This window comes from Pseudoalteromonas sp. ATL1, from assembly GCF_058933015.1.
This window is the reverse complement of the sequence record NZ_JBZYXL010000001.1, coordinates 577,468-692,810: the sequence shown is the minus strand read 5'-3', so window position 1 is coordinate 692,810 and position 115,343 is coordinate 577,468. Positions and strand designations below refer to the sequence as shown.

Here is a 115,343-nt window from a genome sequence, read left to right as displayed (position 1 = left end):
ATCCTAACCAACCGCTGCAACGACAATTACGATTAAGCCATTTATCATTCTTTTTAAGTCATCAATACTTTCAGCTGAAGCTTTTAAACCCTTGGATGCCACCATAAAAATATGAGCGAGATCATCTGATGAAATGTGCTTTTCATCTTTAACTTCTTTTTCAATTAATCTGGTAAGCATATTTTCAAAGACCTCATAGTGATGCGCTACAGCATCAGGCGCATAGGTAGCAACATTCATTAATATGTCTCGACCAGCTTCTAGTTCAATCACTGAAGCCGCAGGCTGAATAGTCCAAATATCAAAAAAACTGACAAGCTTTTCCTTTAAAGTGCCATGTTCCATCAACAGCTTTTCACTTTCCTTAATGTTAACTCCTAGCGCTTCATTGATGAGTCCAACAATAATTGACTCCTTATTAGGATATGACTTGTAAAGCGTAGTGCGCGAAATTTGGCACGCTTTGGCAATATCCGTCATCGTCACTTTTTGGTACCCATATCTAAGTATGAGTTTCTGGGCTTCACGTAGGATCATATAAACAATTACATAAGGGGCAATAGCTTTATTATGAGGTTGATACAAATTGACATCAAGTGTAAACCTGTTAGCATTTAACAGGTTTACACTTTTAGTTCATCTGTAAACTAATTTAAAAATAAAAAGAGACATAGCATGAAAATATTTATCTCCGGCGTCACGGGTTATGTTGGTCGAAACCTTGCGAAGCACTTTTCTCAAGACCATGATGTAAAAGGTCTTTCTCGAGGCATTAAATATTCGTTACAGTTAGAAAAACAGGGAGTGACCCTCTTTAACGGAGATTTACACAGCCAAAGCCTAACCAAAGCTTTAATAGATCATGACATTGTCATACATGCTGCGGCAGATACAGATCATAAAAACACCTCAAAGAACCAGTATGAAACAAATGTTATTGGAACTCAGCGCTTGTTAGATGCAGCTAAGACAGCTGGAGTTAAGAAATTCATTCATATCAGTACAGAATCAGTTCTAGCGACTGGCAAACCTCTTTGTCAGGCCAAAGAAGATAAGCCTTACCCTGACGTCGCTGTGGGTAATTATTCTGATAGTAAGCGACTTGCCGAAGAGATTGTACTACGTGCCTCAGACGATAATTTTCATGTAGTTGTATTAAGGCCGAGATTCATTTGGGGTCGTGATGATACAACAGCAATTCCACAAATATTAAATGCGATAGAAGAAGGAAAATTTGCATGGATAAGTGGTGGGAATTACAAAACATCCGCTACTCATATAGACAATGTATGTGCTGGAGTCGAGTGTGCAATTTCACGCGGCAAGTCCGGTGAAATTTATTTTCTCAGTGATGATGATGACAAAACATTTAGAGAGCTAGTCACTGCGCTTGTTCACGCACACAATATGAATATACCTAATAAAAGCATTCCTCGATTTGTCCCTTTTCTTCTTGCCAAGTTAGACAATTTAAGACGCAAATTATTGCCAAACACAAGACCCTTACCTATCACAATGCAAGAATTTTCAACTAGTGCTGTTGAAGTGACATTGAATATAGAAAAAGCCAAGGCGGAGCTTGGATATAAACCTGTAGTTTCCTTCCAACAAGGGCTATCTAAAATAGAAATTACTAAAGAATGATTTTTTAAGATATATCGTTTGAGCCTTGATATTGCTAGCTAACCCGATAACTAAGGCTTAGTCCCTCAGGCAAATGAATATTTAGTATGAAACTTTATTGTTTAGGATGATACTTTATTGTATGGGATGAGACTTTATTCCTAAATAACAAAAAAATGTCGCCCCGCAATATAGTTTCATACTGAGCGGGGCTGTATGGTCAGTGTTTTGGCTTGGAAATTTGAGGTTGAGAAAATAGAGTTTCATACTGGAACTGGTTAACCCTTCACAGCTATCCAAATACTAAATAATAAAGTTTCACCCTAGCACCACTTAATCCACTCACTAGTACTGGAGATTCCCCCTGCTAGACCACCAAATGTCAAAAAATAAAACACAAAGCATTGACCAAACCCAGTTTTATGGAGTTCCACAATAAATTGGGGTAATCTAACGTTAAGTTCATGTTAATAATATTAAAGCAAAAAGGAATTACTTGTGGAACAAGAAAGTTCAGGAAGCTTAATTAGCGTCATTATTACCCTTCTAATATTAGTTACCCCATTGTTCTTTGCTTGGCTATCAAAACGTAAAAGAATCAAAGTTGAAGCTGAACTCGAGGAAGCTCGACAAGCTCTAGCTGATAAAGCGGAGCTTGTTTCAAGTTTGCAAAGACAACATTCCTCTTTGCAAGAGAAGTATGCCCCCATTACTGATATGGAAGCACACGTACAACACCTGCTCAGAGAGTCAGAAAAAACTGCTGTATCTCGAATATCAGAAGCTGAAGCGGCCCTCGCAAAAGCTCAAAGGGAGGCTAATGAGCTAGCTAATTCAAGTCGCATACAAGCAGACAGACTGATAAATGAAGCGAGAATGCGCGTACAAGATATAAACACAGAATCAAATGAGCTAAACACCAAAGCAAACCAAAAATTGAAAGACGCCAAGGAGAAAGCTCATGCGCTAACAGAGGAAGCCCACATAGAAGCAAATCGAATTATCGAGTTAGCTCAAACACAGGCCCAAGAAGTTGCGGGTGATGCTTATGATGCTAAACAAAAAGCCGACTCTTATGCATCAGCCATAAAAGCAATGAAGAATACAATTGAAGGCTACAAAGATGATTACATCATTCCAAATCATTCTGTCTTAGATGATTTAGCTGAAGAATTTAGCTTTAAAGAAGCTGGAGAACAGCTCAAACAGGTAAGAAAGCGAATGCGAGAAATGGTCAAACACGGCCACGCTGGAGACTGTGACTATGTTGAGCCCCACAGAAGAACATACGCCATTCATTTTGCTGTTGATGCATTCAACGGAAAAGTCGACTCCGCTTTAGCAAAAGTTAAACATGATAATTACGGGAAGATCAAACAAGAAATAATCGATGCTTTTGCTCTAGTTAACCATAATGGCGCACCATTCAAGAATGCTCGTATAAACCAATCATTCTTAGATACTCGTCAAGAGGAACTCAAATGGGCCGTATCTACTCATGAGCTCAGACAAATAGAACTCGCGGAGCAACGAGAAATCAAACAGCAAATTCGAGAAGAAGAAAAAGCTAGGAAAGAGATAGAAAAGGCGATTAAAGAAGCTGAAAAAGAAGAGCGTATACTTCAGAAAGCTCTCGAAAAGGCTAGAGCTGAGCTAGCTAGTGCAAACGAAGAACAAAGAATGGAGTTTGAGGCTCAGCTGGCAGATTTAGAAAGCAAGCTTGTTGAGGCTGAGGAAAGGGGTCAACGAGCACTATCAATGGCGCAACAAACTCGCCGAGGACATGTATATGTTATAAGTAACATAGGTAGTTTTGGCGACAATGTTTTCAAAATAGGCATGACAAGACGCTTGGAACCACTTGATAGAGTAAAAGAGCTTGGCGATGCCTCTGTTCCTTTTTCATTTGATATTCATGCCATGATCTACAGTGAGGATGCGCCCACACTAGAGAAAGAACTGCACAGAAGATTTGAGAGAGAATCGGTAAACAAAATAAACCCCAGAAAAGAGTTTTTCAAAACCTCGTTGGCAGAGATTAGGCAGGTAGTTGAGCAGCAGAATTTATCTGATGTTCATTGGACAATGAAAGCAGAAGCCGCTGAATATAGAGAGTCTTTAGCAATAGAAAAGGCTCAACAAGAACATAATGTTGCCTAACAGTGAAGACTCTTTTTATGAAGCACCAACACAGTTGAAAAAACGGCAAACAAAATCTCTGGAAATAAATGCTATAGCTATACTGTTAGCTGAAGGATGACGGCAATAACAAAGAGAATGATATGGCTGAATTGAACTACCAAAAACAAGCGCAGGATTTCTATGGACAGGCGCCTGTCATAATTATGGGCAGCGGAGCTTCTGCTGCACATGGCATGTCGGGGATGGAAGCGCTTGCGAAATTTTTGATAGAGCATACTGAGACTTCTGGCCTATCACACCCAGAGTTAGAAAGTTGGCAAAACTTTTGCCTACTTTTAGACAATGGTACAGACCTCGAAACGGCTTTACATCAAGTAGCGGCTTCAGAGGAACTAACGTCCAAGATCGTTAAAGCAACCTGGAAACTCATCAACTCTGAAGACATGGACATCTTTCAGAGTAGCCTTAAAGACAGTGAGATGTTTCCATTAAGTAGCCTTCTTGAACATATGTTTAGAGGTAGTGTTTAGAAATCTGTGTCATTTCAGTATCATTAAGAAAACAGGAATGACACATGACCAAAGACTTCGATTTAGAACAAGCCATTAAAGCCCTTCAGTCAGGGCAAGATCTGACAGGCAAAGATGGCTTCTTAACCCCTCTTATCAAACAGATCACCGAAGCTGCCTTAAAAGCAGAGCTGGAACAGCACCTTGTAGATGACGAGCAGCCTAACCGTAAAAATGGTTCTAGTAAGAAAACCGTTAAGTCTTCAGTGGGCACTTTCGAACTGGATACCCCGCGTGACCGTGCAGGCTCATTTGAGCCAAAGCTAGTTAAGAAAAACCAGACTAAGTTAACTGATGAGATCGACCGCAAGATCTTATCCATGTTTTCGCTTGGCATGAGCTATCGTGATATCCGCGGCCATGTTGAAGATATGTATGGTATTGACGTTTCTGAGGCTACCATCACAGGCGTTACCGACTGTTTGATACCCGAATTGAAAGAATGGCAGCAACGACCATTAGATGCGCTCTATCCGTTCGTCTGGCTTGATGCTATCCACTACAAAATTAAGGAAGATGGCCGCTATGTCAGCAAAGCGGTGTACACTATCTTAGGCTTAAACGTCGAAGGCAAGAAGGAGCTGCTTGGTCTGTATCTATCCGAGTCAGAAGGCGCGAACTACTGGCTATCTGTACTAACGGATCTGCATAACCGTGGCGTTGAAGATATCCTGATAGCCTGCGTGGATGGCCTGACAGGCTTCCCTGAAGCTATTGCAACTATTTACCCAAATACAGAAGTTCAGCAATGCGTTATTCATCAGATCCGCAACTCTATGAAGTACGTCGCTTCCAAACATCAAAAGGAGTTCATGGCTGATCTAAAACCAGTTTACCGCGCTGTGAGCAAAGAAGCAGCAGAGATGGAACTTGAGCGTTTAGAGTCCAAATGGGGTCAACATTACCCGATAGTGCTCCGTTCTTGGCGAAACAAGTGGGCAAACCTGTCCGTTTATTTTAAGTATCCAGAGTACGTTCGCAAGGCCATCTATACCACGAACGCTATTGAGGCTGTACATCGCCAGTTCCGTAAACTGACCAAGACGAAAGGTGGCTTCCCAAACGAAAACAGCTTGCTTAAGCTACTGTATGCTGGGATATTGAATGCTTCTAAGAAATGGACAATGCCAATTCAAAACTGGAATATGACATTGTCTCAACTGGCGATTCATTTTGATGGGCGCTTGGATGATGTCTTAGATATCTAGCCAAAATTAGCTGACACAGAATTCTGAACGCCCTCTGTTTAGAAGCAGTCTAAAAACAATAAACATTATCACAACAAATTATGACCGCTTAGCTGAATATGCCTGCGATCAGAAAGGTATTTATCACTATACAGGATTTACGCATGGTTTTTTCCGCCAGCTTTCTACACCTACAGCAATTACCTCCGCTCGCAGAGTAAATATATGGAAGGTACATGGATCCCTAGATTGGTTTCAGAGCCCTTTAGAAGATACTGTGGCCCTATCCAATATCCAAAAGATACCAGAGAGCTATCAACCGCAGATTGTGACTCCTGGCGCCCAAAAATACCACAAAACTCATTTAGAACCATTCAGATCGATCATTAATAATGCAGATCAAGCCATTAACGAAGCTGGGTCTTATCTTTGCATTGGCTATGGCTTTAATGATGAGCATATTCAACCAAAACTGATGGCTAAGTGTCTTCGACAGAAAACCCCCATAACTATTATTACTTATGCGCTTTCTGACTCAGCTAGAAGGCTTATTCTTGATGGTAAAGCACAGAACTATATAGCAATCGAACGAGGTGCAACAGACGATCAATCAATCGTTTACTCCTCTTTGAGTGAGAACCCTTTGACTGTAGAAATGAATATCTGGAGTCTTAAAGGCTACCTATCACTAATAATATAGGAAGAAAATATGTCCATTTTTACATTTAAGGATGAAGAAGCTCTTGGAAAGGTTACCTCCGTCGATACTACAAATGTGATCGTAGAGGTGGAGAACATAGAAAAGCTTAAAAGGTTGCAAGTTAACCACCTTGCTGTTTTGCAAAGTAGCAGACTTGGACAACACCTCATCGGCTTGATTACACAAGTGACTCGCAAACGAAGTATCGAAGACATTATCAATGATGGCATCAATGACCGTTCGCCTGAGTTAAATCTATGTAGAATCTCCCTAATTGGTACCATGTTAGATCGTGACGGAGAAAAAGAAAACGTGTTTCGGCGAACCCTAGAAAGCGTTCCTGAAATAGATGCTAATTGCTTCTCACTCGAAGGAGATAACCTTACAAGCTTCATGCGTATCCTGTCTAACGTATCTGCCGAAGGGAATGCCCTGATTCTAGGCAAATACACGCTGGACGAGCAGGCTACGGCTTACTTAAACGGCAACAAGTTTTTCCAGCGCCATGCCTTTATTGGTGGCAGTACTGGATCAGGTAAATCTTGGACAACCGCTAAAATTATCGAGCAGATGTCTGAACTCATTGCCTCTAACGCAATTGTCTTTGATCTGCATGGCGAATATTCTCCTTTAGTAGGTAAAGGTATTCAGCATTTCAAAGTAGCAGGTCCAGCTGATGTTGAATCAGAGCATACTATTGATGATGATGTGCTCTACCTTCCTTATTGGTTACTTTCTTATGAAGCTCTAGTGTCTTTGTTCGTCGATCGCAGCGATCAGAATGCTCCTAACCAGGCCATGATTATGGCACGCGAAATCAATCAAGCTAAGCAAAAGTATTTGCAAGAAAATGCTCAACAAGACATCTTGAAACACTTTACTGTCGATAGCCCTGTTCCCTTTGACCTTAATGTTCTTCTGGAAAGGTTAAATGAAATTAATGTCGAAATGGTTCCAGGAGCGAGCGGCAAACCGAAACAAGGTGATTTCTTCGGGAAACTCGCTCGTATGATTTCTCGTCTTGAAAACAAAATTTCAGATAGGCGCCTTGGCTTTATGTTCAACGGTGGCGCAGCCCCTTTAAACTTCACTTGGCTTGATGAGTTCACAACAGCAGTTCTCGGAAGCACAGGTGAGAATGGCAAAGCAGGGATTAAGATCATTAATTTTTCTGAAGTTCCGTCGGACGTCCTACCATTGATTGTATCTCTAGTTGCAAGAGTAACATTCTCTGTTCAACAATGGACTCCCTCAAAACTTCGCCATCCGATTGCGTTACTTTGCGATGAGGCTCACCTTTACATGCCACAACGCAACATGGCTGGCTCTGCTGATAATATATCAATTGATATTTTTGAGCGTATAGCAAAAGAAGGCCGAAAGTACGGCGTCAGCCTAGTAGTAATAAGCCAACGTCCAGCTGAAGTTAATAAGACTATGCTCAGTCAATGTAGTAATTTCGTGTCTATGAGACTGACTAACGCTGAGGATCAAGGCGTAATCAAACGCTTACTCCCTGATAGTCTTGGTGGGTTTAGCGATATTTTGCCGACACTGGATACCGGCGAGGCACTTGTTGTTGGCGATGCGAGCCTGCTACCAAGCCGCATAAGAATTGATGAACCACAGAATAAACCAAATAGCGGTACTGTCGACTTCTGGGACGAATGGCAAAAACCAGTCAATGATCAGCGCCTATCAGTAGCTGTAGATAACTGGCGTAAACAAAATATCCAATAAGTTTTTGAAGCCAGGTTCAACTTTGGCTTCATCTTAAACCATCAACTTCAATGCACGATATTCACTTAGGTACTTGAAAGGAAAAGGGTAGACCGTGCTGATTTTATTCCTAACGTAATATGTTCTTGTCATGTCTAGAACTCGACCTATCAACTCTTCGTCACCCCATATCTTGCGTATGTGATTAAACTGCCCTCGGCTAAACTTAAACCCACCCTTAGGTATCCCCACATAATAGGCGCCTATACTGTCATCATAAAAGTGGCCCGTCATGCTCTCCAGGTACTCATTATGCTGACCTTTCATTGAATACTTCATTCGAATACCTGTTTCGTCAAAATAATCATCGAAAAAACTTTTTTCTAACTTAGAGCGATAATTTATCTTATATTTTTTGAAGTGGTCTAAATCAAACATTGCTTGATGTGGCAGAGTACACAGCATCTTACGGATTTTAAAATGTAGATCTGAATCAGTTTTTGTTGATATCCAAGCTTCTATATAAGTCCTTGACATGCCCTCTTCAGCACCATCTTCCAACTGCTCCAGAATATCAAACAAAAGTTCAGCGTCAGGTACAGCTATAATTCCCTCACCTGAAATAGAAACTATCTTTTCACACTTATTTTCTAATAACTCTATTATGTATTTCAAATTTTTGTCTAGGTAACTTATAGGCTCAGGTAGCTCAATACCTATTGAATCAAAATACATTGCATCATGACGCTTGAAGTGTATTTTTCCATCGTGACAATATAACGCATCAAAAAAGACTTCCTTTGTTTTTGGATCTTGTACTCGCTCAACGAATATGTAATTGCCAGGTAGCTCTTGAATCAGCAGTTGTCCATTCAAGCATTCTTGCTTGACCATCAATTCTTTAAGGCAAGTATCAATTAGCGGCCTTATACCCTCCTCTGATGCTTGTAGAACAGTACTTGAATATATTGATTGAGTAGCCCCAACCCTAGAATAATAACCTTCTTTTGGGTCTAGGAGACCTTGCTGCTCATAACTTTCTTTTTCATCAAGAGTCAAAATTACGAGGTTATGTTCTGACAATTGGGAGATATCATTGATAAAGTTCACATCCACAGGCCAGTTGACCTGCTGAAATCGCTTGAAAGCTGTATTTGTTAAAGCTGCATCTAAAATATAAACACCACCAAGGTCATTTATTGTTTCATATATTTTCTTGTAAACATTCCTTATCTCTGTTGGCCCATAATGCTGGCGCCAAGTTGAATTGATTGCCCTTAATTTTATTGACACTAAACCTATAAAGCTTGAATTCATCAATTGAATAAACTGACTTAGAGCCCCGAGCCTGCTTCTTCTTAGAGAACCGCTTTGCAGTCCACTAATGTCTAGTGCATTAGTGACAAAATTGTTTTTTCCTGGACTCATAGGAATGAATACACCACTTGGGGCCCTCTTTAGTAGCCCTGAGCTTTTTTCTACCGAGTACCGTACTAAACTTTCTCTATTCCGCTTTTCCGTTGACACCAATGATTCATGACAAAAAACCTGCCCAGCCATTTTTATAAAAATTTCATTGAAGCGTTTGCTGTAAGCAAAATCAATTTTCTGGCATTTAAATAGCGGCTTTTTCGCATAAGTTTCTTTTTCAACTAATACATACGTTTCACCTAGCCCTGATATGGTCTCATTTGGACTCAGTCGACCAAGAGCTCTACATAGCAACCTTAAAACAGCCAAGTTGTCCAGCTCTTGAAAGTAAGCTTGTCTAACTGTGAATGTTTTTGTTGACTTAGGTATATTGCCACGTTCAAAAAGCAACCAAAAACACCCCGAGTGTTTGATCATTCCTATTGGCGTTAAGCTTTTATCCAACTCACCAAGAGCCTTAGAAAATTTTATCGGCTGCTCTTGAGGAAAAGTAACTTGTGCAAGCACAAACCTGTTGTTTAGAGCATCTCTATCAATTTCAGCTAATACCATTGAAGATAAGCATACACTCATGACAATCTTCCAAGAATATCAATTAGTTGCATCATTCCTTTTGTATCATGCAAGCCTGTTTCAGGGTCTATAATACCTGAAACAGAAATCATATCCGCACAGTATACGTTTGAAGGTTTTTGTATATATGAGCTAACCCCTTCCTCACTTTCAGATATAGGAAAGATCGAAAACCCTTCACACATAGAATCTGTTCTACTCTTAGCTATTACATTGATATATAGAGCTTTGAACGCTTTTCCCTTATCTTCCTGATGCACCTCTGGCCAACGACTTCGAATAGCATGAAGCTTTTTGGCACACCCACCCACAGTTTTATCTTCTAAACTAGTTGTCATTGTTCTAAGTTCCCAGTGCTTTATATCTACTAAAATAATACTATTCGGTGTTGATATATAACCGTCAAACCATTCATGGTAACCAGCTTTCATAACTTCTATGGAATACCCTTCAGACTTCAACAGTGCCTTAATTGCTTCTTCACCTACCGCCCCCATATAAATATCGAACATTGCCGGCATTAACACATATGGGCTATCACTCCACTTAAGCGCAATATTATTTTTGGAGAAGTATTCTCTAATTACTGGGTTCTGAACCAGTAAAGATAGTTTTGCCGACTCCGCCGAAACTTCTCGAAGTCCTGTTTTATTGACTGGGTTAATAAATATTTGAGGCCCGCTTTCAGGTGACTGCTCAAATACAAATTGATAACTTCCCTCTAGCTCACTAAAGACATAATAAACATTTGGGTCACTGACAGTTGGGGAAGAAAGCACTTGGTTTCGCAATTTTTCATATTGAGCTATAGAGTCAATAGCTTGCATTCTAAATACAGAAGTAATCAGCCTCTGAATATGAGACCAGTTTCGCATTGATGCTGGGGAATACGAGCTACTACTACTATCATCATGATCTATATATATAAGTTCTTTGGCTTTATTGATCAGTCCTCGATACTCAAATGACAGTGTCTGCTGAGGTCTCATATCTTTGGCAAGTGTTTCCATAAACTTTTCAGTATCATCGAATAGAATCGTTATTTCTGGCTGTTTCCACTCCGTTCGACACATTCGACCAAGCGCCTGCTCAATGAACCTGTAAGTGGCATGTTGATAATCAGGCGAATTTTGATACACCCTAGATAACTCGGAAGTCGAAAATTCATGCAACTTGCTTGAGATTAACTTGTTCAGAGTGCCTTTAACTTCTTGTTCTCTCATATAGGCTTGTTCAAACATCATAAATGTTTGGTGAATGCTTTTACGCATCATCGTAGTACGCTCAGACTGACTTTGTTGAACGTGAAATACCCCACCAATTAATGACTTTGGCTGTTCAATATATATAGAATCTATATCTGTGTTGATATCACTACTGGTTTTGGGCTCTGGACCCACATATATGTAGCCTCGACTATCCTTTAGCCTATAACATGGTGATAAGCCAGCACCAGTAGCTTGATAGTTTGTTACTACAACAATTTTTTTCGACGTGTTTTCAAGCTGTTGTATAACATTATCAAACTCACCATTTTTAAATGAGCCCGCATTGATATTAGTAAAAACAACTAAATCATATTGTTGCGCTAACCAATTAATCAGCCCTGAAAATTCATCTGTCGTGAACTTTCTCCCGAGCATACAAAACATATAGCGATTAGTTTTATGTTTAGCAAAATATTGAATCGCGGCTATTAACCTCGCTAACCTCTTTTCATGAAAATTAATTTTTCCACTATAAACCCCTGTAGCCTCCTGCACCCAATCAGAATACTCTAAGCGAGTGAGGTTCTTTCCTTTGTATCTTTCAACTAGCTTTTTCAGCCCTCCAGCTAAATTCATTGGAGAGATAGGGAGTACATTTATTTTTACTCCCTTATTTTTATATTGGCGCTTGTTTTCATACTCAGATTGAATATTAAGCTTCTGAACTTCGTCAGGCTGTTTTAACCTATTCTTAAGAGTCGAATTTAAATAGTTGATATCAAAATTATGTATCGCTGTTTTCGCTGAAGCAGTTGCGCTTATGCCTAAAATTTGCGCACCGTCATCAACCCAATGAGCTAATAGGCCAGATGGAGTAATACTTAAGTCAAATGTTTTTGCCGTTATCGTATTATCTATATCTGAAGTTTTACATATATTGGATATTTCAAAACCAAACTCGTGATAACTATATTTACGCTTTTCCTTGTTTATCGTGAAACTCAGTCTGGCGCCTAACAATGATAAAACTTCTTCTCTGAGGGAAGCTAACCCGAAGTGATTAAGTAATTTTGAAATCATATCGTTAGTTGTATGTGGCTTAATTATCGCTATTGGTGCATCCGAATTATTGCCCTGATTTATTTTTACATGGTTTTTTTCTAATCTTTTTATAGCGCCGAGCATGGCATTACTAAAAGCTCTCAGTAACTTGGCAGTCTCGTTTATTACTCTGGTACCGGATATATCACCATCTTTTCCAAATACATTTAACTCTTCATTTTTCGAGTGCATATATCGTAATTCATCCAGCCCAAAGTTTGCTGTATGAATAGACATCCTGTCTGATAATAAACTAAAGACTTTTCCCCCTTCCCCTTCATTCAGGATAAGCCCATTGTCACTTAAAACCATCCGACAATTAAGGTGCCAGTAGTTACCGAATGCAGTTAATTTTTCTCTAAACTTATCAAAACTTTTATCTATTCCTGCAAACTCTTCAGATGCATCAACCCTATATGTTGAAAAACCAGCATAAATTCTTCTCAATACGTCAATAATATCTACTTCTACGGGAGACTCGATCAGATGCTTTAATATTTCATCCTGCTGCCTATCAAATTCATCAAGAACGACCAGTACTTTATTTAGTAAGTCACTAATACGGAAGCTTCCTTGAACTCCTTGCCAAGGTAACATCAGTTTTGCGGTAGTCATGAAAATAACTTGTGTACCATCATCATCTAGCTTTGACGCCGGCAGAAATACCTGTATAACTTCCTGCAGCTTAGTATTTACAGCATGATTATTTTCCTTGTTTAGGCGCCTTAAATTATATACAAGGAGATTGAACAGCTTGGATGTTTTTATTCGAATATCACTACTTAGTTCACCTTCTGCTCCACCAGAGTGTTGAGCTGTTTTTAGTATTGAGATACAAGACCTGAGAATATTGATATCTTTAATTTCTGCTTGAGGAAAGAGTTTATAAATAACATCCCAATGTTTATCGGAAAGAGCACTTATCGCATCTTCTTGAGAAGGAATAAAAATTACACTTCCTAGTAATTTTTTCTTTGTCTCCAAATCAATATAACTTGAACTGTTAATTTGGTCCTTAAGTTGATTGTACGCGTCTAAAACATTCTTCTTTAGATTGGTTGAATAAATGATTTTTTTACCTGATGACTCCAACAAATGTTCTACAAAAAATTGACATACTTGGTAAGTTTTTCCAACTCCAGTAGGAGCATCGACTAAAGCCAAAAAGCCTTCTCTATCTATATCATTTACACCTGCTAAATCATGGTAAACATCCAACAAAGCGCTTGCCATTCATTCATTCCTTATTAAATACAGTTCGAATCAATTACGATCACATTTCTAAAAAAGCGCTCAGCCCACCTATTCACATCTTCCTCTGTCAGCTTTCCTTTATCTTTTGCAGGCTGATGCGACACACTTTTGTGATTGCCTTCTCCAACAAGCGCATCAAAGTATTTCTTTGGCCAGCAGAATTGGTTACTGAGCAATCTTCTTTCTATCTCGGGTATAAAGTCTCGTAACTTGCCTTTTGGCGCTAATGCTCGTGCTGAGATGACTTTGGTGGCAATGGAGGCTCTGCCATCTGAGGTATCCACCTCTAATAGAAAATAGCCTTCGCTTTGATGTTCAATCTTTACAATAGCCATACATCTAGGCGAACCGTCTACCATAAGGTGGCTCTCACTGCGCCCCACTTCTGGTAGCTTACGAACAATAGGCTTATTTTGTTTAACACCATGTTCTTGTTCTAATATCTCCAGCATTTTGAAGAAGCTATCGAATTTATTGAGATATAAATCGGCGTTGTCGGTGAGGTCATCTAAGCCATCAATGGCGGCTCTGGGTGTATCGCCTCGCGAATTAGGGTCATCGGTGCTTACGTCAGGTGGTAAGGTGTCAGGTTTATCTTCGTCTTCTTTACCACCAGGACTTTTTCTAGGCTTTGCATCGACTTTACGAGTGCGTGGCACTCTGTTGTATATGCGCTGTGTCGCATCACAGAATATCAATGCAGACTCGTTATCTTGGCTACCGTCGCTGTTTTCGTCGATTTCTCGCTGTGTAGGCAGTTGCGGGTAGGTACCAACTTTCCCTTTACCCGAACCTGGTTTGTTTTCGGTAAAATCTGGATGTGAAAAGCCTACATCCGAAATATCAGGGAAGAACAAACCATCCAATAATTCAATGCGATTGATAAACCATGTGCTTTCATCACGTGACTTCCAACCTCTTGCGGCTACTTTTACAGCCTTGAGCTGAGGTGGGTCGAATCGAAAAGTCCAACGCTCTACGTTAGGTACCCTAACTCGCTCTTGCGAAAAATACTGATAAATGCTGTTAAACGAATTTTTAATGTCACTGTTTAACAATAACCAAGCAATTTGATGTCTAAACCCCTCATTATCAAGCAGTACTTTTGGGCACAATGTTGTTGGTAAGGCGTTGATCACGAGATCTAAAGGAAACTCTTTATCATCGTTGTTGGGGTGGTGGTCAACGTAAAACTCTAAGTCGAGCGCACTATTAATGAGTGCGGCATTTGCTAGGTAGTTGTTTGTAAAAAACAACGCTCTGGCCAGTTCCAACTGTGGCAAGTAAATGGTTTTGCCTGCACTTTCAAACACAAAGCATTTTTGCGATTGCTCTTCGCTCAGCTTATACGTCACTAAACCACTATCACCCACCGTGGCGGTTTGCCAAAATGCTCGTTCGGGTAAGGTAAACTCGATCGGGAAACCTAGGGGCAAGGCATCAACTGTTTGGTTTAGTACGACTTGTCGGCTTAAATAGGGTAGCTGGCTAAACTTAAGAGCCTTGCGAGTGGATTGCTTAAAACGAACACCAATATCCCACGTTTTGCGGTCATTGTATTTAAACAGATTGCCTATCGCCTGTATTCTGGCGTCGTCTGGTAGTGTTTTAAATCTATTAACTTGGTTCATACGTTACTGCAAATCCTAGCAATTGTGACGCGAGTGGTCGGGTCCTTTTCTCGTTTAGCCCTGCCATGCGTTCAATTCGCCAAGTTCTAAGTATTTGATGTTTTGCAATACAACGAATACATGCCACAGCGATACGACGGCATTGGTATTCCTCTATAGTTTCACAATATTTATTAAAAAACAATTTACATAACGGTAACTTTTCTAAGAATTTGATCTGAGACAAAGGGATGCTTGCATGGGTAACTAGCCAAGTTACTGTATGGCGGCTTGAGCCAAGCTGAGTTTCTACTTTATTAATCAATGAAATAAGTTGCTTTGCGTATTTTTTGTCTCGTTTTGACCAATCAACTCTGTCTGTTTTTGCAACTTTGACTTTGGCAGAGCCTTGATTAAATTGCATCAACCATTGTTTATCATGCCGATATAACCATGTGTAAAGGTGAGCAAAACCGTTTTGCCTCGCGCCTTTAACGCCAAACTTAGCCACAGCACGTTGCCACTTTGTACGACGTACTTGGTCAACCACCACAGGCTCAGTGCTCAAGGCCATTTCATCGTATGGGGTATGCGGCAATGCTGGAGCTGTAGTGAGTATGTTCGCTATATCCAACTGCTGCTCATAGCATGCTTGCCATACCAATAGATGCTGAAGGTAGCTAAATGATTTTCTGTGCTTTCTAAACAAACACTTCAACCAATTAGAGTCTTCAGCCTTGTTTATATCGAGCCCAAAGCTTGCTAGGGTATGGTTGCCCCAATACCCTAAAACCAATTGTGCGATCAGCTCGTGCTCAACCTGCTTACCCCTAACAAACCCCAGCTGATAAGCCAAATGATGATAAAAATAACGCCATTGCAACGGATGTATATGGTGCTCTGACAAGTTCAGCAACTGCTGCGCATATTCCGCTAGCAATGTGATTTTGTGGTTTGTTTGATTTGGATTTGAATGCAAAAGCACATGAGGACTTAGCGCAATAAATTGGTGCCTATGCAACTCGCTTATCAAAATAGGGCTGTTTATCAATTGCATGCCATGCTCTGCACATACTGAAAAACCAGGCAGTTGCCAGCGCCGTGTCCAAAAAGGTTCTCCATATTGTTCTATTTGCGTTGTTACGCATAATGGGCAGTAACGCAGATAGTGTGGGCTTTTAACTTTAGATGCTGCTTTGCCTAGCTGTACTTCTGCCGAGTGCCTGCAATCAGTCAGCAACTCATGTTTAGCTTGAGCTGCAATGTTGGGGTGCACAAAAGGAGAGTACAACGGAAAAAGCGTATGCCTCTGTAACAGCTTATATGGTGTTAAACTAGCGTTACCTTGATAATGAGCGGAGATCTGCGATAAATGCCCTTGAAAGGCTACTGAGGCGATTATTTGACGATTTTGGAATACCTCATCAAGCAATTGCTTGGGTGACATGATACCTGCATGCACACCGTACCTTGCGATGACGCTATACAGCAGCTCATCGGGGCAAGGTACGGGTAAACAGGCCATGCTACACGCTTTGTTTAAGCCAAGCGGTCATATCAAAAATCTTTCCTTGTTGTTTGTAGTATTGATAAAGCTCACCCGATTGCTTTTTGTGTTGAGAATAGCCAAAACGCAAATCGTCACTCCGCAGTGTATGCCAGTCTTTTGACTTGATGAGTACTGGCTTTTCTTTGAACTCCTCCACTTCATCTGGCGTTTGCTCATACCACTCAAGAACGAGTGGAATTAGCGCTCTTACCTGCAGGTTTGGGTGATCTTTAATGGCTTTTTGCACTAATGGTACCAATAACTCTGATTCACACCCCATGCCTAGCAAAAGGTTATAAAGCCTCATGGCCTCTGAGTCGCTCGCAAAAGGGAGTGTGTCTGACTTAGCAGCGGCAACTTCAGAGATCTGCTGACTGAGTTCCAACAACCGCTTATCAATCTCTTTGTAATTTAAGTCTGAATACTTGGCAATGCTCTTAGCTTTACCAGACTTGAGCGCTTCAATCATGGGGTGGATCGGCTGTAATTCAGATTCATACACCTTCACAAATAGTTTTGAAGATAGCCGTTCAACGCCAGTAATAATGGCGCGTAGTTGTGCAAGCACAAATAACTTAACCACAATGTCTAGCACCCCTTGAGACAGCTCAAACCAAGTATTGCGGACTTCTTCTGTGAGCGGTTCATCGCGGTGAATAAGCCACTGATACTGCCAAAGCTTGTCTGTCAGCAATCGCCACTCTGTGGGCTTTGGTTTACCCGTCGCTTGATCGATTCTATTTTTGTGCTGTGGTAGGGGCGCCCACACCATAGAGCCAATGCCCGTGCTGCGCCTTGCTGATTGCAACTCAAGTTCGAATATGGGCCTTGCTTTAGGAGTACCAACCAAAATCACCGGCACACCAATTAGTCGACACTGAAAAACACTTAATGTATTGATCTTCTTGATGATCTAAACGATCTTACTATCCTCATTTTGCAAGGTTTGTTTTCTCACCCCTCAAAACCTTGCAAAATGGAGATTAAAAATGAAGCCAAAAGCGACCAACCATACACCACAAAAGCAGCTGTTCACGATCGAATTGATTGACCTCGTGGCGCCCAACCATGAACTGGTTAAATTGGCCAACATCATTGATTGGCAGCGTTTAGAAGCCGAATTTGGTCAACTTTATAGTGCAGATACTGGCGCATTGGGAAAACCCATTCGGTTATTGGCTGGATTGGAATATCTTAAACAAATTCATAAACTTTCGGATGAAAATACGGTCGCCATGTGGTGTGAAAATCCCTATTGGCAGTATTTTTGTGGGATGCAGTTTTTTACTCATCAGATGCCGTGTGACCCAAGTTCGATGGTTCGCTTTCGCAAGCGAATTGGCGAACAGGGTGCGGAATTGATGTTGTCGCTCACCGTCGATGTCGGACTAAAAGTCGGCGCGGTAAAAGAAAGTAGTTTGCGCGAAGTAGTGGTGGATAGCACCGTGATGGAAAAGAACATCAGTTTTCCAACCGACAGTAAACTGCTTGAACGATGCCGTAAAAAACTAGTCGACCTCGCCAAACACGCAGGTATCACACTGCGGCAAAGCTATGCGAGAGCAGGTGTGAAGGTCGCAAATTCAGTCAGTCGTTATGCGCATGCCAAACAATACAAGCGGATGCGTAAAGCATTGAAAAAACAAAAGTCGTATCTTGGCCGTGTGTTCCGCGACATTCTTCGTAAGTTAGATACCAACCCCTCAGCGGCGATGGTCGTTCAACTCCGCCAAGCTGAAAAACTGCTCAAGCAAGATAAATTCAGTAAATCGAAGCTGTACTCACTGCATGAGCCGCACGTTGAATGCATCGCGAAAGGTAAAAGTGCAAAACCGTACGAGTTTGGGGTAAAAGTCAGCGTAGCAACGACGGTGAAGGAACAATTTGTCCTATGCTGTCATGCCATGCACGGCAACCCTTATGATGGTGACACCTTGTATCGCACCTTGAAAATAGTCGAAGACGTCACCAACATTCGCCCGTTTACGTGTTTTGTAGACCGAGGTTATCGCGGTCATATGGCAGAGCGGTATGAAGTCTTTATCGCAGGACAAAAACGCGGTGTGACACCTGCGATAAAGAAAAAACTCAAGCGGCGCAATGGGATAGAGCCCATCATCGGGCACATGAAAAGTGATGGCCATTTGGGGTTAAACCGCTTGAAAGGCATATTGGGCGACAAACTCAATGCCATTTTAGCGGGTATCGGGCAAAACTTCAGAAAAATTCTAAGCCTATTGAGGCTTTTTTACGTCTGGATTTTATGTTGGTTGAAAATGTGTCTGAGTTGGAAAAATCGGACAAATATCGAATTGTCTAGCTAGACTTGCAGTGGATGAATTGGGAACGGAAAGGCTCGGTTAACTGGAAAGCCGAGATTTTCAGAATCGACCAATTATATTCACCAAGGCCACAAAAAACTCGAGCATGCGTTCTTGCCCTTCCCTTTGTTTGCGGCCTAAACGCTGTATTTCATCAATAACTAACACACCAATGGCATATTGATTGGCGACTTGCCCCATAAATGACAGTAACACCTCAGTACTATGACGTTTGTAGCCGTATCTCTCTGTGAGATCAGTATTAAGATGTTTATCGACCTCTTTAAAGAAGTTTAAGCAGAGGCTTTTTAATGACCCATCCACGGGGCATTCGATACGCAAATAGGCAAGCTGGTAAGTATTATATTTCTCGTGATAAATCGCTTGTGGGTAGGTGGCTAATATCCGCAACACGCTGGAGCTTTTACCACATCCAGAGCAACCAATAAGTGACAAGCAACGTGCCGTAGAAGGCGCTTCGGCAAAACGAAAACTGCTAATGTCGCCCGTCATCAAGCGTTCGTAGCCGTTTTGTAAGTGTTGCTGTAGCTGGCCAGTTGCTATGTTTCTGGCAACATAGCCGCCGCGGATCATCAACGCTATTTTTTCCTCAAGCGCCACATGCATCGATAAAGGTTGAAAGAAGTCATCAAGCAAACCACATAACTCATGAGCACGCTGCCTTGCGTCTAAATACCCCGCCACAGGGTTGTATTTTACTTTGCCCTCTAGCTTAGTTTTCAGCTCTTCAATTTTGCTCACTTTTGGTAGTGCTTCAATAAACGGGTTGCCTTTATAACGCTCGATCTCAGACTCCTGATACACCGCGCGGAAGATATTAGAGGGTAAACTCATGCGTCGTCATCCTCTTTAAACAGCTGATCTGAAAAGTCAGGAAAGTCCAAATCGTCATCGGGCTCAGAAAGATAATGCACTTGCGCTGATTTACTGGTGTCGATGTTCACTGGTTTATAGGCGCGCTCTTTACGTTCTTTGGTTTTTTCTTCTGCGCGGTTGTCGCGAATATTGCGAATACGTTCCGCATCCGATAAACCAATGTGTTTTGGCGCGGCCTTTTCTGCTTGCTTTACCACCTCTATCACTTGTCGCTCCAAAGCACGTTTTTGTTCATCAGCAACTAATTTTGCATCAGCATGCGTCTGTTTTAACTCATCATTTTGCTGCCACACATCCCAAAAGCTCGCACCTGAAAACTGTCTTGAGCGTGTTGCCAACTGACACACAAAATAGTCATTGCAGTTAGGGCCGTGATAAATGTAGATATAGTCTGCCGTTGCTAAGTCATAGGCAACTTCCACACTTTTAGGGCGTTTAACCTCCTTGCCACGATGCATCCAGCCTAGTTTTAAAAGCTCAGCACTGGTGTAATACACGCCAAATATACAAGCCCCCGAATCAGATATCGTCGCCCGAGCTCTTGGCATCAATGCTACACGAAGATGCTCAGCTGCTGGCTTTTTCAACCGACCAGTACGATTCTGCAAGCCCCAATTCCATATCGCCAACGGGTTATTCGGTAGGTCTGTTGGCATATCAGGGGCTTTATCGTAGTCTTCAATCACATGATATTGATTGTGATAAAGTACTGAAGCTAAGATGATTCGAGTAAATTCTTGAATAGTAAGCTTCGCATCCAAGCGATAATCTCTGTCGCCTTGCTTTTTGATTTTGGTACCTGTGACCACACCAGGTGCAAACGGTTTGAATGCTTGTTGGAAAGTGCGAAACGCTCGTTCGACAACCCCTTTAGCCTCGCTTCTAAACGGTGGTGTATTTTCAACGCGAACACCAAAGCCCTTTTCAAGGCATTCAATTTGATGACCCATCAACTCGCCTCTGTCAGCCAACAATGCTGAAGGTAAGCCAATACACGGCCATTGCTGCGGGGTTACGTCAAAACCAAACTGACGGCAGTAGTCTGATTTATCCGTCGTGGCCATATGTATTGCCTGAATGGCCGCAGAATATGAAGGGTTTTCAAAACCAATATAAAACCCAGCCACCATGCGACTAAATACATCAATAACCATGTAAATCACTGGGCGACCGACGATATTGCTTCTTTGGGAATCAGACACCAGATAGATATCCGCGATTGTGGCGTCAATTTCATACCGCATACCTGGGCCCAAAACATCTGCGGCGGCGGTACCAGTTAGTGGTCGAATATCTTTCTTTCGCTTTATCTCACCCGCCTGCGCTTCAATTTTGTCTACTTGGCGATACTCACGTTTGTAGAAATGCTCCATTTGCCTGAGTGTTGGCAATTCTTCTTCGGGTAAGTCAGGAAAGTACTGCTCATAAATATCTTTGAGCCTGTTGTGCGCGTATCTAAAAGATTTGCCTTTGTCGGTTAATATGTGTCGTTCAATCGCTATGCGAAATAGCTTTTCAGTAAAGTCGTCAATTAGCGCACCAGTGCCTGGCATGTATTTGCGCGGTCGCCCTAACTTTGTTGTAGCTCGGCGCTTTTGGCCCTTGGCACCTGAGTTTTTATAATCTGGTAATAATGCGTTGGGGATCTGGCCACGTTGCCAGTATCTACGGGCAAAACGATAAATAGACTGTTTGGTTTTTCCTGTCTCTGCCACTATCTGGTTAACCACTTTGCCTCTAGCTTTCGGTTCGTAGCAGTTCTCAAGCTCTACCAATGGCTTGATTGCATCATAGTTTTCATCACGTTTTAACTGAGCGGTAGAACCTGGCTCTGGAATTACAGTAGCAATATCGCTATATGGGTCGGCTGCACGTTTGAGCACTTCATCTTGAAAACCCTGTTCTAACTCAGTTATTTCAACAAGTTCAGGGAAGGCTTTGTCATCGTGCACTTTTATCCAAAGCACGTAATAATCAAATACCATTAAAATGCGATACAAGGTTTGTTCGTATTGCAATACTTCATTGATTTGAAACACGAAACACCTCCTGAATTTGTTCAACGTTACCTAGTTTAAGATGACCAACTTGTAGCTTTTGGACTGGCGTGAAAATATCAAAGGTAAAGTAACGGTCAGCCAGCAAAGCTCTTATCTCAAACAACGACTCTCCTAAGTCTAGCCCATAGGCGGTATCTATCTCTTTGCAGGCGTTTATAAGGGTTTTGGTTGGGTGTTTTGCAAAGTAATCGGCATAGAATCTGGCTTGCTCAATGGCGGAGTCTGAGGCTTCTTCATGCTCACCTTGCAATGGGTAAATCCACTCAACATTCACTTTAACAACTTTTGGGATCTCTTGCTCAGTGACTATTTGCCAAGGGATCTGCTTTTCATGCCAAAAGCGTTTCTCGAGTTCAAGTATCTCTATTTTTCGCTGCTCTTCCAAAGCGCTGACATATTTGGCTTGTAACGCAAAATAGGGCAGATCTTGTGATGTTGTTTCAACAAGAAAGTCGCTCGAAAGGTATTGGTCAACACCCCGAACATTTGGGTGTTTGATACCTGCGGATTCGGCTAACTCTAGCGTTATCTCAAGCTCAAGCGGAAACTGCTCTTTAACTTGCAGTACATCCTGCCGCCACTCGAGCAAATAAAACATAGCTAGTTCAAGATCGGATAATAAATGGTGTGTTCGCTTAGACTTATAACCAAAGACTCGATGTACACGGCCATCGGATGGCGCATCATAAACCGTTAACCACGGTTTGTAATCTTGATACTCGCCAGTACCACGCCCCTCTTTAATCCACTTACGATATTGCGCCTCAGTATGGCCAATCTTCCTAGACATAATATACCGCTATAACTGATTGAAATTTCAGCATAGCCTACCAATCCACCTGATTGCAACTAGACTCAAATTGACTATTTGGATAAATGCACTTTAGTCAGCCAAAGTAGGAAACTTGCAAATGCACGTTTTTAATATCAAGGAACAATATGGTGGAACTATGAGCCAAGAAGACAAAATTTGGGAAGAGCGTATTGAAGAGCAGCCGCCCAGAGCCGATGATTATCGTAGCGAATACGACAGAGATGAAGCTAGATTAATTCATTCATCGGCATTTAGGAGACTACAATCTAAAACTCAGGTACTAGGGTTAGGGGAAAGCGACTTCTATCGGACTCGGCTAACTCACTCTATGGAGGTGGCACAAATAGGAAGAGGGATCGTACAGTATCTGAGTAAGAAAAATGTAAAAAACGCCAATAATCTACCACCAAAAGAATTAATCACTGCTATTTGTCTAGCACATGATATTGGGCATCCACCATTCGGACACGGCGGTGAGGTAGCTTTAAATTACTGTATGAGAGATTATGGTGGATTTGAAGGAAATGGACAGACTTTAAGAATTCTTGGGACTTTAGATAAATACCTGGAAGGATATGGTTTAAACCCAACACGTAGAATGCTACTCGGTGTATTGAAATATCCAGCAGCATACAGTTCTTTGCTTAATAACAAGGCTTATGAAGAAAAGGCTAAAGACACACCGAATTGGTTATTTAAAGCCACGAAACAAAAGCCACCTAAATGTTATCATGATGATGATCAAGGTATTGTAGATTTCATCCTGAAGCCTTTCTCTCAAGAGGATAAAGAAAAGTTTACTGCAAGTATGGAATACAAGCCAAAAAATAATAAGGACCGCCGCTCTCCAGAAACCGAGCATAAACTTACAAAATACAAATCATTAGATTGCTCAATCATGAACCTAGCAGATAACATCTCATACAGTTTACATGACTTTGAAGATGCCTTGTCGCTGGAACTTATCCGTCAGAGTGATTGGGAGCGCTACTTTGAAGAAGAAGTAGATGGCAGGCAAAGAAAAGAGTTATTTGCGAAAATTAGTACCATGCGACCAGATTGTGCGTATGACAAAATTACAAAAGATCTTTTTGAGTCAAGCTATACACGCAAAGACGCTATAGGCTCCCTCGTCAATTTAATGATTAGTAACACTCAAATAGTCGAAAATGACTCCCAATGCTCAGAGCCTTTATTAAGATTGAATGTTGAGCTAACCACAGATGTTGAGGAATTAAGAAAAGCAATATTTGATCTGGTTAGGGAACTTGTTATCAATAATGAAAATGTGCAACAGCTTGAGTTCAAGGGTCAAAAACTAATCATTGAGCTCTTTGGAGTATTGGCAACTGATCCGAAGAGACTTTTACCGAAAAAGACTCAAAAAACTTGGGAAGATGCAGAAAAATCAGTACTTAATGAGTTATCAGAAGAAGAAAAAAAGGAGCCATCAACCCAATACTTAGTAAAGCGTAAGCAAATGAGGGTAATCTGTGATTTCGTTTCTGGAATGACAGACGAATATGCTACGAGGTACTATGAAAAGCTTTTCACTCCTAGCAAAGGTTCGATATTTGACCATCTTTAGTTTGAGGCAGTCCAGCTGTTAAAGGCTGGACTATTTTTCAATACAAATAGTATGAAACTTTATTACTTAGGATGATACTTTAATACTTGGGGTGACACTATATTACTAAGTCACAAAAAAGGCGCTTTCGCGCCTTTTCTTATTCTACCGTGACCGATTTTGCGAGGTTTCTCGGTTGGTCTACATCGGTGCCTTTAATCACTGCAACGTAGTACGATAGAAGCTGTAGCGGGATTGTATATACAACTGGCGCTAGAATGTCTTCTACGTGGTTGACGTTGATAACACGCATGGTGTCGTCAGATGCAAAGTGTGAGTCTTTGTCTGCGAATACATAGATGATACCGCCACGGGCGCGGACTTCTTCTACGTTTGATTTTAGCTTTTCAAGTAACTCGTTGTTTGGCGCAACCACGATGATTGGCATATCTGCGTCGATCAGCGCCAGTGGGCCGTGTTTAAGTTCACCTGCCGCGTAGGCTTCGGCGTGGATGTATGAAATTTCTTTTAATTTCAACGCGCCTTCCATTGCGATTGGGTATTGTGAGCCGCGACCTAAGAATAGTGAGTGGTGTTTGTCAGCAAACTCTTCCGCTAAGTCTTCAATTGAACCCGCCAGTGTTAGGGCTTCTTCTAACTTGTTAGGTAGGGTTTTAATGGCATTAACAATGTTGCTTTGATCTAGGCCTTTTTCTTGCGCGATTGAAGCTGTTAGCATCAATAAGCCAACAAGTTGTGTGGTGAATGCCTTGGTGGACGCCACGCCAATTTCCGCACCCGCTTTGGTCATAAATGCCAAGTCAGATTCGCGCACTAACGATGAGCCCGGTACGTTACAAATGGTCATTGACGCCATGTAACCCTGCTCTTTGGCAAGGCGCAAAGCAGCTAGCGTATCAGCGGTTTCGCCCGATTGTGAAATGGTTACAAGTAGGCTGTTTTCATGTACAAATGATTGGCGGTAACGGAACTCAGAGGCAATCTCTACGTTACAGCTTACGCCTGCAAATTGCTCTAGCCAGTAGCGCGCAACCATACCTGAGTGATATGACGTACCGCAGGCAATGATCTGTACATGTTTTACGTCTTTAAAGATTTGCTGCGCACTGTCGCCAAAAGCGTCCACTGCAACACGGTCATTCTCAAGGCGGCCTTCAAGGGTGTTACGCACCGCCAGTGGTTGCTCGTAAATTTCTTTGAGCATGTAGTGACGGTATTCACCTTTGCCTGAGTTGTCTTGGGTGATGTTTGACTCAACCACTTCACGTTCAACTAATTCGCCGTTGATGTCGTAAATTTCGACGCTTTCACGAGTAATGCGCGCAACATCACCTTCTTCTAGGAAGATAAAGCTGCGTGTTACTGGAAGTAGCGCAAGCTGATCAGAGGCGATAAAGTTTTCACCCAAGCCTAGGCCGATAACCAGTGGGCTACCTGAGCGCGCCACTATCATTTCTTGGTCGTTGGCTTTGTCAAAAACCACCGTACCGTATGCTCCCTCAAGCTGTTTTACCGCTGCTTTTACCGCACTAAGTAAGTCGTCATGTTGCTGACGCAGTTGATGGATCAAGTGCACCATCACTTCTGTATCGGTATCCGATAAAAACTCGTAACCGTCACCTTTTAACGCATCGCGCAGTGGTACATGGTTTTCAATAATACCGTTGTGTACCAAGGCAATTTCGCTGTTTGAAACATGTGGGTGGGCGTTGTTTTCTGTTACTCCACCGTGCGTTGCCCAGCGCGTATGCGCAATCCCAGTCGTACCTTTAACCGCCGCCTTTTCAAGCGCTTGCTCAAGGTTAACTACTTTACCGACGGCTTTAACTGTGCTTAGCGTACTGTCTAAACTCAACGCAACACCGGCTGAGTCATAACCGCGATATTCAAGACGTTTTAGGCCTTCAATCAAAATTTTGTTTACTGGGCGTTCTGCAACGGCCCCTACAATACCACACATAATCTCTCCATTTTGCACGTGAAGTGTGTTGTCATAATGATGTTGACTAGGCACGGTGTTGTCGTCCGTGCATAGCATTAAATTCTTTAAACGCTTGCGCGAATGACGGTTACGCCGCTACTTTCAATACGCTGGCACAGGTCTAATTCAAGATTGTCGTCGGTGATCAAGGTTGTCACTTGAGACCATGGCAATTCTAAATTAGGGATTTTGCGCCCCACTTTGTCAGACTCCACCATCACGATAACTTCTCGGGCAGACTCAGCCATTACCTGACTCAGCCCCACCAACTCGTTAAAGGTAGTCGTACCACGCGCAACATCAATGCCATCTGCGCCAATAAATAGTTGGTCGAAGTCGTAAGAGCGCAGTACTTTTTCAGCCACTTGCCCTTGGAATGACTCAGAATGTGGGTCCCAGGTGCCGCCGGTCATCAACAGTGTAGGCTCATTTTCTAGCGATAACAGTCGGTTAGCTATATTCATGGCATTGGTCATCACCACCAAGCCTTGTTTGTTGGCAAGCTCGGGGATCATCGCTGCAGTCGTTCTACCACTATCAATAATGATGCGGTTGTGATCTTTAATAAGGTTAGCGGCCGCTTTGGCGATTGCCATTTTGCGAAGTGAATCGCGTTTGTCGTTGCTTTTTGCAACGATTTCTTGCGGCAGTGCCACAGCACCGCCATAACGACGTAGCAATAACCCACTCTTTTCCAGCGCGGTTAAGTCCTTTCGAATCGTAACTTCCGATGTTTCAAACTCAGCCGCTAAAATGTCCACACTCACTTCACCCTGCTCATTCACTTTTGAGAGGATGGTATGGCGTCGTTGCTGAGTGTTTCGTTTCGTCATATTTGCGTTTGTTAAGTTTCGTTTCGAAATTTAAGTTGAGTTTAAACGAAACTTTAAGAATATGGCAACACTCTTTCTCACTTTCTTTCACTAAAGCCAAAAACCACCGTGCGGGCAATTTCTTCAGTCGTCGTTCAGATCCGAAAGCTTACGATTTAATCCAAATTAGGTACATTCTCACAATTTAGTCAAACTACGCTATCAAAAGGATTGAATTTATGCGTAACCAAAAATATGTTTTGATTGCTTTATTAACTGTGCTTATCAGCGCATGTGGTGGCTCAGGTTCTGATGACAAACCCATAGTAACGGTTCAAAAAGAAAAACCCGAACCCACTCCTGTGCCAACGCCAGCACCTACACCAGCACCTGAACCAGAACCAGAACCTGCGCCTGAATTAGAAGCCAAAGTAGAAGCACTCGGAGCTTTAGCGCTAGGTCAAACGATCACACTCGATGGCATAGAGAGCCAACTGTATGACGGTGTCAAGGCACAGTGGCAGTGGCTACAAAAACCAACAAACAGTCGTGCTGAACTTCTAAATAGCAACACTTTACGTGCGACATTCATTGCTGATGAAATTGGTGTCTTTCAGGCGCAGCTAACACTCACCGATTTAGAGAGTAATACATCTTCGGCTCAGGTACTTATCACCATTGCCAACCCAATTACAAATAACCTACCTCAAGCGCGTTTTCATTTTGCTCATTCGAGCATTTTAATCAATAAAGAGTTAGAGCTTGATGGCTCAGAAAGTACCGATGCGGATGGCGACAACCTCACTTACCTTTGGCAAGTGAGTAGTAAAGTGACAGATGCTGAATTTACACTGCAAAACAACACACAAGCAAAAGCCGTATTCTCAGCACAAAATGCAGGTGTGTATACCATTTCACTCACTGTGAACGATGGAAAAAGTTATCACAAGGTCAGCAAAGACATACAAGTTATTGAATATAACCATGCACCGACGATATTGCGCTTAGAACAAACAGACACGGAAGTGTACATCAATGAAAGCGTGTATTTTACTACTTACGCTGAAGACAAAGACGGTGATCGCATTTTCTACCAGTGGCGCATTGTCAGTCGCCCAGAAAACTCTAGTTCAGCTATTCAAAACAAATATTTACAACAAGTTTATATGGTTTTTGATGAAGCCGGTGAATATGTCATAGAAACCGTGGTGTCTGATGGATTAGAGCAAAGCTCGCCCAAACGCGCGCATGTTGTAGTCACCCCAAGGCCAACAAAAGTTAAAAATAATCACCCTCCTTATGTTGGCGGCATTACCACTAGCGTGGTAAAGAAACCAAATACTCCCATCACGCTAACGGCGATAGCCAATGACTTAGATCGCGACGAGCTGACTTATCGCTGGGAAATGAACAAACCAATGAATGGAGCAACTTTTTCGTTTTCTAATGCCAGAGAAAACGTCGTTGATCTAACCGTTGATAAACCTGGGTGGTATTTAGTAAATGTTTACGCTCACGATGGCATCGTCGAATCTGCATACCCTGGTGTGACACTCCTCGTCGTAAAAGAATAATTAGAAGGAGATTAAGGCTTTAAGAGAGCCTTAATCTCAATAACAGGCTGGTTAGTGATACACGTTGACGGTCATTTTTGCGCTACCCGCCGAGCTTGATGCCACCATTTCATCATAGGCGCTTTGCATTTCAAACACCGCGCGGTCGACGCCCAAACCAGCCAGCATCACCTCTGCTTCACGCAGTGAATTAAACGTAATCATTTTTCCGCTATGGCTTGTTAACGCATGAAAGTTGCCATTGTGGTCCATCCCCCCCACCAGATAATGGTTTGAATCGGCATAACTGAGGATCACGGTATCAAGCTTTTCTTGGCTGATCTGCATTTTTAGTTCATAGGCTAGCATCGTAGTACACCTTTTTTGACTGAGATACTCATTAAACGATACAGTGAGCCAACAAGTTCAATTTTTGTTCAAAAAAAGTTCATGCTGTTGCAAGGCTTTCTGTTACTGCACACGCAATGTCATTAATTTGCAACAGCAGCGAATTAAATTGGTAAAGCTAAACTCGCGTTAACCTTGATGGTGTCAACCTTTGTGTCGTAGCCGCTATCAATGACGCTCTGTGAAAAACAAGGAATACCATGAAACGAATCGTTGTCACTGGCATCGGTGCTATATCTCCGATAGGCAATACCGCACAAAGTAGTTTTGACCGCCTGTTACAGGGCGAGCACGGCATTCGTGCCATTGAGCATTTCGACCCACAGCAAACGGGATGTAAAAGCCATTTTGCAGCACAAGTAAGCGCTGACTTTGAGCCCGGCGCTCATCCCCCCTTTAGCTTTATGGATGAAAGCACCCGCACAAAACAGCTAAAAAAGTTAGATAGGCATCAAATCTTTGCCATGATAGCTGCCGCTGAAGCCATCTCTGAGGCAAAATTAGACGAAATAAAAGACGAAGCCATTTTGCACCGCATCGGGGTGAATGTAGCCACAGGTGTCGGTGGCCTCAATAGCCTAGAGCTTTGCGCCGCCAAAGCGGAAGCGGGTAAAAAGCAGTCACCATTCGGTAACTTGATGTTTTTGCCAAATTTATCGGCAGGTTACATTTCTGCCCATTGGAATTTTGGTGGGCCCAACAACGCCCATTGCACCGCTTGTGCAGCCAGTGCGCATGCCATCATGGATGCGTGTAATGCCATATCCAACGGTGAAGCCGAGATAATGGTTGCGGGTGGTGCCGAAGCCGCTATCACCGCCGTTGGTATTGCGACCTTTAACGCACAAAATGCACTGTCTACGCGCAATGATGAACCCAACACGGCGTCTCGACCATTTACGCAAGACCGCGACGGCTTTGTGATGGGCGAAGGCGCAGCGTGCTTAGTACTTGAAGACTATGATCACGCCAAAGCGCGTGGTGCAACAATATATTGTGAGGTGGCCGGCTTTGGCCGCACCTGTGATGGCCATACAGGCTTTGCGATAAGCGCACCGCACCCACAAGGACTTGGTGCCCAACGGGCGATGCAAAACGCACTGAACATGGCCAACATCAGCGCTCAACAAGTCGATTATATCAATACCCACAGTACCAGTACGGCCGCCGACAGCATTGAAATAACCGCGATTAAAAATACCTTTGGCGACTATGCACCACATATTGCGGTCTCTGGCACTAAAGCACAAACCGGCCATCTGCTTGGCGCCGCCGGTGCCATTGAAGCGGTATTTACCGCATTGGCTCTCAAGCACCAAGTTTTGCCCTACACGGTAAACCTCAGTTCAGATAATGTTGACCCAGCTTGTTTAGGCGTAGACTTAATCATGAAAACAAGCCGACAAGCAAAAGTGACCTATGCGCTGTCTAACTCGTTCGGGTTTGGTGGTACAAATGCTTCCATCGCTTTCAAAGCCTGTTAACTTTTCATATTTGCCCGTCACAGAATAGTTTCTGTGACGGCTTGCTAGATGCCACTCCCCCACTTAGAATACCCCAATTTGGAACACAGCAAGCACCAATGGATCAGCTTACCGCCCGCATAAGACAACCTAAGCAGCGCTTAAAATATCAGTGCCTGTTGGGCTGTGCGGTGTGGACCGTTATTATTGTTTTGCTGACTTGTATTACCCAGTTCCATGACTTGCTTGTGTTGCCCGCTCATCGCATCAATGACTATGCTTGGTGGGCTTTGCAAGAATGGTGTTTGTGGTATGTATGGACACCCGTTATTTTTTCTCTGCTTGATAGTCTACAAAAACAAGCGCGGTTAACCCCTCTCGGATATCTACTCGTATTTCTTCCTTTGATACTCAGCACTTTGATATATCAAGCAATATTTGATTACTTAGTTTATGGCGATACCATTTTGGGCACCATTGTGTATTTCATTCCTTCACATTCTGTGCTGTTAATTTTGCACCTGTTGGCTTGGAACAAGCTTTGGAAAAGCAATGCAAAAGATACCGCTGCGCCCATGCTACTTGTCGATTTAGGCAAAAACAAAACCTTATTACCATTTGAAAAAATCGTATCGGTCAGCGCCGCGAGTAATTATGTTGAGATACACACCGATGAGCAAAGCTACATTAAGCGCGCAACGCTCACCCATTTAGAAGAGCGTTTAACGCCTATGTCGTTTATTCGCACCCACCGCTCTTATCTGGTCAATGTGCACTGCATCAAGCACATTGAGCGCAAGCCTTCGGGGAGTGCTTTGGTACACTTAACCAATGCTCAGGTAATCCCTTTGAGCAAACGTTACTATCAAAAAGTAAAGTCTCTATGTGCTGCGCAGAGTAACCCATACCTTTAAATCGAGTTTAGGGCGGTTCATTCGTCCCAAAATACGTCACCCCACCCCTAACCATTTGTTTTATTTGGTTTGATATTTTCAAATAGCAGCGATGAATTAGACTTGGGAAGACCTCAATGCAATACGTAAAAACGCTCATCAGCAGCGCTATTTTTGGCCTGTGCTGTGTTACAACCATTTGTTATGCGAACAACACACTCACGAATACACAGCAAAAGTATGCGCGCGACTACTTTGAGCCGTTTAACGTGCAACATGCTTTAGATGTCATTGAGCAACTGCCGGGGTTCGCGTTCGTTGAAAATAGCGGGCAACGGGGTTTAGCCAATACAGCTGGCAATGTATTGATTGATGGCACCCCTCCTTTGTCAAAATCAGAGTCTTTATCTGGGATTTTAAAGAAGCTTAGCGCAGAGCTTGTTGGAGCGGTTGAGGTTTATAACACGGGCCACCCATTCAGCAGCGTGTCGCATCATTCGCAGGTTGCCAATATCATCACAAGGCGCGAACGCACAACACTCAATTGGCAAGCCGATATGGCGCTGCGCAACCAGCGTAATTCCTTTAACGAGCTACAACTGCAGCTAAGAACGCCAACAGGCACGTGGCTTCATCAAGTCAATCTGAGTGCTGAGAACAGCGAATTTATCTCCTTCACACAGGCTGATGAATACAATGTGTTACACCAGCCTATTGAGGTTCAAACCGAAGATTTTATTGAAAAATTAAAACTGTTTCAGATAGATACACAATCCAGTACGGGCAATGAGTCAAATCGTTTGCAGATCACCAGTAAGTTTATCTCGGAGCGCTGGCAAACAGACTTTCGCCATCAGTACTTTCAGCCCCAACACACAAACGCATTTGATAACGAAACCACCATAGAGTGGCTTGATATAGATGAATATCAATTCGGTGTAGATTGGCAGCATACTTTGGCAAACAAGAGTAATCTGCAATGGTTAGGATTTATACGCGATAATCAACAACATCGCGTTGATCAATCATTGTCACAAGAAAGTGCAGACTTCACTCAGGAAAAACAGCAAAAAGAGCAAGTTATGCAGTTGTCTATACAAGTAAATCAGTGGCCTTTTAGCCCTGAATTTGGACTAGAAATAAGCCGCAATGACTTAGTGGCCACGAGCCTTGTCAATGCCCTTTCTTATGCCAGTAAAGTCACTGAAACGCGCTATCAACCGTTTAGTGCTGTCACTTGGCAACTGAACTCCGACTGGCAACTTTATGCTCGGCTTAATGCAGAACGTACGGAGCTTAAAGCGCAACGAGATAAGCCAACGATATTTGAGCAACGTCATCTCAAACCGCTTATAAAACTCAGCGTGAATAAAGATAACTGGGGTGTTACTTGGCAATTTAAGCGCCAAGTAGAACAGCTAGATTTTAGTTTGTTTGTCGCCAGTCAAGACGTCACTTATGGCCGCGTGCAATTGGGAAATATTGCGCTTCAACCAGAACGTTACAGTGAGTTATCCATGCAACTCAACTATAGCCATGATGATTGGTTAACGTTGAACACGACGTTTTATCATAAATGGCGCAAAGCGGTTCATGAGTACGTACTAATTGGTAATGGTGAACAAGAAATTGGCAATGCGGGTGATGCTCAGCAGTTTGGCGTCAACACCTTGCTCGATCTGAAAACACCTTGGCTACTGGCAAGCAGCACATTAACACTCAATCACAACTATGCCAATGCACGCTACAACGACACACTAGGCATGCAGCGTATGACCAATGAACTGATTCCACATGTGTTTAGCGCTGAGTTTCGTCATGATTTAGACATGTTCTCGTGGGGCCTTGAATATACTGCAGCCGAGCACAGCACAGAGTACTATATTGATGAACTTATTAATGAAACCAGTGCCGATACCACGAGTGCTTACATCGAAGCACAACTGCATGAAGATTTGCAAATGCGCTTGTCAATCAGCTCGTTCGCCGATGAAAAAGACAACGCGTTGCAGCAATACTTTCGCAGCAGCCGCATAAACGAGCACGATGGCCATCGCATAGTGACGGAAACGACTAAGCCAGAGATCCATTTCACACTACGTGGAACGTTTAATTGATTCCAATTTGGCAACTATATATTGAAAATTAGATGCTTAATTTTCACACATACTGTTTGCTATGCTGCTGCACAGATAAACATCACAACAGCAAGGAAGTCTTTTATGTCGAACAAAACAGTCTTAATTACTGGTGCAACCGCGGGGATTGGTGAACAAACGGCGCAGCATCTGCTACAACTTGGATGGCAGGTTACTTTTACAGGCCGCAATAGTGAAAAAATCGCGGCAACAACACAAAAACTCGCACAATACGCCCCTCACCCAGAGCAAGTAAAAGGCATGTTGTGCGACAACGCTAATTTTGATCATATTCAAACCTTAGCGGCTTCATTACAGCAAGCAGGTACTCAACTTGATGGGCTCGTATTAAATGCCGGCGTATTTTATCCGCAGACCTTCGGTGAAGTACAACCTGAAGACATTAACACCACCATGGCGATTAACTTCACCGGCCCTGCGTTGATGCTTCAAGCGCTTTTACCCGTGCTAAAAAACCCCGCCAGCATAGTCTATGTATCGAGTATTGTAGTCGATAAAGCGTTTCCAACGGCATCAGTATACGCGGCAAGTAAAGGCGCATTCGAAGCCTTTGCACACACACTAAACCAAGAGTTAGCACGCCGAGGCATACGCATTAATTATTTACGCCCTGGGGTGACCCATACGGAAATTCAACACAAGGCCGGCATGGATGAGCAACAAATTAGTGGCTTATCTGAAGCCATGAAAGCCACCCCTGCGGGTAGAATTCTGACACCCAACGACATGGTCGAAGCGATGGCCTTTATGCTTTCCAACGGCTCATTGGGCATGCGTGGTGAGCACATTACTATAGATGGTGGCTACTGCTTGTAACCTCACAATATATAACCCTACAATTGTTGTATATACAAAGGAGAAAAGCCCGTTTTCCTCCCTTTTTCGCCGACACATAGCACATCTATCACGGTATCGTATGTTCAAATTCATGCGCAATTAAGTCGATATCAGCATAATAAACACACTTCGCCTCTTGGCTAAAATTTAGTTACAATTCTCACAAATAATAATTAATGCTTTGGTTTATATGTCTTTATCTCGTTTTTTCCCGCTGTTTTTGCTTCTACTCAGTGGCTGTCAATCCACTCAACCCACTGAGCCTAAGCATATCGAGCCCGCGACCCCCACCGTTAATCACCAAGCGAGCAACCCTAACCCAGCGCCAGAACCAGTCGCTATAGCCATTAAGCCACAAGAAATGAGCGATGTATGGCAACGTATTCGTGCTCAACTGGCGTTTGCCCCCAGCTCACACCCCAGTGTACAAGCACGCGTTGACTGGTATCTATCCCACCCAAACTATATGGAAGTGATCAGCAAACGAGCCGGTCCATTTTTGTATTACATTGTCGAGCAAGTAGAACAACGCGGTTTACCCATTGAGTTGGCACTCATGCCATTAATTGAAAGTGACTTTGATACCAATGCTTACTCGCATAAACATGCCTCGGGTCTTTGGCAATTAACCCCTTTGATAGCCAAACACTACGGCATCAAAATAGGGCCTTGGTACGATGGTAGACAAGACATTATTGATGCAACCAACGCCGCTCTGGATTTTTTAAGCTACCTACATAAACGCTTTGATGGTAACTGGTATCACGCCATTGCCGCCTATAACACGGGCGAGGGCCGCGTCGCACAAGCCATCAAAAAGAATAAACAAAAGGGTAAATCAAGCGACTTCTTTGCTTTATCGTTACCCAAACAAACACGTCATTACGTGCCAAAACTCTTGGCCGCGGCGCAATTACTCAAAGAGCAGAAAATGGTGTTTCCACCGATCGCCAACCATAGCGCCATTGAAGTTTTGCCACTCGAACGCGGTTTGATGCTCGACACAGATAAAAACTGGCGAGTATTACGTGATTTAAATCCTGGGTATACTCGTTTCCCCGCTTTATTAGATGGGCCTAAACATATTGTGATACCGGCGGATAAAGTCCAAGGTTGGCATCAGTACATCACTCAATTACCCTCTATGCCAAACACGCAATGGCAACAGTACAAAATTCAACGAAGCGATAGTCTAAGTGTCATTGCTAAACGTTTTGCCCTCACGCTCTCACAATTAAAGTCATTTAACCAACTCCAAGATAACCGAATTAAAGCGGGCGACACACTGCTGTTGCCCGTACTTGCCGATCAGCAAGTCGATTATGAGGTGCGCTCGGGTGACAGCTTATGGCGGATTGCCAAGCACTTTAACGTTAAGGTGAGTGAGATAAAACAATGGAATGCACTATCAGATGATGCGTTACGCATAGGGAAAAAACTAATACTATTCTTATCAAACAGTTAATCAAATAAATCCGTTAATTAAATAAATAGAGCACCACATGGGTGCTCTATTTATTTTGACTCGCGTTATCGAAACGTCACGGATTTATTCGAGCGTTCATACACGCGAGCTTCCGGTGATGTCCATTGACCATTTTTCAGGTATTGCGTGGCCACATGCATCTTGCCATCAACAAAACGACTGGTTGATTTTACTTTGCTAATGCCATCTTGGTTGCCTTCAACATCTTCGTAAGCAACAAAACTACCATCTTCCAAAACAGACATATACCCCGTGGTGTAAAACCCCGCCGTGGTGAAATAGTAAAACACCACTTGTTGCTTGGTTTTATCCCAGAAAATGATCGACTCTCCCCCATACATTCCGTCATTGATCGAATGTAGAGTTCGCACCGCCGTGCCGTTTAAAGCACGCTCCCAATGACTCACATCCTGCATCGCTGGCGTGTTCTCTGGCGCTGGAAAATCAGCCTGCCATGTGCCCAAGTAGGGTTCAAACACTTTCAGTTCATCCACCAGAGACTGCGCCATTGCACTCACTGAGCTGAACAGCAACAAGATACCAGTCAGGCTAAGCTTAAGACATTTCATCAAACTTCCTTAATCGTCAATATTGATACCTGAAACTTTAGCCCAATTTACAAATACTTGACGATCATTTTTTATTCGCAGAAAAATACTTACGGCGTAGCAAGTCGTGGATCACCAACTCTTGCTCACGGCCATAGGCTTTAAACATACGATTGTTATGCATATGTAATAGTGAGCCTAGTAATGAGTCTTTGCTGCAATTTAAAGCCCCTTGCGCGATTAATTGATTTAGTTGACCGACTATAGGCTCTGCGGCAACACGCCACTGCGTTGCTAACGTAAATAACGCTTGTTGTAACTCGTCACTGGCTGGGATTTGACTTGCAAACTTGTCAAAGTCATCGTCTAAAGTCGGTTGATATTCTCTGAACCGATTACCCAGTGTTTTTCTGACCGTACTACTGTCATTAAACTCTCGCCCAAAACCATCTCGCAGTCGGGTGATCAGCGCCAAACGCTCTGCATCGGTATAGTTAAACAGCGTCAACAACTGATCGGTGCACAGTAACGCCATACGCCAACGCACTGCCTCACCGTGATCTTCAACAAGTGCGCAGGTTTTTGCGATCAATGTGCTATCAAACATAAATAACGACTCAACCAACGCCATTGACTCTGGCCCACCATAACGCTCAACTTCACGCTCATAGGTCATAAGCTCCACTTTGTGTAACTCGCCGTCTTCAATCATCGGATCAAGCAATTGATTCAAAATCGGTAACAGCTGGCCACACAGCACGCTCGGTTCACCAAAAAAGCGCAGCCTTAGGTGCCAATCGGGATCGCCATAGCGGATAAAAAACCACTTTTCATACAGTTCGCGATGCTGTTCAATCAAGGGCTGTAAACGCTCTGCTAGCAACTGTTCGACGAGCGTATTACCGGAATATATTTTTAAACTAAGCCACTGTGAACCAGCACTAAAGCGACGTTTAATGGGCGTCGCATTGATATTGGCGATTGGATCATCGGCAAAATGGCTGTGAGGTGTCGCCATATGATTGAAAAATGGCACGATCAACTCATTGCTGTAGCGGTGGCCGTGCTTATCGACCACGCGCGACGCATAGTGTGCACTGAGCACTTCTTTGAGTGTAACTCGCTGCAAACCTTTTGTTTCTGCTAACAAAATACCTAACATGTCAACGTTACGTAGGTCTAGCTGTAGTACGTTATCACTGATGGCATAGCTCACTTGCGGATCAAGTAAGTACTTTTCTTGTAACGCTTCAAGCTTACTAACATCGAGCTGCCCCTTGTTATATACCGCTTCTAACTCATCTCGCGCAACTCGCCAGGTTTTTTCATGCAAGATCAAGTTATCCAACATGATCCTAGGTACAAAGGCATGATTGTCCGTGCTCGAAGGCATATTAAAATTAGGTGCACGACCATCTTGGCTTTGCAGCATACACAAAAACTTATATGCACTGAGACTACGCGCAGAATAGTTATGCGCACTCGATAAACGCGGGATCACTTGCTTGTTGAGACGCTTGCTCCATAGCTTCACTTTGCGTCCTTCCACCCATACGTGTAAATCGCTCAGTGGAATTTGATACGCATCACCCAAGCTACTATCGGCCATAAAGACAATTTCGTATTGACGTAAGTGAGGACGTGCTATCACATTACCCGGCCTGCCTTCAGGCATGTGAACCACTTCAGCAAAAATGACCTGATCTGAATGTGCCTGCTCTTGTTCCAATTCGGCAATCACATCCTGCTTAAGGCTTTCGTCAAGATGACAAAAACGGCCCAATAAATTGGCCGATGAGGGCCCATAGCACCCGTTGAATTTTAAAATCGGGTTTTGCTTATCATCTTCATAGACGCTCATCATGGCAGCAAAGGAACTTGGAAACTTTTTCGCGGCATCCTGATTCGTTACCTTGGACTTTAGCTGTTTACTGCTTAGTACAATGCAATCCTTACCGCGATTTTCGGGTAAACTGATCGCTTCATAAATAATACTATCCATTGCACTCATGGGCGCTTGAGTGGATGATGCGGGGGTACTTTTAGCCAATGCTAAACCCGCAATCAAAGGGGCTTCGTAGCCCGTTTCATCGGAAATACCGATGCCTGACTCGTCATCTAGGATCACATCAAGTGGCACAAATTGCCCCTCAAAGCGCGCATTAAACTGCGAAATAAAACGGTCCATCGGCGGTGTACGTCGCTCAGCATTCAGGCCCGCTATCAGCTCTAACTGCTTTTTAAACCGGTTAAGCTCTTGCTCGCTCAACTGGCACTGCTCAAAGTTTCGATATACATCTGATTGAAAGAGCTTGTTTTCCTGTACTTTAACGGGCAATTGCTCAAGGTGAGAGAGCAACTGCTTATACGGCGTTATCTCACCACTGCGCTGTTCATCTAACGCAGTGATTTGCGCCAATGCGGTTGCAAGATGGTCCGCCGTGTCATGTTCACCAATTTGTTGCAGTGACTTGAGCAATGCAGCATCTGGTGAGTCACCAGTCAAAGGCAAGGGGATATCCGCAAGTAACACCCCTTCGTCAATTAAGTCTTGAATATAACCTTCAACGTCTTCATGTTCAGCATCCGGGTATTGTGCGCAAAATGCGTCTACTAAAGCATTGAAACTCAGCCCTGATTTCGCAATCTCTAAAGCAAACTTAAAAAATTCATCGCTTTCAACGGCACTGAGTCGATACTGCATGTTGTCGTCGGATAAATAGGTTTCGATATATCGACACTGCTGCGCAACAAAATAATGCGATGGGTTGGGCTTATAGTTTAAATTGTCCGAACGCGAAGCATGCTTGATAAAGTGCTCTTTTAACGCAGATAAATAAAACATATCTAAGCGGGTTTTTCGGCTATCTTCTGTGTGGCAGCCGCCTTGCAATCGTGTTTGATCGCCCACCTGCCCTTTATGAATACCAGAAAATAGCCCAAATGGTGTCGGTCTTGAACACATGCGCACCATGTACTTGATAAGTGCCTGCGCCACCTTTTTACCTTGTTTCGAGTCTGGTTTTGTACGCCACAGTTCGATGCGTTCAAGTAGTGATGGACTGGCTAAATACAGCGCTTCCATGACCCCGGGCAACGCTAACCAATCTTCAAGAATTTGCTGACTGCTGACTGTATTATCGGCATAGGCGCTGAGATGTTCGATTGCTAAACGTGGCGTTCTTACGACAAAAAACTTACCGCTTTCAATACCTTGATTTGAGTTTTTGCTCATCCGTTTTTCCTTATGCCATTAAAAAGCAATCAGCCCAGTCCACATCGTCGGTCAACACACTTAATAAACCAACGCCCACACCAGAAAAGCCCATAAGCAAGCCGTAATCGGCCTTATAGGTGTTATCCATACCGTAAAATGCGTGCAGCGACTCCAATCCTTTCTCATCGTACTGTGCCAAAGCGTGATCCAGCCAATACTCAGCCGCAGCAACAAACTGAGGATGCGGCATAAGATAGTTAAGTAACTGATAAATAGACACTAAGCCAACAGAGCCATGGCATATACCCGCATCGATAATATTGCCCGATTTTGCGTCTCTTGGTACGCTGTTTAACGCCACTTGTTGCGCAAACTCAACGTAGCTCGGACGGTCTAGAGCCAGTCCTACTCTAGCGAGTGTCAGTGCGATCGTGAGGTCACCATAGCACCAACCTAACCGAGAACGATGGCCGTTGCCCACGCTACTGCCAAACCAACTCTCATCTTCTTTGTTTGGACTCGCTTGTGCGATTAACCAATCACAGCTACCAAGTAATAGCGTTGTGACTTCATCTTTAAGGCTAGGGATAGATAACGCGGGCAGAATGGCAGCAATCACAGCGGGTACACCATGCGCCAAGCCTAAGTTGTACTCAGCGCTGATCAGATCATCTTTATCTAAACGATACACAGAGTTAGATGGTTGAGACCAAGTAATATGGCCATCATTTAATTCAACCATGGTGCTTTTGAAGGCATCCACAATCGCGCGATACAAGGCGGTTTGGTCGCTGTATTTCGCACGCCTTGCCGCATACGGTGCGTATCCTGCCATGCCTAGTACATACTCAATCTCTCCAGGCCACGGTGAAATAGACAAAGCGTCAGCAAACAGTTTGTCAATATCTTCAAGCAATTCAACATCGTAGTCTTCTTCATTGCCCTGATTGAGATACTCAAGTAACCATGCCTGCCCCGCTAGACCATTACTCATCTCAAAAGACTGTTCACCAAGCGCATCTTGTAGTTGTTCTAACTTTTCTTCAAACCGAGTTTCATCGACCCAATCGGTATTGTATTGATGCGCCTGATACAAAAAGAGTAGGTGTCCTGCCAAACCACTTAGCAATCCATGCGCTTGTTTTGAACAGTCGAATGTAATCACCTCTTTTGCTAATTCTTTGATGATAGCTTCTATTTTTGTTATTTTTTGTGCTGTTAATATACTTTCAATAGCCATAATTATCCTTAACCGTTTACATTCAAGCTGTTGGGCTGACAATCAGCGTACGCCCTTATATCGCTATACCACTAAGCGTCGCTAAGCTTGGGTTTTATCTTCTTCTTTATATTTTTTTAATTTAATTTCTCTATCCGCCGAGGCAATGGTCTCTTTGCGGTGCGCGATAATCACCCGCGTGATCTTCAATCGAGAAACCGCTTCATTTATGTCCGACTCAAGATTGGTATCCAAGTGGCTAGTCGCCTCGTCCATAAACAAAATTTTCGGGTTTTTGTACAAAGCCCGCGCTAAAATAATGCGCTGCTTCTGACCCCCCGACAGGCTAGAACCCATATCACCAATCAAGCTTTCGTAGCCCATGGGCATGGCACTAATATCATCGTGAATTGCCGCAAGATCGGCGCAATACACCACACGCTCCATATCAATTGGCGTATCAAAAAAGGCAATATTGTCAGCCACCGAACCGGATAACAGCTCATCATCCTGCATCACGGCGGCAATCTGCTGACGATATTGACGCGCACCAATTTGCTCGATTGGAATGCCATCGATCAGCACCTCGCCGTTTTTAACCGGGATCAAACCAAGCATAATTTTGAGTAAGGTTGATTTACCACACCCCGATGGACCCGTGATGGCCACCGACTCACCCGGGTTGATTTTTAGACTCAACTCATTCAATACATTGGGTGTTGCATCTGAATAGGCAAAGCTGACACGCTTGATTTCGATGCCACCTTCGATGGTATGTCGTTTGACCTTTTCCGGTTGCAGCTCTTCTTTTTCGGTTAAGGCAATGTCAGCAATACGATCAAAGTGTAAACCTAGCATTTTGAATTCAATGAATTTTTCAATCAGATTCGCGGTTTTATCCATAAACTGACGCTTATAGGACATAAACGCAAACAACATACCGGTACTGAATCCCCCTTGGATCACCAAGTGCGCCGCCAAATAAACAACGACGATATTTTCAATACCAAATAAAGCTCGGTTTATCGCGTCATAGCCTATTTGGAAGTTACCCAAACGAATGTTTTGGTTGATTGCTTTGGCATAGCGATTTTGCCATTGCCCTTCACGCTTCACTTCAGAGCCAAACAGTTTAATGGTTTGGATGCCACGCACCGTTTCCATAAAGTTCGAGCTTTCTTCGGCGCGTGCCATGATCTCTTGTTCACTGATGGCACGAAATGGTTTGTACATCGCGATGCGCACCAGTGCGTATGCCACAACCGCCACTAAAACAACAAATGACAATGTGGGGCTGTAAAAAAAGATCATACCTAGAGTGATCACAGCCATTAAACCATCAATAATCGCTTCAATAACCCCAGTTGTGAGTAATTGCTTAACCTGTTGCAGTGAACCAAAACGAGAAACCACATCGCCCATGTGCCGCGTTTCAAAGTAGCTTAAAGGCAAGCGTACAAGGTGATGGAATAAATTAGCCCCCAGTTGGATGTTCATTTGGTTACCAAAATGCAGCAACGTAAAACCACGCAACGCATTGGTGGCTATCTCAAAGACCATGACAAGGAAAAACCCCAGTGCCAATACGGTAAGCAGCGACGTGTCGCCCGAGAGCACCACATCATCTATCACCAACTGAATGTAATAAGGAGACGCCAACGTGAAGACTTGTAACAACAGTGACAAAGCAAATATCAAAAATAGCGAGCGCTTCAGACCGGTAATACGACTCCAAAAATCAGCAAATCGTAAAGATGGCCTGGATTCTTTTGTCTCAAAATTTTTGGTTGGTGTCAGCTCCAATGCCACACCCGTAAAGTGCTTTGATGCCTCTTCTAGCGTGAAGGTTTTCTCTCCTGAAGCGGGGTCGTGGATCACAATACGCTTTTCATTGGCTTTTTTGAGCACCACAAAATGGTTCATATTCCAATGCAAAATACAGGGTGTTTGCAATGCGTCTAAATCTTCTAACTCAATACGTAAAGGTCGAGAAGTCAGCTCGAGCTTTTCTGCAAAGTGCATAATATCGAGCAGCGTCGCCCCCTCGAGGGAGATATTAAAACGTTGCCTTAAGGAGGTAAGATCGCTGTGATAGCCATGATAGGCTGCCACCATGGCTAAACTAGCAAGACCGCATTCAGCCGCCTCTGACTGCAAAATAATGGGCAGTGATTTCCTTGACCAAAACTGTAGCTTCGCTACCGGCGCTTCGTCTTCAACATGCATAATACTTTCTCAAACTCCTCAGCCTATAGCTGACCTTGAATACTAAATACGGGATCGAACAACCAGCGCAGCAACGAGCGCTCTTCAATGATAATGTCAGCTTCTAGCGTCATACCGGGGCGCAACGCAGATGCTTTGCCGTACGCCTGTACTTGTTGTTGTTCAAGTGCCACCACCACACGATAGGCTGGCGCTGTGATAATACCCGGTGTACTGGTTTCATCAGGAAAAATAACCGATTGGCTAACTTCAATAATTTCACCGTCATACACACCAAATTTTTCATAGGGAAATGCGTGATAGCGCAAGCGAGTTTTCTGCCCTTCATTCACAAAACCAAATGCCTCTGTAGGCACAAATACCACCGCCTGCATTTGGCTATGTTCAGGCAAAATAGTCAGCAAGTTTTGTCCACTCACCACATTATTGCCTACTTTGGCGAGCAAACCGCTGATCACCCCTGTCGTCGGTGCTCTAAGTTCACCCAAGCGTTGCTGTTCAATAGAAGATAACTGGATTTGAAGCTCTGCTTTTTGCGACTCCAGCTGAGATAACACGCTGCTTTGCTCAAGTGGTAACTTCTCAAGTTGGCTAGACAACTGCTCAATTTGGCTCTGCAACGACAAACGCTCCGACTCAATATTTGAAGCTTGCTGCTCCAACGACAGCAAAGTGTCTCGCTGGCGCTGTAATTCCAGCTCAGAGATATAACCGGTGCCTTTTAAGGTGCTGATCTGATCGACCATTTGCTCATTGAGCTTCAAGCGCTCGGCAAATGTTTTTGCCTGTCGATTAAGCTCCACTAACCTTGCTTGCGCCGTGACTTTCTTGCTTTGCAGCTCTTGCAAATCGATTTTGTTTTGCAGCTTTTGTTGTTGTAAGCGTTGCTCAAGGCCGTGTAATTGAAAGGTATACTGATTTAACAGCGCTTGGTTGAGTTCGATGGCATGCTTGCTATGTTTAGCGGACGCAATACGTAAAATCGGGGTGCCCTTTTCAACCAATGCACCTTCTTTAACAAGGATCTCAGATATGACGCCAGTTTGCGATGCTTTAAGTCGCAGCACCCCTGTATTGGGTTCAACTATCCCAGTTACTCTCTCCTTGCGCGTATATTTGCCCAGTGCTAAAAACACCAAGCTGACTACAACAACAGCGACTATCAGCATAGTTAATGTACTGAATACAGGAGGCTGAACAAGTGAAACCGCCCCCTCAAGCCGATGCCGCTTGTGTTCCATGACTTCTTTGCGGAATAAGTTTTCCATAGCTCTACTTCGGGTAACAATATTGTTAAAGATTTTTCATTGAACTGACAATGTACCACGGTCAGTAACAGAAAGGAATGCTGCTACGAGTTCTCTCACAGGCAATATGCGCGTTGTGAGCTAATCGTGTTGATTTACATTTTCCAAACAATCAACAACAAAAAAGAGCGCCTAAAAAGCTAATGCCGTTCACTTAAGGTGAACGGCATTGTTACGTTTAGCAACCGGATATCGGTTTTTAGACACCTTCAATACCCTCGGGTAACTTCGCTCTCGTTTTCCCTCAAGTTTAAACTGACTAGCATTTCTTTCTATATCCAAGATGATTTTAGGGACATTGCCTGGGGCATATATTGGCATTTGAGTAAGTTTGTAGATGATATGTGATGAAGCATCTCTGAAACTAAGTTGATTTGGGTAAACACTTTTTAGCGATTTAGCCATCAATACCATTTTGTAGCGGATAAGGTTGTAAGCTAGTAACAAGCCCCATAGCTCTTGGTGAATTAGCTCCGGTAAGTTGCTGCGCAAGGTGAATCGACTTTCCAATAGGTGTTGCTTCATTTCTCGATAGCCCATTTCAATTTCCCAGCGGTGCGCATATAAATCTACAATCTCCGAAGCTGGATATGCCATGGCGTCAGTCATTGATGTGAGCACGCTTACTTCTTTTCCTTTCACTCGCCTAGTCAATAATCTCACTGTTATAGAGTCGGGTAAGTCAGGGCGCTTCTTCTTAGCCTGCGGCGTCATTGTTAGACGAACTAGCTTATCTTGCTTCCCTAAGCTATCAACAACTTCATACTGAGTGCCTTTCTTGAGGGGGAGCAACCAATGCGTGTTATTTCCTTTTTGCTCCCATTCATGTAGCAAGCCGAGTGAATAAAACCCCTTATCGAAGAGCGTCAAGCTATTATCAGGAATATGGTTAATGAGTCTGCTCGCTAGATTCATCTCGTTTTCACTTACACTATCAAAAGCGCTCCCCAGTATGAGGTGGCTGCTTAACTCCATTAAGCAGACCATCCTGACTTGCGGATAACCAGCGCAACTGGCTTTATTGGCTGTTCGGGCAAAGGCAGCACTGTTTGCACTGCTATCAGGCGTTCGCCAAACTACACCATCAACACCGTAAATATTAAGGCCATTCCAATGTGGATGCTCCGCACGTTCATGCCAAGTTTGGGCTGTACGGTAAAAAACATCTTGTACTACATTACTACCTAGCTTTTTTCTAGCTTGAGTGACGGCGCTTCGGGCGACATAATCCACGTCTTGAGGTAAGACGATATCTAACTTGTTAATTAGCTGACGAACGGACTCCGTTCGGAACAAGGACATACCAATGACAGCCCAAATCATAGCGTCCATTGGTAGCTTGCGTTTACGCAATGTTGCTACACCATTAGAATCTAAACAGGCTTGTATAATCTCTGGCTCTAAAACATCAGCCAAGCTTTGAAATTCAGTGAGACGAGAAATAGATGTGCGAGCAAGTGCTTCTGACAATTCCATTAAAAAATCCGATACCAGTAAACTGATATCGGATTTTGAAGCCTTCAAAAGATCGGTCAACCGATCATTGAAATATTTCTTAACTGATCGGCATTAGCCTAAAAAGCGCTCTATTTTCATTTGCTTAAGACTTTTTTGTGGGTCGCTGCCAGCCAGATAAATTACGTTGCTTAGCACGCGCAACAGCCAGTTGCTCATTTTCAACCTTCGCCGTGATCACGGAACCTGCGCCAACCGTCGCCGTTTCACCGATTGTGACCGGGGCAACCAATGCTGAATTAGAGCCAATAAAGGCATTATCGCCAATAATGGTTTTTGATTTATTCACACCATCATAGTTACAAGTGATTGTGCCCGCGCCAATGTTCACTTTTTCGCCAATCTCAGCATCTCCAAGATAGGTTAAATGATTGGCTTTTGAGCCCTTACCTAAACGGGTCTTTTTCATTTCCACGAAGTTACCCACATGCGAGTCTTCTTCCATCACTGCGCCCGGGCGCAAGCGTGCAAACGGACCCAAAGTACACTTCGCAGCCACTTGTGCATCCTCAATCATGGTATTGGCTTTCACGATGACACCATCTCCGATGGTGCAGTTTTTCAGTACGCAGTTTGGACCAATCACAACATCATCGCCCAACACGACATCGCCTTCAAAAATCACGTTAACGTCTATCTGTACGTCTTGCCCAGTTTTAACCGTGCCACGCACATCGATACGACTTGGGTCCGCTAAACTCGCCCCATTGAGCATCAATGTTTCAGCCTGCCAAACTTGATAAGCTCGCTCTAATGCCGCCAACTGCACACGGTTATTCGCCCCTTCCACTTCCATTGGGTGTTCAGGTTGCGCAGACGTGATCTCAACGCCTTCACTGTGTGCCATAGCAACAATATCTGTCAGGTAATATTCACCTTGTGCATTGTCGTTTGATAGCTGTCCAAGCCATTTTTTCAGTAAACGTCCATTGGCTGCCATGATGCCTGTGTTGATTTCGTTGATGGCAAGTTGTTCTGGCGTCGCATCTTTTTGCTCGACAATCCCGACTAACTTGCCATTCTCACGGATCATTCGGCCATAACCCATCGGGTTGTCTAAAGTCACCGTCAGCACGGATAAACCGTTTTTAGGCGTGACGGCAAGTAAGCGTTCTAGTGTTTCACGCTTAGTTAAAGGGACATCACCGTACAAAATTAACACCGTGTCATCATCACCAATATGCTCTTTGGCTACCGCCACTGCGTGACCCGTTCCAAGTTGCTCCGCTTGATGAACCCAGTTCACTTGATTGTGTGCAAGTGCTGCTTTTAACTGCTCAGCGCCATGTCCATAAACAAGGTTTACCTGCAAAGAGCCGAGTGTTGCAGCATTGTCAATCACATGCTGAACCATAGGTTTGCCCGCAATCGCATGCAAAACTTTGGGTAATTTTGAACGCATACGGGTGCCTTTACCCGCAGCAAGAATGATTGAAGTGAGCGCCATGAACACAATATCCTTAAATATCAGCTGTATATACAACTTTATAGAAACAACTAAGCATAGGCGTATTACTTACCCTATACACAATATCGGCTATTGTAACTAGCTTTGACAACGATGATAAGCACTATACAAAAAGTGCACTTTCAGATCACCACTCCCTGTTACGCAAAACGCTGAAACTCTAATGTCCATTTGTAACAACCCAAATAAAAAGGCCTCGTCACATGCTACGAGGCCTTCTACACAACAACACCCCAAATGGGTTCATCACTCGCTGCCAGTGATTACGTTCGCTTGTTACAATATGCCATTAACGTTTCGCATAGCTTTTAACGTCGATTTGAGCCAATTCAACTGTTGATAAAAACCAAGACTCGGACTTAAGCGATTGCTGTAACTGCGCCACATTTTTTGCATTTTCACATAAGCTTGCTGATAACTGCTCGACGCGTTCTCCAATCGGAGGCTGACGCTCACTCAGCAGTTCAATGATGGACGAATCATCAGAGTCAGACGCAACGGCGCTCTCTAACACACCTGCTAAAGATGCATAATATTGTGCCGCTAGCTGCTGTGACTTGGTTTGCCATTTTGCATGCTCAACATTCAGTCCGGTATAGCGCTGATATTGTTGTGATCCATCAAATGTCTGGGCTAATAACTGAATGATTTTCTGTGCATCTTTGGGCAGAGGCTGGTCATGTGATAATTTAGCCAGCGTCCCCCCTAGCAGTTCAAGTTTAAAAGTAGCGAGTTGCATTTGCTTCATATCGCTAAGTGCTGCGCGTAGAGAAGCGTCTAACTGCACGACTTCTGTGTGCTTTATGTCACTTTTTTTATCGGTCAGTCGTGAAGACGCCGCATCTAACACCAGTTGTGTTCCATCATGTGCGACGGTGAGTGTCTGGCCTTCAACTTGATAATGCAAATCAGTATTCAGCTGACATGTATTCACCTGCACGGCGTTGGCAGAAAAAGCGGCCAACAGTGTTAATCCGGTCATTATATATTTCATTGCGAGTTCCTATTTTACTTGGGTATATTGCAGTGATTCGGTGGATGTATCATTGCTGACAGCAAGACTGATTGCGGCCTTAATTTTTGGCTGTGCTTGGTCACGCTTCTCACGGTGCGTTAAGGTTAACAAAGCAGACAGTACCGGTAGAGAAAATAGCAAACTGCACAGCATTCCAGCGGCAATGATGACGGCTAAACCTCGATAGATCTCAACCCCGGTACCCGGCAGTAGTGCCAAGGGCAACATACCAAATATACTGGTCAGGGAGCTCATCAAGATAGCGCGACTACGATTACGAATGGCCGATTCAATGGCTGCAAAATGGTCATTTATTTCATCTAGCTGAGCCCGGTAAAATTCAACAAACAAGATGGCGTTGTTGATCACCAAACCAATGAGAATAATGAAGCCAAGCATGGTAATTATGTCCATCGGTTGAAAGACAAATACATTCACCAGTTGCAGCGATAGCGCACCGCCAAAGATAGCCACGGGTAGTGACAGTAAACAGAGCACCCCATACTTCACCGATTGAAACAGAGCTATAACGAGCAATAACAGCAACAATGTCGCGAATAAGAATTGGCTCTGCATTTCACTTATTAACTGTTGTAAGCGACTGGCACTGCCGCGATAACTAAAGAATTCATTATCTGCCAACAAAGGCTGAATTTGCGGCCCAACTTGCTCTTTAAGCTGAGAAATGAAATCTTGTAACGCTATCCCATCTGGCGTCGTCACTTTCACAGACAGCGTACGATGTCCATTTAGACGGAACAACTCTTGTGCGCTCACACTCAATTCATAATTGACCATTGAGCGTAATGGGACTGCGCCCTTCCCAGGAAAGAAAAACGGCGCATCCAAAAGTTGATCGACACTTTGCCATTCATGGGCTTGCAAGAAGAGAGGTAAGGTTTGGTTACCGTCGAAGTACTCTGTGACATATGACCCATAATTCATCGCCGCCAATTTTGTTGATAAGCCTTGCTGATTTTCCCCAAGACTAAACATTCTGTCATTGATTGGAGCAAACACATACGTTGGATTTGCTAACTCAAGTGGAATATTGGTACGAACGCGTACATCGGGAAATGACGCGCGCACTAGCTCTTTCACTTGTTTGCCGACTGACTGTAAATGCTCGAAATCTTTACCGCTCAAATCTATCGACACTTCTCGACTATTGGACAAGCTGGTGCGTAAAATGGATTCGACGCCAGAATAAATCTGATAGAGTGCATCATTGAGCGCAAGCTCTTTGCGTAGCCAGTTTTTGATCTCTGCCACATCCGTATCATCATTGCCTTTCACTAGCACTGTCGCACTTTTGTCACCGTCTGAGTAAATTAAATAGTCATAAATAAATGGCGGTTGCCCTGATGCAATATGGCCTTCTATTTTTTCAATCAACGGTTGGATCACCTCTGATTTAACCGCTTCATCATTCAGTGACTGATTAAAGTTCAAATAACCCCAAGCGATATTACCTTTCACCTGAGGGAGCACCTCTGCATGTGGCATGGCCCACTTTAAGCCAAGTACAGGCACAATAAAAAGTGCGAAAACCAAGGCGATCGCCACTTTTTTATCTTTCACCGCGCGTGTAATGGCACTGGCTGATTTATCAATCACAGGATGTGATTGCGTGTTCAATGACGATTTGTTTAAAAAGAATTTGAGCAACAGCGGGATCACACTCATCGAGACCAGCAACGAACTCATGAGTGCCACCGATATGGTAATCGCTAAATCGTGGAACAACTGCCCTTCAGCGCTTTCCATAAGTGCAATTGGAATAAAGACCACGACACTGGAAATAACCGAGGTTGCTAACGCCCCCGATACACTGCTAGCTCCTTCTTTGACCGCTTCCAGTGTTGATGCGCCTTGCTCTTTGCGTCGCACAATACTATCGACGATGACGATGGCCGCATCTAAGATCATGCCTGTCGATAAAGCGACCCCCGCAATCGAGATAATATTAAAACTGCGCTCAAGCAATGATAAAACAATGAAGGTGCATAGTATTGATAACGGCAGACTCGAAAAAATCACCAAAATGGTCGTTTTACTGCGAATAAAGGCAAATAACACCACGGTTGCCAGCACAATACCAAGTAGCAGGTTGCCTTTGAGCATATCCATAGCATTGGTGATATTTTTTGAATCATCACTGCTATTTTCAAGTAGCATGCCGCGAGGCCCAAGCACATCTTGATTGAGTTCGATTAAATGCTGATTGATGGACTCAATGAGCTTAAGCGTATTTGCGTTACTGGCAGGGTAAATAGAAATATAAAACGCATTTTTGCCGTTCCAATAAACTGGGCTTGCATCGCTCACATAGTCTAGGCTGACAGTGGCCAGTTCACCCAAGCGAATGTCTCTTTGCGCTTTTTGTTTTACTACAATTTGGTAAAGTTCATCTACTTCAACACGCCCTTTAAAACGTACCGTAAATTCACGTCCACCTTGTTCAACCTGACCACCACTCGAGTTTAAAGAATTGTTGAGCGCTTCTTTCATTTCGGGCAATGTCACTTCGTACATGGCTAATCGGTGCGGGTCAAATCGTACTGTGATCCTTTTCTCGGTCGGATTAAGCGCGACGGAGAGGCTCTTTACTCCGTCAATGGAAAGTAAGCGGTTTTTTAATTGTTGCTCATAGATTTTTGTAAAATCATCTCTATCCAGCAAGATGGTTTGGTCTTTTGGCGACAACAACAATGTGGCCACAGAGCTTCTATTGTTAATGGCCAAGTTTTTAATTTTTGGTTCCAGTGCAGTTTTAGGTAACGTTTTGATTTGATTAACACGATCAATCACATCAATGTATGCCTGATTCATATCTGTGCCAGAAGCAAAGCGCAAATTCGTTTTGCTGCTACCCAATGAAATGTCTGACTTGTACTCCACCACGCCATTCACTTTCGAGAGCAGTTCTTCCATTGGCTCTGTAATTTCACGCTCCACTTCTTCTGGAGACGCTTGTGGCCAGGTGTTCGTGATCACTATCTCATTTTTGCTGATTTCTGGTAATAACTGCACAGGTAAATTAAGTGCCGATATAACACCCAATACAAGTAAGACAATCGACACAGCTGCGACATAATAAGGCTTGCTGAGGCTAAATGTTGTCATCTTGGCGCTCCTGTTTGGCACGGTTTACCACCTCATCGCCACTTTTTAGACTACGCATTCCGCGTATTACCAACTCATCGCCCGCACTGATGGCACCCGTTACGATATAACGATCTTCCTTACTGGCCAGTACATTAATCAGCGCTTTTTCAACTTTATTGGCTTTATCCACTTTGAATACATAGGCACCATTCTTCTCGGGGATCACTGCATCCAGCGGCACCGAATACGTGCCTTTACCGGCCAAATTCGCCGTTAAGCTAATTTGGCTGCCAATCACGAGTTGATGACTCAACGCATCACTGGGTGTGATGAAAACTTGGATAGATTGCGTATCGTTATTTGAAATTTCCAAAACTCGAGCAATGGTTACCAAGTAATGCCCCAAGTGGCTATTTATCTCAATGGGCGTACCTCGAGAAAATTCGGCCCGATATTCGATGGGTAACTGTGCCACCAGCTCGATGCTGTTAAATGGAATTAACTTGGCGACACTTGTCCCGACGCTGACATAATCCCCTCGGTTTAAAAAGCGTTCACTGACCACTGCATCAACATCCGCCACCATCACCGCATTGCGTAACTTCAGCTGCAAATCTTTGAGCGTTAGGCGCGCTTTAGCCAACTCACCATTGGCTACTGATATTTCTTGTTCTAAGGTGTCTAAAATCTCTTGTGAAACACTATTCGTTTCTCGAAGAGACTGATTTCTTTTTAGTTTCTTATTAAGGTACGCCAATTTATCTTGCGCCTTTGTTACTTCAACTTCGGCTAACGCGCGTTCAATCTCAAGAAATTGCGTATCCAGTTTAGCAACAACCTCACCGGCTTTAACGATGCTGCCCGGCTTTTTCACAAACTCAAGGTGTGCATTGCTATACCCAGCTAAAGTAACTTCGTCATAACTGGTTACTTTACCCAGCATTTTAAACTCAATGCCACCTTGATTCGTGGTAACTGGTGATGTATCGACAATCGTTTTGGCTATGGCTGATTGTCCAAGTAATACAGCCAATATCATGACAACAGCTCTACCCATTGAAATTTCTCCTACATGACAGTTAAAACGAAACATGCTACTTGCGCGAATTGGCGTAAGTTTGCATCATTTTCATAAGTCCTTGTGGTGTCGCCAGCTCATTCAGTTGCGCGCAGCATTGTTGGAACTCTTCCAACCCTGAGGTAAATAGTTTATCTGGAGAGAGCGACTGGCTTGGTTTGCGCCAATGTTCCCCGTAAAACAGCGGCACGTTGTTCATTAGATAAGTAAACACATCTCGCCAATTAAGCAGGTTTACTTGCAATACCAGATGCATACTTTCATCAATATTTTCTGTTCGATGCCAATATCCACGAGGCAAGAACATGACGGAGCCGGGCTCTAAGTCGATAGTTTCATACTCACTCGGTTCACTGATCGGCTGCTCGGGGTTATTAAGTTGATAAGCGACTTCGGGGGGATAATCAGCACCTGCACGACCACCTTTTGTCGGCCAGCTCACCGCTTCATTCGCAGCAACATGCCAACGCTTTTTACCGCTCACTTGCACAATAAAGATTTCTTGCGCATCCCAATGCCAAGGCAGTCCGGGGCCTGCTTGAGAGGCAAATGCATTGATCTGGGCTGTGCCTGGTACTAAACCAAATACTTGATCAAGCTCTTTACACCATTTGTTGGCCACATCATTCAGTAATCGACGAGAATAAATGGTGCAACCTTCATGATATAAATCAACAGCTTGCTGCGGCGAGATACCGAACTGACTTGGTAAATTAGTGCGGGTATAGTCGGCACGTAAATCATGGTCGCTGGGCGCATTCACTAATCTTTCGATGGAAGAAAAATCAGGATCACCGATCAGCGCTTGTAACAGCGCCTCATTGCCATGCACGACATGGAATTTGTCTGGCCAATTTTGCGCCATAAACTCATTTCGTGATAACGGGTAAAACAACGCGTCAACAGCACTGACTGCATCACTGTTCATATTGGGGCTCGTATTCATAATGTCTCCGTCGTTTTTATTCTTTTTAATTCATCAGCCATTAATCGCTTAATGGCCGTCTCTTTGCCTAATCAATTAGCTGGCAAACTGGAGTTGTTTGTTCTCTTGTTGCGATGTATGGGCATCAAGTGCTTCATCATTGAGTAACTGTGAAACCCCCGAATCAAACACCACACGCATATCGGCTTGCGCAAAATACTTATCGTCATGCGTGACCGCGACAATGGTTTTTCCTCGTGCTTTGAGCCAAGGTAGGATCTGTTGATAGAAAACCGCTCTAAAATGAGGGTCTTGGTCTGCGGCCCACTCATCCAGCACAAATACATCGCACTCTTCTACGATTGAATTGATCAATGCCAGGCGTTTTCTTTGCCCTTGAGATAAGCTTGTCGACACAAAGCGATCGTTGTCGATACTGACTTTGCTTTGCATCTCAAATTTGTGTAACAGAGGGTCAATGGTGTCTTTTCCGACCACATTGCCTTCGCGATTAAGCACATCGTTGAATAGATAGAAATTTGCTAATATTGGCGTAAATAACGCCTGATAAGCACCGATGTCGGCGACATCCAACTCTTTACCATCAATAATGACTGTACCGGATGAAGCTTGCGTAAAGCCGAGCAACAGTTTAATAAAGGTTGATTTACCACTGCCGTTCCCGCCGGTGATGAATAGCGTTTCGCCTTTATTCAAGGTCACATTAATGGGGCCCAATGAAAATGGCACTTCCGACCCTTTTTGTGGGTATTGAAAGTAAATGTCTTTAAACTCGATTTTTTGCCATTGCAAAGTAGGCTGTAAGTCAAAGAGTTGTTCGGTTGGCTTTTCTTGCGCAATCGCAAAACCCGCAATCTTATCAAGCGCAATTTTAGCCTTTGCAAATTGCTGAACAAGATTCATTACCGCCGCAAATGGACTTGCACTGAAGGTGATGATCAACACATAACTTAACAACACTTCTGGCTTATTAAGGTATTGGCTCGCAGCAATGATGATGCCGAGCAGCATAAACACCAACATGCTGGTAAAACCGCGGTTCACATCCCAATTGAACCGCACTTGGCGCTCTCTATCACACATTTGCTCTATGCTCGGGAGCAGCTCATTGTCGTAATGATGTTTGCTACGTTGTTTTGAAATAGTCAACTGCGCAAAACCCTCGAGCAGCCCTTTATAGCTCTCCATCAATACATCTTCGCTTTGACGTAGTAAGCGTGATTTAGCAGACAGCCGACGGATCAATGTACGAGAAATAATCGCAGACAGCAAAATCCCTCCCGCCAATATGCCGAACATATCTGGTGATAGGTACGCCAAGTAGCTCAAACAGATCGTTAAGAGCAATGCGTTATACAGAAAAGTCGGCATTTCAGACAACGCGGAAGAAATTGAGCTGACATCATTGATAAGCACGTTGTATAACTTCTCTGTGCCTATATTGTCGAAATCAGCATAACTGGTCGACATCACTCTTTTGACGAGGGTTTGTCTCACCGAGCGCGTCGCGCGCGAACTCAACCTCGATAAAAAAGCAGCAGAGCACATAGACAACGCAACAAAGCACAGCAAAGCCAGTGCAAAAAGGTCAAGGCGGAAACTGGCTGCGCCAGTCTCCCCCACTTTGCCTATTGTGGCAAATAACCACAATGCGATGGCAGCTGATGCACCACTGATCAGACAAGCCATGAGCAACAATAACTTGTGCTGTTTAAAAAAGTAGCTAAACATAAAACCTCTATAATTATGCCTTTAAGGCAAAGTTGCTAGAGTCAGCAGTTGTTTTCTCAACTTGCTCTGACACTAAGTTATATATAAATCCAGCAATACTTAACGCGCCCTCGTTTTTGAGCATGGTGAAGTGATTGCCTGGCGCTACTCGCGTATCGTATCTGCCCTGCGTCATTCCCGAGCAGTTGTTATTAAACTCAAACACACGCTCTTGGTGTTCTTGCGCGATGATATGCACCACATCAGCCTCAACAGGTTCTGCAAAGCGGTATTCGCTAAATAGCCTTGATTGCTGACGATATACACCACTGAGTCTGTGTGCAGTTTGCGTATCGACCTTGCTTGTGATCGCGCGCAGCAATGCGCTGTCTTGTTCTTGCTCGTTTGTTGCTTGATTCAATAACGTATCAAGCAATAGCAAACTTACTTTGAAACCATGGCGCTCCAACTCACGACTCATTTCCAACGCCACAGCCCCACCGTATGAGTGGCCAGCTAAGTACACTCGGTGCTGGCGAGCATGTTGGCGCATAATCAGCTCCGCAAAAGCTTGTGCATTGTCTGTGATGCTCGTGTGTGCTGCTCTATCATCCATTACGCCGTGATGGTTAAACGCCATCACATTCATTGTTCCTGCTAGGGCAGCGGCAATCGCACTGAAACTATTCGATAGCCCCAATGTCCCCGGCACACAATACAAGGTTGGTAAAGCGGCCCCTGCATCATGTAACACATCGATGCTTTGCACTGAACTTGCATCACAGCCGCTGTCTATCATTGCCGCCAACGCACGGATCGTTGGGTAGTTAAACAAGCTTTTCACCGTTAATGGTTCTGCAATTGGACACCTTTCATTGATTTCATTCACGACTGACAAGCCCATCAATGAATGCCCACCCACACTGAAGAAATTGGCTGTCACACTAAGTGCCTCGGCCGCGATTTCCAGCTTTTCACTCCATATCAAGGCAAGCTGCTTTTCCAAGGCCGTATCCGGCGCTATGTATTCCCCTTGCGCCAAACTCATATCAACGGCAGGCAGGGCACGCTTGTCTATTTTTCCATTGTTCGTTAATGGCCACTGCTCAATGAGTGCAAAGCCACTCGGCACCATGTAATCGGGCAAACTCTGAGCCAATTGCAAACGCAACGTCTTCACCAGCTGACTGGCTTCAACATCACAGCTCTTCGGCTGAATGTAAGCCGCAAGTTCTTGTATACCTTGACGCTCGTTCACCGTCACCAGCACAGACTCAACCCCTTGCACATCCATAATTCGTGCTTCAATTTCACCTAACTCAACGCGATAGCCTCGCACTTTCACCTGATCGTCACATCGACCAACATATTCAATACGTCCATCCGGTAGATATCTCACCAAATCGCCCGTGCGATATATTTGCGATTTCTCATCTTGTGAAAATGGATTGGCGACAAACCGCTCTGCCGTCAGTTCAGGTCTGTTTAGATATCCTTTTGCAACCCCTTCGCCGCCAATGTAGAGTTCCCCTACTACTCCCATAGGAAGCACTCTAGCACCTTCATCTAAGATAAATAGCTGCGAGTTCTTACAGGGACGCCCGATGTGGCTGACTTTATCGGTGATCTGGCCATAACTACTGTTTACCGTTGTCTCCGTTGGGCCATAGGCATTAATGAGTACCGTTTTATGCTGCTCTTTATACTGCCAAAGTTGCTCAAATACTTGCCCATGAAGCCAGTCACCACTCGAGATAAGATGCACACTTGGTAGTGTTTTTTGCATCACTAACTGCCCTAAGAATTGAGGGGTAGAATTAACGATGGTGACCGCGTGTTTGGCCGCTAACTGGGCAACCTGTTCCGGCGACTTAGCATCGCTGGCACGGACGATCACCGTACTGACACCTCGGCAAATCATCAGCAGACTTTTCGTTGCCGCATCAAAAGCAAATGAAGGTAACCACAACCAGCTTTGCGGCATTGCACCACATAGCGATAGCTGCTCCATAAATGCGCTATCAAATGCCATAACCGAGCGGTGACTTGTTAACACGCCCTTTGGATTGCCTGTCGTACCCGAGGTATAGATAACATAAGCTAAACGCGCCGTATCAAATGACGTCTGAGCGTCAGTCACGTTGTGAACATCCGCTTGGTGATAATCAACGTCACTGTGATCATTTAAGCTGATGAGAGAGGCTTCCAAGGCACTCAGTTTCGACTTCAACTGAGATTGCGTCAGGATCAGTGATAAATTCGCATCTTGGGCGATAAACTCGAGACGCTTGGTGGGTAAATTCGGGTCTAGCGGTACGTAAGCCGCACCCGCTTTTAAAATGCCCAACATACCTACCACCATCTCTAATGAGCGATCGACACACAACCCGACAAGCCCATGCTGCATGACAGCACTTTGTTGGCGTAAATAATGTGCCACTTGGTTCGCGCGCTCATTGAGATCTCGATAGCTAATCGCTTCTTCATCTAACCATAACGCCACTGTTTCTGGTGTTTCTGCCGCTTGCTGTTCAAATAGTTGATGAATACCCAACTGATCGATAAAGTCACCTTGATGACTATTTAATTCCGTTACTTGATGGTGTATTTCTTGATCTGATAACAGCGGTAAAGTAGCGAGCGAGCTATGTGGCTGCTGAACAAGTTTGCTTAAAGCGACAAGGGCATTATCAAGATGACTCGCTAATTGCGCGATGTGCTCAGCACTGAATAGTCCTTCATCAAAACTCCAATTAACTTGAACCCCTGCATCGTCCAGACCTAACTCTATGTTTAGGTCGAACTTTATTTGTGTGGTATCACCAGACATCGCTTCCATTTGCACACCCGGCAAACGGAATGACTGCTGCTCTTGTTCACTACTGATGCCAAATCCGGTAAATGTCGTCAACATGATCTGAAAAATAGGTGAATAGGCCGCACTGCGTTGCACTTTCAGTTTTTCAACCAGTTGATCAAAAGGTATATCTTGGTTGGATTGTGCATCCAGGTGCGTTAAACGAACATGCGCCAAATATTGCTCAAGCGTTTGATGTTCTGTGTTTACGCGAAGCGCCAATGTATTGGCAAAGTAACCTATCAAAGACTCTAATTCCGCTTGCGTTCGGTTCGCAACCGGTGTACCGATAACAATATCGGCACTATTGCTATGTCGACTTAACACAAGTGCCACCGCGCCATGTAACAACATAAATGGCGTTAGCTTATGTTCTGAGGCTAGCGCATTAAGTGCCTGTGCCACATCAGCACCCAGTGAACGTGATAACATACCACCACGTCGCGCACGTTGCTCACTTCTAGGATAATCCAGTGGCAAACTATGTACGGGTGGTAAGTCTTTAAGTTGTGATTGCCAATACTCTAATTGTTGCGCACTGGTGCTCTCTTCCAACTCACGACGTTGCCAATGCGCATAATCTGCGTATTGCAGCGCAAGTGGCGGTAACAGATTGGGTTGACCCTGAGCACATGCATGATACAGCGCAAAAAACTCTTTTTTCATAATTTGCATCGACCAGCCATCTGCTGCGATATGATGCAAATTAAAGGCTAAAATACCTTTGTCATTACCTAGTTTGATGTAGCAGGCTTTCAACATCAGATCGTGACTTAAATCAAACGCGTCGGTCATAAACTCAGCGGTCATTTGCTTTACCAAACCACTTTGTTTGTTGCTGGGCACCTCACTGAGATCAACGCGTCCAATTGAAAAACTCGCCTGCTCTGGGGTTAAAATTTTCTGTGTTGCATAGTCGCCATGATCGACATACACCGTGCGTAATACTTCATGTCTTTCGATAATTTGCGTGAGTACTTGTTCAACGATTTGCAGATTCAAATCACCGCTTACACGAAATGCACTCGGCATGTTGTACTCTGGTGTTTTACCTTGTAGCTTATTGATAAACCAGAGTCTTTGTTGAGAAAAAGAAACTGGAATGAACGACCCATCACGTGCCACTGGCTTTAATGGGTTGTGCAAGTGCAATGGCGTACTAGCGGCCAAAACCCGACCCATTTCCACGATGCTCGGTGCATCAAATACGGTTTGCACTTTCAACTCTAAAGATAACTGAGCACGCACTTCTGACGATAAACGCACTGCCAACAAAGAGTGCCCGCCTAACTCAAAGAAGTTGTCCGTTACGCTGATATGCTCAGGCTCTATATGTAGTAGTTCCGAAAATATCTGAAGTAGTTTTTGTTCTAGCTGCGTCGTAGGCAGTACTAATTGATTGTTGGTACTATGAACGGGCTCTGGAAGCGCCTTTTTATCGACTTTACCATTGGGGTTAATAGGCCAAACGTCTACCACAACCCAGTAACTTGGTTGCATGTAACTTGGCATTTTATCGCTTAGCTCTGTCTTGATTGTTGCAAGCTGCTCGTCAGCTTCAGCAATCTCATTGTTAAGCGTTTTTAGTTTGACATAGGCAACCAGTTGCTTGCTCGAGTGAATGCTTTTCACCAGCACGACTGAAGAATCAACGCTCACTAGGCTGTTGATTTCATTTTCAATTTCTCCTGGCTCGATGCGGAATCCGCGAATTTTTACTTGGTCATCCGAGCGACCAACATACTCAACATGGTTGTCTGAGTTATATCTAACTAGGTCACCTGTGCGATATAAACGCGCACTTGCGCCTGACACTTTAGTAACGAATGGATTCGCTACAAATCGCTCTGCGGTGATATCTGGACGATTTAAATAGCCTTTCGCCAAACCATCACCACCTACGTATAGCTCTCCCACGCACCCTTTAGGTAATAGCTCCATACTCGGTCCGAGTATGAACATATGATCGCCATTAACCGCTTTACCAATAGGAATTTCCGTCAGGTCACCCTCTTTAGGGATGGGATAACACGTACTAAAGGTGGTGTTTTCTGTTGGCCCATAACAGTTAACCACTTGAACCTGTGGATAACTTTCATGTACCCGAGTAACCGCCTCCGGTTGCACAACATCGCCACCCGCTAACACAAACTGTAAAGAAGGTAATGTTGCCTGATAACGACTCCATTCAGTGAACAAACCGGACGTGAGCCACAAAGTGGTAACCTGATAGTCCTCAATCGCTTGGTTAACGAGCATAGGCTCTACCACACCATGAGGATACAGAGCACAACAACCGCCATTTAATAAAGGACCCCAGATCTCAAGTGTCGCCGCATCAAAAGAGGTATTTGCCGCCTGCAAGAACACCGAGTTCGAATCCAAAGTCATATAGCGTGGATCACTGACTAAACGAATCACGCCGCTGTGAGGCACTAACACGCCTTTTGGATTACCAGTCGACCCCGAGGTGTAAATCAAATAGGCAATACTGTCACGCGTTACCGACACATGAGCACAAATGTGTTGCGAACTAAAATGAGAGAAATCTGCCCCTCCTTCATCGCTTGGTAAGAGTCCATTAACACGCACCACCTCACCGTTGAAGTTTTGTAGCTCAGCTGGCAGATCATCGCGGGCAATAATACAGCTCAGCTGCACATCGTCGATCATGTAATTGATACGCTCACTGGGATAATTCATGTCCAGTGGCACGTATACACCGCCCACTTTAAGAATGGCCAACATCGCCACCAGCATATGCGGTGTGCGCTCTAAATAGATACCAAAATAGGTTTGCTCAGCACTATTGGTGTATTGCAATAAGCAATTTGCTAAGCGATTCGATAATTGGTCTAGTTCTTGATAATTAAGCTGTAGATCACCGTAAGCAATGGCGGTGTTGTTAGCAAAACGTTCAGCATGATAGGCAAAGCTATCGGTGATCGTCAGTAATCGATCATAGTCGGCTGGATTGTCATTTAATTGCTCAATTAGGTGCGTTTCTTCCTCTATAGACAACATCGGAATACGCGATACCGGTAACGTCGAATCCACAGGTAGCTTTGCGATTGCTTCTAGCACCGTGCACAGGTGACGATTAAGCTGCTCAATATGCGACTGTTTGAACAGGCTAACGTCATAGTTCCATTGCACACTTAATCCCTGAGCACTGATACTAAAGTTCACACCCAATTCAAACTTAGCCTGATCCATTTCAGACTTCAGCGCAGTCAAGGTGACATTTGATAACCTAACCTGTTGTGCCTCAACAGCACGCTCACCGCCATAATTACTGTCTGCAGAGACCATGATTTGAAACAGCGGTGAATGACTACTGCTGCGTGAGACTTTTAAACGTTCAACGAGTTGATCGAAAGGCAAATCTTGATTTGCCTGAGCCTGCATATGCACATCACGGATACGATTTAGGTATTCATTCAGTGGGGCGTCACTCACATCACTGCGCAGTACAACGGTGTTAACGAAAAATCCAATTAAAGGCTCTACTTCAGCACGCAATCTATTTGCTGTTGGTGTACCAACGACAATATCGGTACATCCACTGTGTCTTGCTAGTACGATGTTGAGTACCCCATGCAACAACATAAACGGTGTCAACTGATGATGTTTCGCAAGCTTCAGTAAGTTTTGTGCTACCTCATCTTGCAAGCTACCACACACCCACGCCCCTTTGCCTGAACGAGCCTCAACGCGAGGATAATCAAGAGGCAATGAATGCACAGCTGGCGCATCCGCGAGTTGCTGTTGCCAATAATTCACTTGCTTTTCTAGCACACTTTCCGCCAATTGGTTATTTTGCCATGCAGCGTAATCTTGGTATTGGATGCTCAGTGGTGGTAGCTCAACAGGTTGCTGCTGTACTAATGCGTTATAGTAAAGACAAAACTCTTTGGTCAGAATATCCATCGACCAACCATCCGAGGCAATGTGATGCATGTTAAATAGCAAGATGCCCTTTTCTGGCTGCTGCTCGGTTGCGCGTTTGATACGAATGTAACTGCCTTTGATCATGAGTTCATTCGTCAAATCGAACGGTGCTTTGAGTACCTCTCTCACAAGTTTAGTCACTGCCAGATCTTGCATTTCACCCGCCACGTCACACATATCATGGTATTGCAAAGCAAAATTCAGATCCGAGCGCAAATGCTGCTGTGGCTCACCATTGTCTTGCAGATAAACAGTGCGCAATATCTGATGACGATCCACAATTCGGTTCATTGCCTGCTCAACATACGCCACATTCACACAACCCTCAGTGTGATATGCCATGGGCATATTGTAGTCACTACTTTGTTTATCCAGTTGATTGATAAACCACAGTCTCTTTTGTGCAAAAGACAACGGAACTTGACTGTGATCTGCCAAAGGTTGAATACGAGCCATGCGAGATTGGCTTGCTTGTTGCTGCTCGAGTAATGCCACAATGTGTGCTTTATTGGCCTTGATCAGTGCACCCAATTTGGCATTAATTGCCCCGTTGGCTGAACGTGATTTTAGCTTGCCAGCCTCTAGGTAAAGATAAATTTTTTGCTCGGCTAAATGCGTTAAGATTTCTTTTGCGTTCATGATCACCACTCCATTTCTTCAACTAGTTCGCTGTTTTCTTCAAGCGTCGACAGACTGTTTAGTGATAATTCAGTACTGATTAAACGCGCCATCGAACTCAAGTCGCCGTTTTGCAGCAGTTCATTGAGCTGTAATTCGCAACCAAAGGTGCTTTGGATCTGTGTTAATAAACGCGTCATCAATAATGAGTGACCGCCTAAATCAAAGAAGTTGCTGACAGGAGAAATCGTCGCAGAGTCAATTTCAAGCAGCTTTGCCCAAATTTCTGCAACTGACTGTTCCATTTCATCTTTTTCAATGTCACTGTCATTAATGCTGGTCAGAGGTAATGCTTCAGGCAAGGCTTTGCTATCAATTTTGCCATTCAAAGTCAGCGGCCACTGCTGTATCTCGGCCCACAGCGTCGGCACCATATATTCAGGTAACTTCGCTGCAAGTAGCGCTTTGATGGTTGCCAGTTGTGCACCTGCTTTTTGCTGTACAAACGCCTGTAGTTGATTGCCATCACCGCGTTTAGCAACCTTGATCAAGGCCGATTCAACGCCCTCAATCTGTTGTAGGCTTTTCTGGATCTCTTGTGGTTCAACACGATATCCGCGCACTTTCACCTGATCATCGCTGCGGCCAACAAAAACCAGCTCCGCCGCTTCATTAAGATAAGCAAGATCGCCCGTTTTAAATGCACGGTAGCGCACGCCATCTACATCAATGTGTACAAAGGCGTTAGTGGTTAAATCGTCTCTTTGCCAATATCCCAGTGCAACCGCAGGGCCATAAATATAGATCTCACCCGTCACTTGGCTAGGCACTGGGTTAGCAAAAGCATCCAGTACCGCAAGACCTGTATTCTTTAATGGCTTACCCAGTGGAATGACTTGTCCGTTACTTTGTAACTGCGACACTTCTTTAGCACTGGCGATCACGGTCGCTTCTGTTGGGCCATAGGTATTAAATAGTTCGATGTCACTGGCCATTGTCTGCTGCCAACGGGCGACATGCTGCTCCGACATTTTTTCACCACCGGTGATCAATAAACGTAACTGAGATGCTGGTTGCTGCTGCAACTGATCAACAACTAAGTGCCAAAATGCCGTGGGTAAAGAGGCAATTGTGATGTGATTGTCTGCGATAAACTGCCAAAACGCCGTGCCAGCATCCATCACTTCTTCATTTCTAAATACGAGGCAAGCGCCCTGACTCAGTGCACAGCAAAACTCTTCCACAAAAATATCAAAACCGTATGTAGAAAATTGCAAGATACGGTCAACCGGCGATACGCGATATAACGCCTGTGCCGAGTCCAAATACGCAGCAATGTTACCGTGACTCACCATGACAGCTTTAGGTTTACCAGTTGATCCCGAGGTATACATCAGATAGGCCAAATCTTGTGCTGTCAGAGTTTGCTTAACAGGGGTGCTTGGCATGGCGGTTAATGCATCCGCAACCGTGTCGATAGCCAGGTTATTACTGTGCCATGCTTGTGCACTGGCAAGATGTGCAGACTGCGTTAATAACAATTGTAGCTGTGCATCCTCAGCAATCATCGTATTACGCTCTTCTGGCGCTTGTGGGTCAATCGGCACGTATGCCGCCCCTGCTTTCATCACGGCAAGTATGGCCACGGCCATATCTAACGAACGACTGAACAATAAGCCCACGCGATCACCCACTTGTACGTTGCACTGTGCAACTAAGTAATGGGCAAGTTGGTTTGCACGCTGTTCAAGTGCCAAGTAACTTAACTGCTCTGAGTCATTGATCACCGCGATGCTGTCACCGAATGTGCGCGCCGTACGCTCAAATAACGTTAAGAAAGAAGTATGATTCGACTCGTTAACACCTTGTCCTTGCAATTGTGTAACCATCGCTTTATCGGTCACACTAAGTGCAGAGGTCGGCTGCTGAATATCTTCCACCATAGATTGCAGGGCTAACAATAAGTACTGTTGGATTTGCTGTGCAAACAGGTGACTATATTGCTGCGGGTTGAAGCTCACACCCAGTTCACAAATATTTTGCTCTAAACTTTTTACGATAAAGCCCACAGATAATGGAAAATCATCGATTTCTTGCGCACTTCTGTCGCGCGTGCCTTTAAGGTCTAGCTCCTCAGCTTCATCAACAATATTGAAGTTGTTGAACGTGAAGCTGGTATCAAAAATGGTTTGGTTGTCTCTGCCTTGCATCATTTCTGATAGTGGGTAGTGACGTTGCTGCCAAACACGCATTTCTTCGTTATAAACCGCTTTAATAAGCGCTTGCCAACTAACTTGCTCCACCTGCATGCGCATCGGTAGCGTGGTCACGTATAGTCCCAATAAATAACGGCTGTCGATGTTGTCTGGACGGCCATGGCTGGTTAAACCAAACGTAATGTCCTGCTCACTGGCAAACGTACTCAATGTTTTACTATAAGCCGCTAAAAATAAAGACTTCAACGGTACGTTCAGGGTTTTTGCTAGCGCTTTAAGCTGTGCAAATAGCGTACTCGACACCCTGGTTTTCAAAGGACCCGTGTACTCGTTTTGTGCAGCTCGAGTAGGTAGCTGCGTCAGCTTACTGTCAGCAAGATATTCATCCCAAAATTGCTTACTCTGAGGGTCGTTTAGCGCCTTTTGCTCCATGTGAATAAACTGACGGTAATAACCTTCAGGGACCTCAATGTTATTCTCCTTGCCCGCCAAAATGGCCGTATATTCATTGGTAATTTGGGTCATAAAGCTGGCCACAGACCAACCATCTAATATGGCGTGGTGTTCAACCCAGATCAGCTCCCACTGATTTTGACTCAGTTGCAGAATTTCACATCTAAATAAAGGTGCCTCAGATAAATCAAAACGCTGCTGTTGCTGGTTTTGTAAAGCTTGAGCAATGCTTTGTTGCTGTGCTTGTGCATCCAAGTGACTAATATCATGTAATACAATTGGTACTTCAGCGTGCGCATAGACAAGCTGTAAAGGTTGCTCATATTGCTCTAAATCAAATGCCGTTCTGAGAATATCGTGACGCGCCATCACCCGCGCAAACGCTTCTTTCATCGCATCGAAGTCAATACTTCCTTCAAATGTTTGATTCAAGATATTGTGAAAAACACTGTTATCTACACTTGCCTGATTATGGTAAACCATACCTTGTTGCAAGCGTGACATTGGATAGGCGCTGACAACACCTTGCGGTAAACGGGCTTTATCTGCTGCAGAAATTAAATCAAATGGGCCTATATACTGTTGTGCTTCTTGGTTGTTTTCGGTGTTTGCTCGCGCGGCCAGCGCGGCTACCGTCGGTGCCTCAAAAATATCAGCCACTTCAAAATACAAACCATGCTCTGCGGCACTCGCAACGAGGTTAACGGTTTTAAGTGAATCACCACCGAGCGCAAAGAAGTTATCTTCAATACCCACTTGCTCTAACTTGAATAGCTTTTCTAACACAAGGCAAAGCTTGGCTTCCACTTCGTTAGTAGGCGCAATGTAATGTTGCTGCCAGTAATCATTTGGCTGTGGAGTGCTTAACTGAGTGTGGTCAATTTTACCGTTAATGTTGGTCGGCAAGGCATCACACCTGACCACGGCTGAAGGCACCATATATTCCGGTAATGTGTGGAGTAAATGCGCATGTAATAGATGCTTCCAATCAGCAGAGTGCGTCTCATTAAGTACCACATAACTGACCAACTGCTTCTCATCAGAATCACTTCTTAGCACGGTAGTGACGTCGCTGATATCTGCAAGATCGGCTATTTTGCTGCTAATTTCGCCTAATTCTATACGAAACCCTCTTAATTTAACCTGATTGTCAGCGCGGCCTAAATATTCCAATTCGCCATTCGGTAGCTGCCTAACCAAATCACCACTGCGATACAACTTGCCAGTGGGTACATTAAAGTTTGCTGTAATAAAGCGTTCATCAGTCAACTGTTCACGGTTCAAGTAACCTCGAGTTACCCCTGGACCGGCAACGTAAAGCTCCCCCACAGCGCCCACGGGCACTTTGCGCTGCTTATCGTCCAAAATGTAATGGCTTAAATCAGGTAACGGTTTGCCGATATTACTGATCTTGCCATCGACCTCTGCCTGAGTGATTTCCTTGTAGGTTACATGCACGGTAGTTTCCGTAATGCCATACATGTTGATTAACTTACAGCTTTCGCCATAACGATTTATCCATGCTTGTAAGCTCTTTGGCTCTAAGGCTTCACCACCAAAAATCACATAGCGAACACTATGTGCAGCTTGTTGGCTTAGCAGCACTTTTTGTACGTTTGCAAATGCAGTAGGCGTTTGGTTTAGCACCGTCACCTTGTTATCCACCAACAACTGCGCAAATGCCTCTGGAGAGCGACTGGTTAAATAAGGCACCACCACAAGCTCGCCTCCAAACAACAACGCACCCCAGATTTCCCACACTGAAAAGTCAAAGGCATACGAGTGGAATAAGGTCCAAACATCATCTTGAGTGAAATTAAATAATGGCTGAGACGTGCTCATCAACCGAGCAACGTTGCCATGCTCAACCATCACCCCTTTAGGTGTGCCTGTTGAGCCTGAGGTATAAATAATATAAGCCAGATCATTGGCTTTGGGCGTCACCGCAGGGTTGTCTTCACATAGGTCCTGCAAGTCATCATTCAGTTCTGGATTGTCGAGTACACATACTTGGCTACTCGCGCCACTGAATAAAGACTCATATTGCTGTTGAGTCAATACAAAGGGGGCTTGCGCATCATCAATAATGGTACTTAAACGCTCCTTCGGTGAGTGAGGGTCCAAAGGTAGATACGCTGCTCCCGATTTAAGCACCGCTAAAATGGCCACCAATAAATCACAACCCCTCTCCATACAAATGGCAACAGGTTGCTGTGGCTTAACGCCTTTATACAGCAAGTAATTGGCCAAACGGTTCGCTTGCACGTTGAGCTGTTGATAAGACAGACTTTGCTTGTCACAGCTCACAGCCGTACGCATTGCTGACTGCTGCGCTTGGTCATTAAACCAAGTAACCAGATCACTAAACTTGGCGTCTGTGTTTTGCTTGGCGCTCATCTTTGCCAGTAGTGCAGCGCGTTGCTCTGGTGTTAAGTTGGCTAATTTAGACTTAATATCTACCGTGTTGTTTGTTAAAGCATTCATGTTCAAAATTCCTAATTATTCAAATTCGTTTAAAAGCGATTGCAGTTGTGCGTCGGTTAAATCCGCAAACATTTGTTCTATTTCTTGTTCTGCTTGTGAGTCCTCGTTTAGCTCCAGCAAGTCGGCGCTTGCCAATGCTTGCTCCGTCGAGGCAACGAGGTTGTTTAAAATGCTCACTAAGGCTTGCGATAATTCAGCGATCCGTGACGCTGAAAACAAGCCGCTTTGATAAACGAAATGGAGTTTCAGTTGTGTTCCGGGCAGCACCATCAAGGTGATGTCAAAGTTGGTGCTTTCATCGGCATGGGTTTTCTCTACACGTAAAGAAGACTGCGCTTTACTCTTTCTCAACTCGTCTAGTGGGTAGTTTTCAACCACCACTAAGGTATTGAACATGGCGTCCGTACGAGTCAGAGGTGTCATTTTTTTCAGTGTTGGTAGGTCTAGAAAACCATAATGTTCACGCTGGGCGGCGCTGGTGTGTAGCGCCAATAACCAATCCGATACGCTCTGCTCACTTTGACAGTTAACAGTCACTGGAATGGTATTAATGAGTGGGCCGATGATTTGATCAGAGCCAGTTAAATCAGCGGGTCTACCAGAAATGGTAGTGCCGAATGCAACATGCGCTTGACCTGTATAACGGTGTAGTAAGTACGCCCATGCACCTTGCACTAAGGTTGATAACGTCACACCTAATTGCTTACAGCTTTGCTCTAAGGCGTTAAGTTGCGACTCATCCAGCACGCATTCAAACTTGTCAGCAGCACTTGGTAATTCGTGGTATAGATCTCCTGCCAATGTTGTAGGCTGTTCAACATGTTGTAATTGAGTTTGCCAAAATGCCGTCGCTTTTGTGCTTTCTTGGCGCATTAACCACTGTATATACGACTTAAACGTCGGTCGTGTTGCCAGATGGTTTTGATAATACGCCGACATCACATCCGACATGCACGATGGCAAACTCCAGCCATCAATAATGGCGTGATGCATGGTGATTAATACACGATAACGATCCGCCGAAAACTGCCAGACTTGTACTCTAGCCAACCCAGGTTGAGTTAACGTAAAGCCTTGCTGTTTGTCTGCGCATCTTAACTGTAAATAGGCATCTTCACTCGCTTGTGCGCTGAGTGAGCGTCCATCATGATAAGTAACAGGCAATGATACGCCAGCAAACACCGCTTGCACGTGGCCTTGCTCGGCAAGTTGGTAGAACGCGGTTCTAAACACGGCATTTTTCTGAGCCACTTGCTGCCAAGCAGACTCAAAACGTGCAAAGTCAAGTTCACCGACAAGATCCAACTCCAATTGATTGCAATAAGCAGTGTCTTGCGTGCCCGCCATTAATTGCGTATGCAGTAACATGCCTCGTTGACTGGGTGTACACGGATAAATATCTTCCAAATTACTGTGCAATTGGCTGATCTGCTCTAACTCTGATGCTGTTAAGTCAACTAATTCAAAGTCCTCAACGTCACGATGACTTTGTTTTTGTGCCATACAGTGCTGCGCAAACTCAGTGACGGCATCCTTGAAGTGTGCCCCCAACTGTTCAATGGATTGTTGATCAAACACTTGCGTACCGTAGCGTAGTGTGAATTTCAAACACCCACCACTGATCATGCCATCCAAACACAGTAGTGCATCTCGGTTTCGAGCCGGCGAAATCATGTCACCGACCTTTTCAGTTGCCACAGTAAATGCACTCTGTTCATTCACACTTTGATCAAACTGACCTAAGTAATTGAATACGAGGGATTCATGTGTATTTGGTAATAACGCCTGTGGTAATGACGGGTTCACATATTGTAATAAGCTAAAATGAGCGCCCTTCGCCGGTACCGCTCGACATTGCTTTTTAATCGACAGCAAGTGCGTGCGAATATCGCTACTGTGTGTCAGATGTAAAGGATACATCGCGGTAAACCAGCCAACCGTATCACTGACATCCGCATCATCTAGCGCAATATCACGGCCATGATTTTCAAGAATAATGCGTGTTGCGGACATACCCTGCCAACGATACATTGCTTCGCTGAGTGCACTCAATAGTAGTTCCTCAATCCCCATACCATAGCTGCTTTGACCTTGAGTTAGTAAGGCATTGGTGATGACTTGATCAAATGGCAAACTCACAACCTGCTCATCTGCAACAAGATCTTGTGCAACTACGGCATGCTCAATTTTGCTGTAAGGTTTGCTCAGCTCTGTTTGCCAATAAGCAAGCTCTTCTGAGAGCGCCTCTGAGTTAGCAAGCGACTGTAAGCCATTTGCCCAAGTTTGCAGTGAGGTTGTTTTTGCCGCGAGTTGAATTTGACCGTTCGAACCATACTGTTCATAGGCTTTCATTAAATCAGCAAGTAAAATGCGCCATGACACCCCATCGACCACAAGGTGGTTCGCCACCAACAACAAGCGACAACTGCCGTCTTCTAACCCCATATACACGGCTTTGAACAGTGGCCCATGGAGACTGAGAGAAGCTTGTGCCTGTGATGCAAGCGCTTCAACCCGTGTTTGTGCAAGGTCACAGTGATATTCGACCATATCATCTAGCACATCCGTCATCGGTAAATAGTGTGCACTGTAGGCATCTCCCTGCTGCTCAAAACTCAGACGAAGGGCATCGTGACGCGCAACCAGTGCCGTAATAATGTCCTTGATCTCATCTTTTGATAGGTATGTTTGTCCTTTGAGCATCAACGCCTGATTAAAGTGATGCACATCCACCGCATCCGGCTGTAATAGCCAGTGTTGAGCTGGCATAAGTACTTGCTCACCTTCAATCGACTTTTGTTCGCTTAACTGAGTTTTATTACTTAACAAGCCAGCCAGCTCAGCAATCGTTGGCGCGGCGTAAAATTTAGGCACTTCAAATGTCCAACCTAAACTGCCAAGCTGTGCTTTGAGCTTTAAGATAAGGATGGAGTCGCCACCCAGTTTGAAAAAGCTATCGTGAATACTGATTTCTTCAAGATTCAGCAGTTGAGACCAGATCCCATGTAATAAACATTCAAGCTCTGTGCTGGCTTTATCCTGTTCATTAACCTGTTTGTTAAAGTCCGGCTCTGGCAGTTGCTTTAAGTCAATTTTACCCACTGGCGTTAACGGGAAATATTCAACAAACACCCAATGTTGAGGGACCATATAATCCGGTAATTGGCGGCCACAAACTTGCTCAAGATCACGCTCTGTTAAGCGCTCTGAACCATGGACATAAGCAATTAAACGATCTTGTTTAACCTGCACGACAACCTGCTCAACGCCCTCAATGGCCGTGATAACAGACTCTATTTCAGACTGTTCAATACGATAGCCGCGTAACTTAATTTGCTGATCAATTCGGCCAATAAATTCCAATTGGCCCGCTTGGTTCCAATAAACCAGATCGCCGGTTCTATAAACACGCTGCGCTTGTTCGCCAAAGGCATAACAAGGGGTAAACTTCTGCTCCGTTAAATCCGCTCTTTGCCAATATCCTTGTGCCAGTGAAGGGCCTAAAATACAAAGCTCTCCAACACACCCTTTTGGTACTAATACCCCCGCATCATTGAGTACAGCCACGCCAACATGTTTCCAAGGCGTACCGATGGGTGTACTTAACCCTTGGTCGGTGGCTGAACAGCTAAAGTAAGTCGATGAGATAGTCGCTTCTGTCGGACCATATTCGTTATGTAAATTGGCATGATTCGCCCAAGCACTACCAAAGTGTTGATGACGCAGTTCCTGAGTTAACGCCTCGCCACCCAAAATAATGAGTTTTAATGGTGATACCTGCTCAGATTGCGCGCCAAAATCGAGTAATGCCCGATAAATAGACGGTACAGTGATCACAGACTCAATGTCGTTTGCATTAATTGTATTCACCAAAGCTTCTGGGTCTTTGACATCCCCGTCGGATGCAATCACCAGCTTGCCACCTGTCATCAGTGGCCAAAGCACACTTAAAATAGAGGCATCGAAAGAAATCGAGTTGAGCAACAGTACGCTGTTGAGCGCACCCAGCTCGGCAATACGTGCTTCCATAGCCGTCAGTATGGCACCGTGACTCACCGCGACCCCTTTTGGCAAACCGGATGTACCCGATGTATAAATCACATACGCGATATCTTGTGGTTGCGCAGCGCATTGGTAGGTGGTGTCAGCAGCCGTCAGATCAAGCTGTGCAAAATCCAACTGGGCAATCTCACCCTGATACTCAACCAAGCGGCTGTCACTAATTACGGCGCTCGCTTGGCTATCACTGAGCATATGCTCGACACGATTCTGTGGGTAGCTTGGGTCGACCGGCACGTACGCCGCGCCCGTTTTTTGAATGCCGAGCATCGCGATAATCATGTCTTTGCCGCGAGGTAACATAATCGCGACATTATCACCTCGAGTCACCCCCAGAGCCTGTAGCAAGTTTGCAACGGCGTCCGTCTCTTGCTTTAACTGTGCATAGCTGAGTCGCTCACCTTCAAACATCACAGCCGTTGCTTCTGGCGTCTTTTGAGCTTGCTCATCAATTCGTTGATGCACACAAGTCAATTCATTGGGTAGCGCTTCACATTGCGAGTGCGGTAGCATCCACTGGTATTCTTCTGGTGTCACCATCGTTAGTTGATTGATGTTATCCAGCTCACCTTTTACCTCACATAACCCAGCAATCGCCAATTCAAAGTGCTGCGCCATCTTCACGATAGTCTCGGTATCAAATAAGTCCGTATTGAAGTACCAATCAGCCAATAAGCCATCTTCCACTTCTGCTGTTAATAGGGAAAGATCACATTTTGCAGATACTTTTTGCTCAACTTTTTCAAACTCAAGTTCGCCTAGAGACAGCGTAGTTCGCTCATAGTTTTGTAGTGCAAACAAAATTTGGAACAGCGGTGAATGACTGCTGCCAACCTGTGGACATACGCGTTCAACAACCATGTCAAATGGCACGTGTGGATGTGCAAACGCGTCCAACGCCACCTCTTTTGTTCTACCCAATAACTCTCTAAAACTTGGGTTACCACTTAGGTCATTGCGCAGCACCAAAGTATTCACAAAAAAGCCAAGTAGTGGTTCTAAGCGCTTGTCGTTTCGACCTGCGATAGGGGTACCAATCATGACGTCTTGTTGACCACTCCAGCGACCTACAACAAGCGATAAGATTGTCTCTAGCACCATGAATAACGTCACACCTTCTTGGCGTGCTATGTCTTTTAATACATTAACTTGCGCTTGGTTTATCTTGCGTTGAAACTTCTCACCATTGAATGTTTGACGTACAGGTCGAGGTCTGTCGAGCGGTAAGTTATGCACCACAGGTGCCCCCGTTAAGCGCGACTCCCAGTGTGATAGCTCGGCTTCCAATTGTTCACCTTGCAACCAGTTACGCTGCCAGTAGGCATAGTCAATGTAGTGCAGATCTAACTGCGGTAAGCTGACGGGTTGTTCATTCACAAAGCCTAAATACAACGCTTGGAAATCACGAACCAAAATCATCTCCGACCAACCATCAGACACAATATGGTGAACATTAAATGCCAACATGTGCGACTGTGCTTTAAGGCGTAACACCGACAAACGGATCATAGGGTCATTGGCCAAATCAAACGGCTTCATCGCATCCGAGTCAGCAATATCTTTGATTGCTTGCGCTTGGCATGACGCGTCTAACTCACTCAAGTCGACAAAGTTAATATTCACCTCTGCCGCTGGGTTCACTTTCAAAAATGCGTCACCATCCACGTCTACAAAGTTGGTGCGCAGCGCCTCATGACGCGCCACTAAGCCATTAATCGCTTTATTCAAGGCGTTCATATCGAGTGCGCCATGCAAAATGAAAGACGCAGGCATGTTGTATTGACTACTGCCACCTTCGAGTTGATCGATGAGCCATAAACGACGTTGCTGAAAACTGGCTGGTACCAACTGATCGCGGTCAATAACTTGAATACGGTGCGCACTGTTTGCGGCGCCACTTTGTGCTTGTGCTTTTGTCACTAAGCCGGCGATGGTCGGCGTTTCAAATACATCTGCAATTTGTAAGTCAGCGTCAAAACGCTCACTGACAAAGTTGAGCACACGAGTAGCCAGTAACGAGTGACCACCCAGTTCGAAGAAGTTATCATCCACTCCGACTTCTGAAAGCGTAAAAATACCCTTCCAAAAATCAGCCATTTCACGCTCTTGCTCATTTCTAGGCGCAACCATCGCGCTACTTAAATTAGGTCTAGCATGCTCGATGCTCTTTTTAGCCGTCGTCTTTTGTGCCACCTCAGTGGTTGAAACATGGCCCATGACTTGCGCATATTTGGTCGGCTGGAACTGATAACTGGGCACCGATACCATTCTTGGCTGGCGGTGCTGATTGTATTTCGCCCAATCTAAATTGACGCCTGAGCAATATAAGCGCGACAGCACCTGATGCAGCACTAAGTCATCGTCCACGCTTTCTTTAGGATGGCGTATGGTATTCATCACCAACGCATCGCTGGCTTTTTCATGTGTACGCACAAAGGTGCTCAAGGCGTTACCCGGCCCAACTTCTAAAAAGTGGCTAACGCCCGCATCGAACATATTACTCACCGCAGTCGAGAAGTTGACCGCGCCGCGTAAGTGCGTTACCCAATATTCGTGATCGGTCGCTTCGGCGTCTTTAATCAGCTCACCACTTAGGTTTGAAAAGAAGGGGATCTGTGGCGCATGCAAAGTAATTTGTGCAACTTGCGCTCTGAATAAAGGTAAAACATCATTCATCAAATAAGAGTGATAGGCTTTTGCGGTATGCAAACGCGTGCACTTAATCTGCCTTTGTTCACATGCCTGCTGGGCATCAGCAATAGCTTGCTCGCTACCAGCAAGGACATACAGTGACGAACTATTGCTCGCAGCCAGTTCAAGCTCTGAATGAAGTAATGGTTTTATTTGTTCAAACTCACAAGCGACGCTCAACATGGCGCCAGCGGGCGCTTGTGCCATCAATTGGCCTCGTGCAACCACCAGTGATAAGGCGTCTTCCAGAGTAAATACCCCCGCCAAACAGGCAGCAACATATTCGCCCAGGCTGTGACCCACTAAAAAGTCCGGTTGCACACCTAAGTCCATCAAGTATTTTGCCAATGAGTATTCCACGATGAATAGCAAAGGCTGTGCATTATCGGTGCTGGTGAGTAATACGCTGTCTGTCGGATCTTGACTAAATAGGAGCGTTTTCCAGTAAGTTGCTTGCGTTTGTGTGAGTAACGCAAAACAACTATCCACATTGTCTTTAAAAGCCTGTTCATACTGATACAGGTCGGCCGCCATATTCAGGTACTGACCACCCTGACCTGGGAACATAAAGGCCAGTTTATTAACCTGTTGTCCATCACCTTTAAAGCTCCAACCGGCTTGTGGCTGGATGAGCTGATCCAAACTCTGTGCGATTAAAGTACGTCGATAGGCAAATTGGCTATCTCGTACCTGCACGCTGTAAGCTAAGTCAGCTAGCTTGTCGGACTCTGGCTGCCAGCGAGCAAATGCCTCACAGTTGGCTTGCGCCGAAAACTCTGACTTGGCAGAGATAGGGAACATTTCATAGCGACGCGCATCATAATCAAAGTCACGCTGTTCAATATACTCTTCTAGAATAACGTGCGCGTTAGTCCCGCCAATACCAAATGAACTCACCGCACCACGAAGTGGTCTCTGTGCATTTTCTAACACGCATAATTGATCATTAACGGCGAACTTACTGCCAGAGAAGTCTATGTTTTCGTTTAATTTACTAAAGTGTAGCGAAGGCGGGAGTGCTTTATGGTGTAAAGACAACACGGCTTTAATAAAACCAATGACGCCTGCCGCTGCATCTAAATGCCCCACATTCGATTTAACTGAACCAATCAAACAGCGATCGCCTTCATTACCATATGCCTGCTGCAGCGCTTGCACTTCAATTGGATCACCAATTTTTGTCGCTGTACCATGGCACTCGATGAAGTCGATTTCATCGGCTTCTACTTCTGCATTATCCGTCGCTAAGTTAATAACTTGCTTTTGTCCTTTTACAGACGGCGCGGTATAACCCGGTTTGGCAGAGCCATCATTATTGATGGCAGAGCCTTTGAGTACACCATAGATATGATTACCATCGGCTATCGCATCTTCAAGGCGCTTCAGCGCCACTAATCCAACCCCGTTACCAGGCACAGTACCATTGGCCTGTGCATCAAAAGCGCGGCAGTGACCGTCATCTGATTGGATCATGCCTTTGTGATAGCTATACCCTTTTGTGAGTGGGCTAACACATACCCCACCCGCCAAGGCCACATCACAATCGCCACTTAACAGCCCTTGAGCCGCCAAATGAATGGCGACCAAGGAAGTTGAGCAGGTACTGTCGATGGTCAACGAAGGTCCGTTGAAGTTTAAGTTGTATGCAACACGCGTGTTGAAGAACTCTCTTTGATACAGCATCTTCAGGTCATAAACCTCACCAACACCATCACCAACGTGGTTAGACACCTGGCGTAACCAATTGATATTTTGTGCTGAACCACAATACATACCAATCGCTTGATCGGTATTTTGTGGGTTGCAACCAGCATCTTGCAGTGCTTGGAAGCTGCATTCGTGGAGCAGCCTTAGCTGCGGGTCCATAAACTCAGCCTCACGTGGCACATAGTTAAAGAACTCCGCATCAAACTGGAATGGTTCATCAAGAAACGCCCCAGCTTTCACATAGTTTTCTTGTTGTAATAAGCTTTCACTTACCCCGTAATCACGTAGCTGCTCTTCTGTGAAGAATTTGATTAACTCATTACCTTCACTTAGGTTTTTCCAGAATGTCGGTGCATCTACACACGACGGTAAGCGAAGAGAAAGCCCCACTACCGCGATTTCTAATCCGTTTTCAATGATATTTTTAGACATGGTCATTCCTCTGTTTAGGCTCTTTTCTTTCTTTTTTGTGCGAGCTTGTTTGTTCGTTTTGGCGTTTGACGAGCTTGGTTGTGTTCCGCTTGCTCTGCATCACTTTGTTGGTTCATTTGCAGGTCAATAAAGCTCGCCATTTCCCTCACGGTTGAATGCTCAAAGAAAGAAACAACATTGAAGCTTGTGTTCATCTTTGCGTTGATCTTGCTGGCAACTTGAATCAAATGAACGGAACTTCCCCCTAATTCGAAGAAGTTGGTTTCAACACCGACTTCTGTGTGGGAGAGCACTTGCGCCCAAATATCCGCCACAATTTGCTCTGTAGGCGTACTTGCTGGCACCAGCGCTCGTTGGCTTTGCCAATTTGGCTCTGGTAATTGCTTTCTATCTACCTTGCCATTGGCGCTCAGTGGCAATTGCTCCAGTACTAAGAACTTGCTCGGTATCATGTAATTTGGCAGCTTGGTTGCCAGATACCCGCGTACCGCTTGCTCATTGATATGCGAAATTTGTAATTCGCTCTCGAGCACCAAGTAAGCCACGAGCTGCTTCACTTGGTTTGGATCTTCTTGCACTGTGACAATGACATCACTGACATGCTCATGGGCCCCCAATACGGCCTCTATTTCACCCAACTCAATACGGAAACCACGTATTTTCACTTGATGATCTATGCGGCCAATGAACTCGATGTTGCCATCTGCCATATACCGACCCATGTCGCCGGTTTTATAGAGTTTCTCCTGTAGTTCAGGGTGATAAATGTAGCTTGCAGCACTACGCTGTTCGTCGTTGTAGTAACAACGTGCCACACCCACACCACCAATGTGTAATTCTCCCATCACGCCCACAGGGCATGGTTCCAAGTCTTTGCTCAGTATGAAGAATTTCTGGTTTGTCATTGGCTTACCATATGGCACGCTCTTGCGCTCACTGGTATCTGCAATGATTGGATACGAAATTGACCAAATAGACCCTTCCGTTGCGCCGCCTAAGCTAAATACTTTGGCATTGGCGAATGTCTGCCATAGTCGGTTTGGCAACGTCGGCGGGATCCAGTCACCACTCATCATCACAACACGTAATTGAGTTGAACCCGATAAGTTGCGCTGCTCATATTCGCTCACCAGTAGTTCGGCCGAGGCTGGGACCGTATCCCAAATGGTCACGCCATGCTGTTCAACCATGTCACGCCAGTGGCTTGGATCTTTTTGATGTAGTTGATGCGGGAATACCACCGTGCCGCCCACAGCCAACAAGCCAAATAGGTCATAAACCGATAAGTCAAAACTCAGTGCGGAAATAGCCAGCACACTATCTTGCTCTGTCACTTGATAGGTGTTATTCACATCCACCAAGGTGTTAACCACTGAACGATGCTCAATCGCTACGCCTTTAGGCTTACCCGTCGAACCAGAGGTAAAGATGACATAGGCTAAATCGGTGACTTGCTGAGCATATTCAAACGCGGTGCTGTGCTGCACCACATCCATCGTTTCATCAACAGGCTGCATTGCACTTAGCTGAGGCACCACCGCATTTAAGTCATCTTGAGGCTGCTCACCCACAATCACCATAACGGCATTAGCGTGTTCAAGTATTTGGTCACAACGCTGTGCAGGCCAAGTTACATCCAGTGGCAAGTAAGCACATCCAGACATCATAATGGCGAGTGTTGCTACCAGCTGCCAACGCCCTTTTGGTAAACGCACCGCAATTAAGCTTTCAACAGGGAACTGTTGCTGCGCAATGTGCGTTTGTAACGCCACCGCCGCTTGGTAAAGCGCTTGATATGTCATGCTGCCATGTTCATCGAAAAGCGCCGTGGCACTCGGTGTTTTTGCAACCTGCTCGATAAACAATTGGTGCATCAACTTGTCATCAGGGAATGGACGCGCGGTATCATTCCAGTCATACAGCATTTCACTTCGCTGCGCTTGTGGCAGTAAGTTTAATCCCTCAATGGTTTTTTCCGGTGCCGTTAAAATATGTTCTAACAAGCACATGAAACCATCTGCCATACGCTCAATGGTCTGTTCAAAGAACAGATCGATGTTGTAGTCCCATGACAAGGCGAGTTGTTCGTTCACTTCCACCGCATTCAGCAGTAAGTCAAATTTAGAGACAATCTCTTCACGCTCAGCAGGCACAAAGTCGATACCCGGTAAACTCAGCGTTTCTTGTCCTTGGTTTTGCAACACAAACATGATCTGGAACAGTGGTAAGTGACTGGCACTACGCTCAGGTTTTAGCTCTTCCACAAGCAACTCAAATGGACAGTCTTGGTGCTTAAATGCATTGAGCACCATGTCTTTTGTCGCCGCCAAGAAATCAATGAATTTCGGGTTGTCTTGCAGGTTATTGCGCAATGTTAAGGTATTAAGGAAGAACCCTATCATCGGCTCTAAAGCCTGCTCCGTGCGGCCCGCAACTGGCGTGCCAATCACGATATCTTGTTCATTACTCCAACGTGATAGCAGCACCGCTAACGTGGCTTGTAGGGTCATAAACAAGGTCACACCATGGCGCTCAGAGAACGCTTTTAGGTTCGCTAACGCGTCTGCATTTAAGTGGCGCTCAATGATCGCCCCCTGATAGCTTTGGCGAGCAGGGCGTGTTTTATCTAGCGGCAAACTGTGTACTTGAGGTAAGCCACGTAGCTGCTCAACCCAATACGCTTTGTCACTGTCTAGTTTCGCCTTTGATGCCGCTGATTGCTGCCAGTGCGTATAGTCTCTATAAGAAACTGGCAATGCTGGAAGCTGCGCGGTACGTGATTGAACATGCGCATCGTAAAGCTCTGTCAGCTCTCGAATGAGCACGCTAATCGACCAGCCATCCGATGCAATATGATGCATGTTGAACGTCATCACATGGTGTTGCTCATTGAGCTTGATAAGGCCCGCTCGGAGCATTAAATCACGGGTCAGATTGAATGGTTTAAGTGCATCTTCTCTGACCAACTGTCGTACTTTTTGTTGTGCATCCACCTCATCCATTTGCGTCAGATCGGTGACCGACAGCGGTACATAAGACACTTCATTCACGTGCTGATAAGCACCTTCATCATCTATGGCAATCACAGTGCGTAATGATGCATGACGAGTGACGATCACTTGCAGTGCATGCTGCAATGCCTCTATGTCTAGCTGACCATGCAGATGGAACACGGAAGGTATGTTGTAATGCACACTGCCTTCATCCATCTGTTCAATCAGCCACATACGCTGTTGGGCATATGACAGAGGAACGCGTAGATCATCCGCAACAGGCATGATGCCTTGCTCGTTAAACGCTTGCAGTTGCGGCGCTAATTGTTTGATTGTTGGGTATTCAAACAGTGTCTGAAGTGCAAAACGTTTTTGCATACGCTCTTTGACGGCACTGTTCATACGAATTGCCAAGAGTGAATGCCCACCGAGAGTGAAGAAGTTGTCTTCACAACTGATAGCTTCACGTTTTAACAGCTCACACCAAATCGCTTGTAGCTGTGCTTCATCAGGCGTTTGCGCTGCAACGTAGCGCACAGAGGCATCTGTTTTAGCATCAGGCAATGCGCGGTAATCTGTTTTACCATTAGCCGTCACAGGGAGCGCATCTAAGTAAATAAATTGCGCAGGGATCATGTAATCAGCCAGTGTTTCGCGCAGTGTTTTAACCAGCGCATCATCACTCAATAGTTCAGACTGTGCAGGGACCACATAGGCCACTAAGCGTTGATCTTTAGCCACCACTGCGGCACGTGATACCTCAGCCATTGCTGTCAGTGCGACTTCAATTTCACCTAATTCAATGCGATAACCACGTAACTTCACCTGATTATCGATACGGCCAAGGTAAGACAAGTTACCATCTGGACGCCAGCGCACGAGATCCCCCGTTCTATAAACAGGCGCTGCACAACCATCTGAGGCTTCAATTTCCACAAACTGTTGATGCGTTAATTCCGGTTTATTTAAGTAACCCTGGCTAACCCCAGCCCCCTCAATACAACATTCTCCGGCCATACCTGGCGGTACAATATTCTGTTGTTCATCCACGATGTGAATACGAGTGTTGCTCAGCGGTCGACCAATATGGCTGTCCCACTGCTCAGTGATCACCGCACAGGTTGCATCAATAGTGGCTTCGGTCGGACCATACGCATTAATTGCAAAATGCCCACCTTGACGCATGTGCGTACCAATTCTTTGCCATAGTTGCGCGCTAACCGCTTCACCACCCACGATTAATGACGGTAACTGTTGCTCTGTTAAATCCGCTTCATTGAGTAACAGCTCGGCAAACGCTGGGGTACAATCAAAAATGTCGATCTGCTGTGTTTTCAAGAACGCGGCGAATTGGCTCGGCTCCATACGCGTTGCTTCATCCAGCAATACCACGCTGGCACCCAGTCCTAATTGGGTCACTGCCTGTAGTGAAGCATCGAACATCAACGGTGCATTCCAACCCCATCGATATTCCCCTGTCAGACCTTGTGCTTGCAGTAGCTCATGCAAGCTGTATGTCAGGCTAGCCAAGTTACCATGGCTCACTTTCACCCCTTTTGGCTGGCCAGTTGTCCCTGAGGTATAAAGCACATAAGCAAGCTGCGTCGCCAGTGGGAACTCACACTCAGGTAATTCACTGCCTGCCAACCAATCCGCTTCGCTGGCCGCACCGTCAAGCATGATGATATCTAAGCCTAACGCGTCGAATTGGTCGACTTCAGAGCCCACAGCAAGAATGGTTTCAATGCCACTGTCTTCGCAAATGTAAGCAAGACGTTTTACGGGGGCTTTATGATCAAGTGGTACAAATACGGCACCCAAACGCATAGTGGCGACAATCGCAATCAGCATTTCAGCACAGCGGCTACTCGAGATACCAACACACTCTCCTGCTTCAATGCCCGACTCGCTGAGCAATGCAGCTAAGCGATTAGCCCGCGCCATCAACTGTGCAAAGCTCAGTTGCTGCTGTTGATATTCAATGGCTAATGCTTCTGGCTTTTGCTCGGCATAACGCGCGATCTGTTCAACCACACTGACAGGTGCATTAGAATCATGGATTGGCGCTGCATTTTGCAGTGCATCAAGCTGTTGTTTTTGTACTTCATTGACCATGTTCAGCGCGCCAACTGGCTGCTGGGGCGTGGCTAACACCGCATCAATTAATGTCATATAGCTTTGCGCCATGGCATCAATGGTTTCACTGTCAAATAAGTCGCTGTTATAAACCCAGTGCAGGGCTATCTCACCGTGTTTCTCGGTGGCACTGAGCATGATGTCAAACTTAGCGCGAGTGGTTTCAAGCTCGATTGGCATCATGTCTAAACCAGGCCAATCCAATTCCTCTGACGACATGTTCTGTAGCACAAACCACAGCTGAAATATCGGTAAATGACTGGTGCTTCTTGGCGGATTTAAGGCTTCTACCAAGCTATCAAATGGCAGTTCTTGATGTGCAAAGTCAGATAAAATTTCCGCTTTGGTTTGCGCAAAATACTGCTCAAAACTCTGAGTAAAATTAACGTTGTTACGAATGGCGATGGTGTTAACAAAACAGCCTACCAGATCGGCAATACTGCTATTGGTACGTCCAGCAACCGGCGAACCAATCACCACATCCGTTGTTCGGCTCCAGCGCGCGACCGTCATGGCATAGATTGATTGCAGTAACATAAACAAGGTCGCATCGCGATCCTGCGCAAACGTATTGAGGCGCGCCGTCGTCTCTTTATCAAGCGTTAACCACAACTGTTGCGCGTTGGTAGTCATTCGAGCCGGTCTTGGGTGATCCAGTGGAATGTCATGCACAACCGGAATGCCCGCCAATCTATCAAGCCAGTATTGTTTGCGTTGCGCCACAAACTCGCCTTGATAGTTTTGAGTTTGCCAAAGCGCATAGTCGCTAAATTGGATAGGTAACGCATCAAGGTTGGCATGCTTACCATCGACATAGCTGCAATATAACGCGTTGAGTTCCTTGACGATGATACCAATCGACCAACCATCACACGCGATGTGGTGAATATTGATCAAGACGTGATGCAATGCGTCACTTTCTTTGACCAGAGTGACGCGCAACATCGGTGCTTGTGATAGATCAAATGGTTGTTGTGCTGCATCGCCCAATAGCGTTTGAATTTGCGTATCGCGTAGCTGCTCTGGTAATTCACTGATATCGTGATGTGCAATGGCAAATTCCGTTTGAGGGCTTACAAACTGCCATGTTTGGCCGTCGCTCTCTTGGTAAGCGGTGCGCAATATCTCATGTCTTGCAATAAGCTGTTCAAAGGCATGCTGTAACGCGTCAACATTCAAGTCACCGCGTAATGTAAAGGCAACAGGCATGTTGTACTGCGCACTGCCGCCTTCAACATTGTCGATAAACCACAGACGATGTTGTTCAAAAGACAATGGCGCTTTTTCACCAACGTTACCCGCAACAATCGCTGGTAACTTGACTGCATCACCTTCTTCTTCAATCCATTTCGCAAGTGAAGCAAGCTTTGAGTGGGTAAACACCACCTTAATAGGTAACGTAATCGATAATTGCGCTTCGACTTCACCCACTAATCTGGTTGCCAATAAAGAATGCCCACCAAGTCTAAAGAAGTCGCTATGACGACTGACTTGCGACGCGCCCAATAAGTTTTGGAAAATCGCCGCTAAGGTTGTTTCCACTTGGCCTTGTGGCGCGACAAACTCATCGCCAGTGTTTTGACTAAAATCTGGGCTAGGTAAAGCTGCCCTATCCAATTTACCGTTGTCATTGAGCGGTAATGAGTCGAGTAGAACAAACTCACTTGGGACCATGTAATCAGGTAAAACATCTTGCAATGCGACCTTTACCACTGAGCTATCAAGCGCTTTTTCGACTTGTTCTGCGGTAAAATAAGCCACCAAACGTTTAGTGCCAACTGAGTCTACCATCACATTAACACAGCTATCTTTTACGCCTTCAACCTGTGCCAGTGCTAATTCGATTTCACCCACTTCAATTCTAAAGCCGCGTACTTTCACCTGATGGTCACGACGACCTATGTAATCAAGCACCCCTTCCGAACGCCAACGCACTAAGTCACCAGTTTTATATAAAACAGGTTCATCTATTTGTGGCAAAGTCACAAAACTACTTGCCGTTTGCTCTGGCTGACCCACATATTCGAGCGCAACGCCTTGCCCTGCGACATAAAGCTCACCCACGGCACCTTGCGGTAACAAGTCACCTTGTTGAGATACAACATAACATTGTGTACCCGCAATCGTTGGCCCAATCGGAATAGCACGTTCGGCCTGCTCTTGCACGTCATACACGGCAGTAAATGTGGTGTTTTCCGTTGGCCCGTAACCATTCAATAAGTGCTGTGGTTTGCCATGCGCGATGACTTTATTCACGCTTTGCACATTCAGTGCTTCACCACCCACAACCACATATTTCATGCCAGCAAACGCATCTGGTTTGGTGTTTGCCAATTGATTAAACAATGACGTGGTTAAGAACATGGTGGTAATTTGATGTTCAGCGATTGCTTGACTCAGGTGTGTTGCGCTGAGCAAGGTGTCTTTGTCTACAAAGTGCAAACGTGCACCGTTGGCAAGCGCGCCCCACACCTCTAATGTCGTGGCGTCAAAAGATGGGTTTGCCGCTTGTGCGACACAATCTTCTGCATCAAAACGAATGAAGCTGGCATCAACAACAAGTCGTACTATGCCGCTGTGTGGAACCAGTACCCCCTTAGGTCGACCCGTTGAGCCTGACGTAAAGTTGATGTATGCCCCCGTGTTGGCGGTCAATTTTAAACTCAGGTTGTCTGCAGACAATGCCACTAAAAGCGATTGGGTTTCAGCCGAGTCCATACAAACAGCATGTGCTGGCAAGGCACTGACTGATGAGGCATTTTTCGCATCGCATAACACCATTGTTACCTGAGTATCAGCAATCATGCCAACCAAACGTTCAACCGGATAACTCAAATCAAGTGGTACATAGCTTGCACCCACTTTCAATATGGCCAACATGGCCACAACCATCGGTGCACCTTGCTCGCAACCTATGCCAACAAAGTCGCCTTGGCCAGTCCCCTGCTGCTGGAGTAAACGTGCTAATTGGTTCGCTCTGTTATTAAGCGCTTCATAGCTCATGCTGATTTGAGCATCTGTGAGTGCCACTTGCTGCGGCGTCGCTTGTGCTGCTGACTCAACATATTGGTGAATACAAGCAAATGGATGTTGTTGTGGCGCATATGCATTGAACTGTGCCAACTGCGTGACTTCTTCATGACGTAAAGCCATCAACTCACGAATTTCACCATCACCTTGTTTTGCCAGCTCGTTGATAAAATATTTTAAACGCGTACAGAAGCTGCGTATCGTACCTGCACTGAACAAAGCAGCGTCATATTGCAACGTCAGCCTCATTTGCTCACCAAATTGTCTTGCATTTAACAGCAGATCAAACTTGGATTTAGCATCATCCGCCTCAATTGGTGTCAGCGTTTGACCCGCTAGTTGTAAATTCGGTAGCGCGTAGTTACTCATGCTGAACATGATTTGACATAGTGGTGCGTATGCTTGGCTGCGCTCTGGGTTAAGCTGCTCAACCAGATAATCAAACGGCATGTTTTGATGTGCCAACGCATCTAAATGCGTTTGTTTTACTCTGGCTAAAAGGGCACTGAATTTTTCACCTTGCTGATGTTTAACACGCAATACAAGGGTATTGATAAAGAAGCCAATTAGCGATTCCAAGCGGGTATCTTCGCGATTCGCAACAGGCATACCGATCACGATGTCTTGCTCATTCGCATACTCACTGATCATCACTGAATAACAGGCATGCAATAAGGTGGACAAGGTACATTGTTGCTCAAGCGCGATGCTTTGAAGCTTGTTAAGTAGCTCGGCACTTAATGTAAAGCTCTCTTTAGCCCCTTCAAAAGCAGGTTCATTTGGACGCGCATAATCAAGTGGAAAACTATGCACCGCAGGCAATTGAGATAGCTGAGCGTGCCAATATTCAAGATCCGCTGCACCGACTGCTGACGCCATATACTGTTTTTGCCATGCGGCATAGTCACTGTATTGAATCGCAAGCTCAGCAAGCGTGGCACTTGATTGCTCAGTATATGCCTCGTAAAAGTGAGTAAACTCCTGCATTAAGTTAGTCATAGACCAACCGTCACTGGCAATATGGTGGACATTGATCAGTAACACACTGCGCGTGTCACACACACTGATATAGCCCACTTTGATCAGCAGATCTGAACTTAAATCAAAGCGATGTTGGTGTTGTGCTTTAATCAGTTCATTGAGCGCCGACTCTGAGTCTGATTGCATTGTTAAATCATGCAGCGCAATTTCAACCTTAGGCGTGACTTGCAATTGTGTGCTTGGCTGGCCATTAACATTGGTAAAGTTCGTTCTCAACGCCTGATGACGCATAACAATGTTTTCTACCGCATATTGAATCGCAGCAACATCAAGCTGGCCAGCCACATTTAATGCGACCGGCATGTTGTAGTGGCTACTTCCCCCTTCAAATTGGTCGATAAACCATAAACGCTGCTGTGCATATGAAAGCGGAGCCTGTTCGGATTGAGTCAGCGCAGGCATGCGTAACGCTTGCTTGTCATCTCCTTGCGCATGGTCAATCACAGTGGCGAGTTCACTCAGTACTGGCGTATCGAAAATATCGCGAATGTGTAAATCAACAGCGAATGCCTGACGCACTCGAGCAAGTAACCGCGTGGTTAATAATGAATGGCCTCCCAACTCAAAGAAGTGCGCGTTCGCGCTGATTTTGTCTCGTCCCAATAGCTCTTGGTAAAGCGCCTGTAAGGTTGTTTCAGTATCCGTGCTTGGCTCGATAAACTGATAGCTTGCACTATCAGAAGGCATGGGTAATGCACCGCGATCTAGCTTACCGTTGGCGGTTAAAGGTAGCTGCTCTAGTTCGATAATGTGATCGGGTATCATGTGAGCAGGGAGTTGCTCTTTTAGGTAGTTTTTAAGGTGCTGTGTCGTGACATCAGCCACAACGTACGCAACCAGCATCGCCTGTGAGTCAACATCTCTAACCAGTACACACGCTTGTGTAACCGCTTCACAGGTCAACAAAGTATGCTCAATTTCACCCACTTCAATGCGATAGCCTCGCACTTTTATTTGATCATCTGCACGGCCAAGGTAACTGATATTGCCCTCTAAATCTTGCACAACTAAATCGCCTGTGCGGTAGCCCATAAAGGTCTGCTGCTCAAGCGTTAGTTCAACAAACCGCCCTGCGTTCGCTGATGGGTCTAAATAACCATCGGTCACTGAGTCACCAATAATCACTAATTCCCCTTTAACACCACAAGGTACAGGCAAATCGCCCTGCATCACTAAGCCCAATAAGTTGTCAAAAGGTTTACCTATGGGCACCGAACGCTGTGATTCTTGACCAGATACTTCATGCGTTAAACAACCAATGGTGGCTTCCGTTGGGCCATAATGGTTAATGACTCTGCACGGCTTATCTTGCTCAGCACGAAGTGCCAAAATGCTATCTCTGAGCGCGATAGAGAAGTTCTCACCACCGAGTAATAAGTATGCTTTTGGTAACACCTTGGCATTGGGCGCACTGTCTAACAGCGCGGCATAATGGCTAGGCGTAAACTTAGCAACATCAATGTGATGTGTTGCAAAGTAGTCGGCAACGGCAGCCCCATCAATGACCATGTCTTTGTTTAGTACATGCAGCGTTCCCTGACCAAGCAACGCACCAAATAGCATGGTATTGCCTAAATCAGTGGCCAATGTCGCGGTTTGTGCATAGTGCAAACCGGCTGCAAATGGATAACGTAAAGTCAGTTGATCAAGGTAGTTAAGTAAGTTCTTATGACTCACCGGCACCCCTTTGGGCAATCCTGTCGACCCAGAGGTAAAAATAACGTACACAGCATCTTGTGCATTGGCGTCTACGGTTGTTAATTCAACATCTTGATAGTCTTCAAGCCAATCAGCTTGCTCTGCGCCACTTAAGCTCACCATTTCCACATCAGTCAATGGAAAATCATTACTGGCCGCTGTAGACACTAGGGCAAATTCAAGCTGACTCTGGCTGGCAATGTGAGCCAATCTCGCGGCAGGGAAAGTCGGATCCATTGGCACATACGCGCCACCCACTTTGATAATCGCCAGTAAAGCAATCGTTGCTTCAACTGAGCGCTCTGCACACACGCCAACAAAATCGCCCACCTCAATACCTTGCTCTTGCAAAAAGGCTGCTAGGCGATGACTTTGTCGATCAAGCTCGGCATAACTTAGCTGAACGCTTCCTTCGACGATCGCGATGCGTTCAGGCGTTGCCTCTACACACGCGGCAAAACGCGCACATATCGACTCGCGCTCATCTTGTGTGCGTGTGGTCTGTGGAACGAAGACGGTTACTTCGTCCATCTGCAACTGCCATACAGGCACGTCTGATTGCGCTTTGATTTGCGCGACTAAGGTTTGAAATTGCTTGGCAAAGGCCGCTATTTTTTCACCTAAGAAGAGATCGGTGTTGTATTCCCACACCAATTCACAGTGCTCGTCACTGACATTCACTTCAAACTTCAAATCATATCGAGCTTGCTGCTGCTCAATACGCTCCAGCTCGACAGCTTGGCCGTTAAATAACATCTCATTTTGACGATTTTGGTGAACAGAGAACCAGAGCTGAAATAGCGGATTAATGGCTTTAGAGCGTTGCACGTTTAAACGCTCTACCAGCATATCGAATGGCACATCCTGATGCGCGAATGCATGATTCAACTGCGCTTTATTCGCTTGCAGCAAGGTGTCAAAATCCGCTTCTGGCGCAATACTGTTTCTCAGTACAAGCGTATTGGAAAAGAATCCTGTCATTGCTTGTGTGTTGTGGTGACTGCGGTTTGCCGCTGGCGTCCCCATGACCACATCAGGTTGATTGCTGACACGCGCAACCCAAATCGCATATAAGGTTTGCATTACCACATAAACAGTGGTGCCCGCTTGCAATGCTTTTGCTTTAATCCAATCACTGAGTTGTTTATCCAACTCTGTGCTGAAGCGCTCACCATTAAATCGTTGCTCTGCAGGTCGCGCTTTATCCAATGGAATTTCGTGTACACCCGGTGCACCTTGCAGTGCAGTCTGCCAAAAAGCCAACTTCTGCTCTAACAACGGGCCTTGTAAGGTATTTTGCTCCCATACGGCATAATCAATATATTGCAGCGCTAATGGCGACAAGTTCAGCGCCACATCATTAGCAAGGCTGTGATAGATTTCGCCAAAATCACGCACCAGGATCGTTTGCGACCACGCATCAGACACAATGTGGTGCACAACCAATACCAAGCAGTGATCATCATTGGCCAATTTAATCAGTGCCGCACGCAGCATCAGATCGCTATCAAGCAAAAATGGCTGTTGTGCCACTTCCTGCTTAACCTGATGTAACGCAGCTTGTTGGGCTTCGCCTGTTAAGTGACTAAGATCGTCATATCGCAGTGGAAACTGTGCGACAGATTGCAGTTTTTGCCATGGCTCACCATCCGTTTGGCCAAATACCGTGCGCAAACTCGCATGGCGCTGAACCAACTCGGTTAGCGCATTTTTGACTATCTCTACTTGCAACTCACCGCCCACGCGTAACGCGCAGGCACCGTTGTAAGCAGAGTTTTGTTCAGCCAATTGCTCAACGAACCATAGGCGTCTTTGGTTATACGACAAAGGTAATGGCTGTTGGCGTTGTGCTTCGCTTAACGGCTGAATGTCTTCATCTAGTGCTTCGGATTGCTTTAAATATGCAACTAATTGTGCTTTATTTTCTTTAAGTTCAGTGATCAGCGATTCTGTCAGTGCCGATTTATCACCCGACACTTTCAAGTTATCACCGTTCAACGACAGATTAATGCCGAGCGTATTTAACTCGCGTAATAGATCAAGCACACTCATTTTGCTCACCTCTTTGCGCTTGTGCGCTCAATGAGTTTGCTTCAACCATCGACACTAAAATGCGACGATTACCTGCATACGGCTCACGACCATGGCAATACAGCATGTTGTCAATGATCATCATGTCGCCACGCTGCCAGGTGAATTTTACTTTTTCAGCCAAAAAGGCTTCACGAATAATCTCTAGATATTCTTCTTCAATGGGCTCGCCATCGCCGTAAAATGAGTGACGAGGTAAGTCCTCAATGGCAAATGTTTCAAGCAATGCTTTGCGGTTGTCTTCTTTATGGTTAGAGACGTGGAATAAGTGTGCTTGGTTAAACCACACCTTTTCGCCCGTGATCGGATGTGCTTGCACTGCAGGGCAGATCTGACGGGTTCTCATTCTGTCGTCATCTAACCATTCAAATTGAATGTCATTGGCGAGACAATACGCTTGTGCTTCTTCTTTTGTTTCAACTTGAAATACTTCACGCCAAGGTAAACCCACCGCATCATAGTTACGAAGGTACATCACACCTTTTTGCTCAAATTTTTCGCGAATATGCGCAGGTATGCGCTGATAGATTTTACGGCTATCAGCAATTGGCGTTTCACCTTGCTCACTCGGCGCTACTAAGCATAAAAATGCCAGCTTCATCGGCCACTCATGTGAATACGCATTCTCGTTGTGCAGTGGAATTGACTCCTCTGGCGGATACTCTGTCGAGGTATACACGTTACCCTTTAGCTCTTTTCTTGGTGTTGAGCGGTTGGTATAAGTCAGTAGTTCTTCGTTGAACATATGTGTCACAATTTTGCCAAACTGGGCGCTACTGATGATGTTTAAACCTCTAAGTAAAATTGCGCCATGTGTTTCAATTTGTCGTCTAATGGCATCTTGATGTTGCTCAATCCAAGCATTTAAGCTCAAGCCATTCAGTTCTACTGGGTATTCAATATTCGTTAGTTGCGTGTTCATCATTGTGTCCTAAATTTCAAATTCTATTTTTTCTTCATTGTTATTAATTGCCTGATTTTCTTTCTCTGCGTCTTCTAAATGCAGAGCCAAATCAGTAATCGTGGGGTTATCCATCAAGGCGCGCAGTGGCACCTTAACCCCTGTTAATATCTTGATTTCATTACTTAAACGGGTTGCCACAAGTGAGTTTCCACCAGCTTCAAAAAAGCCTTTATCAATGGAAATTGCCTCTTTGTGGAGTAAGTCACACCACACATCGTGGATCAGCTGCTGTTGCGGCGTTTGGGCTGGTATCAGGCGCTCTGATGTATCGCCTTGCGCTAATTCTTTAAGCGCTTTCATATTGAGTTTGCCATTCGCTAACAAAGGCATTTTTTCAACTAAGGTGATGGCACTTGGCACCATGTGCGCTGGTAACACCTCGCTCATTTGTTGACGAATTTGCTGTACGCTTAAAACTCGTTGTTCAGCGGATGCGGCAATGACGCAATAAAGCTGCTCTTGCCCGGCTTCACCTTGGATAAAGGTGGCCACGCTATCGGCTTGACTGATTTGCTTAGCGACTTCGCTGATCTCTTGGGTTTCGACACGAAATCCTCTGATTTTGACCTGATCATCACCACGGCCAGCAAACTCCAGCAAACCAGACGCATTGATGCGCACTCGGTCACCACTGCGATAACCGCGCACCGGCAGACCTTGTTCATCAGTCAAAGTGATAAAGCGTTCCGCGCTAAGCTGTGGCTGATTTAAATAGCCTTGCGCGACCGCTGGGCCACAAATGACAAGCTCACCCCATGCGCCTTTCGCCACACTGTGTAATTGCTCATTCACAATACACACGCCAGTGCCGGGGAGTGGCAGCCCTAATGGCATGATGCTGTTCGAATCAACGTCTGTAACTTCATAGGTGACACAGCCGATACACGTTTCAGTTGGACCATAGTGGTTAATGAGTCGTACATCAGGGTGCTGCGCTTTGATTGACGATACGGTTGAAACGGGTAACTTTTCGCCACCAAAAATCAGTGTGTGCTTCACCATAGGTTGATGTGTTGCACTGCTTAATGCATTGAAATGGCTCGGAGTTAACTTGGCCACATCAATACCATGCTCAGCAAAGTAATCACTGACATAGTCGCTGCTTAGCACCGCTTGTTCATCAAGCAAATGCATCGTGCCCGTGTTCGCTAAGCTCAAAAATAACGAGGTATTCCCCAAGTCAGTTGCAATGGACGACAGCACGGCATAATTCAGACTGGGCTCAAACTGATACTGCGCCATCATCCCATTGAGATAATGTGCCAAGTTCGCATGAGTGATCACTACGCCTTTAGGTTGCCCTGTGGTGCCCGAGGTATAAATCACATAGACCGGATCGTCCGCAGCGATTGGCGCGGCATCCGTTATCGGATCAATGTCTGACAGCCAATCCGCTTGCTCTACCGATTCAATTAAACAGCTATCAACCGCACAATTATCGAAATCATTTAAGTGCTGGCTGTTGGTTAAAATAAGCGCAGGGTTGGCATCATTAATGACAAATTCAATACGCTCTGTTGGCAGTGCGAGATCCAAAGGTAAGTAAGCTGCACCCAGTTTAATGGTCGCAAGCATACTGACGATAGCTTCGAGGCTACGTTCAAATTTGAGTGCAACATAATCGCCCGCTTCAACGCCCATTTCCATCATCAAACCAGCCAGTCTATCGACTCGTTCACTCAGCGCCTGATACGTTAACGAGCGTTCGCCATCCACCAATGCCAGTTGTGAAGGTGCTATCGCTAAGCCGGTCAAATACGCTTCACAGATGTTGCTTAAGTGAGCAGGCTGAGGCAATGCTTGAGCTGGGAGCTGCGATGTTTCCTGTGCACTCAACAACGATAGTTCAGCCAATGCTGATTGCGGATGAGACAATGCTTGTCGCATCACAGCAGCCATCATTTTTGCAAATGACTGTATGGTTTGTTCGTTAAAGAGTGAGCGATTATATTGCCATTCAAAATGCAGCTCGTTGTCTGACTCACTCACCGCCAACATCAGGTCAAACTTCACCAAACGCGTGATGGCATCATCTTGGCTAATTTTCGTGCCTAACAAGTTGAAGTTACTACCCGGTGTTGCTTGTGTATTTAGCACAAACCACAGTTGAAATAGCGGATGAGCGCCTTGAATTCTTTGCGGATTAAGCTGAGACATAAGACGCTCAAATGGCAAAGACTGATGGGCAATATTATTAAGCCAGTGCTGATGCGCCTGGGTTACATGCTCAGCAAATGATTGGCTCACATCAAATTGACTTCTCACCACCAGCGTATTGGTAAAACAACCCAATAAATCGTGGCTTTCCTTTTGCTCTCGCCCTGCGATGGGTGTGCCCATCAGGATATCTTTGTCACCACTGAATAAACTCATGGTGTATGCATATGCTTGTTGCAAGACACTAAACATGGTGATTTTTTGAGTCTGTGCGAACTGCTTAATTTGGGCGGTTAGCTCAGCGTCAAATGCTGCTCGGACGATTTGCCCTTCTGGCTGCCACTGTTTTGGTCTTGCATAATCAAGCGGCAATTGATGGCACTCAGGTGCCTCTAGAAGGTATGACTGCCAATAATCCTGCGCAGCGCTAAAGTCACCGTTTTCAATGCATGCTTGTTGCCAGTCGGCAAAGTTTGCATATTGCAATGCAAGTGGGGTAACCGAGGGGAGCGTTTGGTTACTAAAGCTCTCATATGCATGCGCAAGCTCTGTAAAGAATAGATTGAGTGACCAACCATCCACAGCAATGTGATGTAGCGTAATGCAGCAGTAGTGGTGCTCATTGGCCAGTTTAACTAATTGTACGCGCACCATCAGGTCGTTGGATAAGTCAAACGGTCGGCTTATTTCAGAATCGAACAGCTCTTGGCATAATTGACTTTGTACAGTCTCAGGCATCTCGATAAAGTCATGATATGTCACAATATTGCCAAATTGTTCTTGGCAATATTGGGTAGCGCCATTGACCGTCGAGGCGTACTTTGTGCGTAAGATATGATGGCGCTCAAGTAAATACTGTAACGCCAGCTCCAATGCCTGTGTATTCAGTGCCCCTTTAATATGGAATGCCCCAGGAATGTTATATTTAGCATTCGCACCATTCACTTCCTGATCTTGCCAAATCTGCTGCTGCGCCAACGACAAAGTACCTGTCGGTTGCTGGCCACAATAACGTTCTAAGCCTGAGCTTTGCTCGCCATGATGCGCGGAGATCGCATTAGCAAGAGACTCGATTGTATGATGCTTAAAGATAAAATCTAACGACAGCTCTTGCTTTAATTCGCGACTCACTTGCGCAATTAATTGCATTGCGACTAATGAGTGACCGCCAAGTTCAAAAAAGCTGTCTTGCACAGAGATCGGACCGCTAAATAGCGTTGACCAAATATCATGTAAGGTTTGTTCTAATTGGTTTCGAGGCGCCACAAACGCCTTTTCTTGATTGCGACCGACAAGTTTTAAAATCGCCTTTCTATCGAGTTTGCCATTGGCAGTGACAGGCATCGCATCAAGTACCACAATACGGTTGGGTACCATGAAGTGAGGAAGTTTGCTGCTTAAGAACGCTTTTAGCTGTGCTTCTAGCTCGTCTGTAGAAGCATCCTTCGCAAGTCGCACAACTGCGATGATCTGTTTATCTTCACTGCATACCACGCCACACTCGGCAACATCGCTATGCTCATTCAATGCCGCGGCTATCTCTGATAGCTCGATGCGAAAGCCTCTGATTTTAACCTGTTGGTCTTTGCGGCCCATGTAGGATAGCGTGCCATCCATATTCCAAAATGCCATATCACCCGTGCGATAGACTCGCTGGGTTTCGCCAGCAACGACCACCTCTACAAACTTGCTGTTTGTTGCGGCCTCATCGTTCAAGTATCCCAATGCCAGCCCAGCTCCGGCGACACACAACTCCCCCACACAACCCAATGGCAAGAGTTGTTGCGCATCATCCAAAACAAAACAACGAGAATGCGCAATAGGCTTACCAATAGGCACTCTTGTTTTGAATTCATCGGGTTTGTAAACACTGTGGCAGGTACTAAAAGTGGTGTTTTCAGTAGGACCATAGCCATTAATAAAACGGACTTGCGGTGCCATTAAAAGCAGTTTACGTACCGAGTCAGGCGAAACAACATCCCCCCCCGCTAAAACTTGCGTTAGGCAGTTCGGCACTTGGTTGATACTTTGTACCCACTGATCGAACAATGCAGAGGTCAGCCACATGCTATTAACTTGGTGTGATTCGATGCTGTCGTTCAGATGAGCGAAAGATAGGTCCACCTGAGGGTATAAGACTAACTTACCACCGTTCAGTAATGGCCCCCAAACCTCCAGTGTCGCCACATCGAATGACACATTCGATAACTGCAACATACATAATGAAGGGCCTAATTCCATGTAATCGGTATCAAGCACTAGGCGTGTCACCCCTTGATGTGGGATCATGACTCCCTTAGGTTTACCGGTCGAGCCTGAGGTAAACATTAAATAGGCAAGTTCACTACGCGTACTTAATTCAAGTGCAGATGTGGGTTGTTGCGCAACCAGCTGACACCACTGCTCAGCCTTGATATCAAGTGCTTTGGCGGCTTTAGCTGATGCCATTAAGTTAAGATTGTCAGTTAAGACGAGAGGACACTCACTCACTTCAAGCATTTGCTGCTGACGCTCTATTGGGTAACCCTGATCGATAGGCATATAGGCTTTACCAGCCTTTAAAATACCCAAAACCACCGCGATCATGTCGATAGAGCGCCGGCAAGAGATACCGATGATCTGAGCGTCTGGCGCCTGACTATAAATAGCATGTGCGATTTGGTTCGCTTTACTGTTTAATTGTTCATAAGTCAGGCGTTGCTCACTTTGCTCAATGGCCACAACATCTTTAAATTGTTCGGCTATCGCTTCAAATTGCGCTTCAATACGCACACTTTGAAACTCACAACGACCTGACCAGTCAAGCAATTGTGCTTGCTCAGCTGGTGCCACAATTTGTAACTCAGATAAGGGCAGATCTGGCTTATCAACGAGCTGGCGCAACATAAACAACATACGTTCTAAAAATAACGCGCCTTCTTGCTTGTCAAAGTAGGCGTTATTGGTATCCGTTTGCAGTTGGGCATCCTGATGCTCACCATATTCACAGATAGTAAAAGTAAAAGGCACGCGTTCACTATTTGAAGTCAAAAAGTGTGACTCTGTTGAACATGCGTCATTACCGACTACATAGTCCAACAGCTGATAGTTAAATTGAATATCAAACAGCTGCGACGGGATCGCTTTATCACTTTGCTCGATGGCTTTATGTAGTGGAAAGCGCAAGTGTCTGGCACTTTTGGCCATTGTGCTTTTGATATTTTGAATTAGACCAGACAGCGTATCGCACGGCGCTTTTTCAAAACGCATTGGACTGACGCTCACGTAGGAACCAACAATTTGTTTGTCTGCAGAAGAGCGATTGTGAGACGGCATGCCAAACGACAACACGTCCTCATGAGTGATACGGCTAAAATAGCTGTATAACAAGGCTAAAAATAAATGGTGAACTTGTCCGCCATGCGCCTTCGCGAGCGCTTGCCATTGACTATATTGCTGCTGTGTCACACATCGCGTCTCGCGATGACTGCACTGCGCAACCTGTTGACATAAAGCGGGTTCTTTGGCTTCAAATACAGAACTCGGTAATTGCTGTAGTTCCTCAAGCCAAAATGCCAACGACTTCTGATATTGCTTGGTATTCACATAATCAGCACGGGCAGCGACATTTTCAACAAAAGAATGTATTTGCGGCTCAGGCTCTGCGCCTTCAATCCCCGCCATACGCATATATTGATTGATCAGGTTTTTGATCCACAGGCTATAACCCCAACCATCCATTGTTAGGTGGTGCGACACGGTATAAAACCAATAGCAGTTAGCTGATAGTTTCACTAAGCCCGCGCGCTGCGGTGGCTCAACCTTCAAATCAAAAGGCTTGGCATAGGTTTCATTAATTAGCAGCAATGCATCTTCATGCGGCGTGGCATGTGTGGTGAAATCATGTAATTTCAGCTCTGGTCCCGTATCAACTAAATATTGATAAGGTGCGCCCTCGCAACTATCGAATCGCAAGAAAAACGCATCATGACGAGCTGCAGCAATATCAAATGCTTGCTTAAACAAAGCCATATCAACATTTGATGTTAGCGCTACGTAGCCACCAATATTGTAGATTGGTGACTCTGGATGCTTCTGTTGATCCAGAAAAATATCCAGCTGAGATAGACTAAGTGCGTGGTGTTTACTATCCATAACTATTCTCTTTAAGTAAGACTATCTATTCTTATTATTGTTGTTTTGGCTCAAGCGTTAGCTTGTACTTACTTTCACCTGGAAGCATTGGTGTGGCTTCACCTGCTAGCCATTGTTGGTGACCAACCCCGTAGTAAGGCGTAAAAGGGTTACCTGCTTGCCCAACAGGCAGTGTTAAGATGGCATTTTGTTCTTCCCCAGGTGATACAACCATGCGCATCGATGCTCCAAAGTTACCAAGTTGAGCAACAACGACGTTTTGATCGCCACTGACGCTTTGTGCATCAAAGTTCAACAGCCAGCCAAGAGGCAGTACACGAGTGATTGGGTGCTCTAATTTCAAGGTGTTTATCTGGCCCCATTTAGCGGCAGATACATCTCCGTCATAGCGTTGAGCGTAGAATTGGTAAGTTTTATTCACGAACGCATCAGTGAGGAATGACTCCCAGCTTTCAAAGCCTTGCGGAATAAAATTGGTCGGTTTTTGTGTAATGGTTTGCCATACCGGTGCTTCCCACTGGTTAGTCAGTTGCCACCATTTAAGTTCTGGATTTTGCGCCAACACATCTGCAGCCAGCGTTAACATCACCCCTTCGGCAACTTCGTCTCTGAACTTACGCAAGACACGATAAACAGCAGAGTTTTTGTCTGCATGGCCTTGCCACTGAGACAATAAAGCTTGAATTGATGCTCGTTGCTCTTGGTCGTCTAGCTTAGCTGCAATATCACTTGCAAGTGCGTGCCAACGATCCATCAGCAGTGCGCGATTATCCAGCTGCATCGCATGCATGCTCACTTCATCAAACTTGTCTGACTCTTCAAGTAGCTGCTTGATCCGCAAAGCGCGAACACCAAGCGCATAATTAGCACTTTCCCCAAGCAGCTTGGCATCGTCGCCACCGACTACACGGTTATTCGCAGTCCAAATTGCACTGCTTTGCTCAGAATTAATTTGCGGATAACCTTGTGATTCAAGCCAGCCATTCCAGCCCGCATTTTGATCGTCCGATGACTGAGGTAGCGACCCGTTAAAGCCATCTCTCTTTGGAATACGACCCATCAAGGTCCAATTTAAGTTGCCTTTTGTGTCTGCAAAAATAATGTTTAAGTGTGTGATCCCAGACTCTTGAGCTAAACGTGTTGCAGACTCAATGTCATCTTGCAACGCAATAGACCAAGCAGTTAAGTTGTTGCCTTGAGGATAATGTGCAACCCAATCTAACGCGTACAATTGACCACCTTGCTCAATCACAGGGCCCCATTGCGTTTCCCTAACACTTAAACTAACCGGATCACCGCCTCTTACCGAGATTGTTTCATCAAACTCACGTAATGGGCGTACTCCTATGGCACTTTGGTAATGGTTTTCGTCAACCATCTTAAGCTCAACTAAATCGCTCCAATCGCCCATTGAGTTAGTGAGTCCCCAAGCAATATGGGTGTTACTACCAGCAGCAACAACCGGTAACCCCGGCACAGTCACACCTGCCACCATTCTTTGTTGATTTGCGTAAGGGAATGTCATAGCAGCGGCAAACCAAGTGTTAGGAATAGACATTGGCAAATGCATGTCATTAGCTAATACGGCTTTTTGGCTGTCTTTAAACTGGTTTGAAATTGCCCAGCTATTGGAGCCTGGTGTTGAGCCACCATAACTATTCGCTTCTTCTTGCTCGCTTTGCTCAGTGTTTACCTGAGCTGTATTTTTGATGTGTGGCTGAGCAAAGTTGAACTGAGCTTGGTAGTTTTCTGTACCATCGACAGGGCTATCCCAAGATGAGTTTTTTGCTTGCAAGAATTGTGTAAAACTATCGCCATAGACTTGTGCCATTCGTCCGGCAACAAAATCTGGATGTGGTTCTTTTGGCATTTGTAGCAGGCTGTACATTGCCATATTGACGAGTATTGAATCCTCTTCTAACCATGGCTTAGGTTCTGTCAGTAACAAGTTATATTCATACGGATTTGCTGTTAGCTCAGTCAATCCTGCATTCACACCTCGTGTATAACTGGCCAACAGTGCTTTTTGATCATTAGGCAACAGCGCTAACGCTTGTTGCGCACGCGCTCTAAAACGGTGCTTTCGCAGTGCCACATCTTCTTTAACTGTTGCACCACCAAACAGCTCAGAAAGTTCACCTGCGGCCGTTCTGCGATACACATCCATCTGGAAAAAACGTTCTTGGGCGTGTAAAAAACCCAAAGTAAATACGGCATCATCCATGCTGCTCGCATCAATCTTTACAAAGCCACGCTCATCCCTATCAATGTTTACTGTATCTTGCACGTCATTTAGCTTGATATCGCCAGTGACGACGGGCGTACCAAGCCAAACCACGGCATAGACATAAGCGATTAGCAAACCGATCAGGCCTGTGAGTGCAAGTAGCACTTTTTTTAATATATTCATGTTTCTAACCTTCATATAAATTGACCAGATCCGGTCTTTGGTTAATTCCATTGACATCCGTTACCGGTAGCAGCTCACTACGAGCGATAACCGAGCTAACAATGTCCAAAACTTGTGGTTGATGTGAGTCCACAAAGAAATGGCCCGCATCAAATGGATACAACTCGTGGCGAGTAAAATAACGCGCCCAGCTCTTGATTCTGTCTAACTCAATGTCATCTTCAGTGCCGTATAAAATGGACACAGGTGAATCAATGACCTCTGAGCCAAGATATTTGTATTGCTCTGAAATTTTGAAATCAGCTCTTAGCAACGGTTCAAGAAAAGCCATTAGCTCTTTGTTGTTCAATATTTCTTTTGGCGTGCCCGCCATCTCTTCAATTTCTTTCAAAAATTCAGATTGGGGTAAGGCATGAATTGGCTTTTTGAAACATCCTTGCTCTGGACTACCCGACCCAGATGCAAAAAAGTGAATTGGCGCTGGTAAATTAGCTGAACTTGCTTTGCGTGCGACCTCAAAACCAATTCGACTACCTAAACTGTGGCCAAAGATAAAGTACGGGCCCTCAAGCAAATTGCTAATATGTGGAAAAAGCGCATCGACAAGCTCTTCCATACAATCGTAAGGCGGCACACCAAAATGCGACCCTCTACCCGGTGCTTGAATAATATTTACTTCTATATTTTTTAAATGATGCGCCCAACCATTAAATATAGAAACGCCACCACCAGCATATGGAAAGCATAATAACTTTGGTTTTCCACTTAATTTACCAGATGGATTGACAACCCATTTACCTGACATTTTTATAATCCCCGAAGCTAGTTTTAATTTAAGTAATTTCGGATTAAATAATGTCACAAAAAGCAACAAGCAAACACTGTAAGATTTTACATAAAACAAAAATAAAACAATAAAAAACAAACAGATACAAAACATCGCAACTTAATAAAATTAAGCTGTAAAGTTTGTTTTTTTGAACAGTTATTTATTTATAAATATTAAATTGAAGGGGCTGATGTTATATAAACTTATATAACATCATTTAAAATACACTTAACTATCGCTTGCTGACGATTACTACTACCTGTTTTATCAATACAGTTTGACAAATGGAAATTAACTGTTCTTTCTGATATTCCTAATATTTGACTAATTTCCCAAGAAGTCTTTCCTTCCGAAGCCCATAATAGGCAGTCCCTTTCTCTATTTGTGATGTTCAAGTGGTCACGACGACAACGTAAAGCAGCGTGCAATAAATAAGGTGAAAGAATCGTCCAAAACCAATCTATAAGCTCAATGCTTCTGTAGGCCAAGAAATCTTGCGGGATATTGAAAACAAGCGCGCCAACAATACCTGACATGCCTCTGAGCGGTAAAACATACAAATGTTCAATATCGCTTCTCTGTGCCAATAGAGATCCTAGGGGCTTCATACGAAAGCCACTCTTACAATATTTATATATTTCTTCACTATCGAGATACCCCTCAACCTCAGTGCCATATTTTCCATATAGATACTTGTTGTAGGTTGTTGTTGATAAAGGGGCATAATCTATAAAAGCAAGGCATTCATACCCAGAGTTCAATGCGATATCACATAAGATATTGGTAAGCTCAATGCCCTGATCGACACCTTCAAACTTGGCTATTGAATCATTAAGCACTGCACTACTTCTAAATGGGTCATAAAAGTCATTGTCAATTTGGTTTTGCATCATTCACTCCGTGCATCATATGTTGAAAAATTCACACAAAGTAGCTTGTGTTCGAAACCCATTCTGAGCGTATAAAAAGCATCCGTCAAAAAGCTAAAAAATAAAAACAAAACAACAAAAACAACCACTTAACAAAGAATATTATTAAATAAATGATCTGCATATTGATTGATAATGACGAGTATTATTCCGTGAGTTTGTTTAATTTTTCACAAGAGACCCCTTATCTTATGGATAACACTCGCTATTACAGGGTTGGCAGATTTTTTGGGGACATACGAGCCACGTTGACACGGCTAAACGTTTTGCGCTTTTAGCTTACAAAGAGCCTATTATGGCTATTTAAATGAAAAGGCGAGCAATCCAAGCACAGGATGACATTCAGGTTTTGACTGGCGTGCATCAGGATAATAAGCAGACTGGTAAATACAATTGCTCAGGATATTCGCCACCCCAAAGAGTATACGTAATAACTAACAAATAAATGCTTAGCGTTGGATATAACTCGAAACATTCATAGGGGAAGCACATGTAACCTTGGCCTAGTATTCCTTCCTAGCAACCTCATTGTCATGTTTTGAACATTAGCAGCATGATTGAAGCAGGGCTAAAAAACACTTGAGTATATACACTAAACTCTTTAAACGAACACCTTTGTTCATGAAAGCACTATGTGTATTTATACTTATCCGCAATAACACTTAATCATTTTGAGGGATTAAACCTGAGAATAGCTACGTAAAAAACGTCTTACTTCGAACAATTAAATAACGAAATTTATCCTTGCCTACAGAGATGTAGGTACCTTGGCGATAGCAGGACGTGGCAGCGGTACTACCGACAAGGGTTTCTGGCCTCAAAATAGACCTCTTCGTTAAGCTGATTGGTATGAAATATTTGAAAACACAAACTGTAGGTGATAAATTTCAGCGCAGCACTGAGTAGGGTTTCAATGGAAGTGATGTTTAGATAATGTCAGGATTCGAAATCAGAAAAGGTCGTTGCAAAGAGTGAGCACCTATTGAACACTCTTTACACACTCAGGCTTTTGTTGATACATGGCCAGTTTTTGTTGGTTAAGCCCGTAGAGACGATTGTAGTCTTCTGCATCAAATACAGATGAAACCAGTACTTTGTCTACTTTTACAGCATCAACATTAAATTGCCATTGATCTCCCTGAGCCGAGCATACCCATAGCGGTGAATTTGTTTTTAGCTCTTCCTTGTTGAGCGTTTGCGTATAGTACCAACCATACACCAAGTTAGATTTAACCTTGTAAAGCATCTCTCCGGCAGCAATTGGGCTGCCCTTGGACAGCTCACTATTTACATACTCCAAATAACCCGTCGTGCGTGAAACGATTGTCTTCTCGACCAGTTCAGGGGTCTTTATGTAGGTTAATAGTGTCTGTCCCTTAGTCACTTTATCTTCTGGCGATAAATCATATTCATGAAGCACAGTTCCTGATTCTCTAGAATAGTAATATTCACGCACAGGTTCTTGCAGTTTTAAGACTCCAACGTTGGGTTCAAGGCTTAAAGATACTGCAAGTAACGAATAAGTTAGCCCCAATTGAATCTCCTTATAAAGAAAAGTAAGTGGCGCACACTGCTGTGCCGCTTACTCTGGATAACCTGTAAAAGTTTCAGTTTCAGAGTCACCTACACCACCCGCTATTTTTTTAGTTTGTTTAGTATTTAGTGCATGGTCAGTTGATAGTTGTTTCATCTTCTTTGTCTTAAGCTTTAATTTTAGAGTAGATAACATAATGTAATTCCTTTGTTGTTTTGTATTGTTGTTTGAGAACGATTAATACATTAAACAAATTTCTCGTTTTTATGTAATTATCAAACCTTACACATCCTTCCATAAGGTTCTTTTAAACAATTGATTTATATGCTTATTTATTTTCAATATGAAATATTATCTAAACCTTAGTGAGATCAAACCATAGTTTCAGTTCTAGGGATGAACAAAACATACAAAATGGCCCCAAATAACGCCTTAGTTGAAGGGGTCAAGAGGTTTTGTATGAAGAAAAAAGTGATGATGCTTGAATGTAAATTACAAAATAGTTTTATTGGGCCAATGCGCTTATTTGCAGCGAGGTTAGGTAGCTGCAACATGCTCGCGAAATCGTTAAGGGATGCGCTCATGCCTTATAGTACTACTCAAAATTAAGGTTTTGGTGGGATACAATCTACTGTCGATATCACTTTTACCCCATGACCTGACAGTCTAGATAACCTGAACTCGGGATAATGGATATGACAAAGTTAGTTGTGTTAATCCATTACCAGACCAAATCATACAGTGCTGTTATTTTTGTGAAGTTCAAGGCGAGTTCGCGTACGTAATAGCGAGCTATTGCTAGCGAATTCAACGCAGAAATACGCAAAAAGTGCAGTGCTGTAGCATGTTGCTTATCCCGAATTCAGGTTAGATAAGCGCTTGCTGTCAGATATAAGGAGGAAACGCTCGTGATGAGATGCTAGTTGACTTGCTGTTTACCTATTTTAATATCGAGAAGTTGATTCTCACTGGTTTCAATGATGTTCATCCATAGTGATTGATCATGAGATAAATAACTGATGTCTCCAATTGAGTACCGAGAACTTTCCACCTCATAGACCAATTCAGCAGCTGTTTTTTTATCTTTGTCAAAACGATAGATACGTTTGCCGTCGGAATGGTAAATGTAGCCTTCTCCGACAGTAATTGAGTGTCTGTATATGGCTTTGGGAAGTTCAAACTCCTGTACGGTACCACCAGAGTTAATATCATAAAGTACGACCGTATCATTTGAAGACAAGGAGATAAGGGTCTGATCATCAAGGCGACCTATCCAGACAGAATTAAATGTTGGGATTGAAGTATGGTTTTTGTGCTTTAGTGAGTATTTGTACGAACTACTCTTTACTTTGTGTTCACCTAAAACAACATAACCCACTTCACTCTCGCTTAAAAACTCCGCTGATATGATAGCGCCTTCCACTTCAATACGGTCTAGTAATGACAGATCGGTATATCGATAAATTTCTATCTTGCGGCGATGGTGAACAAGCAATAAATCATTCTTTTCGTAATAGCGAATATTGCGAATATCACCCGCGGGAACCGCGAGTTCCTTACTATCACCATTGTTACCAACTTGAGTGACAACTTTACCACCACCATGCTCGGTCAATACCATGTAACCTTGCTTGAACTTGATAGGCTTAGTACTGCCTAAACTCAATTCTATATCCGCATTCATGGTCTTTTGAGTCAAATCAAAAGTGTAGATAAATGAACTAAATGGATAGCTAACGATCAACATTTCATTTTCATTAAAAAACTGAAATATCGCATAACTTTGTGATGTGTTTAGCTTATCTTTTTTGACCAGCTTGCGTTTGCTCAAGCTATAACCAAACACCGTGTTTTTGTTATTGTCGAACCATAAGAGTAAATCTGAATCAGCATCGTAATTCAGTGACCATATACGACTTGGTGATTCTAATAACTTAACTTGATCTCCACCATCAAGGTCCGTCATATACAGCTCATTCGTATCATATTGACGACGCTCAAATAGCAAAACTTCTTTTTCAGGGATATATGTCAAAAACTGATCGCCATAGGAATTCAAATTAGGCGAACTAATTTGAAACTCAGCACCCGTAACTAAGTTTCGGCTGGTCAGAGCTGAAAGCTCATCCCTATTTCGGTATCCTGATTTTGAATACACAATTCGGTCTTTACCAACCCCACTCCCTGTAACTAAACCTCGCATGTTACAGTCAAAGAGCGCTTTGTTTCCTTCGCTAAAATCCGCATTAATTTGCCATATTTGACATGTCGTTTTTGTTTTCGCTCGATAATAAAGCGTAGTTGAATCTGTCGACCAGCCTAGGGGGTAATAATCAACGCCTTCTTCCCCTAAACGACGCTCATAGCCACTATCAAGCTCTTTCACTACTAATGAATAATGCTTTGTATCTTGAGGCGAAAAAGCGAACGCGAGCAATTTTTTGTTGTAAGACAAACGCAATTGAGCGTATCGTCCTGGCACCCAAGATAAAACTTTTTCAGTAATATCTTTATACTCAACCACTAAATTGGTGTCATCAGCTTGATAGTTTTCGATAAGCACATAGCTGGCAGCCAACACAAATAGCGTCATAGCCACGAGGAAACCTAGTTTAGACCGTTTTTTGTTACTCTTTTCTTGTCTTGCAACGGAGCGCGTATGTAATTTATGTGGTGGGGGGGCAACCGATTCTTCTTTAGGCAGCTCTTGGTGATAGATAATCTCAGGCTCTAAAAAGAAGCTATAACCTTTCCGATAGTGAGTTTTAACAACGATGCCTTTTTGCACATCCGATTTAAGGATCTTGCGCAATTCCGACATAGCTCTATTGATGGCGTTATCATCCACATATTTTTGACACCAGACATCATCAACCAGATCCTGACGCGTGATAATCTGCTCGTTGTTGATGATAAAATAGCAAAGAAGTCTAAATAACAGCGGTTCTAATTCTCGCTCGGTAGAGCCATCACTAATACACTGTTTTCTTGGGTCTAAGATCCAAGCCCCAAACTTCACTTCCTTAACTTGGCGTGAAAACCTAACTTCATTCATTATGAGTAATTTAACATTCCTTTATACCGTTGATAGTTGCGCCCATTATCATTTTAAACTCAATAACAAATACCATACAAACCCTACAAAGTCAGGCATAAAAGCAACATTACCACTAAAGCCGATTACATTTTACACAAAAAAGTGCAACTTAAAATGAAAAAATTAATAATATTTGCTAATTTCGAAATGGTAAACACTTACGCAACAAAAAGGGTACAAAATTTCGCAAGACGCTTATTTTACATACTAAATTCGTATGGAAATCAGTCAAAGTTACAAAATGAATGAATTAAAAATATCGACAAAGCAAAAAAAACCCACGCATAGCGTGGGTTTTTTAAACCAGATAGGTTTGTATTTATTTACGCAGTTGGCGGATAACGCGCAACTGAGCAATAGCTTCAGCTAGTTGTACAGCCGCAGCGTGGTGATCAAGCTCAGTAGCAGCGCTTGATGCCATTTGTGCTTCAGCATCACGTACAGCCTGCTCAGCAGCTTGCTCGTCTAAGTCTTCACCGCGCATTGCTACATCCGCAAGGACTGTAACAACGTTTGGTTGAACTTCAAGCGTACCACCTGCAACATAGATGATTTCTTCTGTACCATCTTTTGTTACAAAACGTACCATACCAGGTTTTAGGCCAGTCAATAGTGGGGCGTGGCCAGGGTGAATACCCAACTCACCTTCACTACCACTTACTTGGATAGCAGCTGCTTCGCCAGAAAATATGCTCTGCTCTGCACTTACTACGTCAAGTTGTACTGTCAATGCCATATCAACCCCCTAAATTACATGTTTTTAGCTTTATCAACTGCTTCGTCGATAGAACCAACCATGTAGAAAGCCTGCTCAGGCATATCATCGTAGTCACCGTTTAAGATGCCTTTGAAGCCTGAGATAGTGTCTTTCAATGAAACGTATTTACCAGGTGCACCTGTAAATACCTCAGCAACGAAGAACGGCTGAGATAGGAAACGCTGGATTTTACGTGCACGAGATACAACTTGCTTATCTTCATCAGAAAGCTCGTCCATACCTAGGATTGCGATGATGTCTTTCAATTCTTTATAACGCTGAAGAACGGTTTGAACACCACGTGCAGTGTCATAGTGCTCTTGACCAATAACTTGTGGGTCTAGCTGACGAGATGTTGAATCTAGTGGGTCTACCGCAGGGTAGATACCAAGAGACGCGATATCACGTGAAAGTACGACCGTTGCATCTAAGTGCGCGAACGTTGTAGCTGGTGATGGGTCAGTCAAGTCATCCGCAGGTACGTATACCGCTTGGATTGAAGTGATTGAACCAGTCTTAGTTGACGCGATACGCTCCTGAAGTACACCCATCTCTTCAGCTAGTGTAGGCTGGTAACCTACCGCTGATGGCATACGACCTAGAAGTGCTGATACTTCAGTACCCGCTAGTGTATAACGGTAGATGTTATCTACGAAGAAAAGTACGTCACGACCTTCGTCACGGAATTTTTCTGCCATAGTAAGACCAGTCAAAGCAACACGTAAACGGTTACCCGGTGGCTCGTTCATCTGACCGTATACAAGCGATACTTTATCAAGTACGTTTGAATCGTTCATTTCGTGATAGAAGTCATTACCCTCACGAGTACGCTCACCAACACCTGCGAATACTGAGTAGCCGCTGTGCTCGATTGCGATGTTACGGATAAGTTCCATCATGTTTACGGTTTTACCTACACCGGCACCACCGAATAGTCCAACTTTACCACCTTTAGCAAACGGACATACAAGGTCGATTACCTTGATACCAGTTTCTAGTAGCTCAACTGAACTTGATTGATCTTCGTATGAAGGCGCAGCGCGGTGGATAGACATACGCTCTTCTTCACCGATTGGACCTGCTTCATCGATAGGCTGACCTAATACGTCCATGATACGACCTAGGGTCTTAGTACCAACTGGAACCATGATTGGTCCGCCAGTGCCTTCTACTGCTGTACTACGACGTAAACCGTCAGTAGTACCTAGTGCGATAGCTCGTACCACACCACCACCTAGCTGCTGTTGAACTTCTAAAGTCAAACCAGCTAAGTCGCCTTCTGTTACTTTTAGTGCGTCATATACGGCTGGCACGTTGTCTTGTGGGAACTCAATGTCCACAACGGCGCCGATAATTTGGACGACCTTACCTAAACTCATGTCTATTCCTCTCGTTAAACTTTGCCGAAGCGTTACACAGCTGCTGAGCCGCTTACAATCTCACTGATTTCTTGTGTGATTGCAGCCTGACGCGCTTTGTTGTATACAAGTTGCAGCTCATCCATTAGGTCGCCTGCGTTATCAGTTGCGGCTTTCATCGCAACCATACGGGCAGCCTGTTCAGAGGCAGCATTCTCAACTACACCTTGGTAAACTTGTGACTCTATAAAGCGTACCAATAGCGTTTCTAAGATCGCTTCTGGGCTTGGCTCATATAAGTAGTCCCAAGCGTAGCTTGATACTTCTTCTTCAGCTTTTGGCAAAGGCAATAACTGATCGATTACGGGCTCTTGCTTCATGGTATTTACAAAGTTGTTGTATACCACGTACAAACGGTCAATTTTTCCTTCAGAGAATGCATCAAGCATTACTTTTACAGGACCAATTACGTCCTGAACTGAAGGGGTATCTCCTAACCCTGCTGTTTTAGCAAGTAGTTGACCACCAAAACGTTTAAAGAAACCAGCAGCCTTGCTGCCAATGGTTGTAAACTCTGCGTCTACACCCTTTTCTTTCCACGCTTTTACGTCTAATGCCACTTTTTTGAACTCATTTGAGTTCAAACCGCCACATAGACCACGGTCAGTAGAGATAACAATATAACCAACTCGTTTCGCGTCACGTTCTGCTAAGAACGGATGACGGAAATCAAGGCTAGCTTGAGCAACACGACCGATCACTTTGCGTAAGTTTTCAGCGTATGGACGGCTTGCAGCCACACGGTCTTGCGCCTTCTTCATTTTAGAAGCGGCAACCATTTCCATTGCGCTGGTGATCTTTTGAGTATTCTTGATACTCCCGATCTTGCTTTTAATCTCTTTTCCGCTGGCCATGACTCTCTCTCCGAATCAAGGTGAGTGTTAGCGATAACCCTCACCAAGCATAACTAAATTACCAAGTTTGCGTTGCTTTGAACTTCTCTAGAAGTTCTTTAAGCTGCGCTTCGATCTCAGCGTTGTAGTTACCTGTTTCATTGATTTGAGCCATTAGCTCTGCGTATGTGCTGTTTGCATAACCGATTAGAGCCGCTTCAAAGTCACCGATCTTGTTGATTTCGATGTCTTTTAGGTAGCCTTTTTCAGCTGCGAATAACGACAGAGACATGTCAGCAACAGACATTGGAGCGTACTGTTTCTGCTTCATTAGCTCAGTTACGCGCTCACCGTGCTCAAGTTGTGCACGAGTTGCATCGTCAAGGTCAGAAGCGAACTGAGAGAACGCCGCTAGTTCACGGTATTGAGCTAGCGCTAGACGGATACCACCACCTAGTTTCTTAACGATTTTAGTTTGCGCAGCACCACCTACACGAGATACCGAGATACCAGCGTTAACAGCTGGACGGATACCCGCGTTGAATAAGTCAGTTTCTAAGAAGATCTGACCATCGGTGATTGAGATAACGTTAGTAGGTACGAATGCAGAAACGTCACCACCTTGAGTTTCAATGATTGGCAATGCCGTCAATGAACCTGTTTTACCTTTCACTTCACCATTTGTGAACTTTTCAACGTAATCAGCGTTTACACGTGATGCACGCTCAAGAAGACGTGAGTGAAGGTAGAATACGTCACCTGGGTATGCTTCACGACCTGGTGGACGCTTAAGTAGCAATGAGATTTGACGATAAGCAACAGCTTGCTTAGACAAGTCATCATATACGATTAGCGCATCTTCACCGCGGTCACGGAAGTATTCACCCATAGTACAACCAGCAAATGGCGCTAAGAATTGAAGCGCAGCTGATTCAGAAGCTGATGCAACCACAACGATTGTGTTTTCAAGTGCACCGTGCTCTTCTAACTTACGCACTACGTTAGCAATCGTAGATGCTTTTTGACCAATCGCTACGTACACACACTTAACGCCTGTACCTTTTTGATTGATGATAGCATCGATTGCTAATGCAGTTTTACCAGTCTGACGGTCACCGATGATAAGCTCACGCTGACCACGACCAACAGGGATCATCGCATCGATAGACTTATAACCAGTTTGTACTGGCTCATCTACTGATTGACGCTCGATTACGCCTGGTGCGATTTTTTCAACTGGTTCAAAACCGTCGTTGTCTAGTGCACCTTTACCGTCGATAGGCTGACCAAGTGTGTTAACAACACGACCAAGTAGACCACGACCAACAGGTACTTCTAAGATACGACCAGTTGCTTGTACTTTTACGCCTTCTTTAAGGTCTGCGTAAGGACCCATTACTACAGCACCTACTGAGTCACGCTCAAGGTTTAGTGCGATAGCATAACGGTTGCCAGGAAGCTCGATCATCTCACCTTGCATACAGTCAGCTAGACCGTGGATGCGGATGATACCGTCTGTAACAGATACGATAGTACCTTCGTTACGAGCTTCACTTACAACTTCAAACTGTTCAATACGTTGCTTGATCAGCGCAGAAATTTCTGTGGAATTAAGTTGCATGCTCTTTTTCCCAATTACGATTGTAGTGTAGTAGCTAGACGGTTTAATTTACCGCGAACTGAGCCGTCGATGACTGTGTCACCAGCCTTGATAACAAGACCACCAACTGTGCTTTCATCAACACTACAATTTAGCTTAACTTTGCGTGCGAAACGTTTTTCAAGTGCCGCTACTAGATTTGTTTGCTGTTCTTCAGCCAATTCAGTTGCAGAAATCACCTCTACGTCGATTTCTTTATCGTATTCTGCTTTATATTCAGCATACAAAGTTGCAACTGCTGGAAGTGCAATCAAACGACCATTTTCAGCCATAACCTTTAACAGGTTGGTAAATTGGTCGTTAATTTGCTCTGCACAAATTTTAGTAAAAATTTCTACTTGCTTTTCTGCAGATGCGCTACCGGCTAGGAAACCCTTAATTTGCTCATTGTTTGCTACTTCAGCAGCAAAAACAAGCATCTCGTTCCAAGCATCAATCGCGCTTTTTTCAACAGCAAACTCAAAAGCTGCTTTTGCGTAAGGACGAGCGATAGTAGCCAATTCAGACATGCTCACACCTCCTTATTACAGCTCAGCGACAAGTTTTTCAACGATGTCACTGTGCGCAGCTTGATTGATTTCACGTCCTAAAATCTTCTCAGCACCAACCACTGCCAGAGTAGCAACTTGCTTACGCAAGTCTTCTGTCACACGGTTACGCTCTGCTTCGATTTCAGAGTGCCCTTGAGCAATGATTTTCTCACGCTCTTGCTGACCACGCGTGGTTTCTTCATCAACGATAAGCGCTGCGCGCTTTTTCGCTTGTTCGATGATGTCCGCCGCTTGAGATTTCGCTTCTTTCAGCTGTTCAGCAGCTTCAATACGTACGCGCTCAAGTTCTTTCTCTGCTTCGTCAGAAGCAGCTAGGCCGTCTTCGATTTTCTTTTGGCGAGCTTCAATCGCACCGTTTAGCGGTGGCCATACATACTTCATGCAGAACCATACGAAAACGATAAACGCGATTAATTCACCTAGTAGAGTGGCGTTTAAGTTCACAACCGCTCCTCCTCAAATTAGTTGTTCGATAAACAAATTGGCTTTAAAAAACCAGTAATTACATTACGAACAACAATACCATTGCGATACCAACACCGATCATCGCGATCGCATCGATAAGACCAGCAACGATGAACATTTTAACTTGAAGTTGAGGCGCAAGCTCAGGTTGACGAGCAGCTGACTCTAGGAATTTACCACCAAGAGTACCGAAACCAATTGCAGTACCTAACGCACCTAAACCGATTAATAGTGCTACAGCGATATATTTAAGACCTAGTACGATTTCCATTTTTGTCTCCGATTATTTAAAAATTAAAAGTTAATGAATTTGTTTTTTATATCTATTAGTGATCCGACGTTGCCATGCTTAAATAAACAACAGTCAGCATCATAAATACGAATGCTTGCAATACGATAACTAGGATGTGGAATACCGCCCAGATAAAGTGCAATGGTAACTGGAATAAACCAATTGATGCGATGATGATGAAGATCAACTCACCGGCAAACAAGTTACCGTGTAGACGCAGCGCCAACGAGATAGGGCGTGCAATCAACGTAATAAATTCCATCACGAAGTTCACAGGAATAAGTAACGCTTGAACAAGCGGGTTTTTCGCTGTGAATGGGTGAAGTGTAAGCTCTTTAACAAAGCCCATCACACCTTTAGTACGGATGGTATAGAAGATGATTAACGCAAATACACCCAGTGACAATGCAAACGTTAAGTTAACGTCTGTTGTTGGTACCACTTTCATGTATACGTCATGTGGATCCATGCCCATAGCCGCCGCACCAACTTGCCCTGCAGCAAATGGTAGGAAGTCAACTGGGATCAAATCCATTAAGTTCATTAGAAATACCCAAACGAAAATCGTCAGAGCTAGAGGAGCAATCAGTTTACTCTTGCCGTGGAAAGTATCTCTCACGTTCGAGTCAACGAATTCAACGATCATTTCTACGAAGCATTGCATTTTACCTGGCACGCCAGTGGTCGCTTTATTTGCGGCACTTTTGAAAATCCAGATAAAAACAAGACCTAATAGAATTGACCAAGCCAAAGTATCTACATGCCAAGTCCAGAAACCTGCCTCACTACATGCCTTGTTAAATGCAATACCGGTATCGGTAGAACACATCTTGGCATTCGTAAGGTGGTGCTGAATATAGCCTTGTAAGCTTTGTTCTGCAGCCATTGTTTTTCCTAAAAGTTAATGATTAAAAAAAATCGATGTACACCAATGCACTATGGTCACCAAGATAAAACTGACAATCAGCCAAGACGGCGTCAACATCAGGACTTTAAATGCCACTAAAAACAGTGCAGTAGTTAACAAAAATTTTAACCCAGCGCCTCGTTTAAACGATTGATGCACTTGGTTTGCCTTGCTTGCGCCCATATAACGAAAGGCGTAAACGGCAAATACTAAATTGGGAAGCACGGCTATTACTCCACCGGCCAGTGCCGATTGAGCTGCCAAAGCTCCCCAACATACAAAAACGATAACTGCGATGGCTAATGCCACGACGCCCTGATACAAAACACCTTTTAATGCGGCGCGCCTATATGGGCTCGCTAACGACTCAGTCACTTTTTGTTAACCTTTATTGGTGTAAAATTTAATCAGGGTTTTAAAACTGGCGAAATTATACTTATATTTGGTGATTTTGCAACTTGATGAGACAAATTGTGGTGCTTTTTCAGCACCACAATTGCGGATTATTCATCCGTTAGGAAGGTTGCTGCATGTCAGCTTGAATACGCCCTAATATGCCGTCTAATTCATCTAAATTGGCATAAGAAATAACCAATTTACCTTTGCCTTTTTGGTTATAATTTATCTCAACCTTGGCCCCCAGATTTTCGGCTAACTGCTGTTCTAACAATTTGACATCTGGATCTTTTTCTTTTGTTTGTTTTTTCTCCACCGGCTCCAAAATCGAGCGCACTAACTTTTCCGTTTCACGCACGGTGAGCGCTTTTGCAACCGCGGTTCTCGCCGCTTCAGACTGTTGCTCGCCTTCGAGTGCTAAAAGACAGCGAGCATGACCCATTTCGATGTCGCCATGCTCTAGCATTTTTTTAACATCGTCATTGAGATTATTGAGTCTAAGTAAATTAGTAACGGTGGTACGTGACTTGCCTACCGCATCAGCCACTTGTTGGTGTGTTAGCTCGAACTCATGCAACAGCCTATCTAAAGCCACAGCTTCTTCCATGGCGTTAAGATCTTCACGCTGAATGTTCTCAATCAAGGCTATCGCCACCGCGGCTTCATCAGGCACATCTTTCAAAATACACGGTACAACGTCCAGTTCAGCCAACTGAGAAGCGCGCCAACGGCGTTCACCGGCGATAATTTCATATTGCTTATCGTCAACTTTGCGCACCACGATAGGTTGTAATACACCTTGAGCACGAATTGAGCTAGCAAGCTCTTCAAGGGCTTGCTCAGACATATCTTTACGCGGTTGATATTTTCCAGGACGCAAAAACTCGATGGGGATACGCTTAAGTTCACCATCTAAGCTTAATTCATTGGCAGTGCTAGATGCATGCTCGACACTGCCAACTTCAACAGGTTCAGCGCTAGGCGCTGGTTTTGATGAACTGAGTAGGGCATCCAAGCCTCGGCCTAAACCGCGTTTTTTTACCGACATGTTGTAATTATCCTCTTAGGCAACCGCTGCGGATTGTTTTTCTTTACGACGTAACATTTCGCCTGCCAAAGCTAAATAGGCTTTCGCACCACTTGACGCTCGATCATAGTACATTGCCGGGGCACCAAAGCTCGGCGCTTCAGCCAAACGTACATTACGAGGGATCACCGTGCGGTACACTTTATCACCAAAGTGCTGTTTTAATTGCTCTGAAACATCATTTGCAAGGCGATTTCGCGGATCATACATAGTACGCAAAATCCCTTCAATTTGTAATTCAGGGTTGACCAACTTGGCCAGCTGCGTGATGGTATCCATCAAGGCTGTTAGGCCTTCGAGTGCGTAATATTCACACTGCATTGGGACTAAGATAGAATCTGCCGCGGCCATCGCATTCACGGTTAGCATATTCAAAGATGGCGGACAGTCAATAAAAATGAAATCGTACTTATCTTGTACGGCGTCCAGCGCGTTACGCAAGCGCACTTCGCGGGCAAATAGTTCCATTAATTTAACTTCTGCCGCAGTCACATCGCCGTTTGCAGCTATCAGGTGATATTCACCCGATGTCTCTTTACAGATAACGTCATCCATTGATTGCTCTTCAATCAACAAATCATAAATGGTTGCCACATCGCCATACTTGTCGACACCGCTGCCCATTGTCGCGTTACCTTGAGGATCTAAATCAATGAGTAAGATTTTGCGCTTGGTTGCTGCCATCGATGCTGCAAGGTTCACAGCCGTAGTAGTTTTGCCAACGCCACCTTTTTGGTTTGCAATTGCAATGACTTTTGCCACGTTACCCTCGAATACTAGTCTTTAGAAAGAATAATTAAATGTCGCTCTGCATCTAACTCTGGCACGCTAAGATGAATATCTTGCTGCAATTTCACCCCTTCAGGTAAGTGTTCGAGCTCCTGAGCTGGGAATTGACCTTTCAATGCAAGAAAGTGCCCGGTGCTATCAATCAAATGAGAACACCACTCAACCATATCTTCTAACGAAGCAAACGCACGGCTGAGTACCCCATCTAATTTAACACTTGGCGAATATTCTTCAACACGCGACTGCACAGGAGTGACATTATCTAAGCCAAGCGCATGTTTTACTTGCATTAAAAAGCGAACACGCTTACCAAGACTATCGAGTAATACAAATTGCGTATCGGGTAAGGCAATTGCTAATACAATACCCGGTAAACCAGGAC

The 115,343-nt window shown here is 44.4% G+C and carries 62 protein-coding genes (1 of these 62 running past the window's edge); 14 read left to right on the top strand and 48 right to left on the bottom strand.

The window, feature by feature from the left end:
- Window positions 1-3: 3 nt before the first annotated feature.
- On the bottom strand, window positions 4-585 hold the full coding sequence (locus tag AC5FX4_RS02935) for a TetR/AcrR family transcriptional regulator (protein WP_493605024.1): 582 nt from the start codon (window positions 583-585) through the stop codon (window positions 4-6).
- 90 nt (window positions 586-675) lie between these two features.
- Here AC5FX4_RS02935 and AC5FX4_RS02930 point away from each other — a divergent pair, with 90 nt between their 5' ends.
- The 6 genes from AC5FX4_RS02930 to AC5FX4_RS02905 all read left to right on the top strand — a co-directional run bounded on the left by AC5FX4_RS02930 (window position 676) and on the right by AC5FX4_RS02905 (window position 7,961).
- Entirely contained in the window at window positions 676-1,644 is a 969-nt protein-coding gene (locus AC5FX4_RS02930; RefSeq protein ID WP_493605023.1) for an NAD-dependent epimerase/dehydratase family protein, read from the top strand.
- 477 nt (window positions 1,645-2,121) lie between these two features.
- Window positions 2,122-3,783: an SNIPE associated domain-containing protein gene (locus AC5FX4_RS02925; RefSeq protein WP_493605022.1), complete on the top strand. Its 1,662-nt coding sequence runs from the start codon at window positions 2,122-2,124 to the stop codon at window positions 3,781-3,783.
- A gap of 122 nt (window positions 3,784-3,905) precedes the next feature.
- The gene (locus AC5FX4_RS02920; protein WP_493605021.1) at window positions 3,906-4,295 is read left to right on the top strand and encodes a hypothetical protein; all 390 of its coding nucleotides are present in this window, start codon (window positions 3,906-3,908) and stop codon (window positions 4,293-4,295) included.
- Window positions 4,296-4,339: 44 nt separating this feature from the next.
- Window positions 4,340-5,542, top strand: coding sequence for an IS256 family transposase (locus AC5FX4_RS02915; protein WP_493605020.1), 1,203 nt, complete (start codon window positions 4,340-4,342; stop codon window positions 5,540-5,542).
- A gap of 10 nt (window positions 5,543-5,552) precedes the next feature.
- Window positions 5,553-6,221: an SIR2 family protein gene (locus AC5FX4_RS02910; protein ID WP_493607760.1), complete on the top strand. Its 669-nt coding sequence runs from the start codon at window positions 5,553-5,555 to the stop codon at window positions 6,219-6,221.
- A 9-nt stretch (window positions 6,222-6,230) separates the two neighbouring features.
- The gene (locus tag AC5FX4_RS02905) at window positions 6,231-7,961 is read left to right on the top strand and encodes an ATP-binding protein (protein WP_493605019.1); all 1,731 of its coding nucleotides are present in this window, start codon (window positions 6,231-6,233) and stop codon (window positions 7,959-7,961) included.
- A 33-nt stretch (window positions 7,962-7,994) separates the two neighbouring features.
- Here the strand turns inward: AC5FX4_RS02905 and AC5FX4_RS02900 are convergent, their stop codons facing one another.
- The 5 genes from AC5FX4_RS02900 to AC5FX4_RS02880 are packed head-to-tail and all read right to left on the bottom strand — an operon-like array spanning window position 7,995 to window position 17,522.
- Window positions 7,995-9,944: a hypothetical protein gene (locus AC5FX4_RS02900; protein ID WP_493605018.1), complete on the bottom strand. Its 1,950-nt coding sequence runs from the start codon at window positions 9,942-9,944 to the stop codon at window positions 7,995-7,997.
- Window positions 9,941-13,486, bottom strand: coding sequence for a hypothetical protein (locus AC5FX4_RS02895; protein ID WP_493605017.1), 3,546 nt, complete (start codon window positions 13,484-13,486; stop codon window positions 9,941-9,943). The genes AC5FX4_RS02900 and AC5FX4_RS02895 overlap by 4 nt, the downstream gene beginning before the upstream one ends.
- 14 nt (window positions 13,487-13,500) lie before the next feature.
- Window positions 13,501-15,138: a Tn7-like element transposition protein TnsE gene (locus AC5FX4_RS02890; protein WP_493605016.1), complete on the bottom strand. Its 1,638-nt coding sequence runs from the start codon at window positions 15,136-15,138 to the stop codon at window positions 13,501-13,503.
- Complete coding sequence (locus tag AC5FX4_RS02885; RefSeq protein WP_493605015.1) at window positions 15,125-16,642, bottom strand: TnsD family Tn7-like transposition protein; 1,518 nt, start codon at window positions 16,640-16,642, stop codon at window positions 15,125-15,127. The genes AC5FX4_RS02890 and AC5FX4_RS02885 overlap by 14 nt, the downstream gene beginning before the upstream one ends.
- Window position 16,643: 1 nt before the next feature.
- Window positions 16,644-17,522 (bottom strand): hypothetical protein, encoded by an 879-nt coding sequence (locus AC5FX4_RS02880; protein ID WP_493605014.1) that lies wholly within the window; start codon window positions 17,520-17,522, stop codon window positions 16,644-16,646.
- Window positions 17,523-17,655: 133 nt separating this feature from the next.
- Between AC5FX4_RS02880 and AC5FX4_RS02875 the strand changes: the two genes are divergently transcribed.
- Window positions 17,656-18,990, top strand: coding sequence for an IS5 family transposase (locus AC5FX4_RS02875; protein WP_493605013.1), 1,335 nt, complete (start codon window positions 17,656-17,658; stop codon window positions 18,988-18,990).
- Between the two features lie 57 nt (window positions 18,991-19,047).
- Here AC5FX4_RS02875 and AC5FX4_RS02870 read toward each other — a convergent pair whose 3' ends face one another.
- Genes AC5FX4_RS02870 through AC5FX4_RS02860 form a run of 3 tightly spaced genes read right to left on the bottom strand, consistent with a single transcriptional unit; the run spans window position 19,048 to window position 22,734 of the window.
- The gene (locus AC5FX4_RS02870; RefSeq protein ID WP_493605012.1) at window positions 19,048-19,842 is read right to left on the bottom strand and encodes an ATP-binding protein; all 795 of its coding nucleotides are present in this window, start codon (window positions 19,840-19,842) and stop codon (window positions 19,048-19,050) included.
- A complete protein-coding gene (locus tag AC5FX4_RS02865; protein ID WP_493605011.1) occupies window positions 19,839-21,923 on the bottom strand; it encodes a Mu transposase C-terminal domain-containing protein in 2,085 nt (694 codons plus the stop codon). The genes AC5FX4_RS02870 and AC5FX4_RS02865 overlap by 4 nt, the downstream gene beginning before the upstream one ends.
- Window positions 21,907-22,734 carry a TnsA endonuclease C-terminal domain-containing protein gene (locus tag AC5FX4_RS02860; protein ID WP_493605010.1) on the bottom strand — a complete coding sequence of 276 codons (828 nt, stop codon included), beginning with the start codon at window positions 22,732-22,734 and terminating at the stop codon, window positions 21,907-21,909. Before AC5FX4_RS02860 ends, AC5FX4_RS02865 begins: the two co-directional genes overlap by 17 nt.
- A 121-nt stretch (window positions 22,735-22,855) precedes the next feature.
- Between AC5FX4_RS02860 and AC5FX4_RS02855 the strand changes: the two genes are divergently transcribed.
- Window positions 22,856-24,346, top strand: a complete 1,491-nt coding sequence (locus tag AC5FX4_RS02855) for an anti-phage deoxyguanosine triphosphatase (protein WP_493605009.1) — start codon at window positions 22,856-22,858, stop codon at window positions 24,344-24,346.
- Between the two features lie 139 nt (window positions 24,347-24,485).
- Here the strand turns inward: AC5FX4_RS02855 and glmS are convergent, their stop codons facing one another.
- Window positions 24,486-26,306, bottom strand: coding sequence for a glutamine--fructose-6-phosphate transaminase (isomerizing) (gene glmS, locus AC5FX4_RS02850; protein ID WP_493607759.1), 1,821 nt, complete (start codon window positions 26,304-26,306; stop codon window positions 24,486-24,488).
- 86 nt (window positions 26,307-26,392) lie between these two features.
- The gene (locus AC5FX4_RS02845) at window positions 26,393-27,160 is read right to left on the bottom strand and encodes a DeoR/GlpR family DNA-binding transcription regulator (RefSeq protein WP_493605008.1); all 768 of its coding nucleotides are present in this window, start codon (window positions 27,158-27,160) and stop codon (window positions 26,393-26,395) included.
- 218 nt (window positions 27,161-27,378) lie between these two features.
- On the opposite strand from AC5FX4_RS02845, the gene AC5FX4_RS02840 reads away from it, so the two are divergent.
- Window positions 27,379-28,713 carry a PKD domain-containing protein gene (locus AC5FX4_RS02840; RefSeq protein ID WP_493605007.1) on the top strand — a complete coding sequence of 445 codons (1,335 nt, stop codon included), beginning with the start codon at window positions 27,379-27,381 and terminating at the stop codon, window positions 28,711-28,713.
- A gap of 51 nt (window positions 28,714-28,764) precedes the next feature.
- On the opposite strand, the gene AC5FX4_RS02835 is transcribed toward AC5FX4_RS02840, so the two are convergent.
- A complete protein-coding gene (locus AC5FX4_RS02835; protein ID WP_493605006.1) occupies window positions 28,765-29,061 on the bottom strand; it encodes a DUF6482 family protein in 297 nt (98 codons plus the stop codon).
- A gap of 239 nt (window positions 29,062-29,300) precedes the next feature.
- On the opposite strand from AC5FX4_RS02835, the gene AC5FX4_RS02830 reads away from it, so the two are divergent.
- From AC5FX4_RS02830 to AC5FX4_RS02810, 5 genes are all read left to right on the top strand, one after another.
- Entirely contained in the window at window positions 29,301-30,584 is a 1,284-nt protein-coding gene (locus tag AC5FX4_RS02830) for a beta-ketoacyl-[acyl-carrier-protein] synthase family protein (protein WP_493605005.1), read from the top strand.
- A 98-nt stretch (window positions 30,585-30,682) separates the two neighbouring features.
- The gene (locus AC5FX4_RS02825) at window positions 30,683-31,477 is read left to right on the top strand and encodes a LytTR family DNA-binding domain-containing protein (protein WP_493605004.1); all 795 of its coding nucleotides are present in this window, start codon (window positions 30,683-30,685) and stop codon (window positions 31,475-31,477) included.
- 116 nt (window positions 31,478-31,593) lie between these two features.
- Window positions 31,594-33,573 (top strand): TonB-dependent receptor, encoded by a 1,980-nt coding sequence (locus AC5FX4_RS02820; protein ID WP_493605003.1) that lies wholly within the window; start codon window positions 31,594-31,596, stop codon window positions 33,571-33,573.
- Window positions 33,574-33,678: 105 nt separating this feature from the next.
- Window positions 33,679-34,431 carry an SDR family NAD(P)-dependent oxidoreductase gene (locus AC5FX4_RS02815; protein WP_493605002.1) on the top strand — a complete coding sequence of 251 codons (753 nt, stop codon included), beginning with the start codon at window positions 33,679-33,681 and terminating at the stop codon, window positions 34,429-34,431.
- A gap of 211 nt (window positions 34,432-34,642) precedes the next feature.
- Window positions 34,643-35,917 (top strand): LysM peptidoglycan-binding domain-containing protein, encoded by a 1,275-nt coding sequence (locus tag AC5FX4_RS02810; RefSeq protein ID WP_493605001.1) that lies wholly within the window; start codon window positions 34,643-34,645, stop codon window positions 35,915-35,917.
- Between the two features lie 65 nt (window positions 35,918-35,982).
- Here the strand turns inward: AC5FX4_RS02810 and AC5FX4_RS02805 are convergent, their stop codons facing one another.
- The 36 genes from AC5FX4_RS02805 to rsmG form a co-directional block, all read right to left on the bottom strand.
- Window positions 35,983-36,507, bottom strand: a complete 525-nt coding sequence (locus tag AC5FX4_RS02805; protein ID WP_493605000.1) for a hypothetical protein — start codon at window positions 36,505-36,507, stop codon at window positions 35,983-35,985.
- 64 nt (window positions 36,508-36,571) lie between these two features.
- A complete protein-coding gene (locus AC5FX4_RS02800) occupies window positions 36,572-39,721 on the bottom strand; it encodes a lantibiotic dehydratase (RefSeq protein ID WP_493604999.1) in 3,150 nt (1,049 codons plus the stop codon).
- Between the two features lie 10 nt (window positions 39,722-39,731).
- On the bottom strand, window positions 39,732-40,943 hold the full coding sequence (locus AC5FX4_RS02795; protein WP_493604998.1) for a lanthionine synthetase C family protein: 1,212 nt from the start codon (window positions 40,941-40,943) through the stop codon (window positions 39,732-39,734).
- Between the two features lie 81 nt (window positions 40,944-41,024).
- Complete coding sequence (locus tag AC5FX4_RS02790; protein ID WP_493604997.1) at window positions 41,025-43,148, bottom strand: peptidase domain-containing ABC transporter; 2,124 nt, start codon at window positions 43,146-43,148, stop codon at window positions 41,025-41,027.
- Between the two features lie 23 nt (window positions 43,149-43,171).
- Window positions 43,172-44,416, bottom strand: a complete 1,245-nt coding sequence (locus AC5FX4_RS02785) for a beta-barrel domain-containing protein (RefSeq protein ID WP_493604996.1) — start codon at window positions 44,414-44,416, stop codon at window positions 43,172-43,174.
- Between the two features lie 189 nt (window positions 44,417-44,605).
- Complete coding sequence (locus AC5FX4_RS02780; protein ID WP_493604995.1) at window positions 44,606-45,931, bottom strand: IS4 family transposase; 1,326 nt, start codon at window positions 45,929-45,931, stop codon at window positions 44,606-44,608.
- A gap of 124 nt (window positions 45,932-46,055) precedes the next feature.
- Window positions 46,056-47,417 (bottom strand): bifunctional UDP-N-acetylglucosamine diphosphorylase/glucosamine-1-phosphate N-acetyltransferase GlmU, encoded by a 1,362-nt coding sequence (gene glmU, locus AC5FX4_RS02775; RefSeq protein WP_493604994.1) that lies wholly within the window; start codon window positions 47,415-47,417, stop codon window positions 46,056-46,058.
- A gap of 310 nt (window positions 47,418-47,727) precedes the next feature.
- A complete protein-coding gene (locus AC5FX4_RS02770) occupies window positions 47,728-48,432 on the bottom strand; it encodes a hypothetical protein (RefSeq protein ID WP_493604993.1) in 705 nt (234 codons plus the stop codon).
- A gap of 9 nt (window positions 48,433-48,441) precedes the next feature.
- Window positions 48,442-51,579: an efflux RND transporter permease subunit gene (locus AC5FX4_RS02765; RefSeq protein WP_493604992.1), complete on the bottom strand. Its 3,138-nt coding sequence runs from the start codon at window positions 51,577-51,579 to the stop codon at window positions 48,442-48,444.
- Complete coding sequence (locus AC5FX4_RS02760) at window positions 51,566-52,618, bottom strand: efflux RND transporter periplasmic adaptor subunit (protein WP_493604991.1); 1,053 nt, start codon at window positions 52,616-52,618, stop codon at window positions 51,566-51,568. The genes AC5FX4_RS02765 and AC5FX4_RS02760 overlap by 14 nt, the downstream gene beginning before the upstream one ends.
- Window positions 52,619-52,655: 37 nt before the next feature.
- Window positions 52,656-53,585: a JmjC domain-containing protein gene (locus AC5FX4_RS02755; RefSeq protein WP_493604990.1), complete on the bottom strand. Its 930-nt coding sequence runs from the start codon at window positions 53,583-53,585 to the stop codon at window positions 52,656-52,658.
- A 75-nt stretch (window positions 53,586-53,660) separates the two neighbouring features.
- The gene (locus AC5FX4_RS02750) at window positions 53,661-55,316 is read right to left on the bottom strand and encodes a cyclic peptide export ABC transporter (protein ID WP_493604989.1); all 1,656 of its coding nucleotides are present in this window, start codon (window positions 55,314-55,316) and stop codon (window positions 53,661-53,663) included.
- Between the two features lie 13 nt (window positions 55,317-55,329).
- Window positions 55,330-62,742 carry an amino acid adenylation domain-containing protein gene (locus AC5FX4_RS02745; RefSeq protein WP_493604988.1) on the bottom strand — a complete coding sequence of 2,471 codons (7,413 nt, stop codon included), beginning with the start codon at window positions 62,740-62,742 and terminating at the stop codon, window positions 55,330-55,332.
- 2 nt (window positions 62,743-62,744) lie between these two features.
- Window positions 62,745-67,874, bottom strand: coding sequence for an amino acid adenylation domain-containing protein (locus AC5FX4_RS02740; RefSeq protein ID WP_493604987.1), 5,130 nt, complete (start codon window positions 67,872-67,874; stop codon window positions 62,745-62,747).
- A gap of 15 nt (window positions 67,875-67,889) precedes the next feature.
- Entirely contained in the window at window positions 67,890-76,763 is an 8,874-nt protein-coding gene (locus tag AC5FX4_RS02735; RefSeq protein WP_493604986.1) for a type I polyketide synthase, read from the bottom strand.
- 14 nt (window positions 76,764-76,777) lie between these two features.
- Complete coding sequence (locus tag AC5FX4_RS02730; protein ID WP_493604985.1) at window positions 76,778-89,713, bottom strand: amino acid adenylation domain-containing protein; 12,936 nt, start codon at window positions 89,711-89,713, stop codon at window positions 76,778-76,780.
- Complete coding sequence (locus tag AC5FX4_RS02725; protein ID WP_493604984.1) at window positions 89,700-90,677, bottom strand: TauD/TfdA family dioxygenase; 978 nt, start codon at window positions 90,675-90,677, stop codon at window positions 89,700-89,702. The genes AC5FX4_RS02730 and AC5FX4_RS02725 overlap by 14 nt, the downstream gene beginning before the upstream one ends.
- Window positions 90,678-90,683: 6 nt before the next feature.
- Complete coding sequence (locus tag AC5FX4_RS02720) at window positions 90,684-97,007, bottom strand: amino acid adenylation domain-containing protein (protein ID WP_493604983.1); 6,324 nt, start codon at window positions 97,005-97,007, stop codon at window positions 90,684-90,686.
- A 34-nt stretch (window positions 97,008-97,041) separates the two neighbouring features.
- The gene (locus tag AC5FX4_RS02715) at window positions 97,042-99,417 is read right to left on the bottom strand and encodes a penicillin acylase family protein (RefSeq protein WP_493604982.1); all 2,376 of its coding nucleotides are present in this window, start codon (window positions 99,415-99,417) and stop codon (window positions 97,042-97,044) included.
- Between the two features lie 4 nt (window positions 99,418-99,421).
- A complete protein-coding gene (locus AC5FX4_RS02710; RefSeq protein WP_493604981.1) occupies window positions 99,422-100,222 on the bottom strand; it encodes a thioesterase II family protein in 801 nt (266 codons plus the stop codon).
- 227 nt (window positions 100,223-100,449) lie between these two features.
- The gene (locus AC5FX4_RS02705; RefSeq protein WP_493604980.1) at window positions 100,450-101,136 is read right to left on the bottom strand and encodes a helix-turn-helix transcriptional regulator; all 687 of its coding nucleotides are present in this window, start codon (window positions 101,134-101,136) and stop codon (window positions 100,450-100,452) included.
- A gap of 1,018 nt (window positions 101,137-102,154) precedes the next feature.
- Entirely contained in the window at window positions 102,155-102,709 is a 555-nt protein-coding gene (locus AC5FX4_RS02700) for a hypothetical protein (RefSeq protein WP_493604979.1), read from the bottom strand.
- A 48-nt stretch (window positions 102,710-102,757) separates the two neighbouring features.
- On the bottom strand, window positions 102,758-102,904 hold the full coding sequence (locus AC5FX4_RS02695; RefSeq protein WP_493604978.1) for a hypothetical protein: 147 nt from the start codon (window positions 102,902-102,904) through the stop codon (window positions 102,758-102,760).
- A gap of 724 nt (window positions 102,905-103,628) precedes the next feature.
- Window positions 103,629-105,764, bottom strand: a complete 2,136-nt coding sequence (locus tag AC5FX4_RS02690; RefSeq protein ID WP_493604977.1) for a winged helix-turn-helix domain-containing protein — start codon at window positions 105,762-105,764, stop codon at window positions 103,629-103,631.
- Between the two features lie 361 nt (window positions 105,765-106,125).
- Window positions 106,126-106,542 (bottom strand): F0F1 ATP synthase subunit epsilon, encoded by a 417-nt coding sequence (locus tag AC5FX4_RS02685; RefSeq protein WP_493604976.1) that lies wholly within the window; start codon window positions 106,540-106,542, stop codon window positions 106,126-106,128.
- A 14-nt stretch (window positions 106,543-106,556) separates the two neighbouring features.
- Window positions 106,557-107,942, bottom strand: coding sequence for a F0F1 ATP synthase subunit beta (gene atpD, locus AC5FX4_RS02680; RefSeq protein WP_171626395.1), 1,386 nt, complete (start codon window positions 107,940-107,942; stop codon window positions 106,557-106,559).
- A gap of 32 nt (window positions 107,943-107,974) precedes the next feature.
- Window positions 107,975-108,835: a F0F1 ATP synthase subunit gamma gene (atpG, locus tag AC5FX4_RS02675; RefSeq protein WP_493604975.1), complete on the bottom strand. Its 861-nt coding sequence runs from the start codon at window positions 108,833-108,835 to the stop codon at window positions 107,975-107,977.
- Between the two features lie 58 nt (window positions 108,836-108,893).
- Window positions 108,894-110,435 carry a F0F1 ATP synthase subunit alpha gene (atpA, locus tag AC5FX4_RS02670; RefSeq protein ID WP_493604974.1) on the bottom strand — a complete coding sequence of 514 codons (1,542 nt, stop codon included), beginning with the start codon at window positions 110,433-110,435 and terminating at the stop codon, window positions 108,894-108,896.
- A 14-nt stretch (window positions 110,436-110,449) separates the two neighbouring features.
- Complete coding sequence (gene atpH, locus AC5FX4_RS02665) at window positions 110,450-110,983, bottom strand: F0F1 ATP synthase subunit delta (RefSeq protein ID WP_493604973.1); 534 nt, start codon at window positions 110,981-110,983, stop codon at window positions 110,450-110,452.
- A gap of 15 nt (window positions 110,984-110,998) precedes the next feature.
- Window positions 110,999-111,469, bottom strand: a complete 471-nt coding sequence (gene atpF, locus AC5FX4_RS02660) for a F0F1 ATP synthase subunit B (protein ID WP_493604972.1) — start codon at window positions 111,467-111,469, stop codon at window positions 110,999-111,001.
- A gap of 58 nt (window positions 111,470-111,527) precedes the next feature.
- Entirely contained in the window at window positions 111,528-111,761 is a 234-nt protein-coding gene (gene atpE / locus AC5FX4_RS02655; protein ID WP_070988097.1) for a F0F1 ATP synthase subunit C, read from the bottom strand.
- A 55-nt stretch (window positions 111,762-111,816) separates the two neighbouring features.
- Window positions 111,817-112,668, bottom strand: coding sequence for a F0F1 ATP synthase subunit A (gene atpB / locus AC5FX4_RS02650; protein ID WP_493604971.1), 852 nt, complete (start codon window positions 112,666-112,668; stop codon window positions 111,817-111,819).
- A gap of 15 nt (window positions 112,669-112,683) precedes the next feature.
- Window positions 112,684-113,064 carry an ATP synthase subunit I gene (locus AC5FX4_RS02645; protein ID WP_493604970.1) on the bottom strand — a complete coding sequence of 127 codons (381 nt, stop codon included), beginning with the start codon at window positions 113,062-113,064 and terminating at the stop codon, window positions 112,684-112,686.
- Window positions 113,065-113,203: 139 nt separating this feature from the next.
- On the bottom strand, window positions 113,204-114,133 hold the full coding sequence (locus tag AC5FX4_RS02640) for a ParB/RepB/Spo0J family partition protein (RefSeq protein WP_493604969.1): 930 nt from the start codon (window positions 114,131-114,133) through the stop codon (window positions 113,204-113,206).
- Window positions 114,134-114,148: 15 nt separating this feature from the next.
- Entirely contained in the window at window positions 114,149-114,934 is a 786-nt protein-coding gene (locus tag AC5FX4_RS02635) for a ParA family protein (protein WP_493604968.1), read from the bottom strand.
- A gap of 14 nt (window positions 114,935-114,948) precedes the next feature.
- Window positions 114,949-115,343, bottom strand: partial view of a 16S rRNA (guanine(527)-N(7))-methyltransferase RsmG gene (rsmG, locus tag AC5FX4_RS02630; protein ID WP_493604967.1) — the 3' portion only. The gene runs 226 nt beyond the window's last position; 395 of the gene's 621 nt are visible here — the last part of the coding sequence; the start codon falls outside the window, past its right edge — the gene reads right to left on this strand; it ends in the stop codon at window positions 114,949-114,951.

What these genes read in the sequence shown, in the direction of transcription:
- AC5FX4_RS02930 (WP_493605023.1), top strand. Translation starts at nt 676, where the DNA reads ATGAAAATATTTATCTCCGGCGTCACGGGTTATGTTGGTCGAAACCTT.
- AC5FX4_RS02920 (WP_493605021.1), top strand. Translation starts at nt 3,906, where the DNA reads ATGGCTGAATTGAACTACCAAAAACAAGCGCAGGATTTCTATGGACAG.
- AC5FX4_RS02915 (WP_493605020.1), top strand. Translation starts at nt 4,340, where the DNA reads ATGACCAAAGACTTCGATTTAGAACAAGCCATTAAAGCCCTTCAGTCA.
- AC5FX4_RS02905 (WP_493605019.1), top strand. Translation starts at nt 6,231, where the DNA reads ATGTCCATTTTTACATTTAAGGATGAAGAAGCTCTTGGAAAGGTTACC.
- AC5FX4_RS02900 (WP_493605018.1), bottom strand. Translation starts at nt 9,944, where the DNA reads ATGAGTGTATGCTTATCTTCAATGGTATTAGCTGAAATTGATAGAGAT.
- AC5FX4_RS02895 (WP_493605017.1), bottom strand. Translation starts at nt 13,486, where the DNA reads ATGGCAAGCGCTTTGTTGGATGTTTACCATGATTTAGCAGGTGTAAAT.
- AC5FX4_RS02890 (WP_493605016.1), bottom strand. Translation starts at nt 15,138, where the DNA reads ATGAACCAAGTTAATAGATTTAAAACACTACCAGACGACGCCAGAATA.
- AC5FX4_RS02885 (WP_493605015.1), bottom strand. Translation starts at nt 16,642, where the DNA reads ATGGCCTGTTTACCCGTACCTTGCCCCGATGAGCTGCTGTATAGCGTC.
- AC5FX4_RS02875 (WP_493605013.1), top strand. Translation starts at nt 17,656, where the DNA reads ATGAAGCCAAAAGCGACCAACCATACACCACAAAAGCAGCTGTTCACG.
- AC5FX4_RS02870 (WP_493605012.1), bottom strand. Translation starts at nt 19,842, where the DNA reads ATGAGTTTACCCTCTAATATCTTCCGCGCGGTGTATCAGGAGTCTGAG.
- AC5FX4_RS02860 (WP_493605010.1), bottom strand. Translation starts at nt 22,734, where the DNA reads ATGTCTAGGAAGATTGGCCATACTGAGGCGCAATATCGTAAGTGGATT.
- AC5FX4_RS02855 (WP_493605009.1), top strand. Translation starts at nt 22,856, where the DNA reads ATGCACGTTTTTAATATCAAGGAACAATATGGTGGAACTATGAGCCAA.
- glmS (WP_493607759.1), bottom strand. Translation starts at nt 26,306, where the DNA reads ATGTGTGGTATTGTAGGGGCCGTTGCAGAACGCCCAGTAAACAAAATT.
- AC5FX4_RS02845 (WP_493605008.1), bottom strand. Translation starts at nt 27,160, where the DNA reads ATGACGAAACGAAACACTCAGCAACGACGCCATACCATCCTCTCAAAA.
- AC5FX4_RS02840 (WP_493605007.1), top strand. Translation starts at nt 27,379, where the DNA reads ATGCGTAACCAAAAATATGTTTTGATTGCTTTATTAACTGTGCTTATC.
- AC5FX4_RS02835 (WP_493605006.1), bottom strand. Translation starts at nt 29,061, where the DNA reads ATGCTAGCCTATGAACTAAAAATGCAGATCAGCCAAGAAAAGCTTGAT.
- AC5FX4_RS02830 (WP_493605005.1), top strand. Translation starts at nt 29,301, where the DNA reads ATGAAACGAATCGTTGTCACTGGCATCGGTGCTATATCTCCGATAGGC.
- AC5FX4_RS02825 (WP_493605004.1), top strand. Translation starts at nt 30,683, where the DNA reads ATGGATCAGCTTACCGCCCGCATAAGACAACCTAAGCAGCGCTTAAAA.
- AC5FX4_RS02820 (WP_493605003.1), top strand. Translation starts at nt 31,594, where the DNA reads ATGCAATACGTAAAAACGCTCATCAGCAGCGCTATTTTTGGCCTGTGC.
- AC5FX4_RS02815 (WP_493605002.1), top strand. Translation starts at nt 33,679, where the DNA reads ATGTCGAACAAAACAGTCTTAATTACTGGTGCAACCGCGGGGATTGGT.
- AC5FX4_RS02810 (WP_493605001.1), top strand. Translation starts at nt 34,643, where the DNA reads ATGTCTTTATCTCGTTTTTTCCCGCTGTTTTTGCTTCTACTCAGTGGC.
- AC5FX4_RS02805 (WP_493605000.1), bottom strand. Translation starts at nt 36,507, where the DNA reads ATGAAATGTCTTAAGCTTAGCCTGACTGGTATCTTGTTGCTGTTCAGC.
- AC5FX4_RS02800 (WP_493604999.1), bottom strand. Translation starts at nt 39,721, where the DNA reads ATGAGCAAAAACTCAAATCAAGGTATTGAAAGCGGTAAGTTTTTTGTC.
- AC5FX4_RS02795 (WP_493604998.1), bottom strand. Translation starts at nt 40,943, where the DNA reads ATGGCTATTGAAAGTATATTAACAGCACAAAAAATAACAAAAATAGAA.
- AC5FX4_RS02790 (WP_493604997.1), bottom strand. Translation starts at nt 43,148, where the DNA reads ATGCATGTTGAAGACGAAGCGCCGGTAGCGAAGCTACAGTTTTGGTCA.
- AC5FX4_RS02785 (WP_493604996.1), bottom strand. Translation starts at nt 44,416, where the DNA reads ATGGAAAACTTATTCCGCAAAGAAGTCATGGAACACAAGCGGCATCGG.
- AC5FX4_RS02780 (WP_493604995.1), bottom strand. Translation starts at nt 45,931, where the DNA reads ATGGAATTGTCAGAAGCACTTGCTCGCACATCTATTTCTCGTCTCACT.
- glmU (WP_493604994.1), bottom strand. Translation starts at nt 47,417, where the DNA reads ATGGCGCTCACTTCAATCATTCTTGCTGCGGGTAAAGGCACCCGTATG.
- AC5FX4_RS02770 (WP_493604993.1), bottom strand. Translation starts at nt 48,432, where the DNA reads ATGAAATATATAATGACCGGATTAACACTGTTGGCCGCTTTTTCTGCC.
- AC5FX4_RS02765 (WP_493604992.1), bottom strand. Translation starts at nt 51,579, where the DNA reads ATGACAACATTTAGCCTCAGCAAGCCTTATTATGTCGCAGCTGTGTCG.
- AC5FX4_RS02760 (WP_493604991.1), bottom strand. Translation starts at nt 52,618, where the DNA reads ATGGGTAGAGCTGTTGTCATGATATTGGCTGTATTACTTGGACAATCA.
- AC5FX4_RS02755 (WP_493604990.1), bottom strand. Translation starts at nt 53,585, where the DNA reads ATGAATACGAGCCCCAATATGAACAGTGATGCAGTCAGTGCTGTTGAC.
- AC5FX4_RS02750 (WP_493604989.1), bottom strand. Translation starts at nt 55,316, where the DNA reads ATGTTTAGCTACTTTTTTAAACAGCACAAGTTATTGTTGCTCATGGCT.
- AC5FX4_RS02745 (WP_493604988.1), bottom strand. Translation starts at nt 62,742, where the DNA reads ATGAACGCAAAAGAAATCTTAACGCATTTAGCCGAGCAAAAAATTTAT.
- AC5FX4_RS02740 (WP_493604987.1), bottom strand. Translation starts at nt 67,874, where the DNA reads ATGAATGCTTTAACAAACAACACGGTAGATATTAAGTCTAAATTAGCC.
- AC5FX4_RS02735 (WP_493604986.1), bottom strand. Translation starts at nt 76,763, where the DNA reads ATGTCTAAAAATATCATTGAAAACGGATTAGAAATCGCGGTAGTGGGG.
- AC5FX4_RS02730 (WP_493604985.1), bottom strand. Translation starts at nt 89,713, where the DNA reads ATGAGTGTGCTTGATCTATTACGCGAGTTAAATACGCTCGGCATTAAT.
- AC5FX4_RS02725 (WP_493604984.1), bottom strand. Translation starts at nt 90,677, where the DNA reads ATGATGAACACGCAACTAACGAATATTGAATACCCAGTAGAACTGAAT.
- AC5FX4_RS02720 (WP_493604983.1), bottom strand. Translation starts at nt 97,007, where the DNA reads ATGGATAGTAAACACCACGCACTTAGTCTATCTCAGCTGGATATTTTT.
- AC5FX4_RS02715 (WP_493604982.1), bottom strand. Translation starts at nt 99,417, where the DNA reads ATGAATATATTAAAAAAAGTGCTACTTGCACTCACAGGCCTGATCGGT.
- AC5FX4_RS02710 (WP_493604981.1), bottom strand. Translation starts at nt 100,222, where the DNA reads ATGTCAGGTAAATGGGTTGTCAATCCATCTGGTAAATTAAGTGGAAAA.
- AC5FX4_RS02705 (WP_493604980.1), bottom strand. Translation starts at nt 101,136, where the DNA reads ATGCAAAACCAAATTGACAATGACTTTTATGACCCATTTAGAAGTAGT.
- AC5FX4_RS02695 (WP_493604978.1), bottom strand. Translation starts at nt 102,904, where the DNA reads ATGTTATCTACTCTAAAATTAAAGCTTAAGACAAAGAAGATGAAACAA.
- AC5FX4_RS02690 (WP_493604977.1), bottom strand. Translation starts at nt 105,764, where the DNA reads ATGAATGAAGTTAGGTTTTCACGCCAAGTTAAGGAAGTGAAGTTTGGG.
- AC5FX4_RS02685 (WP_493604976.1), bottom strand. Translation starts at nt 106,542, where the DNA reads ATGGCATTGACAGTACAACTTGACGTAGTAAGTGCAGAGCAGAGCATA.
- atpD (WP_171626395.1), bottom strand. Translation starts at nt 107,942, where the DNA reads ATGAGTTTAGGTAAGGTCGTCCAAATTATCGGCGCCGTTGTGGACATT.
- atpG (WP_493604975.1), bottom strand. Translation starts at nt 108,835, where the DNA reads ATGGCCAGCGGAAAAGAGATTAAAAGCAAGATCGGGAGTATCAAGAAT.
- atpA (WP_493604974.1), bottom strand. Translation starts at nt 110,435, where the DNA reads ATGCAACTTAATTCCACAGAAATTTCTGCGCTGATCAAGCAACGTATT.
- atpH (WP_493604973.1), bottom strand. Translation starts at nt 110,983, where the DNA reads ATGTCTGAATTGGCTACTATCGCTCGTCCTTACGCAAAAGCAGCTTTT.
- atpE (WP_070988097.1), bottom strand. Translation starts at nt 111,761, where the DNA reads ATGGAAATCGTACTAGGTCTTAAATATATCGCTGTAGCACTATTAATC.
- atpB (WP_493604971.1), bottom strand. Translation starts at nt 112,668, where the DNA reads ATGGCTGCAGAACAAAGCTTACAAGGCTATATTCAGCACCACCTTACG.
- AC5FX4_RS02640 (WP_493604969.1), bottom strand. Translation starts at nt 114,133, where the DNA reads ATGTCGGTAAAAAAACGCGGTTTAGGCCGAGGCTTGGATGCCCTACTC.